The sequence below is a fragment of the Rickettsia senegalensis genome (genome assembly GCF_056135685.1).
In genome coordinates, this window is sequence record NZ_JBVYTQ010000001.1 from 1,153,429 (window position 1) to 1,268,771 (window position 115,343).

A 115,343-nucleotide genomic window follows, 5' to 3' on the forward strand; every position below is an offset into this window, starting at 1 on the left:
AGGTTTAAAGAGTTATATGAAACAGGAGGAGAAGAAGCATTATATGAGATTAGTCGGAAGAAGCCAATTATAGCGAATAGAGTTGATCCTGCCGTAGAGAGAGCAGTATTAGATATGGCAATAGAATACCCTGCTTATGGTCAGCTGCGAGTATCAAATGAGCTTAAAAAGACTGGTATTCTTGTATCACCTGGAGGAGTTAGATCTATTTGGCTACGTAATGATTTAAATAATATCAATAAAAGACTTAAAGCATTAGAAGCCAAAATGGCTCAGGATGGTATTGTTCTTACCGAAGCTCAGTTACAAGTATTAGAGAAACGGCGTAGCGAGAAAGAAGCTCATGGTGAGATTGATACACAGCATCCAGGTTATCTAGGATGCCAAGACACATATTATGTAGGTAATTTTAAAGGCATAGGCAAGGTATATTCTCAAGTGTTTATTGATAGTTACACTCGGGTTGCAGAGGCTAAACTATATACTGATAAAACAGCACTTACCGCTGCTGACATGCTTAATGATAGAGTGTTACCATGGTATGAGAGTCAGCAAATACCAGTACTTCGTATTTTAACTGATAGAGGTGGTGAGTATAAAGGTAATATAGAACATCATGCTTTTGAATTGTTCTTAAGCATTGAGGGTATTGAGCATACTACTACTAAAGCATATTCTCCTCAAACAAATGGTATGTGTGAACGTTTTAATAAAACTATGAAACAAGAATTCTTTGATACTGCTATGCGTAAAAAGATCTATACTGATCTTGATGATCTACAACTAGATCTTGATATTTGGCTAGAATATTATAATAATGAAAGACCGCATTCCGGTAAATATTGCTATGGAAAAACACCTATGCAGACTTTTATGGATAGTAAAAAGTTAGCTGTTGAAAAGAATAACGAAATCTTATATCTTGAATACTCATCTGACAGTCATAACTTATCAGACATTCAGATATAATTTTTATAATGTCTGTAAGATTAAATCTTGACTTCTACAGTTAATTTTCATTAACTTATATAGAGAAAGATTATGCCTAGACTTTTCCTATTTCTATTAATTGTTATAAATCTTATGTCCTGCTCATCTAACTATAATGCTGTCAAACCGTCCAAAATAGAATATTATGAGAATATTTCTTTAAATAAAAACTGCCCTATAAATAGTGAAATAGTTCTAGTAGGCGGTTGTTTTGATTTATTACATTACGGTCATATAGAATTTCTACGCAAAGCTAAAAAACAAGGTAAATACTTAATAGTCGCTTTAGAGCCTGACGAAACAATTATTAAATATAAAAAACGTCAACCTATACATAATCAATTACAACGAGCAAAAATTTTAAGTTCTTTCACGTTTGTTGATAAAGTATTTATATTACCTAAACTAAAAGATTTTAATGATTACGCCCGATTAGTACAAAATATTTGTCCTGCTGTAATCGCTGTAACAAAGCACGATCCTCAGTTAATAAATAAACAAATTCAAGCAAAATTAATAAATGCGAAAGTAATAGAAGTTGTTGACTTACTGCAACATCCTAATATAGGAACACTTTCTAGCTCAAATATTATTAAAAATATGTAGTTTTTACAAAAATTTATCGATTTTTACTTTAATAAAACTGTATATACATTTATATTATATATAGAAATAACTTTATATGTGCTATGAAAAATATTATTAGACATCTTTTTAAACCAGCTTATAAAGAGGAATTTAAAGGAGACACGGAAGCGCTTGCCACCGCAGCGTATATAAACATACGTGAGGATGCGAGTCTAGGCTCGACATCTAAATTACCTCTAGAAGCGAAGTTTGGGAAAATGTCTATTACTTTTATTAGTTTATTGATTTTTAGCAATATTTGCTTTGCCTCCGAGCCGTTACCTTGGCAGGTAACGTTCCAGCCGCCGGCAAGTCCGATTATGGAGGAATTACATCATTTTCATAATTTTCTGCTTTATATCTCAACAGCTATTGTTTTATTCGTTGCCGGATTACTTGGCTTTGTATGTATCAGATTTAATGCAAAAAATAATCCAGTACCGGCAAAATTTTCACATAATGTTTTAATAGAAATAATTTGGACTGTAATCCCTATTATAATTTTAGTTATTATTGCAGTGCCGTCTTTTAGAATAGTGCGTCATGTCGAAAAAATACCCGAAACGGATTTAACTATTAAAGTAGTAGGTTATCAATGGTATTGGCATTATATATATCCTGATCATGATAATTTAGAATTTGATAGCGTAATGATCTCTGATGAGAATTTAAAACCTGACCAAAAAAGATTATTAGACGTTGATAATCGAATTGTTATACCTGAAAATGCTACCGTAAGGTTTCTCATTACCGCAGGTGACGTAATACATAGTTTTGCCGTTCCGTCACTTGGGTTTAAAATAGATGCAGTGCCTGGAAGAATCAATGAAACATGGACAAGAGTTGCCAAGAAAGGTGTATATTACGGACAATGCTCGGAGCTTTGCGGCATCAATCACGGCTTCATGCCGATTGCTATAGAAGTAGTAAACAAAGAAGATTTTGATAACTGGATTGCAAGCAAGAACAAGACGGTCATGAATGGCGAGAATCCAAAATTAGCGGCTAACTAATTATTATTTAGAAATTTTACGGACATTTTTAGATATGACCAACCACAATAACCCTTATCCACATCTTTTTCCTAAACAAGCAAAAGAAACGATATTTTTAAAACATTTTATCCATGTAATAGTTGAGATTTAATCTTACATTTAGTAAAATTAAGATAATATTAAATGGAGGATTAGAGATGAATCTAAATCAAAAAATAATAAAGCCAAAAATAGGATTACTAGAATTAGCTAGGAGTCTTGGTAGTATATCGTCAGCATATAAAGCTATGGGTTACAGTAGAGACAGTTATTATAGGTTTAAAGAGTTATATGAAACAGGAGGAGAAGAAGCATTATATGAGATTAGTCGGAAGAAGCCAATTATAGCGAATAGAGTTGATCCTGCCGTAGAGAGAGCAGTATTAGATATGGCAATAGAATACCCCGCTTATGGTCAGCTGCGAGTATCAAATGAGCTTAAAAAGACTGGTATTCTTGTATCACCTGGAGGAGTTAGATCTATTTGGCTACGTAATGATTTAAATAATATCAATAAAAGACTTAAAGCATTAGAAGCCAAAATGGCTCAGGATGGTATTGTTCTTACCGAAGCTCAGTTACAAGTATTAGAGAAACGGCGTAGCGAGAAAGAAGCTCATGGTGAGATTGATACACAGCATCCAGGTTATCTAGGATGCCAAGACACATATTATGTAGGTAATTTTAAAGGCATAGGCAAGGTATATTCTCAAGTGTTTATTGATAGTTACACTCGGGTTGCAGAGGCTAAACTATATACTGATAAAACAGCACTTACCGCTGCTGACATGCTTAATGATAGAGTGTTACCATGGTATGAGAGTCAGCAAATACCAGTACTTCGTATTTTAACTGATAGAGGTGGTGAGTATAAAGGTAATATAGAACATCATGCTTTTGAATTGTTCTTAAGCATTGAGGGTATTGAGCATACTACTACTAAAGCATATTCTCCTCAAACAAATGGTATGTGTGAACGTTTTAATAAAACTATGAAACAAGAATTCTTTGATACTGCTATGCGTAAAAAGATCTATACTGATCTTGATGATCTACAACTAGATCTTGATATTTGGCTAGAATATTATAATAATGAAAGACCGCATTCCGGTAAATATTGCTATGGAAAAACACCTATGCAGACTTTTATGGATAGTAAAAAGTTAGCTGTTGAAAAGAATAACGAAATCTTATATCTTGAATACTCATCTGACAGTCATAACTTATCAGACATTCAGATATAATTTTTATAATGTCTGTAAGATTAAATCTTGACTTCTACATATTACAATGACGCTAATCATCCTGAGAAATTTGAATATGAAAATGTTAGAGGAGCTTATTTTGTTAAATTGATTATAGGGAAATTTTGTGCTATTGCTATGGGTACTAGTTTTATAACCGATGATATGAATCATCCTATGGGTGGATTTTCTACTTATTCTTTTTTTATTTTTGAAAATTGGAATAATTATACGCCTTCACCTGACAAAAGCAGAGACACAATTATAGGAAATGATGTATGGTTTGGTACAAACTCTACTATTTTGCCCGGAGTTAATGTAGGTGACGGAGCAATTATCGGTGCTTGCTCAGTAGTAGCTAAAGATGTACCGCCGTATAGTATTGTTGTCGGTAATCCTGCAAAGATAGTACGCTATAGATTTCCTGAGGAGATAATTGAGCAATTACTTGAAATTAAATGGAGGGACTGGGATTATGATAAAATCACTCGGGATATTCCGGCAATTGTTGGAGCAGATATCGAAAAATTAAAACAGGTTAGCTAAATGAATAATAGTAAACATTTATGACATTAAATCTACCAAAAGTTATTCCTGAGTTTTTACAAAAGCATTCTGATGAAAAATTTACATCTGACGAACTTGCAAAAGGAATTTTTAAAGATTATCCTAAACAATGCGAGGAAAAGCGACAAAGAAGTAAAGCAAAAAAAGTATTATTAACAGATGATAAGGCTTTGATTAAACAAATTGCAGCTGAGATTGCATCAATTAGACAAATCTTACAGAAGAAACACCCTCAAATCAAAACAATAGAGGGACGACCACGTAAATATTACTATACCGAAAAAACCGATATAGAAGAAATTGAGCAGATCGCAACATTTAATGCTTCCGGCTCTTCTCCCAAGTTAAAAGAAAAAGATTTATATAGTAAATTATCTGAATTTTTGCATTCGGAATTCAACATATATAATTATCGAATTAATGAAAAACGTTCAACCAATGGACGTGGACCCGACGGTAATAAATGGTTATATCCCGATATTGTTGGAGTAGAAGATTTAAGTGCCGATTGGAACGATGAAATCAAGGATTGTGTAAAAGAATATTTTGACAAAAAAACCAAGCTATCATCGTATGAAGTGAAAACGGTAATTAACCAAGCCAATGTTCGTCAAATGTTTTTTCAAACTGTTAGTAATTCTTCTTGGGCTAATTTAGGATATTTAGTTATCACGGAAATTCGTGGTGACAATACAAAAAAAGAATTAAATATATTATGTGACTTACATGGGGTTGGTGTTATTGAACTTAATATAGATAAACCTTTAGAAAGCTATATTAGAATTCCAGCAAAAGAACGACCGGAAGTAGATTGGAATACGGCAAACCGTTTAGCTAAAGAAAATAAGGATTTTTGTAATTATATTGAAAAGATACATCACTTTTATAAAACAAGTCATTCTAGGTACCTCAAACCTAATACACAATCAGAATAGCATTAGCTAGCAAAATTCAGGATAATTTATGACTCAGGCTATAACTACTAACAACATAAATCACGATGACCACTATACCACGCACGGCTGGAGGCGATGGCTTTTTTCTACCAATCATAAAGATATCGGCATTATGTATATCATATTTGCCGTTTTTGCCGGAATTGTCGGAGGGTCATTTTCTCTTCTCTTTAGGTTAGAGCTTGCAATGCCTGGCGGCACTTTCTTAAATCATGATTTCCAGCTATATAATGTGCTTATCACGGCACATGCGGTTATTATGGTATTCTTTATGATTATGCCGGCTTTGTTCGGTGGTTTTGGTAACTATTTCGTACCTCTGTTAATAGGGGCTCCCGATATGGCATTTCCACGCCTTAACAATATCAGTTTTTGGCTGTTAGTTCCTGCTTTTATCCTACTTATGGGCTCTGCTTTTGTTGACGGCGGTCCTGGAACGGGCTGGACGCTCTACCCTCCTTTAAGTAATTTGAGCGGTCACCCGGGAGCAGCCGTTGATATGGCTATTTTCAGCTTACATTTAACCGGTCTATCGTCAATCCTCGGATCAATTAACTTAATTGTTACTATCTTTAATATGAGAGCTCCGGGTATGGGGCTTTTCAAGATGCCATTATTTGTTTGGTCTATATTAGTAACTGCATTCCTTATAATCTTAGCCATGCCAGTACTTGGCGGAGCTATAACTATGCTACTTACCGACCGTAACTTTGGAACTAATTTCTTTAAACCGGACGGCGGCGGTGATCCTGTATTATTTCAGCATCTATTTTGGTTTTTCGGTCATCCTGAAGTATATATCGTAATACTTCCAGGCTTTGGTATAGTAAGTCAGGTTATCTCGACTTTTTCACGCAAACCTATATTCGGTTATCAAGGTATGGTCGGAGCTATGGTAATAATCGGATTCGTCGGGTTTATCGTATGGGCTCACCATATGTTTACTGTTGGTCTTTCTTATAATGCACTTATATATTTCACTGCCGGAACAATGATTATAGCAGTTCCGACGGGCATTAAAATATTTAGTTGGATAGCGACTATGTGGGGTGGCTCGATTACATTCCCGACTCCTATGCTATTTTCAATAGGGTTTATCATATTATTCACGATTGGCGGCGTAACCGGCATAATCCTATCAAATTCAGCACTTGATAGGGTACTGCATGATACATATTATGTTGTGGCACATTTCCATTATACGATGTCGCTCGGTGCTTTATTTACGGCATTTGCAGGATTTTATTACTGGCTCGGCAAAATATCCGGTAAACAATATCCGGAAATTTTAGGAAAAATCCATTTTTGGATTACATTTATAGGTGTTAATTTAACTTTCTTCCCACAGCACTTTTTAGGGCTTGCGGGTATGCCAAGAAGAATACCAGACTACCCTGAAGCTTTCGCAGGTTGGAATATGGTTTCATCGATAGGAGCAGGCGTCTCTATGTTTGCTGCTCTTTATTTTGTATTTATCGTTTTCTATACGCTAAAATACGGCAACAATTGCCCAAATAATCCTTGGGGTATTGGAGCTGATACGCTTGAGTGGACGCTTACCTCACCACCGCCATTCCATACTTTTGAAACACCACCACATATTGAGGGGTAATAGTGGCTTTGCTGTGCGGATGCCAAGTCGTCATTACGAGGGGTTGCGTTAGCAACGACGCGGCAATCTCATAAGATAATTTAAAAAACTCCTGAGATTACCACGCCAGCATGAATGCTGGCTCGCAATGACGGGACTTTTATAAACAATATAGCTGACAGAAAAATAATAAAACGATAACAAAATGAAAAAGAAACCGATAATAGGTGTTACACCTGATTTAGCTCAAAATTGTGAAAAATATACTTACGCTGCTTTTCCATGGTACGCCTTGCGAAGAAACTATACCGATGCTATTATTGCAGCCGGTGGTGTACCTCTATTATTACCTTATCAAACTGATACAATAAATCAGCTTATGGAACTTGTGGACGGTGTTGTAATTCCAGGCGGTGATGAGGACATACATCCTAAATTTTATGAGCCGGAATGCGCCGAAGATGTAGTAATTTCTAATGAAGAACGTGATAATTTTGAGATATTAGTTTTAAAGAAAGCATTAGAGAGAGAGATTCCGATTTTAGGAATATGCCGAGGTATGCAGCTATTAAACGTTATTTTTAAAGGTACGCTTATTAAACATATTCCTGATTATATTGAAACTGTCATTAATCATACACAACCTTCGCCTAAAAACATAGTTTCGCATGCAATTAATATAGAAGCAAATACTAAACTTGCTAAAATAGCTAATAATCAGCTACAAACTATGGTTAATTCGACTCATCACCAAGCTGCTAAACAACTTGGTAATGACCTTATCGTATCTGCAAAAGCAGAAGATGGTATAATTGAAGCCATTGAATCAACGAAACATAAATTTGTTATCGGCGTTCAATGGCATCCTGAATATCTTAACGATAATGGAGTAGATTTAGAATTATTTAAAGAACTCGTAAAAGTTAGTAAGTAAATATTAGTTTTCAACATAATTAGATGAACATATTACAAACGCTTTATTATATTCATATCCAAGCGGTCAAAAACATACGGAATTTTTAGAGCGTTCACATACGAAAGTAGAACCTCTACCATTGTCTCCCAGTTGATACTGACCATAAATTACAGGTCCACATTGTTCTTGCCAAGCAATTGAATATTTTACTCGATTATCTTGCACATCCCATTGTTGTAAACAGCCGCTAATAATACAATTCATTTCAGTCGCAAATAGTTTAACCAATTTTTGTATTATCAAATCTTCTTGTTGTTCTACTTGTATATTATCACAATAAGCTATATGTGTGTTTAAATTATTAGCATAAGCTCGTGATGTTATAGAGACTATAATAGTAAATAATATAATAAAAATTTTCATATGATACCTTATTTATAAAATTTAAATTAATATATTTTAAGATACTTAATAAGAAACTAATAAGCAAATATTATTTATTGTACTATATTATCGTTTTAAATAAGATTTGTTTCAGACCTTGGATCTGCTATATTATCGTAAAAAACATTATTTATGACTGCTGATTATTCTTTTTTGAAAAGTTTTGCTGAGTGTATCATTGATAAATTAGAGAAAGGTACAGAAGTTCACATAATATTGCCTAATAATTTCTCATGCCTAGAATTAAAGAAAATTTTAACCGATAAATATAAAATTAAATTACCTATAATTATTCCTTTTAATTCTCTTATTTCAAAAAAAACCGATTCGGATTATATATCTAAAATAGAAGAACTTTTTATTATATCAAAAATAATTACAGAATATAAAGACTTACAATTTAATAATAATGAATCATTAAAAGCTGCAGAAATTCTAAGAAAATTGTTTAATGATCTTATAATCAATAATATCGATATAAAATTAATTGAAGTCTATCACAATTCTAACTATTGGCAAAAGATTTATAAATTTCTAGAATATTGCTTTTTAAGATGGCAAGAAGAAATATCGCTTACTCAAAAACAAACCAAAGCAATCCATAAATTAAAGCTATTACAAGAAGAAATAATCAGAATAAAGAATAGGAATAAGCAGGTAATACTTGCCGGAATGTTCAAGCCTAATATTTTTTTTAAAAGATTTGAAGAAGAATTAAAGAATTGCATAATTCACTATAATCCAGCCTCCAAGCAGATTAGCGATGGTATATCTTATTATGAACCTAATGACATTTATGAAGAGGCGGTAGCAATAGCTTATATATGTAGCCGTAATAAAGATAAACGAATAGCAATCGTTACGGATAATGATAAGCTTAAAAGAGTATATTGTAATTTTTTAGACAGATACGAAGATCTACTAGGTAATGACTTAAGGCTTACTAATATAGGGGAATTACTAACTTCCATTATTAAAATATTATGTAATAATTTTGATTTAAAACTCCTATTTTTATTACTTAAAAATCCTTTAATTAACTGCTCTGCCGTACAAAAGTTAGAGATGATACTATCTAATAAAAACCGCTTTATATCCTCGCCTAAATATTTATTGCAATTACAATTTGATAACGAGGATACAAAAGAATATTGCCGTAACTTAATAGATATTTTATTTACCGATAACCCGCATAATATACTAGATATTCTGACCTTAACTAAAGAAATAGCTGAAAAACTTTTACCTACTATTTGGGAAAAAGAAGGAGCAGCAGAACTAGTTGAGTTTTTAACAAATTTAACTGCATATAGCAAATATATAAATTCAATGGATAAAAAAGATTTTCCTAAAATTTTTTCTTTTTTACTCTCTAATATCAAATATTATAATAATACTGACTCTGCTAGTATTATTATAGGACGACCTGAAGATTTAGCATTATGTACATTCGACTTAATTATATTACCGCATTTTAATGGTGAAAACTGGACACCTACCGCTAAATCTCACCCATGGCTTAGCAAGAAAGCCTTGCAGATACTAAATATAGATTATGAGGAAATCGCCTCTACTCTATATTCAGATTACTTCAATTTATTTCTACAAAATAAACAAGTAATTATACTAAACGCTAAAAAATATGATGGTAAGTTGTCAGTGCCGTGTAATTTATTTTTGAAATTACAGGATGTCATTCCTGTCGTCCCTTATGTCATTCCTGCGGAAGCAGGAATCCACCCAGACATGGATTCCCGCCGTTGCTGGAATGACATAAGGAAGGATGACATAGGGGACGAGTCTACAGCACATAGCCACTCTTTCCCATCCGTCTTATCAGTAACCGACATAGAAACATTAATAAGAAACCCATACGGGTTTTATGCTAAGAAAATCCTTGGACTACGTAAAAAAGATAATATATGGGAAGAGCCTAAAATATCGGATTTCGGTAATTTTATTCATAAAGTTTTAGAGGAGTATTCTAAAAATTACGACAAACAATTTATTAATTTAAACTTGCTTGATAAACAAAATTCTTTAATAAATATCGGCAATCATATTTTATATGGCACTATTTTACCAAACTACACAAAAAAAACTTGGCAAATAAAACTCACGGCTTTCAGCAAAGCTTTTATTTTATTTGATATAGAACGCCGAAAAAATTGCAAAGAAATCTATTTTGAGACTAAAGGGGAATTACGGCTAAATATTGCAGGTCAAGATATAAAAATAATCGGTATAGCTGACCGAATTGAAATAAGTAAATCAAACCATATAACTATACTAGATTATAAAACCGGTACTATTCCGACTAAGAAAGAAATAGAGCTTGGACTCTCTCCGCAACTTATTATCGAAAGTTTAATGTTGCTAGAAAACGGATTTAATATTAAAAATGAAAATACTATAGTCAATTCAGTTGGGCTTGGATACAAGGCACCGAGGGTAGAGCCTATAATAATAGGCGAGACGACGAGTAACATCGTCAGCAAGCCTAAATCAATTGACTATACCATTGCTTATGTGAAAATAACCAGTACCGAACCTTATATACAAACAACAGAAATAGCTTTAAGAATTGAAACTTTAAATAGATATAAAGCAGGACTCGTAAAATTACTTGAATATTACATTACAAATAAGTCTTTTGCTTATGATTTGAATTTATCAAAATATAATGATTATTTGCATTTGATTAGGCAGAGTTAATTATAACAGCCGTCATTGCGAGGAAATTGCATAGCAATTGACGAAGCAATCTCGTGGCCGAAGTCCTGAGATTGCCACGCTCCCTACGGTCGCTCGCAATGACGTAGTGGTAGTCAAGCCACGGGGATAACATAACATTTACAACCCCATCACTAACTTAAATCCTTTATTCTTCCCCATGATAATCTTGCTATCCGTATTATAAATAATCGGATCGTTAATTTTGGCATGACCGAATCTATTTGTTTTAAATACCGGGATATTTAAATTATCTGCAAAATTACGAAGCACCAACATTGTGGCGTCAAGATCTTTACCGAATGAACCAAATATTATAGCCTTAACATCCTTAAGTAGCCCTGCTTGCTTTAAGTGTATAAGCTCACGATCTAATCTAAAAGGAGCTACATTCACATCTTCTAAAAAAAGAATTTTGCCTTTAGTCTTTATTTGCCAATTCGTTCCTATACTAGTTTGCACCATAGTTAAGTTACCGCCTGTTAGTTTACCGTTAACAAGATCACTTGATTTTGCTATATCATTAAGCGGACTCAAATTATTTATAGTAACCTGCTTTACCTTACCTTTTAATATTTCAGCAAGCTTGGTAAAATTACTTTGATCTTTATCAGTTTTTAATAAGTCGGCTATATTACTGCCGTGAATAGTTTTCCATCCCCATTCTTGTGATAGAAAAAGATGTAAAACCGTTATATCGCTATATCCTATAAAGAATTTCTCTTTATTTGGTTTTGATAGCTTTAGTAAATCGGGAATTATTCTAGCAGAACCATAACCGCCTCGTAAACTCCATACTACATTATCAGACTCATCAAATAATATATCCCGCAGGCAATTAAATCTTACTTCATCGCTACTTGCAAGAAAGGGTAGCTTACCTTTAGCAAAACATTTAGAAGGAATTTTTAAATTTAATCCATTAATATTTTTTAAATCCGATAAAGTCTTATTATCAGCACCTGTTGCCGGAGCAACAACAGTAATAGGAATATTTTTTAGGTTAGTAGCAGCAGAAAAAGCTGATATTGAAAAGAATAATATTATTAGTAAAGATAAGTTTTTAAGAATCATGGAATTATATATTATGGTAAGCGTTGCCTGCATGAATCGGTTTCCGTCATTGCGAGGAAAAATTGAAAATTTTGTACGTCCGCAATCTCAGAATGTTTGACAAGATTGCCATGTCGGGACTATGTCCCTCCTCGCAAGGCGTTGTTGCGTGGAGATTAAAAAAAGTCAATATAGCGCTTAGAGTATAAAAATAATTAAATTTTATATAATTCTAAAAGCTATATTGAGCTTTCCCAAGGGCAATCATTTCATTTAATATATTTATCTTAGTAATTACTTCGTTTTTTCTTCCTTTCTCTGTTTTTTGTTGTAAGTTAAAGCCAAACGTTCGCTTCAACCTAAACATAAACGATTCAACCCTTGACCTTTGATGATGTAGAAGTCAAGATTTAATCTTACAGACATTATAAAAATTATATCTGAATGTCTGATAAGTTATGACTGTCAGATGAGTATTCAAGATATAAGATTTCGTTATTCTTTTCAACAGCTAACTTTTTACTATCCATAAAAGTCTGCATAGGTGTTTTTCCATAGCAATATTTACCGGAATGCGGTCTTTCATTATTATAATATTCTAGCCAAATATCAAGATCTAGTTGTAGATCATCAAGATCAGTATAGATCTTTTTACGCATAGCAGTATCAAAGAATTCTTGTTTCATAGTTTTATTAAAACGTTCACACATACCATTTGTTTGAGGAGAATATGCTTTAGTAGTAGTATGCTCAATACCCTCAATGCTTAAGAACAATTCAAAAGCATGATGTTCTATATTACCTTTATACTCACCACCTCTATCAGTTAAAATACGAAGTACTGGTATTTGCTGACTCTCATACCATGGTAACACTCTATCATTAAGCATGTCAGCAGCGGTAAGTGCTGTTTTATCAGTATATAGTTTAGCCTCTGCAACCCGAGTGTAACTATCAATAAACACTTGAGAATATACCTTGCCTATGCCTTTAAAATTACCTACATAATATGTGTCTTGGCATCCTAGATAACCTGGATGCTGTGTATCAATCTCACCATGAGCTTCTTTCTCGCTACGCCGTTTCTCTAATACTTGTAACTGAGCTTCGGTAAGAACAATACCATCCTGAGCCATTTTGGCTTCTAATGCTTTAAGTCTTTTATTGATATTATTTAAATCATTACGTAGCCAAATAGATCTAACTCCTCCAGGTGATACAAGAATACCAGTCTTTTTAAGCTCATTTGATACTCGCAGCTGACCATAAGCGGGGTATTCTATTGCCATATCTAATACTGCTCTCTCTACGGCAGGATCAACTCTATTCGCTATAATTGGCTTCTTCCGACTAATCTCATATAATGCTTCTTCTCCTCCTGTTTCATATAACTCTTTAAACCTATAATAACTGTCTCTACTGTAACCCATAGCTTTATATGCTGACGATATACTACCAAGACTCCTAGCTAATTCTAGTAATCCTATTTTTGGCTTTATTATTTTTTGATTTAGATTCATCTCTAATCCTCCATTTAATATTATCTTAATTTTACTAAATGTAAGATTAAATCTCAACTATTACATATCATAAGCTCCATCTGCTATAACGGTTTTAGCTTTGCCTGTTATCTCTTTGCTCATATCACCAACAACTTCACAGTCGTTTGTGTTACTATCCGTATAGGCTACAGATAGTACTTCCATACTATCTAAATCGACTGCTACATGTATCTTCTTCCACTGTTCTCTCTTACGATATAATCCATCCTTACCGTTATAATCCATCCTTACCGTATTTCCTTTGATGCCACCCACTGGTGCTATATACATTTACTCCGGTACTATCAAATACTATCTCTATCATACTTATATATTACTATATGTCAAAACAAAACACTAATGGAAAATTAACTTTTCACTATATCACAAGCATGTAAGTCGCGCTTAAAGTACAAGTTACTATTCTTATTTAAGATTACCCTATAAATCTGAACATTTTCAAGTACTCTTTGAACGTAATCTCTTGTTTCTCTAAATGGTATAAGTTCTATCCAGTCAATAACTTTTCTTGTATCTTTTATATCCCTTGGATCACCAAACCTATCTATCCATTTTACTACGTTATGACTTCCGGCATTATAAGAAGCAATAGATAGAATATAAGAACCTTTATGATCATCTAATAATTTTTTGAAATGATGCGAACCAAGTTTAATATTATATACTGGATTCCTAGTTAAATCTGCTACATTACATTTCATATTTATAGATTTTGCGGTATCACAAGCAGTACTCTTAATAAGCTGCATCAGCCCCATGGCATTTGCATAACTCACAGCCCTATGATCAAAGACCGACTCTTGTCTAATTATTCCATAAGTTAAATGAGGTGGGATAGGCAAACCTCCTAGATTATAAGGCGTTGGAAAAGCACAATCCGGAATAAAAGCGTTATTTTGGGCAGCAATTTTTGCCACCTCAACCATATGGTTAGTATTATTATTTGCTTTAATAATATTCGCAATTATTTGAATTTCTGCAGGATTTTTAGTGTTTTTAATCGCTGCTTTGGAATATATCATGGCTAAATTATTCTTATTATATTTAACCAGTAACCTTATTGCTTTAATAATCTCTTTATTTTCTATAGTTTTCCTTTCTTCAGAAGTTATTACGGGAATATGAGGTAAAACTAATTTTGTCCTATTTAATTCAATATTTGCTACCTGTCCGTAAAAGGTAAAAGAATATTTGACTGCCTGCTCGTAAAATTTTCTAGCCGTTTGCTTATCGCCTTTTGCTTCATAAGTACGACCGAGCCAATAAAATCCACGTGCCAAACTAATCGGGGTTTTAACAACTTTGATAAACTTATTAAAATGTAATAATGCTTGATCAGGCTTTTTTAAAAAGCTTAAAGCAAGCCAGCCCGCAAGCCACTCCTGCTCTCTTATAGTTTCAGGGCAGGTGGCAAAGGGTATCGTTGCCACTCTATAGCTATTAGCAAAATCCTTGTAATCGATGAATTCACGAGCATAATAGGATTGAATACGACACCATTTAGCAAAATGTTTACGGTTATTTTTAGCTTTCTTAAACAAAGTAATAACTTCCTTTGTTGGCTTTTGCATTTTTTTAGAATCTAAATAACGATATAACAAACCGGAACTATAGTATTTTTCAGGAATGCTTCTAAAAAGCTTTTCAGCATTTTGTGATTTATTAATAATTGCAATTTGTGCTTTGAAAGAATTACGATAGCCTTGATCAACATATTTTAAGGATTGCTCGGCAGACCTAATATCATTTTTCCATAAATGCTCTTCTATCCGCTCTAAATGATCATTCGCCGTTAAATATTTATGCCACTTATTGTAATATACATTTTCTTCTTCAGAAGTGAAATTGGCATATACCCAAGACTCTTTAATAATAGGTAGTAATATATTCTGATCTTTGATTAAACTACTTGCAGCTGCCGCATAAAATTTATAACCTTTGCCGGTAAGAGGAGAATGTTTACTAAACCAATCAAAAATTACTTTTTTATTTGTATTATTATTTAGATATTCTTCCGCTCTTTCTTCAAGCAGCTTATTTTGAGGCCAATTCGGGTTATTGCGTAAAAATCTTATTACATGTTCAAAACTATTATCTGAATATTTATTATCTAAATATTTCTGAGAAAGTACAATTTTTGTTAAGGCTTTATTATTTACTGCGCAGGCTAAATCTTCAGCCTGAGACCAGTTTTTTTGATCGATATAGGTAAAAACTTGCTTAACATTATCTACAGAATCAGAATTTACCGCATTTGTCATCCCGTGGCTTGACCACGGGATCCAGTTCAAGGCTAATAAAAATATAGAAGTTAATAATTTTATTGTGATTTTCATAAGTTGGTCATGCCTCCATATTGCAGTTATGCCTATTAAAAAGCTATACGTTCAATAAGAGTACCAATAACCTTATCATGAATATCCAATGACTTGGAAAAGCAGATTGTCTTACGTGCAAGCCTCTTGCATCTCGTTCTAAGGTTCAAGTTACTTCGTTCTATCCGTTGAGTGTATTTTTTACTGATAATATGCTTTTTAGGGTCTAATAACCTAGCATAACTCCCCCATCCATCTGTATAGTAAAAAGTCACCTTGAAATTCTCTAGTTTTTTCAGTAATGATTCTAATGTGCTATCACATCTTGTACCAAACGTATAAGCAACTACTTTTAACGAAATCTTATCCAAGGCATACCAAAGCCATCGTTGTCTGGATTTATTCTGTACATAAGACCATTGTTCATCTATCTCAGGAGCAATAATTACTTCTGTTGTACTGATAGAATGATTTATTGTTTTTTAATACTAGATTTTTTTAAAACACGGATAACTGTATTGATACCCACTTTTAATACTCTTACTGTATCTCTAACTCCAGAGCCGTTGATTGACATTTCTACTATTTGCTCCTTAACTCCAGGCTTAGATGCATTATTAATATACTCCAATTGAAAATATCGATTACACCGCTTGCATTGATATCTCTGTTGTTTTGAAATTGAATATCCTGACTTTATTACTTCTTCTGTGTTGTTACAATATCTACACTTAACATCTATTTTTGCCATAACTCCTTAACTATAATTCTCTCTTATTACTGTTTGAGGATTATAGACTATTTACTCTAAACTGCAATACGGAGGCACGACCCATAAGTTTTATGATTTGTTGCATGGATACTGGAGTCGTCATTGCGAGGAAAAAAATGAAAATTTTGACGAAGCAATCTCAAGAATTTTATATTACCTCATGAGATTGCCACGCTCCCTACGGTCGCTCGCAATGACGATTAGGGCAATACCCGCTCGCAATGACGTTTTTAGAACTCTTAAACACCTGTAGAACCAAAGCCACCGCTACCACGCATCGTTTCCGTAAGGCTACTACTTTTTTCCCATAATATACGTTCGTACTTTGCGATTATCATCTGAGCAATTCGCATCCCTTTTTCTATAACGAAATCTTCTTTACCGAGATTAATAAGAATCACCTTTATTTCACCTCGATAATCTGCATCAATAGTACCTGGTGAATTAGCAACCGTAATACCGTGTTTAACGGCAAGCCCCGAACGAGGTCGTATCTGGGCTTCAAAAGAGTCTGGCAGTGCTATAGCAATGCCGGTTGGAATTAGCTGTATTTCACCTGCTTTTATTGTTATAGGTTGTTCATTTGCGGCTATTAAATCCATCCCCGCACTATGCTCTGTAGCATATTCCGGCAAACTACCTGAAAAATTTTCTAATTTCTTAATTTTAACTTGCGTTATAGTCATACTACCTTATATCAAATTTATCGTTAACAATTTTATTTTCTACTACATCAATTAAAGAATTAGCAAGATTATCGGTTAATATCTTACTTCCCATGCCAAGTTTTTTTTTAAGCCAAGGCTGTTTAGCACACAGATATTGAAACTTAATATTATCGCCGAATTTTTCTTTCATTACGCTATACATATCACCTATGCCATCAATTAAACCGTAATCAAGAGCCGTTTGTCCTGCCCAAAATTCACCGTTAAATAAAATCTCGTCTTGCTGTGTTAACTTCCCTACTCTTCTTGTTTTTACATATTCTACAAAATGCTCGTAAACCTGCTTTTGCAAATCTTTGATAATTTTAAGATCCTCTTTATTAATAGGTTTAAAAGGATCTAAAATTGCTTTATTTTTTCCTTCCGTATAAACTCTACGCTCTATTCCAAGTTTATTAATCGCTTCATGGAATCCGAATCCGCTTGATACTACTCCTATACTACCTATAACCGAACTATAAGAAGCATATATCCAGTCACCGCTGCAAGCAAGCCAATATCCGCCTGAAGCTGCCATATCTTCAATAAAACTATAAATTTTTATTTTATTTTCTTTAGCAAGGTCACGAATACGTTTCGCAATAAGTTCAGATTGTACCGGAGAACCGCCAGGAGAATTAATAATTAAACATAATGCTTTTAATTTCTTTATTTTAAAAGCTTTTTCTATTAGTTCATTTAATGATTCTAAAGTAAGTCCCGATTGCATAGTACTTACTTTACCGATAACACCGCTAAGGCGTAAAACGGCAATCACTTCTTTAGAATCACCAAAAACCGAAGAAAATAACTGATCTAATTTACTTATCTGCCGTTTGGTTATTATCTGATCAAATTCTGCATTCGCCATAGTTGATTTATTTACTTCATTCATTGATTTTGCTCATTTTTAATTTAATATACTCGCTGAATTTAAAAAATTGGCTTCGTCGCTTTATCATTCCTCCGGTCCTCACGTATTAAGTATACGCAGCTCGCCTCGGCTTACAGCCTCCTTGCTCTTTTCCAAATTGAGCTTCGTCTATTTATTTGGAGTTACTATAGCATCTTTTTTTACAGGCGGCAAAGGCTTAGCCGGTTTATTCAGAGATTGCTCGTTATAACTATTTTTAGGTTCAGGATAATTTCCAGGAATGGCAGATAAAATAGTATCTCTAACTTTTTCGTCATACCAATTTGTATTGCCGACAAAGCTAGTTATTATTTTGCCGTTTGGGTCTATTAATATACTAGTCGGTAAGCTAACAACCCCTAAGGCTTTAAATAATTCATTTCTATAATCATGATAAATCGGCAAATATCTTATTTGATAGCTTTTAAAATATTCTTTAACAATTTTTATGTCTTGATAATCTTCTGAAATCGGAATTACTGAAAAAGGTAATTTCCTAAAATCTTTTTGCAACATATCAAGGTCAGGCATTTCTTTGACACAAGGAGCACTCCAAGTAGCCCAAAACACTAACAATATAGTCTTTCCTTCAAACTGATCAAGAGCATATTGATTTTTTTCTTCATCAAAAAAAATTATATTATCAGGAACGCTTGAGCCTCTTAAAAATTCTAATTTATCCTGATGCTTAGCATAAATTTTAGAAATAAAAATTATTGTAGATAATAAAAACACTATAATATATATAAGATATTTATTATAACTTCTTAAGGTCATATAATAATTTATAGTAATGAAAATATTTTATTTATTCGTATTAGCACTTACATTATGTAGTTGTGGTATAAAAAAACCTTTAGAAGCACCTGGAAAAGAGGCAAAACGTCATTGCGAGGAGTTGCGTTAGCAACGTCGCGGCAATCTCGTCAAGTATCCTGAGATTGCCACGCTCCCTACGGTCGCTCGCAATGACGTACTGCATCAATACCTCTTCAGTGTCGTACCTTGTAATACTAAATCAAAACAATAAGACGGTATATTTTCTTGCGGTTCGATTAATATCGGATTTACTTCACCGCACTCATTATCACACATATTTTTATCAGATAAGTCTAAGCGTGTTTCAAGAGTAGTAAGACTGGGATGCTCTATTCTTATGTTCGCACTTCTCAAATAACGAGAAGATTTATAAGGCAACATGCTAATAAAGTAATATTCTCCTTTATTATTAGTAGTAGCAATACCGGAACCGGTAAAGCTTGAATCGCTTTTACTTGTAAATCTTCTTTTATCCACTCTAGTTTTTAAAGGTTCATAAGGGTATTTACCTCCGCTTCCTACTTGCCATAAATAAACTTTAGCATCTGCAACCGGTACGCAATTTTGATCTAATATTTTTCCTTTAATTAATATCCTTTCACCGTAAAATTTTGATAATCTTCCTGTTTTACGTAATAAATTATTAGTAGTCTCAAAAACTTTCGGTTCATAATCATTAAATATATTTCTAGTAATTTTACAACGATTAAGCTTATTAGGGTAAGTTTTAGAAGCAGCAAATATGTTTAATGTCCATAAACATAAAAAACAAAATATAAATTTTTTCACTTTTCACCACTATATTTATAAAATTCTGCATTTAAACTTAAATCAATTATTGATATTAATCAAATTATTTTTATTCTCATTTGATTATTAAGTAATTGATTGTTATAGTAATACGTGAGCAAAGGCGAGTTCTGCAAAATTTGCTTGTATTGAGCTTTCTGAAATAGCTGTAGCGAATTTTTCAAATTAAACGAATATATATGCAAAAATTTTTATCTTTAATAATTGTAATCCTAATACTTTACAATATAGTAAAGTTCACAATATCTCCCGACAACAATAATCCTACAACTATAGAGCAAACGGCTTCAAATAATTCATCTACCGATGAAAACCAAACTAGTATAAATAATGAACCCCCTATTTCATTAAACGGTAATTTATTTGAACGTACGGTTTCAAAAATAGTAATAAATGCTCTTAAAACCGAAGAAGGGAAAGCATTTTTTGAAAATATTTTACAACCGTTAAATGGACCTATTAATCCTAATGATTACACTATTGAAGTACGTAAGGATTTAGTAAAAACACTGTTTAAAATTAATACGCTCGGTAGCGGTAATATCGGTCCCGCTTCTTGCGGACATGTAGTTACCGTATTTTATCAAATATCAGATATGAACAATACTTTAATATCTGAAGATACTAAAACTTTTACTTTAGGCTCTGCTCCTGTAATGCTTGGCTTAGATAATGTAATAATCGGTATGATGGTAGGAGAAGCACGAGAAGCTATTATTCCGGCAAAATATGCCGTTAATAATAGTAATAATATTATCTTCGATGATGCTTATAATTACAAAGTAAATGTAATTTTAAAATCCATATTACCGCAAAATTTTGTCAAAAATAATGCAGTAAAAATTTATGACGATGAGATAGCTTATCGTGTTCCTTTATTATGCGGTGAAAAAGTAAGCTTTAATGCTAAAATTACTCGTTTATCAAACGGTAAAATACTATATGATTCTAAAGCAAAAGGACAACAAATAGATATGAAAATCGGCGATATTACATATCCTTTAATTTTTTCTTACGCCTTACAAGGTAAAGTAACGGTTGGAACACGCAGTGTTATTGCCGAAAGCAAAACTTTTAAAGCCTTAGGTTCTAATATAAATAAAATTATTTCTCATGAATCATTACCGATAAATGAATATCTTTTACTTGAACTTAATGATTTTAAACAAAATTAAATAAATATGAAACAAACTAAAATATCGGATAATAAAAAACAAAAAAATTATATTTTATTATCTATCCTTGTCATAATGATAATAATTGTATATCTTATAGCATTAATAAAAATTGCAGGATAAATTTTGTAATTATTAAAAATTTAAAACTCAAATTAAATGAGTATATAAGAATCTTACTTTAAACTTTAATTAAGCTAGGAGTTTAGTATGGAAATTATTAAAAAAAACAAAAATATTATTATACTAGTAGGTTTGATATTTTTAGCAGTAATTATTTATATCTCTACAAATAAGAGTTCCGATAATAAAACAAATGATAATATATTAGAAGTAAAGATAACTATAAAAGATCATAAATTTGTTCCGAATATAGTTGAAGTACCGAAATCTACTAAGATAAGGTTAATTGTTCATAATGAAGATGATACAGTAGAGGAGTTTGAAAGTCATGATTTACATCGTGAAAAAATAGTGATGCCGAATGAGTCAATAAATATTATACTTGCACCGCTTAAACCCGGAAAATATGAATTTTTTGGGGATTTTCATCAAGATACGGCTCAGGGTATTATAATTGTTAATGATTAGATAAAAAATATGTTTAAAATTGCTTTAGTAGTGTTTCGTGAATGTTTAGAAATATCCTTATTACTTGGTGTAATACTCGCCGTAACAAAACAAATAGAAAAATCTCGTCTTTATATAATTGCCGGAGTGATGCTTGGAGTAGTATTTGCTTCAATTTTTGCATTTTTTACCCGTAAATTATCTTTATCTTTTGGCGGAATAGGCGACGAGCTATTCGATTCCGGCATTATGATACTAATAACAATTCTGATTAGCTGGACAATAATATGGATGCAAGGTTACGGTATAAAAGTAAAGCAACATATAAACGACTTATCAGTAAAAATTCATGAAGGCAACGCCAGTTATTTCATGTTGGTTTTTTTAGTTGCCACTACCATATTACGAGAAGGTGCAGAAATTATTATTTTAGTATATAGTATATCTTCAGTTGAAACAATATCAAGCAGTATTTACTTGCAAGGAGTGATAATAGGTGCTACAAGTGGCTTCTTACTTGGTTTAGTAATATATTTCGGTTTAATTAAGATTACTAATCAAAAATATATTTTTAAAATCTCTACTGTATTATTAATGTTAATAGCAGGCGGATTTGCAGCAAGTGCTGCAGGTATTTTAACCTCTTCCGGTCTAGTTATGTTTTTATCCGATCAACTTTGGGATAGTTCATGGTTAGTGGCAGATAGAAGTATGATAGGTAAAATCTTACATATTGTTACCGGTTATATTGCAAGACCTAACGGGCTACAAGTACTTGCCTATTTTACTACTATATTACTGATAAATATTTTCATACAAATAAAATTAAGATATTCCAAAAATAACTTAATATCAGTACAAAAAAAATGAATCAAATTAATTTTATCAAAGAGAATAATTAAATTAAATATGTTAAAACTTTTATCAGAAATTGGTCCGGTAATAGCATTTTTTGCAGGCTTTTTTTATGGAGGCGGTATACAAAACGCTACTCTTTATATGCTTATTACCTCTGTTATTTGTATTACCCTTTGTTATGTTATCGATAAGAAAGTATCCAAGCTTTCTATTATTTCTACGACTGTTTTATTAGTTTCGGGAAGCATTACTTTAATTAGCGGTGATTCAATGTATATAAAAATCAAACCTACTATATTATATGTTATTTTTGGAATAATATTTCTCATGAGCGGTATAAGAAAAAATCCTTTTATCAAATATGCTTTAGAGAGTATAGTACGCCTTAAAGAAGAAAGCTGGATAACTTTAAGCTATAGAACAGCGACTTTTTTCTTTTTTATGGCTGTAGTTAATGAAATAGTGTGGCGTAATTTCTCAGATGAAACATGGGTGAAATTTAAAGTATTCGGTGTAATACCTATTACTTTTATATTCATTTTACTGCAATTACCTCTTTTATTAAAGAATAAATTACCGGATAGCAAGATATAATACCTTGCTATTTTTACTCTATATCATTACCGCGTGGCATTATTGCGTAAACCTGCTTTTCGTCATTACGAGAAGAATTACGTAGTAATTCGACGAAGCAATCCAGTTAAAAATTCTGATTTACAGAATTTTTTTTATTATTTTTTCTGGATTGCCGCGTCGCTTCGCTCCTCGCACTGACGATTAGATATCCACGCGGGCAATGACGACTCGGTATGTACGCAACAAGGTCCGGTACTATAGGGAATGACATAAACAAACAGTTAATTCTTAAACAAATATAATCTTTTTAAAAATCGTAGGGTATTATTATTATGATGTTACGAGTTCTAATTTTTATAGCTCTTTCTTTTAGTCTATCTGCTTGTTTACCTGCTATTTTTACCGCAGCAACCACTACCGGTATTGTTGCTTCAAAAGATCAACCAATGTCTGAAACATTAAATGATTCAAGGATTTCTGCCGGTATTAAAGCTGACTTAGTAAAAAATAATTTTAGAGATTTAGGAGCTAAAATAAAGGTTGAAGTATCACAAGGAAGAGTATTATTAACAGGAAATATTCAAAAAGAATCTGATGTGTTAAAAGCCGTAGAAATTGCTTGGAATCAAAAAGGCGTAAAAGAAGTTATTAATGAGTTGAAAGTAAATAAAAATAGTAATCATTTTGACTTAGCCCAATATACTAAAGATAGTATGATAACCACGCAAATTAAAGCTAAAAACTTAGTCAAAAAAGACATTAAATTTGCTAATTATACTATTTTAACTATAGATAATATTGTTTATTTATTTGGAGTTGCAAGATCAGAAGAAGAGCTAGAAAAGCTTGCTTCTATTGCATCAAAAATAAAAGGTGTTGAAAAAGTTGTGTGTTACGCTAAAATAATGGATAATTTTAATAAGCATGATGATGATACGACACCATAAACTTATTGTATTAATTTTTTTATTGATTTTTTGTCTAAGTGGTTGCAATACCTCAAAAAGATTACCTTATTCTCATAAATATTCTTACAAAGAATTATCAAAAGATGATCCTCATAATCTAACTTATAAAGGACATTATAAAGTTGGAAAAAATTATAAAATAAAAGGAGAGACTTACAAACCTCACAGTCCTAAATCTTTTACCGAAACAGGTTATGCTTCATGGTACGGGGGACGTAAAGACGGTTTTCACGGTAAAAAAACAGCTAACGGTGATAGATTTAATAAAAATTTATTAACTGCCGCACATAAAACTCTTCCGCTTCCTTGCTTAGTTAAAGTTACCAACCAAGCCAATAATAAATCAGTAATTTTAATGGTTAATGATAGAGGCCCTTTTAAGAAAAATCGTATAATAGATGTTTCTCAAAAAGCAGCCGAAATTTTAGCATTTAAAAATCAAGGTATAACTAAAGTAAAAATAGAATATTTACCTAATGAAACTGAGAAATTTCTAAAAAATATTAATCTAAAAAAACCACAAAGTAAAACTTTAGCTAAAAACTCTAAAAAATCTTCATCTACTAAAGTTACAAAAAACACTAAATGTAGTGTTAATTGTCATATAAAACTTGTAAATCTAAAATATAAGCTGGCAGTGAATCCTTAAAATAACTCGTCATTACGAGCGACTGAAAGTGTTGTTGCATGGCTCTTATGTCATTCCCGCGAAAGCGGGAATCCAGAAAAAAAATTATAAATACAGCAAATTTTTGAAATTAAAAGCTCGATTTATCTTGCTTTATGATGGATCCCTGTTTTCGCAGGGATGACATCAAGCCGTTTTTTGAGCCATGCAACAATATACGGTAATCCTCCCATTTTTAATCGCAATAGAGAGTAGAGAGTTAAGTTGCGAGAGCTAATTTTTGTATTGGTGTTATACCGCCAATAGCCATATTAAGTCTTTCGTTATTATAAGACCAAAGCCATTGAGTTGCAAGATCCTGTGCTTCTTGTATATTAACAAATAAATACTGATTTAACCAATCATATCTTACAGTTCTATTATATCTTTCAATATATGCATTTTGCTGAGGCATGCCTGGCTGAATGAATAATAACTTGATATTCTTTTCTTTTGCCCACTTGCTCAATAATTTACTGATATATTCAGGTCCATTATCACAACGTATAGATTTTGGCTTACCTCGCCATTCTATAATTTGATCTAGTGACCTGATAACTCTTCCTGCTGACAATAAAAAATCAGTCTCAGTACCAAGGCTCTCTCTATTAAAGTCATCAATCACATTAAATAAACGATATTTCCTACCATTCTCTAAACTATCGTGCATAAAATCCATGGACCAGCAATCATTTATTGTTTTAGACACTATAAGCTTTTTAGGCTTTGCTCTAAGTAATCTCTTCTTAGGCTTTATTCTCATATTAAGGGCTAGCTCCTTATATATCCTGTATACACGTTTATGATTCCAACCAAAACCTTTGATATTACGTAAATATAAAAAGCAGAGGCCAAGGCCTCAGTTCTTTTGATCACCTACTAAACGCATTAGCTGGCCTGCTATAATATCATCCTCAGATGATAGCTTCCTTTTATATCTATAGCATGTTTCGCTGACACCAAAGATCTTGCATGCACTCCTTATAGAAATATCTTTTTCTCCAGATATTATTTTAGCCATCTCCCGCCTTTGAGATGGCTTCCTAACTTTTTTTCAAGTACTTCCTTTAATATATCAGCTCTTAGCCTTTCCTCAGCATACATCTTTTTAAGCCGTGCATTTTCCGATTCTAACTCCTTTAATTTAGTAATCATCGGTAAAGCCATACCACCATACTTTGATCTCCATTTATAAAATGGTCATGCCTCCATATTGCAGTTATGCCTATTAAAAAGCTATACGTTCAATAAGAGTACCAATAACCTTATCATGAATATCCAATGACTTGGAAAAGCAGATTGTCTTACGTGCAAGCCTCTTGCATCTCGTTCTAAGGTTCAAGTTACTTCGTTCTATCCGTTGAGTGTATTTTTTACTGATAATATGTAATAGTTGAGATTTAATCTTACATTTAGTAAAATTAAGATAATATTAAATGGAGGATTAGAGATGAATCTAAATCAAAAAATAATAAAGCCAAAAATAGGATTACTAGAATTAGCTAGGAGTCTTGGTAGTATATCGTCAGCATATAAAGCTATGGGTTACAGTAGAGACAGTTATTATAGGTTTAAAGAGTTATATGAAACAGGAGGAGAAGAAGCATTATATGAGATTAGTCGGAAGAAGCTAATTATAGCGAATAGAGTTGATCCTGCCGTAGAGAGAGCAGTATTAGATATGGCAATAGAATACCCCGCTTATGGTCAGCTGCGAGTATCAAATGAGCTTAAAAAGACTGGTATTCTTGTATCACCTGGAGGAGTTAGATCTATTTGGCTACGTAATGATTTAAATAATATCAATAAAAGACTTAAAGCATTAGAAGCCAAAATGGCTCAGGATGGTATTGTTCTTACCGAAGCTCAGTTACAAGTATTAGAGAAACGGCGTAGCGAGAAAGAAGCTCATGGTGAGATTGATACACAGCATCCAGGTTATCTAGGATGCCAAGACACATATTATGTAGGTAATTTTAAAGGCATAGGCAAGGTATATTCTCAAGTGTTTATTGATAGTTACACTCGGGTTGCAGAGGCTAAACTATATACTGATAAAACAGCACTTACCGCTGCTGACATGCTTAATGATAGAGTGTTACCATGGTATGAGAGTCAGCAAATACCAGTACTTCGTATTTTAACTGATAGAGGTGGTGAGTATAAAGGTAATATAGAACATCATGCTTTTGAATTGTTCTTAAGCATTGAGGGTATTGAGCATACTACTACTAAAGCATATTCTCCTCAAACAAATGGTATGTGTGAACGTTTTAATAAAACTATGAAACAAGAATTCTTTGATACTGCTATGCGTAAAAAGATCTATACTGATCTTGATGATCTACAACTAGATCTTGATATTTGGCTAGAATATTATAATAATGAAAGACCGCATTCCGGTAAATATTGCTATGGAAAAACACCTATGCAGACTTTTATGGATAGTAAAAAGTTAGCTGTTGAAAAGAATAACGAAATCTTATATCTTGAATACTCATCTGACAGTCATAACTTATCAGACATTCAGATATAATTTTTATAATGTCTGTAAGATTAAATCTTGACTTCTACATAGTAAAAAGTCACCTTGAAATTCTCTAGTTTTTTCAGTAATGATTCTAATGTGCTATCACATCTTGTACCAAACGTATAAGCAACTACTTTTAACGAAATCTTATCCAAAGCATACCAAAGCCATCGTTGTCTGGATTTATTCTGTACATAAGACCATTGTTCATCTATCTCAGGAGCAATAATTACTTCTGTTGTACTGATAGAATGATTTATTGTTTTTTAATACTAGATTTTTTTAAAACACGGATAACTGTATTGATACCCACTTTTAATACTCTTACTGTATCTCTAACTCCAGAGCCGTTGATTGACATTTCTACTATTTGCTCCTTAACTCCAGGCTTAGATGCATTATTAATATACTCCAATTGAAAATATCGATTACACCGCTTGCATTGATATCTCTGTTGTTTTGAAATTGAATATCCTGACTTTATTACTTCTTCTGTGTTGTTACAATATCTACACTTAACATCTATTTTTGCCATAACTCCTTAACTATAATTCTCTCTTATTACTGTTTGAGGATTATAGACTATTTACTCTAAACTGCAATACGGAGGCACGACCTTATTCTGTACATAAGACCATTGTTCATCTATCTCAGGAGCAATAATTACTTCTGTTGTACTGATAGAATGATTTATTGTTTTTTAATACTAGATTTTTTTAAAACACGGATAACTGTATTGATACCCACTTTGGTCGTGCCTCCGTATTGCAGTTTAGAGTAAATAGTCTATAATCCTCAAACAGTAATAAGAGAGAATTATAGTTAAGGAGTTATGGCAAAAATAGATGTTAAGTGTAGATATTGTAACAACACAGAAGAAGTAATAAAGTCAGGATATTCAATTTCAAAACAACAGAGATATCAATGCAAGCGGTGTAATCGATATTTTTAATTGGAGTATATTAATAATGCATCTAAGCCTGGAGTTAAGGAGCAAATAGTAGAAATGTCAATCAACGGCTCTGGAGTTAGAGATACAGTAAGAGTATTAAAAGTGGGTATCAATACAGTTATCCGTGTTTTAAAAAAATCTAGTATTAAAAAACAATAAATCATTCTATCAGTACAACAGAAGTAATTATTGCTCCTGAGATAGATGAACAATGGTCTTATGTACAGAATAAATCCAGACAACGATGGCTTTGGTATGCCTTGGATAAGATTTCGTTAAAAGTAGTTGCTTATACGTTTGGTACAAGATGTGATAGCACATTAGAATCATTACTGAAAAAACTAGAGAATTTCAAGGTGACTTTTTACTATACAGATGGATGGGGGAGTTATGCTAGGTTATTAGACCCTAAAAAGCATATTATCAGTAAAAAATACACTCAACGGATAGAACGAAGTAACTTGAACCTTAGAACGAGATGCAAGAGGCTTGCACGTAAGACAATCTGCTTTTCCAAGTCATTGGATATTCATGATAAGGTTATTGGTACTCTTATTGAACGTATAGCTTTTTAATAGGCATAACTGCAATATGGAGGCATGACCCTTTTTTTATATCTACGCAACAAGGTCTTGCGAGGAGCCATAGGCTGCGTGGCAATCTCATGAGATAATAACAAACTCCTGAGATTGCTTCGTCGAATTACTACGTAATTCTTCTCGCAATGACGAAAATATTAGTATTGCAATAATAGTTAACAAAAATTAAGAAATATAAACTATTTATTTTATAATTCAACCGTTCTCCCTTAACTCCTTATTATACAATCTATAATATTCATCCTTATTCTTAAGCAATTGAGTGTGAGTACCCTGCTCACAAATCTCACCATTTTTCATGACGATAGTGTTATCAAGGTCGGTAATACTGCTTAAACGATGTGTAATGATTAAAGTGGTTTTTCCTTGGCGTAATTTCTTTAAAGATTCTAGAATTTTCTGTTCGGAAGCTTGATCTAAGCTGCTTGTTGCTTCATCCCAAATTAAAATAGGCACATCTTTTAAGAAGGCTCTAGCAATAGATAAACGCTGACGCTGACCGCCTGAAAGAGTTGTCCCCTGCACTCCTATTTGTGTGTCGTAACCGTTCGGCAGATGTATAATAAACTCATGAGCATCTGCATATTTCGCTGCTTCAATTATTTCTTCTCTTGTAGCGTTTTCCTGACCGTATGCTATATTTTCGGCAACGCTTGTATCAAATAAATGAGTATCTTGAGTAACTAAGGAAATCTGACCTCTAAGCATCGTCAGCTTAATATCTTTAATATCATGATTATTAATTAAAATTCTTCCTTCATTTGGATCATAAAAACGCACTAATAAATTACTAAGGGACGTCTTACCGCTACCTGAACGCCCAACAAACGCAATCATTTTATGAGGCTCTAGCTTTAAATCTATGTATTTTATAGCTACTTTACTTTCAAAACTTAAAGATAGTTTTTCAAAAGTAATTTGTGGATTATATAAATCTACTTCTTTAGCATCTTCATGATCTTTAATAAGGGGTTCGGTATCCAAAATACTAAATACCCTCTTAGCTGCGGCTATTCCTTCCTGCAAATTAATATTTAACGATACCAAACTTTTAAACGGTCTATAAGCTGCAGCAAAAGCAGCTAAAAAAGCAAATAATGCACCGGGTGTTGTTTTACCCTCAAGAACTAGATTACCTCCGTACCAAACCATCCCTCCGACTGCAAGACCGCTTAAACCCTCCATAATCGGTGAAACCATCGCATCTAGCTTAGATGTTTTTTTGTAGAACTCTAAAATATTATTAATAATCAACGATGCTCTATTACTTTCTATTTTTTCGCCTACAAAAGATTTAATAATCTTAATTGACTGAAATGTTTCATCAAGCCTAGAAGTATAATGCCCAAACTCCTCTTGTGATTGTGAAAATATTTTTCTTATCTTTCTACCCATCCTTTGCACCGGATAAACAGCCAAAGGGAACACAAGAAAAACTATGCAAGATAATAGCGGTTCTAAATGAAACATAGTTATTATTAAACATACTACAGTTAGGAAATGTTTAGCACATCCGACAAGTAAATTAGAAACAGCCCCACGCATCAAAGAAATATCATTAGTAAAACGAGATATTAAACGTCCTGAAGATTGGTTTTGAATAAAAGAAATATCAGCAAGTAACAAATGCTCATACATTTTTATCTGCAAATCATTTAGTACCCTCTGCCCAACAAATTTTATTAGATAATTCTGATAATACTCTGAAATTCCTTTTATAAAAAAAGTTACAGTAAGCACTATAGGCATTATTATAAGCATTTTCTTATCATGCGTTAAAAAAATCTTATCAATAATAGGTCTAACCGCATGTACAATCACTGCCGTACAAAGCGCTGCAATAACCATGCAAAATATCGAAAAATATATTTTATATGCGTAAGGTTTCACATGATCTTTTATCAGTCTTTTTATAACATCTGCGGCTGTATAACTATCATTTAAATTATTATTACTCATGCTCGTTAAAAATATTAAATTGATGATGTGATTGATTAGGTATCGGCATTTTCAAATGCTCAAAAGCGGCAATCGTGATTACCCTACCTCTAGGAGTTCTTTGTAATAAACCTGTCTGTATTAGATAAGGCTCTATGGTTTCTTCAAGTGCGTCACGCTGTTCAGAAAGGGCTGCTGCAATCGTTTCAATTCCGACAGGACCACCGTTATAATGATCCGCTATGAATTTCAAATAACGATAATCATTACTATCAAGTCCTATGCGATCAACTTCCAAACGATTTAACCCAAAATCAGAGATTTCTTTATCTACTCTTGATTTACCGTCAACTGCTGCAAAATCTCTTATACGACGAAGCAATCTTAATGCAATTCTTGGCGTTCCTCTACTTCTTTTTGCTATCTCTTCCGAACCTGAATCGGTCAAATCAATATCAAATAATTTACTCGCTCTATTTAGAACTTTCTTCAATTCTTCAGTATTATAAAAATTAAGCCGCATAGGAATACCGAACCTATCACGCAAAGGATTACTAAGCAGCCCAAGGCGTGTAGTGGCCCCGATTAAGGTAAATTTCGGCAAGGTTATTTTCACTGACCTTGCGGCAGGTCCTTCACCGATAATTATATCAAGCTCAAAATCCTCCATAGCAGGATATAAAACCTCTTCAACAGAAGTATTTAGTCGGTGAATTTCATCAATAAATAATACGTCGTTTTTTTCAAGATTAGTTAGGATAGCAGCAAGGTCAGCTGCTTTAAGTATAGCAGGACCGGAGGTGGATTTGAAATTACCGCCGATTTCATTAGAGATAATCTTAGCAAGCGTAGTCTTACCAAGACCGGGCGGACCGTAAAATAAAGTATGGTCAAGATGCTCATTTCGAGATTTTGCAGCTTTAATAAATACAGAGAGATTTTCTTTAATCTGCTGTTGACCGACAAATTCTTGCAAATATGACGGTCTTATCGGCAATTCTTGATCATTTTCACTTTTTTCAGGCGATAATATATTAGTCATTTTATGTCATTCCTAGCTAAAAGCGGGAATCCATTAATTAAAAGATACATAAATATAATGATTAATAATAGCTAAAAAATAGTTTTATGCTATAAATTATTTTAAGATTCTATATCACTTGATTTATTTATTATATTAGATAAATCCCCAATACAAGATACGATGTAACTAGTTATATCAGTAGGCACAAATAAACCATCAGCATATACCTCTTTTGCGATTCCCACCATCTCAAAAAAATGCTCGTTAATATATTTATCTGCGTTTTCTAGAATAAAGTTTGCATCAGTTACTTTTAACTTTTCTAACTCTTCTATAACACTATCTTTATTTAACTTTTGATATAATTTTAAGTAACTATGAATTGTACCCTTATGCAAATCGTTAGGCGTTTCAGACCAATCTTTTAAAACTTGTGCTACTTCTTCTAAAATACTCTGATTTTTATCGGTTCTCTTCTTAATTTGACTTGTGCATGCTTTTTTTCTTCTTTCTCTTGCTGTGACATATCATTTGGACCTGTAAACAAGCAATTAAGAAGAGCTTTATTATTTTCTATAGAAGTTAATAATTTTGCTTTTGATTCATTACGTATTTCTCTACCTAAAAAAACTCAAGTTCATTAATTTTGCTATGTTTGATTGCTTCACAAAAAATATCTATATCGCTATTGTTTGGAGTAAGACCGGTCAAACCTAAAGCGTTTAGATTCATTTTTGGTATCGCTTTCAATAATGCTATTTTATTTTTTTCTGTTATACCGTTGTGTGATAGCAATGATGCTGAATTCCATACAGAACTTTCAATCTTTAGCGTTTTACAGTATCATCTCCTTTTAAAGTTTTTAGTAAATCTTCCAAATGATGGGGTAATATCTCATCGTTGATATTTAATGTAGCTGGGTCTTTTTCTAGTTCCGCAATTAACTTATTAGCACTTATACTTGCTAAAAATATTTTTAATTTTGACATAATTTTACCTATTAATTTTAATGATATTTTTTTTGAATATGTATTATATATCAAAATTAAATAAAAGTAAAGAGAATGTTAATAAATTAATATTTAATTTAGAGACCGGCATTTCGGTTTTTTAAGGCTGTTTTGATTAACTTATCAATAGAAATTTCGGGGTTTTGGATAATGATGCCTTGAACGGCATGTTGAGCTTCAAATCTAGAAAATCCTAGATTTACTAGAGCTTTTATTACTTCATTACATGCGACGGGCGTGATATTCTTAATATTCAAGCTATCTTTAATAATAGCTGAACCGCTGGATATTTTCACTACTTTACCTTTCAGCTCTAACACTATACGCTCGGCAAGCTTAGCCCCGACGCCGGATATTGCTTTAAATACATTTTTATCTTCATTATTTATAGCAATTTGAATATCTGAAGGTGTAAGGCTTGATAAGATAGATAAAGCCATTCTTGTACCTATACCGTTTACTGATTGTAACAAATTAAAAAAATTTTTCTCTTCTAGAGTCAGAAAACCGTAAAGATGAATATACTCCTCTCTAACATGGGTTTCGATAAATAGTTTATAAAACTCACCTTCAGCAAGTTTACCTAAAGTTTTACCTGAAGCATAAACAAGATACCCTACCCCATTTACGTCAATTATAATGTAATCATCGCCTTGGGAATCAATCTTACCGCTTAATTTACCGATCATATAATTTATTTCTTCTTTTTCTTACTTCTACTATATATTAAAATTAGTGCCGGTAAAGCGGTAATAATTGTTGCTAAAATGTAATGAATAACAAGCGGTCTATCCATCATATGACACTGCCCATCATTAGGAATAGTTTGAGCCAAAACCATATAAGCAACTATTATTGTTACTACTATATATAAAACGGTAAAAAATAAATATTTTATAAAATTTTTCATGTTAATCTCTTGTGAATCAACTGTGTCCATATCAACATTGTTGCATGGCTTGGAAAATGTGTTCGGTGTCATTCCAGCGTAGGCGGGAATCTAGGGTCAAGCGAGATAAATCGAGCTTTAAAAAAAGCTTTAAAGTACTGGATTCCCGCCGTTGCTAAGAATGACATTAATTGCCTTTATAATCAAGCTAACTACAACATTCGTACAGTAGAGAGTCAAGCCACGGGGTAACGATGAAAAAAACCGCAGTCTAACTTTTAAGAAATTTTTCTGATTCTTTTGTTGATAACCATTCCGGCTGTTTTGTAATATTTGTTGCTGCTTATAAGTCAATGAGCGGAGCGTATATTAAACGTTCAGCATCATTGAGCTTATAAAACGACATAACAAATTTTTAAAGTTCTATGTTAGTATACCTATAATAACTCTGATTCTTGTTGCCTTTACTCTCTAGTATCCCCTGCTCTAAACCGTATAACAAGTCTCTACTAGCCGTTGCCGTAGAATATTTTTATGTATATTAGTATAATCTTTTCTAGAAAACCATTTATCTATTAAATTAACCTTAGCAAATTCAATTCTATATAATGGAGTACTTGCCTCATATGTTATATTATTACTATATAATCTTAATGCTGCAACTATTTTATCAAGCATAAACTCGATAAATAACGTCATTCACCAAGCGTATCACACTTACTTAAAACACTATAATATTCACTTTGATTATTCCTTATCAAACTTTCAACGGAAATATATTCAAAAATTTCATTAGTTTGTATTAGTAATAATTGTTGCCATAATCTACCGATTCGCCTGTTACCATCAGAAAAAGGATGGATAAATTCAAACTCATAATGAAATATACAAGCCTTAATTATTCCGGAAATGTTCTTATCTTGTGTTATAAACTCAGATAAATCCTGCATTAATAAAGATGTGGGCTTGCCGGATGTGCAAAATGTATAATCTCTGTGCCTTTAAATATAGCGGCATTACCTTTACGCCACTCCTCATTATCTTCTACTAATCCTTGCATTAATATCTCATGTGCTTTTAGCAATGATTCAACTTTAAAAGGATTAAATATAGTCAGATCATTATATAATTTTATAGCATTTTTTACTTCTAAAATATCCTTTTCCGGTGCCAGTACCCTTTTTCCATCTATTAAATCTGTTATCTGTTTTATGCTTAAATTATTTCCTTCAATTGCTAAAGAAGAGTGGATAGTTTTAATTTGATTATTTTTGCGAAGTTTTATAGGCTGAGAATAAAGCTTGCTACCGGCTAAAACACCAAGCTCATAAGAAATATCTTGTAGTAATACCAAGATTGTATTAGTTATCTGAAAAGGCGGTCTGTTACTCATTATATGATAGTATCATATGATACTATCATTGTCTACGAAGAAAATTTTTTAATCATTCTAAGCTAAAGTACTATGAGCTGCTAATTTTGCTCACCCTGCAAAAATTAATAACATAGTTTAGAGGTTCGAATCCCATATGGCTAGCCACATAGGACATCTAGTCAAATATTAGGTGAGCAATCCTTATTTTAATCAACTATTCAGAGGTTCGACAAAATTTTACAATTTTAGAGATATTTTCAAAATTTTTTATAAAATACTATATTAGCCCTTGATTTATTAAAGATTTCTATCGCTTATGGTCCGCATTATGTACCATACTCATGCCATCGAGGACAACCTGAACATAACAATTATATGAATAAAACTTTGCTTTGTTTAGATAAATCATCTACCTCAATATCCTCAATCACTCCGGTTTTACGGTTTTTTAGTTCAACAATATCATCTGCTGCTTTTTTAGGACCGATTATAATTTGATAAGGTGAGCCGATAAGGTCATGCGTTGCGAATTTACTGCCTGGTCGTGCATCAGTATCGTCATATAGTACCTCGATGTTTTGAGCAGATAGCTCTTTATAAACTTTTGCCGCCAGCTCTACGCATTTACTATCATGAATATTTAAATTAATTAGAGAAGCTTTAAAAGGAGCAACGCTCAAAGGCCATATAATACCTTTCTCATCGCAATTTGCTTCTATAATAGCTGCCACTAACCTTGAAATACCTATGCCGTAAGAACTCATTTCTACAGGGGTTAATTTACCGTGTTCATCATTAATAAGAGCGTTCATATTAACAGAGTATTTTGAGCCGATATAAAAAATATGCCCGGCTTCTATTCCTTTACTGCTAGTTATTGCTTGTGAAGAGGAAGGCAATTTATTCAAATCATGCTTTTCTTCGGCTGCTGCGTACCAGCTTTTAATTTCCTCTACTTCCATATTAGGATTATCTTTTAAAGTCTTAAATCTTTTATCGTAATAAATAGTACTTTCACCGGTTTCGGCAATAATATGAAACTCATGGCTTAAATTGCCGCCAATCGGACCGTTATCGGCAATAACCGGGATAGCAAACACGCCTAAATCCCTGAAAGTATTGATATAAGCCTGATACATTTGGTTATAGGTCTTAACGGCATTTTCTTCGTTTATATCAAAAGAATAAGCATCTTTCATTAAAAACTCTCGTCCTCTCATAACACCAAAACGGGGTCTAATCTCATCACGAAATTTCCATTGGATGTGATAAAGATTTTTTGGCAAATCCTTATATGACTTAATATTATGACGGAAAATATCCGTAATCATATCTTCATTAGTCGGGCCAAATAGTAAAGTATTATCATGACGATCTTGAAATTTCAGCATTTCTTTACCGTAGTTATCAAAACGTCCCGATTCCATCCATAAATGTGCCGGCTGAATACAAGGCATTAGAACTTCCAAAGCTCCTGCTTTGTTCATATTCGAGCGTACTATATTCTCGATATTCTTAAGTACCTTTAAGCCAAGCGGAAGCCATGTATAAATACCTGTCGCTTGCTGCCTAATCATTCCACTTCTAAGCATTAATTTATGCGAAGTTACTTGAGCTTCACTTGGCTCTTCCTTTAAAACAGGTAAAAAATATTTTGATAATAACATAGAATTTTTTTAGTTTAGTGTATTTTCCGTTATTGCGAGAAGGCATTGCCTGCGTGGGCGCCTAATCGTCATTGCGAGGAAAGACTGTAAGTTTTGACGAAGCAATCTCATGCCAAAAACCTGAGATTGTCACGCTCCTTTCAGTCGCTCGCAATGACGATGAACATACACTTACCTTTTAGCGGTAAGATTCAAAAACTCATGGCGATATTTCTGCTGCTCGGCAAATATACCCGTATAATGCATAGTGTTCATAACGCTATTATCTTGCATCACCCCGCGCATCGACATACAACTATGTAAAGCAGAAATCTTAACGGCAACGCCAAGCGGTTTTAAATTCTCCTGTACGCTTTCTGCTATTTGTACCGTCATTTTTTCTTGAATTTGTAGCCTTCTAGCAAAAATATTTACTATTCGTGCTAGCTTACTTATACCGATAATACAATTATCGGGAATATAAGCTATATGTACCGTACCGTTAAAAGGTAACATATGATGTTCGCAAAAAGAGGTAAATTTTATGCCTTCCAACGAGATAAAGTCCTGAAAATTACAAGTATCGTAAAATTTAGTACTTAATATCTCAGCTATATCTTTTTCATAACCGGCAAATATCTCTTCATAGCTATTAATTACTCTCTCAGGAGTTTTAAGTAACCCTTCTCTATTTGGATCTTCACCGATAAATTTTAGTAACGTTCTTACCGCTTCTTTAGCTTCTTCTCTAGTTGGTTTACTCATGTTCTAGTTTTATACTTTTTAAAAACATTGTTTTACCACAAATATAAACAAACATCAAGCCGCCTACTATAGCAATGAGCCCTCCCCCGCCCATCATACCCATTAATAGCTTAGCTGACATTGGCATTACACTATTTGGATCTTTCCGCATAACACCGTAACCACCGGCGAATGCTAGCCCGAGTATGTGCAGAATCTGCCCGAATGTTAGGAGGTAGACGGCAAATGTCGTGCCGTAGCCCCTTATGTCATTCCCGCAGAGGCGGGAATCCATTTTTTCTAATATTTTTTTTTGGATTCCCGCTTCTGCGGGCATGACATAGCGGACAGAAATGACATTGATACCCAAATAACTATACCCCATACAAGCAATGCTAATCCCTACTATAGAGCCGTGATAATGTGCAGGGATTACTACATCTATACCGGTGATGTTCATGGCAATAAGCCCCCCAAGTAGGAATAAAGTAATAGAGCACAGGAGGGTGGTTTTAGTGATATCGTCATTGCGAGAAAATTGCATAGCAATTGACGAAGCAATCTCAGCAAACATCCTGAGATTGCCACGCTCCTTACAGTCGCTCGCAATGACGGTACAGTGACATACCCCCTCACCCCCCATACCGGCCAAACATAAAACAGGGGTAATACCTCCTAAATATTTCATATGGTTTGTATAAAACTCTTTAAAACTACCATCAATAATATCATAAGATATATGACCGCAAACTATAAGAACGCCAAAAATAAAATTCAAATAAAGTAAGAACAGATAAAATTTTTGGAATTTTAATTCTCTGCCTATTAGCTTCTGAAATAAGACAATCCAAATAAATATTAATATTTGAGTATATATAAATTGTAATAAATGACCTCCGCTCCAAAAAAGTAATTCATAATAAAATTCTATCTCGATTGGAATAATTTGAATGATATTTTGTAAGCCTTTATAAGACAATCCAAAACAAACAAAGCTTAAAATAAACATTATAATGGTCGATAATATTGTAAAATTAACTAGATTATTTAAGTTCGTCCAATCGAAGAAATATAAAATATTTATAGCGTATAACAGCAACGTAACGCCAAATAAGCTTAACCCCAAAATAAACACTATATTCTCAAGCATCGGTATATAATTATTCATCACCGGATTATGCCCCGCTATTGGAGAAATAGCGATTAGAAGAGTAGCTAGAAAAGCGAGTTTAGGGTAAAGACGAAACACGTCATTGCGAGCGAACGTAGAGAGCGTGGCAATCTCATGAAGCAGTGCAAAATTCTTGAGATTGCCGCGTCGAGACTTTGCCTCGCCTCGCAATGACGTTTCACACCCCCAAACACTAGCTGTAACGGACAATAACCAAATCAATACCGATAAATTAACATGAATAATTAAAGCAGATTTGAAAATATGTGGGTTTGGAAAAAAGCTCGATAATTGAGGAGTACGTAACACTACCAAAATAACCGAATATAAACCTGCAAACCCCAAAGATAAAATACCGAGTTTGAGCCATGAGAGAGTTAAGCGATTATTTTGTGAGTGATTGGTAGAATTCATAACTACAGGTAAATATTAAATATAATCTACAAATAGCTTACGGTATCTGAATAAGCAATATTTTTTATTTGATTTGGAAACTAACATAAGCTATTAATAAGTCAATCACGAGTTAATAGTTAGATATGACTAACCACCCCCGCATTGGAATCAGTATTTTAATCTTTAATAATAGAAATGAAATTTTATTAGGTAAACGTATTAGTTCCCATGGTGAGTCTAGTTATACTCCTGCCGGTGGACATTTAGAATTTAGAGAAACATTTGAAGAATGTGCTATTCGTGAAGTTTTAGAAGAAACAAATCTGATTATTGAAAACCCACGATTTATAGCTGTGACTAACGACGTCTTTGAAATAGAACAGAAACATTACGTCTCTATTTTCCTTAAAGCTCATTGTTTAAATGAGCATGAATTACAGAACCTTGAACCTCATAAAGTAGAAAACTGGCAGTGGTTTGCTCTTGATAATTTACCCCCTAACCTCTTCCTGCCTCTAAAAAGACTCATCGAGAAAAATGTTATATATACAAAGAAATTATTGATTAATCTAATATTTCTTATTCTACTTTAAATATGTAATATAGATTTTAGTGGATTGAATGGTGGGTTTGAGAAGACTTGAACTTCCGACCTCACGCTTATCAGGCGTGTGCTCTAACCAGCTGAGCTACAAACCCACAGTGTAGAAGTATGGTGAGCTCGCCGGGATTCGAACCCGGGACCCTTTGATTAAAAGTCAAATGCTCTACCGACTGAGCTACGAGCTCTGAAATATATTAAAACCTACGTCATTGCGAAGAAATTATGAAATAATTGACGAAGCAATCTCAGGAGCCCTACTTCCTAAGATTGCCACGCTCCTTGCAGTCGCTCGCAATGACAAAATATATTCAAAAATTATGTTTTACTTTATCGCCGAAAAAGGCTAATCTGTCAACAATTATTTTTTAATTTAATATATAGGAAGTTTATGCAGCATCAGGATGTGGCCATAATTATCCCCTCAAGGCTAAGTTCAACTAGGCTTAAACAAAAACCGCTGCAGCTTATCGGCTCTATAACTTTAATCGAGCGGGTATTCAAACAAGTAAATCATGCTAACCTTGAGCATACATATGTTGCGACCGACTCGGAAGAGATAGCAAATATTATTAAAAAAGTCGGAGGAAAAGTAATATTCACGGATAGTGCTATCCCAACCGGTACTGATCGTACTTATGAAGCTTTTAAATTAATTCCAAATAATCAAAACATTAATTACATAGTTAATGTACAGGGAGATATACCTTTCATTGAACCTAGCTCTATTTTGAAAATTATAGAATATTTAAAAAACAGCGAGTACGATATTGTTACACCGGTAGTAAAGGTAGATAGGGAATCAGTAGAAGCTAGTAGTAATGTTACCGTAGCGGTTGACTCGGCGGGGAAAGCATTGTATTTTTCGCGTAGTCTTATTCCAAACGGTGCAGAAGAATTTTTATATCATGTAGGCATGTATGGTTTTCGCAAAAACGCTTTAGAAAAATTTGTATCTCTTAAGCCAGCTTTTTTAGAAAAAACAGAACATTTAGAACAATTACGTGTTCTTGAAAACGGCATGACTATAGGTACATGTTTAGTTGAGAATGTTCCTATTTCCGTAGATACGGAAGAAGACTTAAAAAAAGCAGTAAAATTTTACGAAAATATTAGTAAACTAGGTTTATAATAAATAATGGTACGTTTCATTTTTGTTACCGGCGGCGTTGTTTCATCACTCGGTAAAGGTCTAGCGGCAGCATCTCTTGCTATGCTACTACAAGCAAAAGGATTTAAAGTCTGCGTACGAAAACTAGCCCCTTATCTTAACGTCAACCTTGGGACTATGAATCCTCACGAACATGGGGAAGTATATGTAACGGATGATGGAGCAGAAACGATCTAGATCTTGGACATTATGAATGTTTTACCGGAGTTTCCTCGTGCAAGTTTGACAGCATCACAACAGGAGCTATATACTCAAAATTACTTAAAGATGAGCGTTTAGGAAATTACACCGGCGTTACCGTTCAAATCATCCCGCATGTTACAAATATAATAAAAGATTTTATACTTTCAAACACCAAGGGCTTTGATTTTATTATTTGTGAAATAGGTGGTACAGTCGGTGATATTGAAGGTCTACCGTTTTTTGAAGCTATAAGACAAATCGGTAACAAATTAAAAAACGAAAATTGTTTATTTATTCATTTAACATTATTACCTTATGTTAAAACCGCCCGTGAATTAAAAACAAAACCTACCCAACACTCAGTTAAAGAATTACGCACTATAGGTATTACACCTAATATACTAGTATGTCGTGCAGAACGGAACATTTCAAAAAGCGAAATAGATAAAATAGCTTTATTTTGTAATATAGAATCTGAGTATGTTATTCCGGCAATAGATCAAAAAAATATATATTTAGTACCGATTGCGTATCATAATTCAGGTCTTGACAATAAAGTACTAAAATTTTTTAATATTAATGTCGTACCGTCCAAATTAGATAAATGGTATGATATAATTGGTAGGCTAAAAGATTCTAATTCAAAAGTAAGAATTGCTATAATAGCTAAATATCATAAATTAAAAGATGCTGATAAATCAGTAATCGAGGCACTTGATCATGCAGGTATTTATTACAAATACAAAATTGATTTAGTATGGATAAATGCTGAAAATCTAACTGAAGAGATTATTAATAAAAAATTATTAAATATAGATGGTATTTTAGTACCAGGTGGATTTGGAGAACGGGCAACTAAAGGAAAAATTATAGCAATAACATATGCCCGTACTAACAACATACCTTTTTTTGGAATATGTTTCGGTATGCAACTTGCAACGATCGAAATAGCTCAGAACTTAATCGGTATTAGAGATGCAGTAACGGCAGAATTTAAAGTAGACGGTACAAAAATTATTGAGAAAATAAATAAAAACTGTGAAGACTCAAAAATAACAATTGAAAATGTAAAAAAGACTATGAGGTTCGGCTCTTATCCTTGTAGTTTGGTTGCAAGTACCATTGCAGCTAGTGCTTATAAAAGCCTTGAAATAAATGAGAGACATCGTCATAGATATAAATTTAATAATGAATTTCAAAATATTTTTGAAAAAAAAACGGAGTAGTATTTAGCGGTTTTTCAAAGGATGAAGAGATTGTAGAAATAATTGAACTACCGGAACTTCGTTGGTTCGTAGGAGTACAGTTTCATCCGGAATTTAAATCTAAGCCTTTTGAAGCTCATCCGTTATTTATTCAGTTCATTAAAGCAGCGATTGAGTATACTCTGCGTAAATGAATAGTTGGTATACGAAGATCAACTTGGAAAGGAGTAAGGAGTTCACAAGACAAGGAGCGGCAGCAGCTACTTAATACGTGAGCATCACAGATCTTGTAGAACGACGTAGCCAATTTTTCAAGTTCATCGAGTATATAACAAATGTAATTAACAATAAAATATGAGACTATTTTAAAAAATCTTGACATAGTTTTTATTATAGTCTAGGTTGCATAAAAAATAATATAGCCGGACAGTTTTTGAAAAACGCTGGGGGTCATCCCTGCAAAAGTCTTGTTGCGTGGAACGGTTTTTCCGTCATTGCGAGCAGCCTTAGGCTGCGTGGCAATCTCATGAAATAATACTCCTGAGATTGCTTCGTCGATTACTACGTAATTCTTCTCGCAATGACAACTCTAGCATCCACTCCGGTACTAAAAAAATAAGCTCATAGTAAATCAATGGATGTCGTGGATTCTAACTTCGCAATTTGGAATAAAGCCAGAAACAGTAAATTTAGGCATATAGTATGGCCGATTAGATCGTATGAATTAACCAAATTCATCCCGATGGCTTTACTAATGTTTTTTATTCTACTTAATCAAAACTTAGTTCGTAGTATTAAAGATAGTTTTGTTGTTACCTTAATTAGCTCGGAAGTATTGAGTTTTATCAAACTTTGGGGCGAAATGCCTATGGGAATTTTATTCGTTATTCTTTATTCTAAACTCTGTAATATTATGACAACAGAGCAAGTTTTTAGGATAATTACCGGCACTTTTTTATTTTTCTTTGCAATTTTTGGTTTTATTTTATTTCCGTACAGAGAGTTTTTTCATCCCGATCCCGAATTGATTAAGCACTATATCACTGTTCTTCCTCACTTAAAATGGTTTTTAATAATTTGGGGACAGTGGAGTTTAGTATTATTTTATATTATGGGGGAATTATGGCCGGTTATAGTATTTACTCTTTTATATTGGCAGCTTGCAAATAAAATTACTAAAGTCGAAGAAGCACCGAGATTTTACTCATTTTTTACTTTATTTGGACAAACTAATTTACTCATCTCAGGAACCGTGATTATTTATTTTGCTAAGAGTGAGCATTTCTTATTACCTTTATTTTCTCATCTAAACGATACAAATGAAATCCTTTTAAAATCCTTTATTACGATTATTTTAATATCAGGATTAATTTGTCTAGCTCTTCATAAACTTATTGATAAATCAGTCGTAGAAGCAGACAAAAATATTAAATTTAAAAATCAAAGAACGGATATATTAAAATTAAGCTTAGTCGAAAGTGCAAAAGTAATATTAACTTCTAGATATCTCGGTTTTATTTGTCTTCTTGTAATGTCTTATTCTATGAGTATTAGCCTAATAGAAGGATTATGGATGTCAAAAGTAAAACAACTCTATCCTGCTACAAAGGATTTTATATCCTATCACGGTGAAGTGTTTTTTTGGACGGGAGTACTCACATTAGTTAGTGCGTTTTTAGGAAGTAGTTTAATTAGAATATGCGGCTGGTTTTGGGGGGCTATTATAACACCGATTATGATGTTTGGAGCAGGCGTTATGTTCTTTTCATTCACGGTTTTTGAAATGCACCTAGGAAATATTGTAAATACTCTAGGCTATAGTGCGCCGCTTGTCGTTATAGTTTTTATCGGCGGACTTTGGCATGTACTTTCCAAATCCGTAAAATATTCACTTTTTGATGCTACTAAAGAAATGGTATATATTCCGCTCGATAGTGAAATGAAGACTAAAGGTAAAGCTGCCGTTGATGTTATGGGCACTAAAATCGGTAAATCAATAGGCGCTATTATTCAATTCATATCCTTTAGTATTTTCCCGAACGCCGTACATAACGACATAGCCGGTTTATTGATGTTTAGCTTTGTAATCGTATGTCTATTATGGCTATACGGCGTAAAAGTTTTATCGGAACACTATAATAAGATGATAAAACGTTGACAATTTTGTGTATCATCCTGTAAGACATTGGTGTTGTTGCGTGGACCTGCTTTTCCGTCATTGCGAGAAGAGTTACGTAGTAATTCGACGAAGCAATCTCAGGAGTTTGTTATTATTTCATGAGATTGCCACGCATTCTACGAATGTTCGCAATGACGTGTGGTGGTATTCACGCGGGAATGACATAAAACAAGCCATACAACAAGATCGGTTTGACCACTAAATCGATCCACGTAATAGTTGCTCAAACTACTGTATTTTAAGCATCCTCTCCTATTAATCCTTGATCAAGTAAATCAAAAGCCTCATCCAAACACTTATATAATGCATTTTCTTGAGCTACTTCCGAATAATCTTCGATTAACCCTAAATTTTGACAAGTAGTAACAAGTTTAGCTTTTTAAACTATCACTCTCTTGATTTTCAATATAATCTAATATTATTTTTGAAATATCTTGGTTTGCTTCGTCATATTTATTTTTTAAGTTCTGCAATCTATCAATATATACTCTTAACGTTTCTACTTCTTGACTTTGATATATTAAGCCCTTTATTTTTTCAATTCGTTTTATTAACCGCTCTGCCTCTTCATGTGGTTCTTTACAATGTCTTACTAAGTTTGCTTTTGTAAAGTTAGTATTAGCATTATTATACATTAATAGTGAAGAATAATTTTGTTTTCTACTGAGTTACGACCACAGTAATATAATATTTCACCCCTCTGTTTATAGTCATTCACCGTAGCACCATATTCAAGTAACATTTTGGCTTTTTCAAAATTACCTGTAACTTCTAAAGCAGTATAACCATTCTCATCTTGTATATTAGGATCAATATTTTTTTGAAGTAACTCTTTAAGTTCTACTAGGTCAGTTACATGATGTAGGGTACCTTTGTTTTCTGGGCTATCTACCGTATCAAAGCTTACATCTTTACTATTAAGACTATTGTTAATACTAATGCGTAAATCATGAAACACATCTGGAACGGTTTTATATTCTTTTGCATTACTCCCCTTTCTTATACAAGATTTAAAAATATTGATTAACTTAGAAATTTTAGGCATATTTATCTTCTTTTTTTAGTTATTTTATTAAAATTCCATGTTTCATGGTATTTTCGATTCGGCATTATATTAATCTATTTTAATAAAATCAATGTGAATGGTTAATTTTTATGAATTAACCAATTAATAATATAATTTAAAAATTCTTTTTTCTTGAATCTATTTGTAATATAGTAATAGGCATATTTAATATTTGTAGAGGGAATAATGAAAAAAAATCCAAAAATCTCATTAATAGGTAGCGGTAACATAGGTGGTACGCTTGCTCACTTAATTAGCCTTAGAGAACTCGGTGATATCGTGTTATTTGACGTGACTGAAGGAATACCGCAAGGCAAGGCTCTTGATCTCATGCAAGCCGGTACAATAGTCGGTTCTGACATCAAAATAAAAGGTACAAACGACTATAAAGATATTGAAGGGTCTGATGCAATAATTATTACTGCCGGTTTACCAAGAAAACCAGGAATGAGTAGAGACGATTTAATTAGCGTTAATACCAAAATTATGAAAGACGTAGCACAAAATATAAAAAAATATGCTCCGAATGCTTTTGTAATAGTAATTACCAATCCGCTTGATGTTATGGTATATGTCATGCTTAAAGAAAGCGGACTACCTCATAATAAAGTAATAGGTATGGCAGGCGTACTTGACTCATCAAGATTTAATCTTTTTCTTGCCGAAGAGTTTAAAGTATCGGTGAGCAATGTTAATAGCACAGTTCTCGGCGGTCATGGTGATGCAATGGTACCTCTTGCAAGATATTCTACAATATCGGGCGTACCGATACCCGACCTAATAAAAATGGGCTTATCAAGTAATGAGAATATTGAAAAAATAATCGATCGCACTAGAAGCGGCGGCGGTGAGATTGTTGCATTACTTAAAACAGGTTCTGCTTATTATGCCCCTGCAGCCTCAGCAATAGAAATGCTTGAAGCATATTTAAAAGATAAACGTCAAATTCTAACTTGTGCCGCTTATCTACAAGGTGAATATGGGGTTAATGATTTATATGCCGGAGTACCTATTATTATAGGTAAAGAGGGCGTCATAAAAGTAGTAGAACTGCAGCTAACTAAAGAAGAAAAGGCATTATTCGACAAATCAGTTGAGAGAGTTAAAAAACTCATTGACACGATAAAATAAATGATAAAATTATATTATTGAAGCACAAATGTAACAAGATTTAAAATATTGAATTAATACTAATTATTAGTATTGTTAATTTAACATAAATGGTATTACATTTTGGTTTATTTTTATTAATAGAAGGAAATTATGAAACATAAGAATGAATTAGACCGGCTAATAAGCAATCTTTATTTAATAAAAAATACTAATTTAAATAATATTTTAGAAGCAGATAAACTAGCTATAACACGTACAACTAATTTTATAGAAGCTCTAATAAACAAAATAGACCCTAGAAAGCCTGGACCGTATGTTTCTCAGCAACAAGCTAACTTCAAAGTAGCAAACAAAGTGGTAACTGATAAAAATATACAAGGTGCTAGTAAAGAAATTTATTTAAAAAATCTACCTATTAGTATTGGTAAAGTTGAAGGCTTTAAGGAAGATGGAAAAGGTAGAAAAACCAAGGCTCAACTTGATGTCCTAATATCCCCTTCAGATTTTTCAGAATTATTAAGACTAAGTAATTCATTACCGATCACTAATGAGCAAGGATTAGAAATAAAGAGCAACATTAATCTATTGCAATTGATGGAAGAAGTTGTTCAGAAAGTAGGGAAAAGTAACTTAAATATACAGCAAGATAAAAAAATACTTACCTCACAAAAAAACGCACAAGCTATAACACACAGTCAACAAAAAGTAGAGCTTAGCCTTAAAGAAGAGATAATAAAGTTAAGGGAAACAGTTCAAGAAACAATCAAAAATCCAACTAATAATGAAGAATTTAATAAGACATCAAAAGAAATTTTAGATTTGATTAATAATATCAACTCTCATCAACCATCTAGATTACAGGCAGCTAGAAATAAAATCCTGAGTAGCGGAGGAAGCCCTAATGCTAAAAATACAAAAATAGAAAAATTTTTTCTTGAACAACATGAATGGGATAAATTTCAAGAATTAAGAGAAAGATTACAAAAAATAAAAGAACCTAGAGAAAAATTAGACGAAATGAAAAATTTTTATGATGTGATTAATTCATTAGATAAGAATATCCTTCTAAGAGCAATGCAAGGGAAACAAAAAGCTCAACAAGCTTCCAATCAAAAAGCACAAGAGATTATAAGAAGTAAATTTTTATACCTTGATAATGCCGGGGATTTTTCAGACGGTTTACAAAATTTATTTGAAGAATTAAAAAATAAAGAAGAGAGAGGGCAAAAAGAACTTATAGAAGCATCTAAAAATATACTCAGCAAAAGCATATCAGTAAATAAAAATTACTTCCGTAATACTAATAATTCAAGCGAATTAGATTTACAATATAAGATGTTATTAATAGATCATGCAGATAATATCTCGCAAAATATAAAGGAGGCTCTAGTCTTATATGCCGGAAGTAATAACAATAACCAGATTGATATATTATCTGAAGAATTAGCAAATAAATTTAAAAATATATCAAATTTAATAAGGCAAAATGAATCAGTACTACAGAAAGAAACAGGTAAATATTCTCCTTCTTTAGAAACTATACCTGAAGATTCTATACCTAAGTTATCACCGGCAATAGTACATTCCTCAACAGAACTTTTTGCAAAACTAGAAAACTTATTCAATGAACTAGAACAATACACTGATAAAATATTAATAGATGCCGGAAAATCTTATGTACAACAAGCAAATATTAAGCCTAAATCTAATAATGTTTCTAGATCTTCTTCTATTGATTCAGGAATCGGTTCGAGTCAAGAAGAATTATCTACCACATTTGGAAAAAGCAGCTCTACTAATTTAATTGAAACTCTTGATTTAGCACAAGCGAAAATTTTATCAAATTCAAATACAACAAAAGATAAGTTAACGGCAACAAAAGAACTACAAAAATCTATCCAACAAAAAGAAGTAAGCAATGAAAGACTTACTCAAGAAGAAATAGATAATATTTATAAAACACTAGGTATATTTGAAGAAATTCAGGAATATGAAAAGAGCGAAAATTCACGTGATCCTCGTTTGTTAAATAAAAACTACTATAAGCTAACTGATCCTCGTGAGGAGCGTAGAAGCGATAATATCGCTTTAGAGTGGGATGATACCGGAATGCTAACTACTGATACTGATTTAGAGTGGGATGACACCGGAATGCTACCTCCTTCCCAAAATAGTGCCATTTTAGATAAATTAAAAGAAGCAGTAGATGATTATATATCTGAGCTACAAAATGAAAAACTATTTATAGATACATCACCAAGACATGTTAATATCGACAATGTATTACCTAAAATACGCAATTTATTTAATGATGAATTAGCTAAAGATACATCTCCAATGCAGGAAGCAATACCGGCTCCTCCTGCTCTTTCCTGGAATACTCATCCTATATTCGGTGATACAATAAAGTTCTTAAAGAGATTTAAAGAAGAGATAGATAAATTTCCACAAGATTACACTAAAGCCTCTACCATACCTCTATATTTAAGTAATGTTAATAGAAATTTAGGAAGAAGTGAATTTTTAGCAAGTATGGTATCGACTTCTCAAAAAGATGAGAGAATTAATGATATATTAGATAAGCTCCAAAAAATTTCTACTAATTGTAGTAAGATAAGTAATAGTGATGATAAGTTTAATAACGAGATTAAAGAATCTTTTGTAGAAATTAATACTACATTAAAAAATATAATAGAATATAAAGGACCCGAAATAGAATATTTAAATTCCAATATAGAAAAAGTTCAAAAGAACTTATCTCGTTTAGAATCTTTTACTTATGAATTATCTAAAAATACATCTACGAAACATACTAAGCAATCAACCCAAGAACAACCTAAAATATCTACAGGAGCAGTTACCGGTATAAAAGATAGAATAGCAAAATTTGAAGCAGACACTGACAGCAAAATCAAAAAATACTGGACAGAAGAAAAGAAACAGACTGTAGAAAAACAACATGAAAATACTCAATCTGACTATATAACTCCTAAGAAAAATTTTGAGTTTGAAAATCGAGGTAAAGAAATTAAAGAGAATAGCACCAAAAATTTAATAAACAAATTTGAAAAAGGCTTTGATAGTAAAATAACAAGATACTGGACATCACCGGAGGCATGGGATAAATGGGAGGAAGAAAAACAGAAAGGTACAGGGAAAGAGAATGAACTAATAAGACCTCGTACAAAATTTTTAATAGAACATTCTAAGCATGCTCAATCTAAAGATAATGCACCTAAAAGGCAAACTAAGAGTTATATAGAAGCTAGTGAGGATACACATATAAAAGAAGGTAATACAAAAAGCTTAAAAGACAAATTTGAAAACTTAGCAAAAGAAGCGAAGCAAATTGGAACACAGGCACAGCAAAGCTCCAAATCTTCAAGTAGCCCTAGCAGCATAAAACCTACAGGTCGCAGTAAAGACGTCAGAGTTATCTAAGACAATTGATTGTAGAAGTCAAGATTTAATCTTACAGACATTATAAAAATTATATCTGAATGTCTGATAAGTTATGACTGTCAGATGAGTATTCAAGATATAAGATTTCGTTATTCTTTTCAACAGCTAACTTTTTACTATCCATAAAAGTCTGCATAGGTGTTTTTCCATAGCAATATTTACCGGAATGCGGTCTTTCATTATTATAATATTCTAGCCAAATATCAAGATCTAGTTGTAGATCATCAAGATCAGTATAGTATAATGGACTGAGAAATCAAGACAAAAAATAATCAAATTCGTTTCCTATTTTTATTATATTGTTAAGCAGCTAATTGATAATAATTTTGCGTATAATTCAGATAAACATCCATAGGTTTTTTGTAACCAATACCCGAATGAAATCTTTGATAATTATACTTATACAGATAATTATCAATACCTATCCTCAGTTCTTTAATATTTTTAAAATCATTAATAAATATACAGTTATATTTTATAGTCCTAAAAAATCTCTCTATTACGATATTATCAATACTTCGACCTTTTCCATTCATTGAGATTTGAATATTATTATCTTTTAGTATCTGTATATGGTCATGACTAGTATATTGACTACCCTGATCACTATTAAATATCTTTGGAGCATTATATTTATTAAGGGCATCCTTCAAGACATCAGTAACAAGAGTTGCATCCATAGAATTGGATAATTTATAACTTAATATAGCTTTGCTATGCCAGTCTATAATAGCCGCCATATACATAAAGCCATCATGAGTTCTAATGTAAGTAATGTCACCACTCCAAACCTCATTGACATTAGGTACATGTACTGTTTTTGTTGTTCTAGATTTAGTCCAATATTGATCAAGTAAATAACTGTATACTTTATGCTCATTATCCTTTACAGAAGTAGACTTTCTCTTATGAGGATAAATGGCTTCTATTCCCATCATCCTCATATATTTTAATACTCGATCTCTGCCAATTGAAAAACCATCCTCTAATAACTGATGATAAATATAACGATAACCAAATTCGGGATTATCTGTATATATTTCATCTATTCTATTTAAGATACTTAATTTATCTACACTAAGCGGTTTAACTTTATAATATGTTGTAGAGCGACTAATATCTAGCAACTCACATTGTCTTGTCTTTGGTAGTTGATCTAGCTTGGACTGGACAAGACTCTTTCTATTTGATAAGTCCAAGCTTTTTAGCTTTCCCACAGCCCAGTCCCTCTCCACCGTAGCTTTCCCAAGAGCTTTAGCTAGTTCATCATTTTGTTCTTTGAGATCACTAATTTGTTCTTGATATTCACTCAAAACTTTAGCTGGCTCAAAAGCTAGAGCTGCATTAGCAACAAACTGCTTTTTCCAATTCTGAATTGTCTTGGAGCTTATCTCATATTTTGATGCTAATTGACTTAAGGTAGCATCCTCTTTTATTAATTCTAATACTACCTTAGTCTTTTCTTCACTACTGAAAATCCTAACCTTATTTTTCTTCATCTTTCCTCCTAAGTTTTACCTATTTATTGTAACTTATTTCGGAAACTTGAGTACTATTTTTTCTGTCCAGTTTTCTCAGTCCATTATAACTCTTTAAACCTATAATAACTGTCTCTACTGTAACCCATAGCTTTATATGCTGACGATATACTACCAAGACTCCTAGCTAATTCTAGTAATCCTATTTTTGGCTTTATTATTTTTTGATTTAGATTCATCTCTAATCCTCCATTTAATATTATCTTAATTTTACTAAATGTAAGATTAAATCTCAACTATTACAGATATAGATCTATAATACCTTTTGTTCCATCATCAAAAACTAATTCTAAATGATAATCATCAATATAACTTACAGATATTACATGCAACATTTTTACTCCAATGGGGCTATAGAATTTAATGGTTCACCATTTTGCGTTTTATTCCAATTATCTATTAGTTCTTCTTTATGGATATTTAACCATTCTGTAACTAGGGCGTGTCATCAATTAAGTTGTTTGGCTGCAAATGCGGCTAATTGGCATCATTTTGTACTTGAATTCGTTAAATAGGACTCACTATTCGCCTCATTCAAATACAAAATGCTTCTCAATTATCCACATTTTCACTTCAAAAAATTAATTGATGGCACGCCCTAATTGCAAAGCTCTTTTAGGAAATTTACCTTCTAATATTTTACCGTTTAGTGAAATTATTACTTCATAATCACCATATCTAGCATGAAAATGAGGAGAGTTATGGTCTCTATAGTACATCATAATTCAAAAAAACGACTAATTACCGGCATAATAATTTTTTATTTATATTAATATTTCAAATTTTAATCCATTTTTTATATTATTTCAAGATCTCATAACCACAATAAAGTGTAATAGTTGAGATTTAATCTTACATTTAGTAAAATTAAGATAATATTAAATGGAGGATTAGAGATGAATCTAAATCAAAAAATAATAAAGCCAAAAATAGGATTACTAGAATTAGCTAGGAGTCTTGGTAGTATATCGTCAGCATATAAAGCTATGGGTTACAGTAGAGACAGTTATTATAGGTTTAAAGAGTTATATGAAACAGGAGGAGAAGAAGCATTATATGAGATTAGTCGGAAGAAGCCAATTATAGCGAATAGAGTTGATCCTGCCGTAGAGAGAGCAGTATTAGATATGGCAGTAGAATACCCCGCTTATGGTCAGCTGCGAGTATCAAATGAGCTTAAAAAGACTGGTATTCTTGTATCACCTGGAGGAGTTAGATCTATTTGGCTACGTAATGATTTAAATAATATCAATAAAAGACTTAAAGCATTAGAAGCCAAAATGGCTCAGGATGGTATTGTTCTTACCGAAGCTCAGTTACAAGTATTAGAGAAACGGCGTAGCGAGAAAGAAGCTCATGGTGAGATTGATACACAGCATCCAGGTTATCTAGGATGCCAAGACACATATTATGTAGGTAATTTTAAAGGCATAGGCAAGGTATATTCTCAAGTGTTTATTGATAGTTACACTCGGGTTGCAGAGGCTAAACTATATACTGATAAAACAGCACTTACCGCTGCTGACATGCTTAATGATAGAGTGTTACCATGGTATGAGAGTCAGCAAATACCAGTACTTCGTATTTTAACTGATAGAGGTGGTGAGTATAAAGGTAATATAGAACATCATGCTTTTGAATTGTTCTTAAGCATTGAGGGTATTGAGCATACTACTACTAAAGCATATTCTCCTCAAACAAATGGTATGTGTGAACGTTTTAATAAAACTATGAAACAAGAATTCTTTGATACTGCTATGCGTAAAAAGATCTATACTGATCTTGATGATCTACAACTAGATCTTGATATTTGGCTAGAATATTATAATAATGAAAGACCGCATTCCGGTAAATATTGCTATGGAAAAACACCTATGCAGACTTTTATGGATAGTAAAAAGTTAGCTGTTGAAAAGAATAACGAAATCTTATATCTTGAATACTCATCTGACAGTCATAACTTATCAGACATTCAGATATAATTTTTATAATGTCTGTAAGATTAAATCTTGACTTCTACACATATCTTACAGTTCTATTATATCTTTCAATATATGCATTTTGCTGAGGCATGCCTGGCTGAATGAATAATAACTTGATATTCTTTTCTTTTGCACACTTGCTCAATAATTTACTGATATATTCAGGTCCATTATCACAACGTATAGATTTTGGCTTACCTCGCCATTCTATAATTTGATCTAGTGACCTGATAACTCTTCCTGCTGACAATAAAAAATCAGTCTCAGTACCAAGGCTCTCTCTATTAAAGTCATCAATCACATTAAATAAACGATATTTCCTACCATTCTCTAAACTATCGTGCATAAAATCCATGGACCAGCAATCATTTATTGTTTTAGACACTATAAGCTTTTTAGGCTTTGCTCTAAGTAATCTCTTCTTAGGCTTTATTCTCATATTAAGGGCTAGCTCCTTATATATCCTGTATACACGTTTATGATTCCAACCAAAACCTTTGATATTACGTAAATATAAAAAGCAGAGGCCAAGGCCTCAGTTCTTTTGATCACCTACTAAACGCATTAGCTGGCCTGCTATAATATCATCCTCAGATGATAGCTTCCTTTTATATCTATAGCATGTTTCGCTGACACCAAAGATCTTGCATGCACTCCTTATAGAAATATCTTTTTCTCCAGATATTATTTTAGCCATCTCCCGCCTTTGAGATGGCTTCCTAACTTTTTTTCAAGTACTTCCTTTAATATATCAGCTCTTAGCCTTTCCTCAGCATACATCTTTTTAAGCCGTGCATTTTCCGATTCTAACTCCTTTAATTTAGTAATCATCGGTAAAGCCATACCACCATACTTTGATCTCCATTTATAAAATGTCGCTGATGGTATTTTGTGCTCTCTCAGTATAGACGCTACAGGCATCCCACCGCTCGCTTGCTTTAAGATAGACATGATTTGGCTATCACTGTGCTTTGATATTGACATTAACAACGCAAAAATAATATAAAGGGTAGTATCAAATTTAACACAAAATATAATATTGTAAGTAAAAAAATCTTATTAGTCGATGATGTCGTTACCATCGGTGTTACTATAAATGAATGTGCTAAAACTGTACGACAAGCGGGGGCAGAGTCGGTAAAGATCATGAGTATTGCGATGACATAGAACGCCATTGTGAGGAAATTACGTAGTAATTGACGAAGCAATCTCGTGCCAAAGTCCTGAGATTGCCACGTCGAGGCTTCGCCTCTCCTCGCAACGACGATTACAAAACCATCAAGAGTGAAGTAACTTATGCAAAATGAAATAAAAAAAGTTTGTGTTATCGGTTCGGGGGTGATGGGTTCAGGGATTGCAGCGTTAATTGCTAATTCCTCTCATAAAGTAGTGCTGCTTGATATTATCGCTAAAGATTCCGATGATCCAAATAAAATAGTAAAAAATGCCGTAGAGAATTTGTATAAACAAAAACCTCCACCTTTGTCTTTTCCGAATAAAGCAAATTTCATTACCATCGGCAATTTAGAACATGAGTTAGAATTAATTAGGGATTGTGATTTAGTAATTGAAGTTATTGTTGAGAAGCTAGAAATCAAACACCAATTATATAATAAAATTATTCCTTATCTTAAAGAAGCTGCAATTATTGCTTCTAATACCTCTACATTACCGCTTAAAAGGCTCAAAGAGAATTTACCGGATAATATCAAATCGAGATTCGTTATTACGCATTTCTTTAACCCGCCAAGATATATGGAGCTGCTTGAGTTAATTATAGACCCTATAGTAGAGCTGCAAGTAATAGAAAGAGTATCAGAATTCCTAACAAAAACGCTTGGTAAGACTATAGTAAAATGTAACGATACACCTGGCTTTATTGCTAATAGAGTAGGGTGTTTTTTACTTGAATTAGTAGCTCGCAAAGCGATAAGTCAAAAGCTTGATTTTGTAGCTTTAGATAAAATATTTACTACATGTTTAGGGCTACCGAGTACCGGAATTTTTGGTTTATATGATCTAATCGGGCATGACGTAATGAAGTTAATATCAAGCTCATTACTTGCCGCCCTTCCTGCAAATGATGCTTATCATAAAATATATGTAAATACTCCCGTTCTCGATAAGATGATAGAGAAGAAGTTAATTGGACGTAAAGGTTATGGGGGATTTTATCGCCTATCGGTATCAAACGGTAAAAAGATTAAAGAAGTTATCAATATAAACGATTTATCATATAGCCCTGTTCAAAAAGTAGATATTTCGTTTAATAGTCTTGATGAGTTACTAGCTAGCAATTCGGTTTACGGTAAATTTTTTACTGAAATTATCACGGAATTTTATGTTTATTTAGCAAGTTTAGTACCATCTGTAACCGATAATATCTATGATATCGATGCTGCTATGAAGCTTGGTTACAGCTGGAAATATGGTCCATTTGAATTATTGACCATAGCAGCTAAAGACGGCTGGAATTCGGTAATTAAAAATGCCGGTTTAAGGCATATCTTACTTCCGCAATATTTAGCCAATAAAGAATATCAAAAAATCGATAAACAAAAATTTAATTCTCACAAAGATATTTTACATGAAAGTCAGATAGTATTAGAAAACGATTCTGCAAAGCTAATAAATTATCGTGAGAATTTCATTTTTGTTATTACTACAAAAATGAATTGTTTAAACCATAATGTGTTTTATTTACTGCAAGAAGCAGCAAGTAAAGCTGAAAATGACAGCAAAAACCTTTATATTTATCCGCTAGGAAATAATTTTTCTGCCGGTGCGGATTTAAAGCTGCTTCTTTCCTATATTGAAGACGGTAATTTTCATGATTTAGAGAATTTATTAAAGCTGGGACAGCAAACTATGCTGCACTTAAAATATTCTAGGGCTCATATTGTTAGTTGTGCCAAAGGAGTAGCCCTTGGAGGCGGGTGCGAGCTGCTATTGCACTCAAGCTATATTGTAGCAAACCAGGAACTGAGCGTAGGACTTGTAGAACTTGGAGTTGGTTTAATACCGGGATGGGGCGGTGTTACTGAAATGTTTGTACGAAGCAAGGGAGATAAAACTAAATTAATCAGAAATATCAGAAATATTATAGAGCAGAATAAAACAAGTTCAGCCGATTACTTTAAATCAGATTATGATGTAGAGAATATGCACGTAAATATGAATAAGCATTATATTTTAGATGAAGCTTTAAAATTAAACCTATCTAAAAAGATAGTACCGATTCCGCATAAAATTACTTTGCCTAAAATAAATTTAGCAACAGAAATAGATACATTAAAATATAACGATCTACAAAATAAGGTAATTAGCAAATTCCAAAATATTATTGATAAGCATCCTGACACAAATGAAGAAGAGTTGCTTGGCTATGAGCGGGAAATATTTTTAGAACTTGTAAAAGACCCAAAAACTATAGAGAAACTGAAAGTGATTGTGAAGTGAAGGATTATTAAGATATTCTGAATTCTTTATTTGTAGAAGTCAAGATTTAATCTTACAGACATTATAAAAATTATATCTGAATGTCTGATAAGTTATGACTGTCAGATGAGTATTCAAGATATAAGATTTCGTTATTCTTTTCAACAGCTAACTTTTTACTATCCATAAAAGTCTGCATAGGTGTTTTTCCATAGCAATATTTACCGGAATGCGGTCTTTCATTATTATAATATTCTAGCCAAATATCAAGATCTAGTTGTAGATCATCAAGATCAGTATAGATCTTTTTACGCATAGCAGTATCAAAGAATTCTTGTTTCATAGTTTTATTAAAACGTTCACACATACCATTTGTTTGAGGAGAATATGCTTTAGTAGTAGTATGCTCAATACCCTCAATGCTTAAGAACAATTCAAAAGCATGATGTTCTATATTACCTTTATACTCACCACCTCTATCAGTTAAAATACGAAGTACTGGTATTTGCTGACTCTCATACCATGGTAACACTCTATCATTAAGCATGTCAGCAGCGGTAAGTGCTGTTTTATCAGTATATAGTTTAGCCTCTGCAACCCGAGTGTAACTATCAATAAACACTTGAGAATATACCTTGCCTATGCCTTTAAAATTACCTACATAATATGTGTCTTGGCATCCTAGATAACCTGGATGCTGTGTATCAATCTCACCATGAGCTTCTTTCTCGCTACGCCGTTTCTCTAATACTTGTAACTGAGCTTCGGTAAGAACAATACCATCCTGAGCCATTTTGGCTTCTAATGCTTTAAGTCTTTTATTGATATTATTTAAATCATTACGTAGCCAAATAGATCTAACTCCTCCAGGTGATACAAGAATACCAGTCTTTTTAAGCTCATTTGATACTCGCAGCTGACCATAAGCAGGGTATTCTATTGCCATATCTAATACTGCTCTCTCTACGGCAGGATCAACTCTATTCGCTATAATTGGCTTCTTCCGACTAATCTCATATAATGCTTCTTCTCCTCCTGTTTCATATAACTCTTTAAACCTATAATAACTGTCTCTACTGTAACCCATAGCTTTATATGCTGACGATATACTACCAAGACTCCTAGCTAATTCTAGTAATCCTATTTTTGGCTTTATTATTTTTTGATTTAGATTCATCTCTAATCCTCCATTTAATATTATCTTAATTTTACTAAATGTAAGATTAAATCTCAACTATTACACCGGTAAAGTTTTTATTTTATCAAGCACCTTATCGACAATGCCAGGGCTTGGGGGACCTTTTTCTTTAATTTTTGCACCTTGCTGAAGTTTATCAACCGGATCATAAGCTTTTGCTACTTTTTCTCCAACGTTAATTACTCCTTCTACTATATGAGTAGGATTGGTAATCACTTTACTGCTCTCCTTTACCACTTCGATTGCTACTCCACTTGCAGCGATTCCGGCACGAGCGACTCTAGCACCATAAAGTGCCGTATCCTCTTTCAGCGTTCTTTTTCTGCCGGCTTATTTTGCGATTGCCGTTCCTGTGGAAGCTCAGAAGCATTTGTTTGTGCCGCTTCTAAAGACTCTACTCTTTCAGGGGTATTTATTGAAGATTTAATCTTATTATCTTCTGCTGCATTTTTTATTCCTTCTTCAGGAGTATTAATAGATGAAGTGTTTAGCTTTTCTTTACTCATACATATCTCATAAAATTATGTTCTATGTTATTTCACATTCTATGTCATTCTCGCTCTTTTATGTCATTCCCGCGTAGGCATTGTTGCGTGGATACCTATGTCATTCCTGCGGAAGCAGGAATCCAGCATAAAGCGAGACACATCGAGCTTTTAAAAAGTTTTAAAGTAATGGATTCCTGCTTTCGCAGGAATGACATCGGAGCTAGCTAAGAATGATATATATACACACTCACCTCTTCCCCATCGCATAGCTAGTAATCAAGTTTTTAATAGGCTTAAAATTATTTATCGCCTTAAACCCTATTTGTCTTAAACATCTTAAATTTTTGGAATAATTTGAAAAAATATTATTTAACTCATCAGTCAGCTTATACATAATAAAATTATCCTCTTGCCTTAGCTTTTGATATTCTTGTAATGTACCATTATTACTAACGATCATACTCAAAGTTTCTATATCCTTTATACCCTGATTAAGCCCCTGCCCCGCTAGTGGATGTACTGTATGAGCAGTATCGGCAATAAGCACCATGTTATTATGAAAATATCTATTGGCTATACGAGCTTTTAACGGGAAGCTACTAATCTCACTATCAATAGTAATTTTACCTAAAGAATTACCGGCATTTCTTTGAGTTAAAAATCTTACTTCTTCTATAGGCAAATTAACAATTAAAGCAGCCTGATCAGAAGAAGTTGACCATATTACAGAAGAGCTGTATTGATCTTTTAAAGGCAATAAAGCAAAAGGACCAAGCGGCAGGAAGTGCTCCATAGCACAATTTTCATGCGGCTTTTCATGCTTAATATTAAATGTAAGAGCAGTCTGATAAGGTTTTTCAATTTCATTAGCAAAGTAATGAGGCCTCACTTTTGAATTTACTCCATCACATATAATTAATAAACTACACTTAAATTGTTTATCATCAAATTTTATGATCGAGTAGTCATTATGGCTTATAACCTCTTGATATTGATTATTATCAATTAATGTTATCAACGGATTATTAGTTATTTTTGACAATAGTATTTTTTTAAAATCACTATTCTTAGCCACATATCCAAGTACAGCGTCATCGTCATTTTGTAAGTCTAATATTTCTGAAGCCTTATTATCTACTACATATACATCTTGCATTTTTGCCACAAACTTCTCAAGCTCTTCCCATATATCAATAGAGGATAAGAAATTTTTAGAATGCGGCGTTAAGGCAGTTGTTCTTATGTCTTTAAAAAACTCCGGGCTTTTTACCGATTTACTCTCGAATATAATAGTTTTTATACCCTTTTGTGCAAAAGAAAGTGCAGTTAGCATACCGCTCAAGCCACATCCTAAAATGATAATATCAATCTGTTTTGTTTCTATTTGATTCATGTATAAAATGTTTTAAATAACCGTTTGTTGCTATAAAACTTAGAAGAAAATAAATAATTGCTATATCCAAATATGAACTATTGCCTGAGTATAAGCCTAAACAACAAATAAATAAACTTACAATAGTCGTAAAACTGTTTAGAATTAATAGATTTATAAAAATATCTGTTTTTTTGATAAATAGGTAGGTTATTAAGCAAATAAATAATGAAATAATAATTAAAAAGATGTTAAGCATAATTTTTAATCAGTTTAAAATCGTCATTGCGAGCGAACATTAGTTCGCGTGGCAATCTCAGGATTTTTGCCCGAGATTGCTTCGTCAAATTACTTATGTAATTTTTCTCGCAATGACAATTCGGTATTAACACACCCTCATTATATATAATCATTTATAACACTACAAACTGCAAATAAAATTAATTAAAATTCCTTAAATAATTTTAATATTATGTAATCTTAGCTAACTTTTACATTATAAATAGCTATTGTGACAAAAATGTTATAAAAAAATGTTGCTTTCTTTTACATTCAGCATTAACGTATATATTTAGGCTTTGATTAATATTTTTAAGGTAAATTGTAATGTCACAACTCGAAGTTTTAATAGTAGACGATGAAGAGAGTATACGAAATCTCATTGCTGCAAATTTGAAAGATGAAGGCTTTAATCCTAAGGTTGCCGCTAATAGTACGCAAGCTCTTAAAATACTTTCCGAAAAACCGGTCTCTGCAGTTATACTTGATATTTGGCTTCAAGGAAGTGAAATTGATGGGCTTGGGATTTTAGAGATAATTAAAAAACGCTATCCTTTAATGCCGGTAATAATTATTAGCGGTCACGGTACTATAGAAACAGCAGTAAATGCTATAAAAATGGGTGCTTACGATTATATAGAAAAACCTTTTAATAATGATAAATTAGTTATTTTACTTAAAAGAGCTTGCGAAGTAACAAAGTTAAAACGTGAAAATATAGATTTAAAATCAAAAGTTATAGATAAAACTGAATTAGTAGGTGGATGTTCGGTAACTTTAAAATATAAAATGGAAATAGAAAAGGCAGCTAGCTCTAGCAGTCGTATAATGATTCATGGTAAAGTCGGTAGCGGTAAAGAACTTGCAGCAAGGTTAATTCATAAACAATCTAAAAGGGTTAATAATCCGTTCATTATTTTCAGCCCTACCTGTATGACTACAGAAAAAATTAACCAAGAATTATTCGGCGAATCAGAAAAGCAGGAAAATCATACCAAACGCCCTACTATCTTAGAATTTGCCAATAACGGTACTTTATATATAGATGAGGTTAGTAATGTTCCTATTCCTATCCAAGTAAAATTATTAAAATTCCTTAAAGATCAAACTATTACAAAGCCTTGTGGAAAAAATATTAAAGTTGATATAAAAATTATCACCGGTACTTCTAAAAATATTCAAGATGAAGTTAATAACGGCAAATTCCTAGAAGATCTATATTACCGCCTTAATGTATCTTCTCTAAAAGTACCTTCATTATATGAGAGAAAAGAAGATATACCACTACTTGTTAAATATTTTGTTAAGCAGCTTTCAAAATTTTCAGGTTTAAAAGAACGTAACTTTGCTGATGAAACTATCGCTGCTCTTCAATCCTATGAATGGCCGGGTAATATTAGACAATTACGTAATGTAGTTGAATGGACTTTAATTATGAATCCGCTAACTACAGGTAATAATGAAATTATCAAACCTTATATGATACCTTCCGAAATATTAGCAAATAGTGCTAATCTCACAAAACTTGAAGATAGTTTTGATATGTTATCTATGCCGCTTAGAGAAGCCAGAGAAGTTTTCGAGCGTCAATATCTATCGGCACAAATGAGTCGTTTTAATAATAATATTTCAAAAACATCTTCATTTGTCGGTATGGAAAGATCGGCTTTGCATCGTAAATTAAAATTATTAAGCTTACATATACCTCCTACAAATAGAATAAATGAAGAAGAATATGAGGAAGCAAATGCTTAAAGTCATATCAATAATTACTATTTATTTGTTATTAAGCAGCTGCTCCGAATCTACTCGTGATGCGAATGGATTACTTACGGATAGCCAAAGCACGGTAATTCGGAATTATATAATATCGCAAAATTCTAAAAACCTTAAAGTGAACCTTAAAGAGAAGTTCGGTTCAAATTTAAAAGGAGTCAAATTAATAGGAGTAAAGCTAATAAATGAAGATTTATCAGGAATAGATTTAACTTCCTGCGAAATATTACGTGCTGATTTTGCAGGTAGTAATTTAGAAAAAGCTATACTTACAAATGCTATAATTCAAGAAAGTAATTTTGCAGATTCGGTAATAAAAAATATTTCTGGGTATAATTCTGACTTTCAAGGTTCAATTTTTAACAAAATAACATTACAAAATACAAATTTTGTTCAATCAAATTTTAGCGATACTGCTTTTAATAAAACTACTATAATAAATGTCAACTTTGAGAATTCTAAGTTTAGTCATGTATTATGGAGTGATAATACTATTGACGGTGTTAATTTTCAAAAAACTAACCTAAAGAATAATAGCTTTAAAAATACTAATATAACAAATTCAATATTTTACGGTACGGATTTAGAAAAAAGTGTAATAAATAACACCGATTTTACTAATAATTATTTTGAATCTAGCGACCTAAGTCAAACTAAATTAACAGCAGTAATAATTAAGGATTCTAACTTCACACAAAGTATTTTTAATGAAGTAAACTTTAATAACGTACAAAGTAATAACTCTTTCTTTTCATACGCTTCCTTTCAAGATTCAACATTACAGAATATTAGCCTTACTAAATGTGATTTACAAAATAGTACAATTAGTAGTTCAGTGTTAAATCATTTTAAAATCGATAATGCTATATTAAATAATATGAGTCTAAACGATAACAAATTTAATAATTTATCAATAAAAAATAGCAATGCTAATTTTGTAAGGATTAATAAAACTAAAGGCTCAAATATTACTTTAGATAATATAAGCTATACTAATAATATTTTTAGCAATAATGATTTTAAACAATTTATAGTGATTAATACTGACTTAAACAACAGTGAAATAATAAACTCAAATATAACTAACGGACAATTTAATAATGTAAATTTTTCTAAATCTTTAATACAAAACGTAAATTTTTCAGATGTTAAAATTACTTTAGGTAATTTAAACCAAGTGGCTCTAATAAATTCTAATCTAACAAATACTACGGTTATTAACTCCGTCCTTTCTAATTCACAAATAAATAATATTAACTACCTAGCATATTCCGGTTTTATTAATACTAATGTTTCTAATAATATTATTTTAAATAGCGATAATTCGAGCAAAATTCCACCAAATAATATAGTAATAAGTTCGGTAAAAGATTTGCAAAAAATAACTAACTTAACAAATATAAATTTAACAAATCTTGACTTAAGTAGTTTAGTATTTAATGGAGTAGATTTTTCAAATAGTATCTTTAAAAACGCTAATTTAACAAATACGGTAATAAAAAATTCTATTTTAAAAGAGGCTAATTTTTCTGCAGCAATACTTACTAAAACAGATTTTTCAAACTCAATATTAATAGATAGCATATTTAAATCAGCTAAAATTGATCAGGCTAATTTTAATAATTCCGACCTCACAAATACCGATTTTACCGAGGCGGTAATTAAAGATACTGCGTTTGATAAAGCTAAAACAGGCGAAATGAAGGGGGTGGAGTAGTTTTTGTTCATGTCATTCCTGCGTGGATAAAAAAACTTATTAGATGTCATTCCTGAGAAAGCAGGAATCCAGAAAAAAAGTATAAATACAGCAAATTTTTGAAATTAAATGTAGAAGTCAAGATTTAATCTTACAGACATTATAAAAATTATATCTGAATGTCTGATAAGTTATGACTGTCAGATGAGTATTCAAGATATAAGATTTCGTTATTCTTTTCAACAGCTAACTTTTTACTATCCATAAAAGTCTGCATAGGTGTTTTTCCATAGCAATATTTACCGGAATGCGGTCTTTCATTATTATAATATTCTAGCCAAATATCAAGATCTAGTTGTAGATCATCAAGATCAGTATAGATCTTTTTACGCATAGCAGTATCAAAGAATTCTTGTTTCATAGTTTTATTAAAACGTTCACACATACCATTTGTTTGAGGAGAATATGCTTTAGTAGTAGTATGCTCAATACCCTCAATGCTTAAGAACAATTCAAAAGCATGATGTTCTATATTACCTTTATACTCACCACCTCTATCAGTTAAAATACGAAGTACTGGTATTTGCTGACTCTCATACCATGGTAACACTCTATCATTAAGCATGTCAGCAGCGGTAAGTGCTGTTTTATCAGTATATAGTTTAGCCTCTGCAACCCGAGTGTAACTATCAATAAACACTTGAGAATATACCTTGCCTATGCCTTTAAAATTACCTACATAATATGTGTCTTGGCATCCTAGATAACCTGGATGCTGTGTATCAATCTCACCATGAGCTTCTTTCTCGCTACGCCGTTTCTCTAATACTTGTAACTGAGCTTCGGTAAGAACAATACCATCCTGAGCCATTTTGGCTTCTAATGCTTTAAGTCTTTTATTGATATTATTTAAATCATTACGTAGCCAAATAGATCTAACTCCTCCAGGTGATACAAGAATACCAGTCTTTTTAAGCTCATTTGATACTCGCAGCTGACCATAAGCGGGGTATTCTATTGCCATATCTAATACTGCTCTCTCTACGGCAGGATCAACTCTATTCGCTATAATTGGCTTCTTCCGACTAATCTCATATAATGCTTCTTCTCCTCCTGTTTCATATAACTCTTTAAACCTATAATAACTGTCTCTACTGTAACCCATAGCTTTATATGCTGACGATATACTACCAAGACTCCTAGCTAATTCTAGTAATCCTATTTTTGGCTTTATTATTTTTTGATTTAGATTCATCTCTAATCCTCCATTTAATATTATCTTAATTTTACTAAATGTAAGATTAAATCTCAACTATTACAAATTAAAAGCTCGATTTATCTCGCTTTATGCTGGATTCCCGCATCCGTGGGAATGACATAAATCGATCCACGCAACAAGACTGCTAAAAGCAGAAATGACATAGAAATTACCGTTGGTTTCCCTTGGAAGGCTTTCCTTTATTAACCTTAGGAGTATTGGAAGGTACCAATGGACTATTACCTCTTCTAGCAGGACTTTGCTTCTTCATTCTATTAATAATTCGTTGTTGTTTAAGATTATTTATTTTTTGTCTTCCGGCTATCCTTATAGATTTAGTAATTTTGGCAGTTTCTACAAATATTTCCTGAGGAGTTTGTATCTGATCAATTTGCTCATAATGTTTTTTAAGAAACTCTTCTTTTATTTTTGACTTTACTCCTTTCAAATCAATATATGTTTTATATAACTTCTTTAATTTTATTTTAGATTCTTTTATTTGTTGTTTGGAAGATTTTTGAGGATGTGATTTAATCGAATTAACAAGACTACTGCCTATTGCTTTTATAATATTAACTGCAGGCGAAGCTATTTTCTTTATTCCTTCATAAATTTTACCGAGTCCTCTAGCAATAACATCTAATATTTTAAGCTCATATTCTTTAGATATAGGAGGGGTATCCCTAATAATATCTCTAGCTTCAGTTAGATTGTTAGCTAAATTAAATAATGCTTTTTTCTCCTCTAAATCAGTAGATCGATTAGCATATGAACTAGCTATATCTGCCTGAGCATCTATAGTATCGGTAATTATTGATTTAGTATCATTAAAAGAAAGGTCTATATGTGTCTTTTTTTGCGTTATAGGACTATCTTCTCTTAATTTATCTAGCCTATCACGTATTTCTTGGTCTTTTTGAGCATTTAGAGCTTTACTTTTTTGTTCTAATTTAACCTCGGATTGTATCTTCTCAACTAGCTTATCTACCTCATCATCGGATTCATAACCAGAGTCATAACCGGATTTTTTTGTGGGGGTATAAGGTCTATCTTGGAGCTTTGCAAATCTTTCTTCTAATTCTTCAAGTGTTGGAGGAGTGCCCTTAAGTTTTGCTAGTCTTTCTTCTAATGCTTTTATTATTTGGTCGTCTTGCTTTTTCTTAGACATATATACCTCTGTAATAATTCTCAATTATTAATAACATAAATTACTAACTAAAATAAAGTATTTTTTGACACGAACTAAGGTATAATTGCATAAAACCAAGTTATGTAAGTAATATAAATATTAAGAATAATCGCCGGCAGTATTATTGTCTAGACTCATGCCTGCTATTTTAATGCTGCTATCTTCAAAATGTAGATATTGGGTGACCTCACTTATTATTCCTGCTTTAGCTATTGCTGCAAAAACAGTACCGGTAAGGTCTTTAACTGTACAAGCTATTTCAAAAAAATGATCTTTTATGTGATTATCTACTTTTACAAAATCATCAGAATTAAAATTCTTTCGCGCTAATAGTATTTCTAATACTTCCTGTTTATGTTTCGATAAACTGCTATATTCTCTAAGAGCGGCATATTCTGTATTCTCTATAGTACTCTCTTTGCTAAACTTCTTTTCAATAAATTTAGCAAGTTTATTTAAATGATATCTCGATACTCTAGCATCCCAAATTTCTTGAACTTCCGGAGTTGAAGCGTTATAAGCATTAATACAATCGTCACCTTGTAAATTCTCAAGTTCTTTTATAGACAACAGCAAATTTTTAATAGACCCTTTAGTAGGATGGTGTCGTATTAACGAATCATCACATAATATATCTATATTATCAGGTATTTGCACGCCAAACCTAACAAGCAACTTAGTCATTTCCAAGTGTTCAAATTCTACACCATTTTCATCTTTATAAATTACAAAAAGTTTTTTCACAGTAGAATAGCTTATATTATGCCTCAAATATTCAGCATTAATATTTGCACCTTTTTTTCAGTAAAAGCTTGGCAGCTTCAATATTATTACCTTCAAATGCCGAATGAAAAGCCGTATGAGTTCCTTCAGAAGCTTCTGTATTTACGGTAAAAATATTATTATCAAGTGAATAATTTATAATATTTAAAGAATCTTCTTCTGCAGCAATATTAAGTAAATTTGCTTTTTCGCCACCTTCGTCTATTATAAAATGTAAATCCCCTCCATTTTTAACAAATTCTTCTAATATAGGGACTAGATCATTTCTAGCAGCTAAACTTACTATTTCTTCTGCTGTACAATTTCCCCACGCTTCTTGAGCTGTTAATATTTCTTTTTCTGACCAACTATTTATTTTTTTACCTAATTCAAAAAATAGTGCTTTTAATTCTTCTGACATATTTTAACCTAATTTAATTTTAACCATGTTATATGGTAAATTATAGTAAAAAATAACTTGAATTTTTAATGAGTTATAAATACTTTTTTAAAAAGCTCTCAAGGTCATCCCAGCAAAAGCAGGGATTCAGTAATAAAAAGGTATAAATATATTGAATTTTCAATGTTAAAAGCTCAATTTATTTCGCTTTTTTCTGGATTCCCGCTTTCGCGGAAATGACATATCAAACAGCTTAGAATCTAGAAAAACATAACATTTTCAGAATATAACTTTATACATTCTTCTTTTTTAACCACTCCCTAACTTCATCAGTAGTGTAAGTTTTAAAATCAGGAGCATTAATTCTTTGTAAGGCAATTTTAGCGTCTTCCGAAACTTCTTGTATTTCCTTTAGATAATATTCAATTGCTTTACGTGCTATATACCCTTTTGACCTGTCTAAGCTTTTTGCAGAGCATGTTAAACTATCATTTAGTTCATCCGGAATAGTTAAGTTAGGTCTTGCCATCTTTTGACCTATATTTAAATTAATAACACACCATGACACATAATAACACGTTATGACACAAACTACAAACTGATATTTAATAAATTATAAATATATGAAGAGTTGGTATACGAAGCCAATTTTTTAAATTCAGCGAGTATACTTATCCATCACGTCAGACATGATTTTACGAGCTATTGGGGCGGCGGCTTTACTACCTCCTCCTCCATGGTCAACAAAAACAGTAACGGAATAACGAGGATCGTGATAAGGAGCAAATCCTAAGAATAAAGCATGATTACGCCTCTCCCAGGCAATAGAGTCACGGCTTAAATCGTCTTTAGCATTTAGTTTGCCTCGCACCTGCGAAGTACCTGTTTTACCGGCAAGTTGCCTATTTTCGCCTAGAATTCTATTATAATACGCCGTACCTCCCGCAACATTCACGGTATTATACAAGCTTTCTTGTATTATTTTGATATTTTCAGGCTTAATATTAACATTATAAAATTCCGGATCGTTTTTTAATATTCTAGGTGTATATAATTTACCGTTACTTGCAATAGCCGTAATAAATCTTGCAAGCTGCATCGGCGTTACTCCTAAAAATCCTTGCCCGATTGCTAAATTAAAACTATCCCCTATTGACCAAGGGAGCTTTAATTTTTTCTTTTTCCACTCTTTTGACGGTACAAACCCGCTACTTTCAGGAGCTAAATCAATACCGGTCTTTGAGCCGAGACCAAATTCTCTTGCAACTTCAAGAATTTTATCCGGACCTACTATTCTGGCTAACTCATACATATAAATATTGCAGGAATGCTTTAAAGCAGACATCATATCTACCGTCCCGTGTCCGCTATGATTCCAGCATCTAAAGCTATTAGTACCAAGAACAGAACTACCGTCACAAAAAACGGTTTTATTAGGATTAATACCTACTTCAAGAGCCGCAAGTACGGTCATTATTTTAAAAACCGAACCGGGAGGATAAGAATTTTGTATTACCTTATTAATTAAAGGTTTATAAGGATCACTCGTTAAACTCTGCCAATAATTTTCCGATAATTTACTGAAATTATTTGATTCAAAACCCGGTGTGGAAGCACAAATTAGTATGTTTCCGGTTCTAGTATCCATAACTATTGCCGAAGAACCTTTAGGATTTAAATATTGCTGGATATTTTGCTGAAGAGAAGCATCGATATTTAAATACATATCTTCACCCGATTTAGTGGGGGTTCCTGCTATTTCTCGTACCTGCTTACCATAAGCATTTACTTCAACTTTTTTATAACCGAATTCTCCTCGTAATTTATTATCGTAATATTTTTCGATACCGGATTTACCAATATTAAAATCGCTTAAGCTATGTATATTTAACTCTTTCTTCTCTTGTTCATTTATTTGACCTAGATAACCTATTAAGTGAGAAGTAACACTTGAAAAAGGATAAAACCTTAAATATCCTATATCGATAAATATTGAAGCCAGTTTATGCTTTTGTTCTTCAATCATTGATACTTGCTGCCAATCAAGCTGATCAGATATTATTAAAGGAGTGTGGCGACTAGATTTTTTAATTTTTTGCTTAATATAATTATATTTTTCCGGAGATAAATTTAAAATATTACTAATTATTTCTAATTCATCCCGATAATTATTATTAATGCTCCTATCTATTACTAGCTGATAACATGGTTTATTAGTAGCTAAAATATTGCCGTCTAAATCGTAAATTCTTCCTCTAGTCGGCGAAAGTACAACGAAATTAATACGATTCTTATCCGATAAAGTCTTATATTCTTCACTTTTAATAAGCTGTAAATAAAACATTCTTATTCCAAGCAGTGATAAAAATCCGAGTTTACCGAGTCCAATTATAAAGGCCCTTCGTGAAATTAACTCACCATGTAGTATTTTTTTATTTAACATACTTTTTAAAGTAATTCATAGGAGAGTCAATTATAAGACGAACTATATTATAAGAAAATATAGTTGTTAAAAATTGAAAGAAAATTATTAAATATCCGTCTACTTCTAGCTTCTTGATTGTTATTAGTAAATATTTAAAATTCAATATAAATAAGAAATAAACACAAAAAACAACAAAATTTATCAAATAGTTTTTAGCTATAAAAAATTTTGAAGAGAGTTTATATATTATATATGCCGACAAAAAAACTAACGAATTTGTACCGATGGGCATACCGCTTATTTGATCTATCAATAAACCGAGAAAAAATATTCCAAAAACATTTAAGGAATATAACGACATAAAGTAATAAATAAATATAATTTCTATCGCCGGGAAAATGCTACTTTGAATGCCTATTTTATAGCTCACTAACGGAAATAATATTATAAAAAAACATAGCAAAGCAAACAGCAATTTTAATATTATCCGTAAGCTATTTTTATATATGTCCTGTTTTATCTTTAACATGAATTATCTTATTTTCTGTCATTCCCGTGAAGCATTGTTGCATAGATCTGCTTTTCGTCACTGCGAGAAGAATTACGTAGTAATTCGACGAAGCAATCCAGTAAAAATGCTGATTTACAGAATTTTTTTAATCTTTTTCTGGATTGCCACGTCGCTTCGCTCCTCGCAATGACGACTGGGAGTCCACGCAAGCAAGCCTTTCTCGCAAGGCGTTGTTGCGTGGAGATTAAAAAAAGTCAATATAGCGCTTAGAGTATAAAAATAATTAAATTTTATATAATTCTAAAAGCTATATTGAGCTTTCCCAAGGGCAATCATTTCATTTAATATATTTATCTTAGTAATTACTTCGTTTTTTCTTCCTTTCTCTGTTTTTTGTTGTAAGTTAAAGCCAAACGTTCGCTTCAACCTAAACATAAACGATTCAACCCTTAACCTTTGATGATAGCCGCTATTAATTTTCCATGCTTTTAAACCTTCATCAAAATTTTTATATTCTCTAATTCCTTTTATTACTTTATCTCTGTAAGCTAAATGTTCTTTCTCTACCTTGCTTTTATTCTTTAATTCATCTTGTGACTTAGATGTTCGTGCTGGGGGCATTAAATCTTGTGCTCCCCAATCATATATTATCTTTCTAAACTCCTGCGTATCATAAGCTCCATCTGCTATAACGGTTTTAGCTTTGCCTGTTATCTCTTTGCTCATATCACCAACAACTTCACAGTCGTTTGTGTTACTATCCGTATAGGCTACAGATAGTACTTCCATACTATCTAAATCGACTGCTACATGTATCTTCTTCCACTGTTCTCTCTTACGATATAATCCATCCTTACCGTTATAATCCATCCTTACCGTATTTCCTTTGATGCCACCCACTGGTGCTATATACATTTACTCCGGTACTATCAAATACTATCTCTTTCCCTGAACCTTTCTCTTGTACTCCAATATTTTTTACTCGTAACTTTAGCTTACTAGCGATTCTTGATGCATGGGCATAATCCGGTATTCTTAAATCCTTACCCGCAAATATTTTGCTAAACATTCCTTCTGCAAATCCGCTTGTTGCTCGCCATGGCAATCTTAATAACAGCTTAATTGTTAGCAAATATTCATACATCTTGCTATTATATCTTCTCGCTCCTCCTTGCCTCTGTTCCCCTCCATAATATAACTCTTTTAAATATTCTTCACAAAATGTGAAAATTATTGTTCCTCTTTTCTTTAAACTTCTGTTATATTCTTTCCAGTTGCAAACTTTTTGTAGCTTTGACATACACACTTGTGGTTAAGTTTTTTGTCGATTTACTACTTTTCTTAGTTCGCAGCTACTTTTTTTATATCTACGCAACAAGGTCTTGCAGGAATGACGACTCAGTTATCCACTACAAAATATAAATTAATATTCTATTTTGTACAGTTTTAATAATTAGGGTTAGGTCTTTTATCATCGCCGCTAAGCTCTAATTCTCCTTGTTCATTGAAATTTAAGGAGAAAAACGGTTGTTTTGTTATAATATTATTTCTTAGTGCTAGGTGATCAAAAGACTTAAGACGTCTGATAGATCTAGTGCTATTAGGTTTATTTGTTTTTTTATTTTTTGACATAAAAACCTCCTTACTAAATGTCATTCCTGCGAAAGCAGGAATCCGGCGTAAAGCGAGATAACCTCAGCTTTTAATTTCAAAAATTTGCTTTATTTATACTTTTTCCCTATAGATTCCTACTTTCGCAGGAATGACATAAGTGAGCTATGCGGGTAACGCCAATTTTTGAAGTTCTATCTTATTATATCTCAACTCTCTTCCTCACTTTGTTCTATCGGCTCTAAACCATATAAAGATATCATACGCTCAAAAACTCTACCGGCAGTAGGGGCAGCCGTCCAGCTTGCCGTTGCAAAGCCAAAGCTTTCTTTAGTCGGTTTCGGCTCATCAAATCTAATAAAAATAACGTATTGCGGGTTAGATGCAGGTAGCACTCCTAAAAACGATGAAGCTCTACTATTTTTTAGATATTTCTTTTTCCCCCCTGCACCTGGAGAAAGCTTTTCTGCCGTACCGGTCTTACCGCCGATAAGATAGCCTTTAACCTCCGCTCTTTTACCGTTACCTTCTTTTACTACCGATCTAAATAATTTCTTCATTTGGGTAGAGGTATTTTCACTAAAAACTTTTGTACCTATTACTTTTTCATCCTTTCTTTTTAATAAAGTAAGATCATATAAAGTACCTCCGTTAACGACCGGTAACATTGCTCTAACAAAATGCAAAGGGCTAATCGAAATGCCGTAGCCGTACGACATAGTAACACTAGTTAACTCATTCCATCTTTTCTCGGAGGGAAATAACGGGGTACCTCGTTCAGGTAATTCTATTTGTAACTGATCTAATAGACCTAATTTCTTTAAGTATTTTTTAAAATTGCTTTTACCGATTTCAAGCATAATTTGACTTGTACCAATATTTGAAGAATATAGAAAAATCTCAGGTACACTATGCCACCCTTGCCTTGGTGTATAATCCTTAAGCTGGAATCCCCCTACTTTCATATAGCTTATATCATAAGCATCATTCATATTTATTGCACCGGTATCAAAACCGACTGCCATAGTTAATGCCTTAAATACCGAACCCATTTCATAAATGCCGAGACTTGCTATATTAAACAGCTCTTCCGGTTTGGCCAAACTCGGATGATGAGGATCGAAATCAGGCTTATTTACTAATGCTAAAATCTCACCATTATTTGGATCGGCAATAATGCCTACTGCTCCTATGGCCTTAAATTGCTTTAAAGTTTTATCAATCTCTTCACTTAAAATACTTTGTAATCTGATATCAATAGATAATTGAAGTGGCTCTTTCCGATTCTTTGATTCGTTTAATTCATAATCAGAATTAGTTAAATATTTATCGTAAGCGAGTTCTAAACCACTAAGCCCTGCCGAATCTCTACCTACATAACCGACAACATGCGACAATAAATTAGAAAAAGTATAAATTCGTTTCTGCTCGTCTTCAAATTCAAAACCAAGTAACCCTAGGCTAGTTATTTTTTCCTGCTGACTAGGTAATAAATCCCTTTTTACCCATATAAAGCTTTTATTTGACTTAAGTTCCGCAAGTAATTTGGCTTTATTAATATCAGGTAGAATTTCTGCTAATTTTTTTACGGAAGTTTCAGGATCGAGAACTATTTGTGGATTAGCGAATAATGACGCAGAAGGTAGGTTAACTGCTAATAAATTACCGTTTCGGTCAACTATTTCTTTTCTAAATTGATGATTTTTTTTAAAGGAATTAATATTTTTATCGTAAACATTCGTAGCAACGATTATCAATCTGTAAGATAAAGTGCAAAAAAGAAAAGAAAAGCCACAAATAACCATTAATAATCGGATTTTTGTATTTTTACTACAAACATTCCAAATGATCAAACTTTTAATTGCTGGTTTCCATTTTTCCAAAATTTGTTTCATATATTATTTATGGTGTTTTAAGTAGGTAGTAGCCTCGTCATTGCGAGGAGAAACTATAAGTTTTGACGAAGCAATCTCGTGTCAAAACCTGAGATTGCCACGCTCCTTTCAGTCGCTCGCAATGAGGTCTAAGGCTTAGTCCTACTCGAAACAGTTTGTATATACTTATTATTCGTAATTCTTTTGTAACGCCATTTACTACTCTTTGAAATACTAATATTATGATTAAATTTAATATTTTGATCGATATTTGGTCCTAACGGATCTTTTATCATTTGATAAGATTTAACTGTTTCTAATTTTAAATAAGCTGCCGCAAGTTTTTCTAATCTAGCCGGCAAAAGTAGATAAGCTTGCTCTGCTTTTAAAATATGAATATTATTATTCTCACTATTTATCTGTTTTACAACGCTACTTAATTGATAATCAAGAGTTGAGACTCGCTCTTTTATACTAAACAAACTACATATTGCTATAATTGTTATCAATAATATTAAATAGTGAAACTTTCTTATAGTCATAACTAAATTACTCTTGTATTTCCTATAATACTTAGACAATTTTTTAAAAGCATTCGATATCATTCCCGCATAGGCGTTACCTGCGTGGATTCCCGGTCCGTCATTGCGAGGAGCGAAGCGACGTGACAACCTCATGAAGTAATAACAAATTCCTGAGATTGCTTCGTCAATTACTTCGTAATTTCCTCGCAATGACGGAAAAATCGGTCCATGCCACAATAACATCGACTATAGTATCTTTTTTGCCGCTCGAAGTTTTGCCGACCTTGCTCTAATATTTAGCCCTACTTCCTTATCTGACGGTGCTAGAGCTTTATTAGTAATAATCTTAAGCCATTTATTTGGATCAATTACCATATCGTCTTTAGCATATTTCGACCTTGCTACCGGCTTTTCTGAATTTTCTTTAAAGAAATTCTTAACTATTCTATCTTCTAGAGAATGAAAAGAGACAATAACTAACCTACCGTTTTTGTTCAATATATCTTGCACATTCGCTAAAAATCTCTCAAGCTCGCCAAGCTCATTATTGATATAAATCCTAATAGCTTGAAAGGTTTTAGTAGCAGGATCGATTTTGCCTTTTCTAAATCCTATACTGCTCCTTACAATCTGAGCTAGTTTACTTGTGCTATCGATTCTCGCCGTTTTTCTATATTCCACAATTCTCTTAGCAATTCTTCGTGAAAAGCTCTCATCACCGTATTTATAAATTACATCGGCAAGCTCTTTTTCCTCTGCAATATTTACAAACTCCTCGGCACTAAGCCCCTGCCCGCTCATACGCATATCAAGTGGTCCATCATGTAAAAACGAAAATCCTCTATCTGCTATATCTAACTGCATTGATGAAACGCCTAAATCCAGCACTACCCCATCAATTTTTTTTTCCTTAAGCTTTGCAAAACTATCCGCAAAATTCGTTTCTATAAAATCAAATCTCTCACCGTAATTTTGCTTAATTTCTTCGGCTTTTTTAATCACATTTGGATCACGATCCAAAGCTGTGATATAACAGTCACAGCTTTCTAATATTGCTTTGCTATATCCTCCTGCTCCAAACGTACAATCTAGATAAGACTCACCGTCTTTTGGAGCTAAATTTGCTAGCATTTCATTTAGCATTACCGGTATATGTGGCTGCTGCATCAATTCGCATTCCTTAGAGTTAAACGCTTTTCATGAGCAATTTTTTGAGCGGAATTTAAATATTCTTTAAAATTCTGCGGCTGCCAAATTTCAAAAATCACTCCCTTACCTACAAAACATGCTTGCTCTTCTACCTCTGCATGCTGCATTAAAGATTGCGGCAATATAATTCTTCCCTCCCCATCAAACGGAAGCTGCACGGCTTCCCCGAATATCATAGTCTCAAAGGCATCACGCTCTTCGGAATATGGATCAAGACTCTCAATCATCTGTCTTAATTTCTCAATATGCGAAATACCGCACGCCTCTATACAATTATTCCTAATTGACGGATAAGCAATTACACCGTTAAATAATTCTTTCCCTAGTACCGCACGGTAATTCGCCGGCACTGACACCCTACTCTTTTTATCAACGCCATTTACATACTTAGATAAAAATACATTCATTGGTATAATTTGGGTTAATTTGGGTTTTTATGGTAATTTATAGGATATTATAGGAATATAACGTAGTCAAGCGTTTTTAACAGATAGGAGTTAAATTATTAATAATCGATGTCATTCTCAGCTAAAAGCAGGGATCCAAAAAAAAATTATAAATACAGCAAGTTTTTAAAATTAAAAGTGGCGGTTATCTCGCTTTATGAGGGACTCCTGCTTTTAGCTGAGAATGACATAAGGCAAGCTTCTCGAGCCATACACCAAAAGCAAAGGTCACTCGCAATGACGTAAAATCTTGACATATGCTTTAAATCAAACTAAACTAAGTTAGTTTAAACTGGTTAAAAATTTGAAGGCTTGAAATGCAAATAGTTAACATTCATAATGCAAAAACTCATTTATCCGAATTAATAAAATTAGCTGCAAACGGTAAAGAAGTCATTATATGCAAATCAGGCAAGCCTACTGTTAAGCTTGTGTAATATAATCCTAAGAAGCAAATGCGTAAACCTGGCTATTGGAAAGGTAAAGTTGTTATAAAAGAGGATTTTGATGATTTGCCTGATGATTTTATGGAGTTTTTTAAGTAATTGGCTCAGATGAAATATTTATTAGATACACATATTTCATTGCAGTGGTTAAATAATGATAGAACTCTGTCGCATAAAATATCAGAAATTATAGCTAATCCTGATAATATAATTTTCGTAAGCAGTGTAAACACATGGGAGATTACCATTAAAAAATCTTTAGGAAAGCTAGAAGCTCCAAATGACATAGAAAAAGCCATTGAAGCTAATGATTTTCAAAAATTACCGATTACAATAGAACATAGCACCTATATTGCAAATTTACCGTTATACCATAAAGACCCCTTTGATAGACTATTGATAGCACAAGCAATAGTAGAAGGGTTAACTCTACTAACTTGTGATACTCAAATTCCTAAATATTCAGTGCATATAATTTGTAATAGTTGAGATTTAATCTTACATTTAGTAAAATTAAGATAATATTAAATGGAGGATTAGAGATGAATCTAAATCAAAAAATAATAAAGCCAAAAATAGGATTACTAGAATTAGCTAGGAGTCTTGGTAGTATATCGTCAGCATGTAAAGCTATGGGTTACAGTAGAGACAGTTATTATAGGTTTAAAGAGTTATATGAAACAGGAGGAGAAGAAGCATTATATGAGATTAGTCGGAAGAAGCCAATTATAGCGAATAGAGTTGATCCTGCCGTAGAGAGAGCAGTATTAGATATGGCAATAGAATACCCCGCTTATGGTCAGCTGCGAGTATCAAATGAGCTTAAAAAGACTGGTATTCTTGTATCACCTGGAGGAGTTAGATCTATTTGGCTACGTAATGATTTAAATAATATCAATAAAAGACTTAAAGCATTAGAAGCCAAAATGGCTCAGGATGGTATTGTTCTTACCGAAGCTCAGTTACAAGTATTAGAGAAACGGCGTAGCGAGAAAGAAGCTCATGGTGAGATTGATACACAGCATCCAGGTTATCTAGGATGCCAAGACACATATTATGTAGGTAATTTTAAAGGCATAGGCAAGGTATATTCTCAAGTGTTTATTGATAGTTACACTCGGGTTGCAGAGGCTAAACTATATACTGATAAAACAGCACTTACCGCTGCTGACATGCTTAATGATAGAGTGTTACCATGGTATGAGAGTCAGCAAATACCAGTACTTCGTATTTTAACTGATAGAGGTGGTGAGTATAAAGGTAATATAGAACATCATGCTTTTGAATTGTTCTTAAGCATTGAGGGTATTGAGCATACTACTACTAAAGCATATTCTCCTCAAACAAATGGTATGTGTGAACGTTTTAATAAAACTATGAAACAAGAATTCTTTGATACTGCTATGCGTAAAAAGATCTATACTGATCTTGATGATCTACAACTAGATCTTGATATTTGGCTAGAATATTATAATAATGAAAGACCGCATTCCGGTAAATATTGCTATGGAAAAACACCTATGCAGACTTTTATGGATAGTAAAAAGTTAGCTGTTGAAAAGAATAACGAAATCTTATATCTTGAATACTCATCTGACAGTCATAACTTATCAGACATTCAGATATAATTTTTATAATGTCTGTAAGATTAAATCTTGACTTCTACATATAATTCAAGCTTGATATACAAAAAATTAATTTTTATTATGTTTTATTTGCAATAATTATTGATTAATGTTAATAATTATCTTACTTTTTATATAAATAAAAGTTAATTATGCCACAATTTAAAATAGGCTTTTTTAAAACACATAAAGATTGTAAAAATATAAAAACTACAACTCAATCAAACTCTAACTATCCACCAAAGAAAAAACTACTGAAACAAAAATTAAGCCTCAAGGTAAAATATATAAATATGATCTCAACCAAGATATTTGGACACCGGATACTGAACTTCTTGGAATAGATTATGATACATAATTATAGATCTAGTATTCTTAACCAGATATATATTATTGTGGACTAACACTAAATTTTGAATTTCAAAAATCTAATTTATGTTTAAAATACCTATAGATAATGTTATTGTATTCATATATCTAATATCTATTCTACTCATTGGTATATATTACCGAGCTAAACATAGTAGTTTTAAGAACTATGCAAATGTCGAAAGTAAAGCGAAAAATAGTAAACTGTTATTAATAGCTACAATATTTGCAAGCTCTGTCGGAGGTGCTACCACTTTCGGTATTATGGAAAAGGTTTTTTTAAGACATGGATATTATGCCTATGCTTTGATGCTTACAATACCTATAGATATATTAATTGCGATCTATATAGTGCCTTTAATTGCCAAACATTACGGAGCTGAAAGCATCGGCGATATCCTGAGTACATATTACGGTAACATCGGTCGTTTTACCGGCGGTGTTAGCTCAGTCATTGTTTCAGTAGGGTTTTTGGCTGCTCAAATAAGCGTAAGTGGCTATATTTTTCAATATATCTTAGAAATAAATTATGTAAATGGAGTAATTTTAAGTTATAGTATAGTACTTATATATACTACAATCGGCGGCTTACAATCTATTGTTTTTACTAATTTACTACAATTTTTGGCAATGATAATCGCTATACCGACCATAACTTTTATCAGTTTAAATAAAATCGGTTTTGTAGATTTTATTGATAACCTACCTACGGAAAATGTAAATTTTGATCAGAGCAACCTACTTTCTTATACGATTGCAGCAACTTTAAGCTTTAGCGTCATGAATCTATATCCTACATTTATTCAAAGAGCTTTAATTAATAACAATCCTACGCAAACAACTAAAGCAATATATGCAAAATCCGCTATATATTTTTTCTTCTTGATTTGCATTACTTTAAACGGTTTAATTGCTTATAAGCTTTATCCAAACCAACCGTCAAATTTAGTATTACCTTATTTAATCAACCAAATTATTCCGCCTTTAATTCAAGGGGTAGTAATGAGCGGACTCTTAGCTGCCGTTATGTCTACTGCCGATTCTGATTTAAACGTTACTTCTATAGCTCTCGTTAAGGACATAATTAACCCTATACTTAAAGTAAAAAATCAGCAAAAATTATTATTAATTGCTCGAATTATTAACATTATAATAGGAAGTTTTGCGATAATTGTAGCCTTAAAATTTAGTAACGTAATTGATTTAGTAGTGTTCTTTACCGGTTTCTGGGGACCAGTAATATTAGTACCGTTAATAACAACGCTTTTCGGTATCAGAACATCTAAAACCGTAATGGTCTTATCATCACTCGGCGGAGCAGCTACTTTTTTAACGTGGGAATATTATTCTTTATCGTTACAATATTTCAACCTTAGAGGGGTGTTTATAGGAACGATGATGAGTCTTATGATATTTATTTTTGGTCGAAACGTCATTGCGAGCAGCCATATGCCCGAACCGTCATTACGAGGAGCGAAGCGACGCGGCAATCTCAATCTCATGAAATAATACTCCTGAGATTGCTTCGTCGAATTACGTTGTAATTCTTCTCGCAAGGCGTTGTTGCGTGGAGATTAAAAAAAGTCAGTATAGCGCTTAGAGTATAAAAATAATTAAATTTTATATAATTCTAAAAGCTATATTGAGCTTTCCCAAGGGCAATCATTTCAGGTCGTGCCTCCGTATTGCAGTTTAGAGTAAATAGTCTATAATCCTCAAACAGTAATAAGAGAGAATTATAGTTAAGGAGTTATGGCAAAAATAGATGTTAAGTGTAGATATTGTAACAACACAGAAGAAGTAATAAAGTCAGGATATTCAATTTCAAAACAACAGAGATATCAATGCAAGCGGTGTAATCGATATTTTTAATTGGAGTATATTAATAATGCATCTAAGCCTGGAGTTAAGGAGCAAATAGTAGAAATGTCAATCAACGGCTCTGGAGTTAGAGATACAGTAAGAGTATTAAAAGTGGGTATCAATACAGTTATCCGTGTTTTAAAAAAATCTAGTATTAAAAAACAATAAATCATTCTATCAGTACAACAGAAGTAATTATTGCTCCTGAGATAGATGAACAATGGTCTTATGTACAGAATAAATCCATACAACGATGGCTTTGGTATGCCTTGGATAAGATTTCGTTAAAAGTAGTTGCTTATACGTTTGGTACAAGATGTGATAGCACATTAGAATCATTACTGAAAAAACTAGAGAATTTCAAGGTGACTTTTTACTATACAGATGGATGGGGGAGTTATGCTAGGTTATTAGACCCTAAAAAGCATATTATCAGTAAAAAATACACTCAACGGATAGAACGAAGTAACTTGAACCTTAGAACGAGATGCAAGAGGCTTGCACGTAAGACAATCTGCTTTTCCAAGTCATTGGATATTCATGATAAGGTTATTGGTACTCTTATTGAACGTATAGCTTTTTAATAGGCATAACTGCAATATGGAGGCATGACCCTAAATTTAATATATGTTTCTAATTATATTTAAAGTTAGGTCAATCTTTATGCTGCCAATTCCATATCATGAGCTATAAATATTTATTTTATAACTCATACTACCATATAATTATGAGTTATAAAATTAGTTTTTTCTATATGAAACTGATATTTAAAACAAATTATTGCTATTACGTACATAATGTGGTACACTTGATTATAAAACTTATTGTAGAGATAATATTGTGGCTATTTACACAAGCTCGCAAGCACGAGCTAAATTATTTACTCTTATTGATGAAACAAATAAAACTCATGAGCCTATTTATATAAAGGGAAAACGTAATAATGCGGTAATCATATCAGAACAAGATTACGAGGGATTACAAGAAACTTTATATTTGTACTCTAAACCAGGCTTAGTAAAAAGAATCATTGAAGCTAGTAAAGAACCGTTAGAAGAATGTATTAGCCATGAAGAAGCATGGAAATGATATATACTATACTGTACACAAAAAAAAGCAATTGAAGATATACAAAATTTAAAAGCAGCTAAATTAGCCGATAAAGCAGAAAATTTATGTAAATCCTTAACAATAAATTCAATGCCATTAAATAGTAAAAAACTTTATCGCGATTTAGTTGGTAAACGTTCTATAAGAATTAATTTACAACATAGACTGGTTTATGAAATATTAGAGGATAAAAAAATTATAAAAATACTTAGCATGTGGGGACATTATGAGTAATTATTCATAAGCTCTTATGCAACGTTCTAAAAATCATCTCGGCAAGTGACTTGTTAATACCGTTTACTTTAGTAAGCTCATCTATTGTTGCATCACATACTGCTTTATAAGAACCGAAATAGTACAGCAATGCTTTTTTACGAGTTTCACCTATACCATCTATATCATCAAGGCTTGATAATTTTATGGCACGCGATCTACCGAGTCTATGATTCTTTATGGCGAAATTATGCGCCTCATCCCGCAAGATTTGTAAATATTTCATAATCGGCAAATTTTTATCCAGAGTAAATACTTCTTTACCTGTCATATGGAACTGCTCAAGACCGGCATTTCTATCTACTCCTTTTGACATACAAACAAAAGGAATATTCATTTCAAATTTATCCATTACCTCTTTAACTACGCCTAAATGCCCCCTGCCGCCGTCTATAATCATCAAACTTGGCAATTTATGCGGTTCATTCTTAAGTCTAGTTAATCTTCGTGTTAAAACTTGCCTGAGCATTTCATAATCGTCACCTACAATGTCATACCCGTCATCTTTTATGTCATTCCTGCGAAAGCAGGAATCCATTAACCTTTCTGGATCCCCGCTTTCGCGGGGATGACATACGAGAGAGCGGGAATGACATAATAGAGCACTTGAATGATATATATTTAAATTAAAAACCCGGTATTCCTTTTTATCAAAACCGGCTTTACCGGCAACTACCATAACGCCGACTGCAAACTTACCTTGAATATGACTATTATCATAAATCTCAATTCTTTCAGGAATTTCAGAAAGACCAAATAGCTCTTTGATTTCAAGCATAATCTCTTGATTTTTTGCAAATTTCTTCAAATATTGCTCTAGAGAGAATAAAGCATTTATTGCGGCATTCTGAACTAGCTTGGCTTTACCGCCACTAATAGGTATTATAATATTGAGTTTAGTAATATTATTGATTTTTTTAATCGCCTCTATCACATTCTCTTTATCATTAATTTCATGATTAATTATAATTTCCGCAGGAACTTGTTGTTTTTGATAAAATTGTAATAAAAAATATTCTAATACTTCTTCTTTGGTACTATTTTCAGTAGAAGTAGGAAAATAAGGAATATTACCGCATGCTTGCCCTGCCCTATATAAAAACACTTCCACACAATAATGTCCGTTCTTTTCTACAATAGCGATTATATCTGCGTCTTTAACAATATCTGAAACACCTGCCTTAAGCTGCACATAACTAAGTGCCTTAATACGGTCTCTAATTTCTGCCGCCTCTTCAAAACGCATCTGACTACTTAGTTCTTCCATCTTTTTAGATAAGTTCTCTTGAAGTTCTTTAGTACGACCTCGTAAGAAATCTTTAACCTGAGATACTAAGCCCTTATAGTCCTCCTTATTTATTTTACCGACGCAAGGAGCATAACAACGTTTTATTTCATATTGCAGACAAGGACGAGTACGTGAATTAAAGTAATTATCCGCGCAGGAACGTAATTTAAAGATTTTTTGCAATTTCGTTAAAGTAGTATTAACTTTCGCACTCGAAGCAAAAGGACCGAAAAACTTCCCGTCACTTAGAGTTTTACCTCGATATTTTAGCAATTGCGGGAAATCATGATCTAAACGTAACTTGATGAAAGGAAAAGACTTATCATCCTTAAGAAGAATATTAAATTTCGGCTGAAATTTTTTGATTAGTTGGGCTTCTAAAAGGAGTGCCTCAACTTCGGAATTAGTGATGCTATACTCTAAAAAACAAGTATTTGCAATCATCCGAAGCGTCTTATTATCTAAATCGCTTTTAATGTAATTAGTAAGGCGTTTCTTTAAATTTTTAGCTTTACCGACATAAATCACCTGCTTGTTAACATCAAACATCCGATAAACCCCGCAGCGTTCGGGAGCATCTATAAGTTTAGATTTAATTAACTCACTTCCGGTAATTTCTAGGGTCATATTGTTTAGCCTATCGTCATTGCGAGGAAAATTACGAAGTAATTGGCGGAGCAATCTCAGGAGTAGGGGTTTGTTATTATTTCATGAGATTGCCACGCAGCTTATAGCTGCTCGCAATGACGTTTTTCTTAATTCCCTGTTTTATTATACGGATTATCATTTGCTACTTTAACATTAACCGTTTTTGTCGTGTTATCATCGAAGAAAAAGGTTATTTTAAACTCATCTCCTGCGTTTAAATCTACTTTCGGGTCATAAAGCATAACATGCATGCCACCGGGCTTAAAATCAACGTTAATATTACCGGCAATTGAAAATGGATAATCGACTTTTACCATTTTACTAACTCCTTGATCATTAATTGTTTGATGGATTTCTATTCCGCTTATCTTATCTGAAGATATATTCACTAAATTATAACTCTTACTTCTAGTATTTATTAATGTAAAATACATAGCAGAATTGCTAACTTTACCTTGCACATTTGTTGTAGGTCTTGCCCAAGGCTGGGCAAAGTTAACGGCTGCCTCTGCAGGTAATATATCATTGGGCTGATCAGAAGAAGAATTTGTAGAATTAGGATTTTGAGTTGTTTGGTCATCAGCATAGCTTACTGCACAAATTAAAGTTATAAAACCGACTAATAAAGTTTTTAACATAATAATACCTTTGCTAAATTAAAATTGAATATACATCTAATAAATGAAGAGTTGGTTAACGAAGTTTAATTTGGAAAAGAGCAAGGCATCTTGAAGCTGATAAACGCTGCGCACATACTAGTACGTGAGGATTATCAACAAAAGATAACGTAGCCAATTTTTCAAATTAAACGAGTATACTAGCATAAGTTATTTTTTTTGCAAAATATTCTTACGTACCTCTTCAGGAAATTTCTCTATTGCATAACGAACTGCGGTTCTTGGCATTTGTGATATATAACGATCCAAAAAAATCTATTAACTGTTTTTCATCTTTTTTTCTGCTTCACGTAGTATCCAACCTACTGCTTTATGCATTAAATCATGTTTATCGTTTAAGAGTAATTTTGCTATTTCAAAAGTTGTATCTAATTGATTATTTTTGATAAAATACCAAGTAGCGACCATAGCTATTCGTCTCTCCCAAAGAATTTCCGATTTTGTTAATGTAAAAAGATAGTCCTTTTCTTTATCCCATAAATAAGCTCCTACAGCGTGATGAGCTGATGCGTCCACTAAATTCCAATTATTTACGTATTTTATATTGTTTAAATAAAAATTATAAAAACTCTTTATCTTGTGCTTTCTGATATTGCATAATCAAAATAGCTAACGCTAAAAATCTTTCTTCATTAAATTCTGAAGTAATAAGTCTGCTTAAACCCCCCCATCTAAATTATAATAACTTTTAGCTATTTTACGTAAAGTCGGCACAGTAACACCAATAAATTTATCATGCTCGCCATACTCTCCTTCATTAGTTTTAAAGAACATCGTCCTACGTTCTAAAGGAATAGTAGAATTCTCAAGTAAAATATTTCTAATTTGTTGTAAATTTTCTTTCATGTTCAATAAGCCATTTTTACGATGTAATCCTCCGCCATATCCTCCAAGTTCGCCATTGCTATTAATAATACGATGGCAAAGAACAATTATTGCTAACTGATTCATGCCGTTAGCATTTGCAATAGCTCTATAAGAAGTAGGTTTGCCCAAAACTTAAGCCTGATTTAAATAACTTCGTGTTTTGCTGTAAGGTATATTAATTAACTCTTGCCAAACCATTTTTTGAAATGGGCTCCCTAAAAGATATATAGGTGTATTAAATTTTTGCAAAGTACCGTTAAAGTACAATTTAAGCTCCTCTTCAATCATTAAAATCGGTTTAGTACTTCCAGGAATAATAGCAGATTTCGTCTTAATTCTTAGCCTTTCAATTTCCAGCTCTAAACCTCTTCTATCAACAAATTCTAATAAGTAAAGTAGCTTTTCATCACTAATTGCAATCATAGCCCCAAGTGTGGTATCTAACCAAGCAGCTTTTAAAATATTTAAATGCTTATTAAGTTTTGTCGGCGGTCCGCCCATTATTTTAGAGAAAACATCTCGAAAACCGCTACTTGACTCATAACCCATATCAATTTGTGTATTAATTACTGATTCACCCATGCGAATTTGCTTCATCGCAATACCCATACGCCTTGCTCTTGCATATTCTACAAACGTCATACCAAAACGTTTTTTAAATTTGCGACGTGCTGTAGAAGCATCTACTGATAGCTCATCAAAATCACTATCTTTCCACCTCTTAGCAGGCTCAAGCTCAACAGCGTCAACAAGAGTGCGAACTAAATCTGAAGCTTCGTAAGGATGAGAAAGAGGCTTGCAACGCTGACAAGGTCTATATGAAGCATGCAAAGTTTCCTTAGCAGTTTTATAAAATTCACAATTTTCAAATTTAGGCTTTCGTGCAGAGCAAGTCGGTCTACAAAATACTCCTGTGGTTTTAACCGCTACAAAAAAAGATATTTTCATATCTATCATCTTTATTAATTAATGCCTGATAATATTCTTGCCTTTGAATCTCATTAATTTGAAGCTCATTAAACATATTAATTTATCCTATAATATAAATTTATAATTATATTATACGAACTTCTTAAAACCACTGTAACCGAAATTCAGGCATTGATTTTTTATTTAATAATTCTGTCTCTCATGTTCAATAAGCCATTTTTTACGATCTAGCCCTGAGCCGTAGCCCCCAAGCTCGCCGTTATTATTGATGATGCGGTGGCAGGGAATAATTATAGCGAATTTATTTGCTCCGTTAGCATTTGCAACGGCTCTATAAGATCTTTCTCTACCTATTAATTTAGCTTGAGTAAAGTAACTTCTTGTTTCACCGTAAGGTACATTCATTAGCTCTTGCCATACTAATTTTTGAAATTCGCTTCCTAAAAGATATATAGAAGTATTAAATTTTTGCAAAGTACCGTTAAAGTACAATTTTAACTCCTCTTCAATTGATAGAATAGGTTTAGTGCGATCTTCCGTAATAGCTGATTTTGTTTTAGCTTTAAGTCTTTTAATTTTATGCTCTAACCCTTTACTTTCAGCAAAATCGAGTAAATAAAGCCTCTCTTCATCACTAATTACCAGCATTGAACCAAGAGGCGTATCAAGCCAAGCGGATTTTAAACTCATTTGTTAACCTAAATATAATTTCTTAGTATTATAATATTGATTTTTTATTTACAATTTTAATATTTTAATACAACAATTTATAGGTAATTATTATGAAAAAAGCTCATGTTTTTAAATATTCTCAGGTAATTAAAACGGATAGAATAGCAACTATAACTCAATTTAGCCAACACTCTTCTATAGAACCCAAAAATGTTGGAACTATAGCTATAAATATAATGGACTGAGAAATCAAGACAAAAAATAATCAAATTCGTTTCCTATTTTTATTATATTGTTAAGCAGCTAATTGATAATAATTTTGCGTATAATTCAGATAAACATCCATAGGTTTTTTGTAACCAATACCCGAATGAAATCTTTGATAATTATACTTATACAGATAATTATCAATACCTATCCTCAGTTCTTTAATATTTTTAAAATCATTAATAAATATACAGTTATATTTTATAGTCCTAAAAAATCTCTCTATTACGATATTATCAATACTTCGACCTTTTCCATTCATTGAGATTTGAATATTATTATCTTTTAGTATCTGTATATGGTCATGACTAGTATATTGACTACCCTGATCACTATTAAATATCTTTGGAGCATTATATTTATTAAGGGCATCCTTCAAGACATCAGTAACAAGAGTTGCATCCATAGAATTGGATAATTTATAACTTAATATAGCTTTGCTATGCCAGTCTATAATAGCCGCCATATACATAAAGCCATCATGAGTTCTAATGTAAGTAATGTCACCACTCCAAACCTCATTGACATTAGGTACATGTACTGTTTTTGTTGTTCTAGATTTAGTCCAATATTGATCAAGTAAATTGCGCTCCACCTTCCTCATGTAAAAACATATTCATCTGTGCTAATGCCCATGTTGCATTATTCATTTCTTGACCATAAAGTGCATAATTATGTTTATTTAGCTGTTTATTCTTTTTTGCTTCCTCCATTACCTCTTTAGCTGCTCGAATTAAAAGCGAATCTGAACCGCAAGCCGGATCACAAATTATGTTGCCGGGCTTTGGAGCAGTAGGCTTTGCAAGTAAAGTTGATACGGCAGTAGGAGTATAAAATTCACCGGCTTTTTTGCCTGCATCTGAAGCAAAGCGTGATATTAGATAAATATAACATTCGCCTATAATATCTTCACTGGCTCTGTCAGGACTTAAATCTAATTCCGGCCTATTAAAATCTTCTAATAGCAATTTTAAACGACGAATTCGTTCTTTGGTCTTACCTAAATTAGACTCCGAGTTAAAATCGATATTACGGAATGCTCCTTCTAATTTAGTAAAATTCTTCTCTTCTATTTGATCTCAAGCTTTATTTATAAGTTCACCGATATTATTTTCATTTCGTTTTATAAATATATCATAAAAATTTGCATTTTCCGGTATTACAAATTGTTCTCGTTCTAATTGCTGTTCAATTCTTGAAGGCTCGTTTTTATATTTTTCTTTATATTTTTTTGAACGTACTAGCCAAACATCTGAAATATATTTAAAGAATAGCATTACTAATATGTAATCTTTATAATTTGCTGCATCTTATCACGCCTCGAAAAGTATCACAAGCAACCCAAGCAGCACTATTTATTTGATTTTGTTTTACTTGATCAGTCATATCTTTGATTTGATTTATTTTATCTAGTGATAGATTATGTAGGTTAAAAACTGAAAAGCAAACAATCTAGTTTTCATAAAATAGATGGCAGCAATTACTTTTTCAACTATTATATTTGTTTATAGTTTAAAATTAATGATAAAATATTTATTTATGAATAAAAAACTAGTTTATTTGTAGCATATGAATTTTTAAAGAAATTTAAGGAAGGTTAGAAAATCTGAAGATATTTGGTGGAGGCAAGTAAACGATTTGCCAGTGTAGAAGTCAAGATTTAATCTTACAGACATTATAAAAATTATATCTGAATGTCTGATAAGTTATGACTGTCAGATGAGTATTCAAGATATAAGATTTCGTTATTCTTTTCAACAGCTAACTTTTTACTATCCATAAAAGTCTGCATAGGTGTTTTTCCATAGCAATATTTACCGGAATGCGGTCTTTCATTATTATAATATTCTAGCCAAATATCAAGATCTAGTTGTAGATCATCAAGATCAGTATAGATCTTTTTACGCATAGCAGTATCAAAGAATTCTTGTTTCATAGTTTTATTAAAACGTTCACACATACCATTTGTTTGAGGAGAATATGCTTTAGTAGTAGTATGCTCAATACCCTCAATGCTTAAGAACAATTCAAAAGCATGATGTTCTATATTACCTTTATACTCACCACCTCTATCAGTTAAAATACGAAGTACTGGTATTTGCTGACTCTCATACCATGGTAACACTCTATCATTAAGCATGTCAGCAGCGGTAAGTGCTGTTTTATCAGTATATAGTTTAGCCTCTGCAACCCGAGTGTAACTATCAATAAACACTTGAGAATATACCTTGCCTATGCCTTTAAAATTACCTACATAATATGTGTCTTGGCATCCTAGATAACCTGGATGCTGTGTATCAATCTCACCATGAGCTTCTTTCTCGCTACGCCGTTTCTCTAATACTTGTAACTGAGCTTCGGTAAGAACAATACCATCCTGAGCCATTTTGGCTTCTAATGCTTTAAGTCTTTTATTGATATTATTTAAATCATTACGTAGCCAAATAGATCTAACTCCTCCAGGTGATACAAGAATACCAGTCTTTTTAAGCTCATTTGATACTCGCAGCTGACCATAAGCGGGGTATTCTATTGCCATATCTAATACTGCTCTCTCTACGGCAGGATCAACTCTATTCGCTATAATTGGCTTCTTCCGACTAATCTCATATAATGCTTCTTCTCCTCCTGTTTCATATAACTCTTTAAACCTATAATAACTGTCTCTACTGTAACCCATAGCTTTATATGCTGACGATATACTACCAAGACTCCTAGCTAATTCTAGTAATCCTATTTTTGGCTTTATTATTTTTTGATTTAGATTCATCTCTAATCCTCCATTTAATATTATCTTAATTTTACTAAATGTAAGATTAAATCTCAACTATTACACCTAAACGACGATAGTTTTTTATGCAACAAAATTTACAAGCAGCATAAGAATTTATTCTACTAAAAACTGTTAGTTATCACCACCTAACAAGCTAATACTATCATTTATATTTGCACTTACTTTCAAGCTACTTGCTTGCATCCGAATCTAAAACTCTGTTATCGCCTTGAAAGTCAACTAATTTAGATTAGCCTTGATTCAATCTAGGCTTAAGCCTATTTACCTAATTAATTCCATAGTTGCTTATTAAAAATTTTTATGCTTATTTTATGCTTAATTGTAATTAAATAATTTTTTAATCTACGATAAAGTGCAATAATCATTACCTGTAGTCTTAACTTCTTCTATTTTATTTATTTCCTCTGAATTTTCATCAGGTAAGCACAATATAGTTGTTTCATTAATTGAATTAATATTTTTATATATATAAGAAAGAGTAAAAGGGTAAGCTTTTGTAAAGTCACATACTTTTTTTAACTTGGTTTCAATATCACTAACCTGTTGCTCCCTTAAATACTCTTTTAATAATTGTTTATCAGCTATGCGATAAAAGTTTAAAGCCATAAAATTTTTAAGGTTAAAAGTTATATTTTCATTATCAATAGAAAAAAGATTATTTATAAATAATGATAATTTCCTTACATATTCTTTATTACGATCAATTAGTGGTTTAATTTTCTTTGTTTCTTCGTATAAAATTTCTTCGTAGCAGTATTCAGTTCCCACTATTTCTACATACTTATCTGCTAAAAAAATTGTACAATTAGTGATAGTATAATTCGTTTGTATAGCTTGGGTAATTGCTTCTATCCCGGTATGTTCTATTAAACTCTCTTCAAGTTCAAAATGTGTTAAGGTAGTATCTGTCCTAAGAAACTTAGCAATTTCTATTGCATCTTCATCCCATAAATATTCAAGTTTAAGTTTAGTAGCACCATTCGTTAAACTTGTCGCTTCCTTGGTAAATCCTTTTTGCTTTAAAAATTCTATTAATTCTTTCATATTTCTATTATTATTAAATTCTGTAAATTTTAATATTTTGTTAAAAATAAGCTTATAGACAGATAATAAGGGGTTTTAAGAATGCAATAGAAATTTAATTAAAGGTGTAAATAAATAAATTGAGGTTGATTTAAGAAATATACAAAGTTAGTTTTTTTTGATAATATTTAAAATTCGGAATTTAAAAGAGATTTAATACAAAAATTAGACATTTTGGAACATAAAAGGAACATTCAAAGTTTTTGCTAAATTTCAAAAAGCTCTGAAACCCTTGTAGGAACTGGTGGAGACAAAGGGAATCGAACCCTTGACCCTCTGCGTGCAAAGCAGATGCTCTACCCCTGAGCTATGCCCCCGATTGTGGAGAAGGTATATTGTTTGTAAGTAATTAAGATAAGCTTTTAACTAATCCCCAAGGCAATGGCTGACCGTTACTTCCTACGACTAAATCCCCGGAAGATTCATATTCAGCAGCTAGAAAGGAATTTTGAGCAGCAATAAGCTTTACCGGTTTGATTTTCTGACCGTTATGAAAATATTCTTTAGCTTGTTCCCTAGAAGTCGGGTTATTTTTGGAAGCTGTTTTTGCTTTAGCTTTAGACATACACTATTAACTTTTTTTTAAACTTGTGAAGAATATAAAACTTTTTCCTAAACTTGTCAATAACTACCGTCTAGTATCTGCAGAAAATTGTTATTCTTCCGCTATTATTCACTTTCACCGACTAATGCTACTTTAAATTATGCTATTTCTGATACCGTTTTTCCGTCATATATACTAAACCCTACTCCTCTAAATTCTACTTTTGCGTTGGTATCAGCACCATATGATACTAACAGTTTATATATTTCATCATCCTTAATATCTTTAGAAGCATATCTAACGTTTTTAGCAACCGTATGTAACGGTGTTTCTCCGGATTTTCGGTCATGCCTCCATATTGCAGTTACGCCTATTAAAAAGCTATACGTTCAATAAGAGTACCAATAACCTTATCATGAATATCCAATGACTTGGAAAAGCAGATTGTCTTACGTGCAAGCCTCTTGCATCTCGTTCTAAGGTTCAAGTTACTTCGTTCTATCCGTTGAGTGTATTTTTTACTGATAATATGCTTTTTAGGGTCTAATAACCTAGCATAACTCCCCCATCCATCTGTATAGTAAAAAGTCACCTTGAAATTCTCTAGTTTTTCAGTAATGATTCTAATGTGCTATCACATCTTGTACCAAACGTATAAGCAACTACTTTTAACGAAATCTTATCCAAGGCATACCAAAGCCATCGTTGTCTGGATTTATTCTGTACATAAGACCATTGTTCATCTATCTCAGGAGCAATAATTACTTCTGTTGTACTGATAGAATGATTTATTGTTTTTTAATACTAGATTTTTTTAAAACACGGATAACTGTATTGATACCCACTTTTAATACTCTTACTGTATCTCTAACTCCAGAGCCGTTGATTGACATTTCTACTATTTGCTCCTTAACTCCAGGCTTAGATGCATTATTAATATACTCCAATTGAAAATATCGATTACACCGCTTGCATTGATATCTCTGTTGTTTTGAAATTGAATATCCTGACTTTATTACTTCTTCTGTGTTGTTACAATATCTACACTTAACATCTATTTTTGCCATAACTCCTTAACTATAATTCTCTCTTATTACTGTTTGAGGATTATAGACTATTTACTCTAAACTGCAATACGGAGGCACGACCGATTTTTACAATCTAAAAAACTTTTACCTTTATCAAACCATTCTTCATAATAATCTTTAGCGATTTCTTTCATCTCGCTCCAAGGTAAATCTTTAGCTTCACTAAGCGTAAATTCCCCGCTATCATATAAAAGAATACCTTCTTTTCTTAATATCCGTGTAAAAATAACGCCCTATCTCCAACTGCTTATTTACCTCGTTTATTGACTCTAGAATTATAGATATCTCTGAATCATACGGGATAATCTGAGGTTTTATTACTCCTGTTTTTTCTAATCTTTTATATATATTATCTTCTAACCTTAAAGCAGTATGCCCTTTATATTTACCTTTTTTAAAATTATCAAGATATCAGTATTGCTATGGTAACCGTTAGGTAAATCACGTACCCAGTCGCCTCTAGCAAAAGAGCCATACAAAATAATCATAGTAATTTTATCCTGTGCAATATCTAAAATCTGCTGCATTATAAAATTAAGCCTAGCTTGGATCTTAAGAGAACGTTCAGGTAAGGTGGTTTTCATCTACTCATTTGCACCATGACAATATTTATATTTCTTGCCTGAACCGCACGGGCATAGCTCATTACGAGATACCCTCCCCCAGCTAGTAGGATCATCAGGGTTTCTATCTTTTGGGTCAATACGTGATACGACTGGTTTAAGGTCAGTCTCAAGGCTACTTCCTGCATTGTATTTACTAAATGCCGGATCCTCCCGACTTTCTCGCATATTTTTCTGAAGTTTTTTATGCTCAAGCGAAACATCTTCTTTTTGAATATGTTTTAAGTCGATATGGAAGTGATATACTGTTTGAATAAATAATTCTTTTAAATTATTGAGCATCTGCTCGAATAAATTAAATGCCTCTCTTTTATACTCGCTAAGAGGGTCTTTTTGAGCATAAGCTCTAAGCGATATGCCTTGTCTTAAATGATCTAAGCTATATAAATGGTCTTTCCAAACTTGATCGAGAATAGTTAGTAAAATATACTTCACGGCATTATGCATTAACTCACTACTATAAGCTTCTTCTTTTGACTTGTATATATCATGAGCCGTTTGTATAACGATTTTCGTGATTTCTTCTTCCGTTACGTCATTTTTACTGACTAAATTATGATCAAATTTCATAGAAAAGACACGATGTAATTCTACGCTTAAATTTTCTATATCCCAATCTTCTCTATAAGAGCCTACCGGCATAAAAGTTAATACTATCTTTTTAGCGAGTTCCTCAGTAGTACTATTTAAGAAACCGTGACTATCTTTAGATTTAATAATTTCAGTACGTTGCTCGTATATTATCTTACGTTGGTCATTCATTACATCATCAAAACGTAATAAATTTTTACGCATCTCGTAGTTATGGCCTTCAACTTTTTGCTGAGCTTTCTCAAGTGAACGACTAATCATCGGATGGTGGATCGCCTCTCCATCTTTCAATCCAAGTGTTCTAAGAACTCCTGATATACGATCTGATGCAAAAATACGCATCAAATCATCATCAAGAGATAGGAAAAACTTAGTCTTACCGGGATCGCCTTGTCTACCCGATCTTCCTCTTAGCTGATTATCTATCCTACGACTTTCATGCCTTTCCGTACCTATCACAAATAAACCGCCTGCTTCAATAACTTGCTTCTTTTCTTCAGCAATTTGAGTTTTTATTTCAGCTGTTTTAGCTTCGTAATTATGATCATTATCCAGCTGCTCTATTAGCATTTCAGGATTACCGCCAAGCATAATATCAGTACCTCGCCCTGCCATATTGGTTGCAATCGTTACTGCCTTAAACCTACCTGCTTGAGCAATAATAAAAGCTTCCTGCTCATGGAACTTAGCATTTAAAACTTTATGAGGAATTTTTTCTTTATTTAAAACGCTTGAAAGCTCTTCTGACTTTTCTATGCTTATCGTACCGACAAGTACAGGCTGACCACGATCGTAACAATCCTTAATTAGCTTTAAGATAGCATCATATTTTTCTTTTTTACTACCGTAAATCTCATCATCAAGGTCAAGCCTTGTAACTTTATTATGGGTTGGAACTGCAACCACATCGAGATTATATATGTCTTTTAGTTCCGGTGCTTCGGTCATAGCCGTACCGGTCATACCCGATAATTTAGGATAATTACGGAAATAATTTTGGAAAGTAATAGATGCAAGAGTTTGGTTTTCATTTTGAATTTTTACATTTTCTTTTGCTTCTAATGCTTGATGTAACCCTTCCGAATATCTCCGCCCCTCCATTACACGGCCGGTAAATTCATCGATAATCATTACCTTACCTTCACGCACTAAATAATCTACATCAATAGTAAACATATTATGAGCTCTTAAGGCTTGATTAACATAATGTACTAAAGTTAGATTCTCAAAATCATATAAACCGGAATCAGGCTTTATAAGATGTTCTTTACTTAAAAGTGATTCTATATGTGTAATACCGGTTTCCGTTAAATTGATAGTTTTTAATTTTTCATCTTTTTCAAAATCACTTATATTAAGCAGGCGTACAATTTTATCAATTTTACCGTATAATTCCGAATTATCATTCACCGGACCCGATATAATGAGCGGAGTTCTTGCTTCATCTATCAAAATCGAATCAACCTCATCGATGATAGCAAAATTAAAAGGACGAAGTACTCGCTCCTGCAAGTTATACTTCATATTATCTCTTAAATAATCGAAACCGAGTTCATTATTTGTGGCATGAGTAATATCGGCATTATAGGCGACTCGTTTTGCTTCATCAGGCATGCCGACAACAATACATCCAACCGATAAACCTAAAAAATTGTAAATTTTACCCATGGAAGTAGAATCGCGGCTTGCCAAATAATCATTGACGGTTACAACATGTACACCTTTTCCGGTTAAAGCATTTAAATAAGCAGGAAGTGTTGCAACTAAGGTCTTACCCTCACCGGTACGCATTTCGGTAATCATGCCTCTATGTAATATAAGACCGCCTATAAGCTGAACGTCAAAATGACGCATACCGCAAACTCTTCTAGCCGCTTCCCTAACTACCGCAAACGCCTCATATACTATATCGTCTAAAGTAGCTCCGTTTTTAAGCTTTTCTTTAAACTCTACAGTTTTATTCTTTAACTCCTCATCTGATAATTTTTGTATAGCAGGCTCAAGTGAGTTAATTTTTGTAATTTCAGAAAATAGTTTTTTTACAGTACGATCATTTGCAGTACCGAAAAGTTTTTTTAAAATAGAAAGCATTAAAGTCCTTATGATATTTTTAGTATTTTAGTACTTAAATATAGGTATATTTTATAAAATTATCAAATGTTATAATTTTATTTAAATGAATAATTTATTTATTGAAAGGCATTTTTTACTACAAATATTTGTAAATTATTATTAATAAATAAAATATTCTCAAATAGCTGTTGACGGTTATATATTATTTTTATAAAATTTAAGCTTATGTTTAACACAATTATGAGTCATAAATGAAAAAATTATCTGTTATATTTTTATCAGTTAGCATGCTTTCCGGTATTACTTTTGCCGATCAAGACAAAGTAGTTGCTACCTATAAAGGCGGTGAAGTAAAAGAATCGCAAATTATGAAAGAATTTAAGCCTCAGCTTAATCTTCAATCAGGTGAAACAATCAAAAATTTTAATGATTTTCCACCGCAAGATCAGGAAAAATTAATAAAAATTTATGTTAATAATCTGTTGTTAAAAGAAGAAGTTGCTAAGTCAAATATTACTTCTTCTAAAGAATTCCAAGAAAAACTTGAAAATGCAAAAAATCAATTAGCTCAACAAGAATTATTGGCAAATTATATAAAATCTAATATTACAGATAAGATGTTTGATAACGAATATAATAAATATGTCGGTAATCTTAAAGGTAAAGAGCAAATAAAAGTTGCTCATATTTTAGTTAAATCCCAAAAAGAAGCTAACGATATAAAGACCAAATTAAGCAAAGGTGGAAATTTCACTAAGCTTGCAGAAGAATCATCTCTTGATAAAGCTTCAGCTTCAAACGGCGGAGTTATAGGTTACATTCTATTAAATCAACCTGGACAGTTAGTACCGGAATTTGAGAAGAAAGCTTTTGCTTTAAAAGTAAATGAAGTTTCAACTCCTGTAAAAACCGATTTCGGTTGGCATATTATCAAAGTGCTTGAAAAAAAACCTGCGCCTATTCCAACAAAGGAAGAAGCAAAAGTAACTATTGATAATATATTAGCTGCAGAAGTACTAAAGAAATATATTTCTGATTTAGAAGCTAAAGCCGATTTAAAAATTATGTTACCCAAAGCAGACAACAAAGCCGGAGCGTGATTTATATTTCGCTAGAGCGGACATTCCCCGCATACCAAGTCGTCATTGCGAGGAAAAACTGTAAGTTTTGACGAAGCAATCTCAGGAGTTTGTGTTATTACTTCATGAGATTGCCACATCGCTTCGCTCCTCGCAATGACGGTTTGGGTATCCACGCAACAATACCGCAGAAATGACACTATAACTTCCCCTCGACTACAGCAAATGCTACACATATAGGGTAATCATCAGAAAGAGACAGGTGAATATTAAAAGGTGGGAGTTTTTTTGTATAGTTTGAACTCACTTCTACTATAGGCTTGCCCAAATTATCATTTAGTATAGTAATATCTTTTAAATTTATACCTTGACCTATACCGATTCCAAAGGCTTTACTTACAGCTTCTTTAGCAGCAAAACGCTTTGCTAAAAATACAGCATGACTTGTTTTGTCCAATAAACTAAACTGCGCTAACTCCTTCGAAGTTAGAATTTTTTGAGCAAAAAGTTCTGGATATAAATGTAATATTTTTTCGATTCTAGGAATTTGTACTATATCAGTACCGACACCGATAAACATTTACTTATCTTCAAAATCATCACCGGTCTCATCAATAAAAATTTGATCATCTAAATCAGAGTAATCTTCCGTTATACAAACCTCAGGTAAATACTCAAATTTTTCTTCTATATCTTCTGATTCATCCTGATTAACAATTGGCTCTATCATAGTTTTTGTACGCAGACTATTTATTAGGTCTTGTTCTAACTGTTCTACCGATACTTTTCCGGCAGCAATTCTACGTAATGAGATAACAGGAGGTTTATCACGCTTTTCTTTTTTGATTTGATTAGTTTCTACTTTATAATTTAATAATTTAGCATATCTTGTTGCTAGTACAACAAGCCGAAACCTATCCGGTATAATTTTATTACAATCTTCTGCTGTAATTCTTGCCATAATTTTCTCCGTTAAAAATAGTACACTACAAATAAATAAGAACTGAGTATACGAAGATCAACTTCAAAAAGAGCAAGGAGCTCACGAGACGAGGAACGGCAGCAGTTACTTAATACGTGAGTACCGAAGCTCTTGTAGAACGACGTAGCCAATTTTTGAAGTTCATCGAGTATATTATACTCTTTTTATATCCGCACCGCAATTACTTAATTTTTTTTCTAAATCTTGAAAGCCACGATCCAAGTGATATATTCGATGTAATACGGTTTTGCTATTAGTACTGAGCCCTGCGAGTATTAGCGATACCGAAGCTCTAAGGTCGCTTGCCATAACTTCTGCTCCTTTTAACATTTCTACACCTCGAACGACCGCTTTATTACCTCGTACTACTATATCTGCTCCCATTCTACATAATTCAGGAACATGCATGAAGCGATTTTCAAAAATATTCTCGGTGACCATTGAAACACCGTTACTAAGCGTCATAAGGCTCATAAATTGTGCTTGTAAATCAGTAGCAAAGCCGGGATAGGGATTAGTTTCTAAATCAACTGAATTTAACTTCCCTTCATAAGTTACTTGGACTCCGTTATTGATCGGCACAACTTTTATACCCGTTTCAATAAGTTTTAAAGCTATATTTTCTATAATATGGTAATCAATCCCACAAATTTTTATATCACCTTTAGTAATAGCTGCCGCAAACATATAAGTACCGGCTTCAATACGATCAGAAAGTACTTTATAGCTCGCTTTATTTAAAGAATCCTTACCTTTAATTGTTATTTCACTAGTGCCGACACCTGCAATATCGGCTCCCATTTTGATAAGGCAATTACATAAATCAACTATCTCCGGTTCTCGACCACAATTAAAAAGTACAGTTTCCCCCTCTGCTAAAACAGCTGCAAGTATTGCATTAATTGTAGCACCTACAGAAACTTTATCAAAAGCAAAATGAGTACCTTTTAAACGTCCTTTACTTGAGGTGTTAATATAACCGTCTTCTATTTCAATCGCAGCTCCCATAGCTTTTAATACGGCAATATGCAAATCTACTTGCCTTGCTCCAATAGCACAACCACCCGGAAGCGATACTTTTGCTTTACCGTATTTGGTAAGCAAAGGACCAAGCACCCAAATCGATGCTCTCATTTTACGGACTATTTCATAATCTGCAGTAAAGTTATTTATATTTCCGGTATTAATTATAAGTCCAAATTCATCTTGATGTTCTAATATTTCAATATCTGCTCCGTGACTTCTTAGCAAATCTTTCATAGTACTAACATCCGTTAACTTTGGAACATTAGTAATATGCAGTTTATCGGCAAGAATAGATGCCGCCATAATAGGTAGCACGGCATTTTTAGCACCACTAATATTAATACTACCTTTAAGAGGTTTACCGCCGTGAATAATTAATTTTTGCATAAGTTATTTTGATAAAATTGCAACGTCATTGCGAGAAGAATTACGTAGTAATTCGACGAAGCAATCTCAGGAGTATTATTTCATGAGATTGCCGCGTCGCTTCGCTCCTCGCAATGACGGTTCGGGCTATGGCTGCACGCAATGACGAATAATGACACTGTACTACACATCCAAATTCACAACATTTAACGCATTAGCTTGGATAAATAATCTGCGAGGTTCGACAACGTCACCCATTAGTGTTGAGAAAACGCCCTCTGCTTCATCAACTTCCGCAACCCTTACCTGAAGCAACGTTCTTTTGGTAGGGTCAAGAGTAGTTTCCCAAAGTTGGTCGGAATTCATCTCCCCAAGACCTTTAAAACGCTGAATATTTATACCTCTTTTTCCGCATTCTATAATAGCGTTTAGCAACTGACTCGGTGTTAAAATATTGAATTCCTGATTTTTTACTATAAGCTTTAATTGCTTACTCAATATATCAAAAATTGCTAAAGCAAGCTTTGATATTTGTATAAACTCAAATGATTCCAACTGCTCTTTCAACAATATTTTACTTTCTTTTAAGCCCCTACTAAAACGGAAAAATTCTATTTTATTTTCATGTTTTAAAACTTCCCAATTAGTTTTATCAGGCGACTCTTCTAAGCTATTTAAAACATCTAAAGCTTTTTGAAGCCTTGAATCACTCTCTAGCTCAAATATTTTGTTATTAAGTAAGTCATTAATCGTAAGAATTTCGGTAATTGAACGATTAAATTTTTTGCTAGCATGATCAAGCAAACCGTTAAACTTAACTACTTTATTAATTAGCTCTTCTAAATCACCGCCTACTAACTGCTCTTTACCGTCTAGAGTTAGAGTTGCATCATTGATAGTTGATTTTATCAAATAATCTTGTAAAGCTTGCTCATTCTTTAAGTAAAGCTCAGCTGCTCCTTTCTTTACCTTATAAAGTGGTGGCTGGGCTATATATAGATAACCTTTATTTATTAGCTCAGGCATATGACGATAGAAAAACGTGAGCAATAAAGTTCTAATATGCGAGCCGTCAACATCAGCATCAGTCATAATAATAACTTTATGGTATCTGAGCTTTTCTAAGGAAAATTCTCGTTCAACACTAATCCCAAGAGCTGTAATTAACGTACCGATTTGATCTGAACCGAGCATTTTGTCAAATCTTGCACGTTCAACGTTCAAAATTTTACCACGCAGAGGCAATATAGCCTGAATTTTACTATCCCTACCTTGCTTTGCAGTACCGCCCGCAGAGTCTCCCTCAACAATAAACAATTCTGAAATTGCCGGATCTTTTGCATGGCAATCAGCAAGCTTACCGGGTAAGTTCGAGACTTCTAAGGCTGATTTTCTTCGAGTTAGCTCCCTCGCTTTCCTAGCAGCTTCACGAGCATTAGCTGCTTCCATAATCTTAGCTATAATTGCCTTTGATTCCGCCGGATGCTCTTCAAACCACTCAAGAACTTTTGTATAAACGGCATTTTCAACAACCGGCCGTACTTCGGAGCTTACTAATTTATCTTTTGTTTGAGAGGAAAATTTAGGATCAGGAACTTTAACGGAAAGTACGCAACATAAGCCTTCTCTAGTATCCTCACCGCTAAAATCATTTTTAGATTTTTTATTAAGACCCGTAGCATCAAGGTAAGAGGTAATAACACGTGTTATTGCCGACTTAAAAGCACTAAGGTGAGTTCCGCCGTCACGCTGCCTAATATTATTAGTAAAGCATAAGATATTTTCGTGATAAGAATCGTTCCAGTGCATCGCAAGCTCAAGACTTATACCGGATTCAGCATTCTCCGTATTAACTACTATACATGGATGGATAGCATGCTTTGCTCTGTCTATATATTTTACATAAGCTTCTATACCGCCAGTATAATAAAACTCTACTTCTTTAACTTCTTCAAAGCGGTTATCGACGAGTAAAATCTTTACACCTGAATTTAAAAAAGCAAGCTCTCGAAGACGATACTCTATAGTGCCGGAATCAAATTCTATATTAGTAAATGTTTCTACAGACGGAAAAAAAGTAACTTCCGTACCTTTTTTATCAATATTTTCTTTGACAACCGCAAGCGGAGCTTCTGTTATACCATTATTAAATCTAATCAAATATTCCTTGTTATTACGCCAAATACGTAATTCAAGCCACTCTGAAAGAGCATTTACCACCGATACGCCTACACCGTGCAGACCGCCTGAAACCTTGTAAGAGTTCTGATCAAACTTACCGCCGGCGTGAAGTTGCGTCATAATAACTTCAGCTGCTGATATCCCTTCCTCTTCATGAATTTCGACAGGTATACCTCGCCCGTTATCGGACACGGTTACCGAACCGTTTTTATTTAACGTTACTCGGACTAAATCACAATAACCGGCGAGCGATTCATCGATAGCATTGTCGACTACCTCATAAATCATATGATGTAGACCCGATCCGTCTCCAACATCCCCGATATACATTCCTGGTCTTTTTCTTACGGCTTCGAGACCTTTTAAAACCTTTATAGAATCAGCACCATATGATGATTCATTAAATTTTTCTTCAATTTCCGACATAATCCGACACAATATTTATTTGTTGCTAGAAACAATAAAAATAACTATAACGTAACTTATTAGAATAGTAAAGTTTCTTGATTTAAAATTAGCGAGATAGCAAAATAACAGTTTGATATCGTCATTGCGAGGAAAAATTGAAAATTTTGACGAAGCAATCTCAGGATATTCGACGAGATTGCCGCACTCCCTATGGTCGCTCGCAATGACGATATGACAATACCGAAATAATGAGATAATAAATGGGTCGTGCCTCCGTATTGCAGTTTAGAGTAAATAGTCTATAATCCTCAAACAGTAATAAGAGAGAATTATAGTTAAGGAGTTATGGCAAAAATAGATGTTAAGTGTAGATATTGTAACAACACAGAAGAAGTAATAAAGTCAGGATATTCAATTTCAAAACAACAGAGATATCAATGCAAGCGGTGTAATCGATATTTTTAATTGGAGTATATTAATAATGCATCTAAGCCTGGAGTTAAGGAGCAAATAGTAGAAATGTCAATCAACGGCTCTGGAGTTAGAGATACAGTAAGAGTATTAAAAGTGGGTATCAATACAGTTATCCGTGTTTTAAAAAAATCTAGTATTAAAAAACAATAAATCATTCTATCAGTACAACAGAAGTAATTATTGCTCCTGAGATAGATGAACAATGGTCTTATGTACAGAATAAATCCAGACAACGATGGCTTTGGTATGCCTTGGATAAGATTTCGTTAAAAGTAGTTGCTTATACGTTTGGTACAAGATGTGATAGCACATTAGAATCATTACTGAAAAAACTAGAGAATTTCAAGGTGACTTTTTACTATACAGATGGATGGGGGAGTTATGCTAGGTTATTAGACCCTAAAAAGTATATTATCAGTAAAAAATACACTCAACGGATAGAACGAAGTAACTTGAACCTTAGAACGAGATGCAAGAGGCTTGCACGTAAGACAATCTGCTTTTCCAAGTCATTGGATATTCATGATAAGGTTATTGGTACTCTTATTGAACGTATAGCTTTTTAATAGGTGTAACTGCAATATGGAGGCATGACCAATAAATGAATACATTAAAGTTAAAAAATATTTTCGACGTAATCGATGATTATGACGTGTTTTTATTTGATCTTTGGGGTGTAATAATCGAAGGAGGACATACTTATCCGGGCGCCGTAGAAAATATTAATGAAATTATTAAACGGAAAAAAGTATATTTTGTTACTAATGCTCCACGAAATATTTTTTCGCTGCACCAAACAATTAAATCTTGGGGAGTAAACGTGCTACCTAAAATGATTATTAGCTCAGGTGAAATAGCTGCGCAAATGATCCTAGAAAGCAAAGAACGATTCGGTATTGAAAAACCGTTAATATATCACCTAGGACATTTAGAAAATGATATAATAAACGGAATTCAATGTCCTATCACTGATGATATTAACAAAGCTAATATTTTCCTAATGACTATTTACAGAGACGAGAACGAAAATTTAGATTTAAACGAATTCGATGAGTTATTTAAAATTGTTGTACAACGTAAAATGGTTAATATTTGTGCCAATCCTGACCTTGGAATAAATCAACACGGTATTTATAGATATTGTAGCGGTTATTATGCCGAAAAAATAGAGCAGTTTGGCGGAAAAGTAATTTATAGCGGTAAGCCATATGAAGATATATATAGCAAGATTTTAAAAGAATGTCATAATACCCCTAAAGAACGTATGTTAATGATAGGCGATACTTTCTATACCGATATACTTGCAGCAAATCGCCTTGGTATAGATTCTGGCCTAGTGTTAACCGGAAATTCTAGAGAATATCATAGTAATTTTGATAATAGTGATGAAAAACTGGATAATTTAACAAAAGCTGCTATTAAACAATCGATTATACCTAGTTTTGTAGTGAGTTTGTCTTAAATAGCTTTATCGTCATTGCGAGGGTAAACTGTAAGTTTTGTACGTACGCAATCTCGTGCTAAAGTCCTGAGATTGCCACGCTCCTTTTAGTCGCTCGCAATGACGGATAAACAACAACTCTATTGATATTTTACTCATAATCTGCTATAGAGTAAAACTTAAGCGGTCGTGGCGAAATTGGTAGACGCGCAGCATTGAGGGTGCTGTTCTGTAAAAAGATTGGAAGTTCAAGTCTTCTCGACCGCACCACTCACCGGTTTTTTACAAAGTCAAATTAACGACCTCTTGCTGTAGGTTTCTCTTCTCTTTGTTCTGAGATCATGGCTCTAAAGCTTTTTTGTTTTGACACTTCTACTCCTAGCTTTTTCTTATTAGCAAATGTTTGGGCCGATTGTACAAATGATGCGAAGATTTTTTTATCACGTATCATTTCTTCAACTGAATATGTAAGCTTTCGTTTAGACACTTCAGGATGAAATTGAAAAGCACGAATTGGAGCTCCGAACTGTGATTCCGTTGCCTCTATTTCGCCATGTTTGGTGGTAGCTGATACTTTTAGTAACTCTTTTTTGTCTATTAATCGATCTTTTCCACCTACTTCTGTTACTACATTATTATGACTACCCCAAAAGCTTTGATTCGGTATTTCTTTTACAGTAGACTTCTTTCTTATTATTGATGCTAATTCTGAAGTAGGTTCAATAATTATAGAATCATGTTTATGATCAGGCATATCAACTATTTTCCCTCTAAGATAGGTATTAATAATTTATGCCCTCCGCAAATTCCCATTATCGGTATCCCTTTTCTATAGCAACTTCCGCCATAACCATTTCAGCAAGAGAACGTGCAAAATCAAATTTACCATCATTTAAGGTTACTTCTCCTCCAAATTGCTTAGCTACTTCCGGATCAACTGAGGCATTATTACCCAGAATTACTAGAGCATCTTTATCAGTTAAAAGTTCTTTTGCTTTTTGCTTTGCTTCATTTATTACCTCTTTATTAATCTTCTTCTCTTTGTTAGCTGATTCAGGTACTATTTTTCTATAATCAATATATTCTAGAACTCCCCCTTGATAAATAAGCATATCTTTTGCTTCATTTGCAACTTCCCCTCCAACTTGGGAATTATAGCTTAATACAATTTTAGGTCTTGGTGGCAAATCTTCAAAACGCTCTGTTCTAGTAAGTTTTGTATATGTCGTTTCATTTTGTTCTTCTGCACACTTAGTTAATATATCAGAGATTTCGGTATGTCCAAATAATTTGCTCCAATATAGCGGGGTATTTCCGGTTTTATCAGTAATATTGACTGTGTGATTAAATTTTAAATAATAATCTAGGCATTTCTCAAATATTTCTCTATTTCTTTGTTGGGCGGCTAAATGCAAAAGAGTTTCTCCGTTATTGTTCCTTAAATTAAGAATTTTTTCTACGGTCTGTTCTTTAGCATTTTCTACAAATAGTAAAGCTATATCTACATTTCCTTTACGCTCTAATAGAATATCTAGAGCAGTATTACCGTTTTTATCCGTAAGCTTAATATCGGCATTTTTATTTATTAAAGATCTAACTATGTCTAAGTTTTTAGTATTTATAGCTGAAAATAAAATTGGAGTGCCGTCTTTATCCAATTGATTAACGTCGACCCCTTGATCTAATAAAGCATTAACCATCTTCACTTTTTCTGACTTTATAACTCTTAAAATAATAGGATTTCCCTCTAAGTCCAATGCATTTGGACTCACTCCTTTATTTATTAGAGCATTAAAGATATCTAAGTTATTGCTATTTATAGCTTTTAGAAGAATAGGATTTTTGCCGGAAGGCTGAAAGTTAGGGTCGGCTCCTTTATCTAAAAAAGCATTAAGGATACTTAAATTTTTTGTTTCTATAACCCTTACAATTGTAGGGTTTCCATCATAGTCAATTGCATTCGGATTAGCCCTTTATCTAATAAAGTAGTAACTATATCTAAATTTTTATTTGTTATAGCAGAATAAATGCAAGGATTATCATATTCATCTAATATGTTAGGGTTAACCTCTGCTTGTAATAACTTTTGAACCTTTTCTAGATCATCATCCAGAATTGCACCAATCAATAATTCTTCCTGATTATTCATAAACCCCCTTCTAATATCTTAATAAAAATATACTAATTTAAGGATATAATTAACATATTAAGCTTGTCAACATTATCCACTGTGGATCTTCTGATAAATAAAAAACTATTGCTTATTTGTACTCTGTGATTTATATTGATTATCAAATTGTATACAATTCTGTGCCAAGCCTAGCTAACCAGCTTTAACTAATTATAATAAGTCTATAATAAACTATTAGGTAAATAGGTCATGCCTAATTTCAACATATTTAAAAGCATCTTACCGGATCATCATGATCAATTTGTCGAGATTTTTGATCAAATTAATGATCTGATAGAAGATCATAATTATGATGCTGCTGCAAGCAGGCTGGCCACGCTTCATTATGCCGATTTAGCTGATTTCTTAGATAATCTTAACAATAAAACATATAAAATAATTATTCCTTTATTACAGGATGTAATTAAGCCTGAAACGTTAGTATCGTTAAATGCTTATAGTAAGCCTTTAATAATAGAAACTTTAGGCATAAAAAAATCTGCGGAATTAATCAATAAGCTAGTTATAGAAGATGCTATTGAAGTAGTAATCGATCTAGACGATGATATAAAAGATCTTATTCTAGGTAATCTTACTAAAGAAAAAAAACACCAAATTACCGTAGGTTGTACATATCCCGAAAATACGGTAGGCAGAGTAATTGAGCGAGATTTTATTAATCTTCAAGAAGGATGGACGGTCGAAGAATCATTAAATTTTATCAAAAACGTAAAGAATGACTTTTATGCGGCAATCGTTACAGATAATAAATTACGCCCTATCGGTATTATTTCTCTTAGCACGCTAATTAAACACAAAAAAAATGAATTAATAAAAGATTTGATGAGCAAAGATTTTAAGCTCGCAGATGCTTTTACCGACTTAAATGAACTAAGCTTTATTTTTAGACAATACGCCTTAACTATCGTACCGGTAGTAAATAAAAGCGGTAAGTTAGTAGGTAGCGTATCAATCGATAATATAATTTATATTATCGAAGAACGAGCAGGAAAAGATATATTATCATTAAGCGGGGTACATACTCAAGATACTTTCTTCAATGTATTTTATACCGTTAAACATCGTTTTCCTTGGCTCTTTGTTAATCTAATCACTGCCTGCATGACCTCACTTATCATTAACCATTTTAACGACACTATTGCAAAACTTGTAACGCTTGCAGCCACTATGCATATTGTAGCTTCAATGGGCGGAAATGCCGGAACACAAGCTATGACCGTTACGGTTAGAGCTCTTGCTAATAAAGATATTCATTATAATAATGTCAATAAAGTTATATTAAAAGAAATAGCCGTATCGGCTTTTAACGGTTTTGTACTTGCAATTATCGGAGCAGGACTTAGCTTTGTGATGTTGCTTGACTTAAATCTTAGCGTTATTTTTGCTATTGCAGTTATTTTAAATTTTTTAGTAGCCGGATTATTCGGTTCTGCTATTCCTATAATACTGCATTATTTTGATATAGACCCCGCTGCAGGCTCTGGCGTATTTCTAACAACCATAACCGATGCTCTAGGTTTCCTAACTTTCTTAAGCCTTGCTCATATTTTTTTAGTGTGATATCTATTCAGATAAAAATACATACACATTACAGCAAACAGTAGCTATAGCTCCAAGACATTTACATATACCGCAACTTATATCCTGATTTTCAGACTCGGTAATATTATTAATATTATTCTCATAAGATATATTATTATCTCTTGGTATATTCTGATTATTATTATTGATATTCGAGTCTTTGAACAATAAATTTGCAACAGTTAGTATTAACTCACCTTGTGATGCAGTTAGATTAGTATTATTCAAGGAGCTAGATTGCGCATACTCTTGTACTTCTAGACTATTACGGTTTGACATAGTTACATTTTGACTTTAGGATTAATATTTAAAATTATATAACAATAATTTTTAATCTGCAGCTATTTATTATTAAAATTTTTTAATTAATAGCTCATAAATTATAATGAAATAAGAAATAACTTTTATGGAAGATCTAAGCTCTTGGAAAGAAAAGTTTAAAATTTGTGTTTATAGTAAAAAACTACTTGATAAACTCGAATATTTAAATACTAAAGTAGAAAATCCTATAGATATCCTTGAAATCAAAAAAGGTATCTACTATGCACGTAAATATCACGGTTCTCAAATGCGTCAATCAGGCGATCCTTATTATTCGCACCCAATTGAGGTAGCAATTATGCTTGCTGAATTTGTAGCTGAAGAAGCACCTAAGCTTTATAACGTTATTATGCTGCAAGCTGCTTTACTTCATGATACTATTGAAGACACCGAATTAACTGAAGAAGCAATTACCGAAATTTTTGGATCGGAAGTAGCAAAACACGTAGAAGGTCTAACTAGAATTAAATCTTACGGGAAGATAAGTAGCGGAGAAAGCCTAAACTTACTAATTAAAGAGAAAAGATACAATACGGCATTAATAAAATTATTTGATCGAATTCATAATGTGCAAACTTTGGGAGTTAAATCATCTGAGAAAGCGAGAAAAATTATTGAAGAGACTTTAATAAATTTTCTTTTGGTCGCTGCTAATATAAATTATAAACTAGAGCAAGAGTTTGCTGAGTTATGCCTAAAAGTTTTTAATAGTGAGCTTGAAAGACAAAAAACTTTTTCTAATAATAACTTTCTGCTTCCTTCTCTAACTTTATAAAATGATTTACTCCAAATGTATAACCGATTAGAATTGGAATAATAAAGAATAACAATCCCCAGTGATTAAAATAATCTATCAAGTAAACTGTTCCAAAAGAAGAAACTGCAAACATTAAAGCTCTTGATAAAGCAAATATAAAACTACCACATGTAAAACGTTTTAATACCGGAAATCTTGCATAAAACACTGCCCCTGCCGGAAAAGTAGTAGGTGCAAATAATGCAATAAATAATTGGAATAAAAATAATTCAGTAGCAACTGAGATATTATTTAGTAAGATAGGAGACATAATAGCTACAATAGAAAATATTATTAATCTTACTTTAAGGATTTTTAGAGGATGTATTTTACAAACTAAATAAGTAAGAATTATTGTATTCATTAATTCTACAATGGAAACAATAAAATTTTGATGAATTACTTGAGCAGCACTGTAATTAAATGAATTTTTTAGTATATTACCGCAATAAATATACAAAATATAAAACCATAATGGTGCTCCACAATGTATAAAAAAGAAAGCTATTGCTGTTGTTTTATTAATTTTTTCACTCCAAATAGGACTTGATTTTAGCCTATTACTATCTATCCCCGCTTGTGCTACAGTTTTCTTTATTCGTCTTTTTGCATCAATGAAATCCGGAGTCTCTCTAAGATTTGTCCTTGCAACAGCACCAACTATAGCAATAACTGCTCCAAACCAAAATGCCATACGCCAATCAGACCCAAAAGAAGTAACAAGCGTTCCTACTGCCAATGCCATGGTTATACCTAAATCTACAGAAATAACAAGCGAAGCCACCACCCAATAACGTTGAGGAATTTTGGTCATTTCGGTTAGATAAAGCTCAGCACCTACTACCTCCCCCATAGAAGACATCCCCTGAACAATCCGACATGCAGTTACTACAAAAGTTGCCGTAATACCAATTTCGGCATAAGTTTTTAAATTAGCCATTATAAGACAACAAAGCGACATTAAAAAAGTTGTAATAACAACAGTTGATTTACGACCTATAGTATCTCCTATCCAACCGAATATTAAAGCTCCGATAGGTCTAAACACATAAGTTGAACAAAATGCGATGGCGGAATATAGAGAAGCAGCTCGTGCATCAGCTTCAGGAAAAAATAGCTCGTTAAGTAGTGCCGCCATGTGTACATAAAGCATGAGATCAAAATATTCAAGAAACGTACCTATCGATAGTAGCCCTATTGCTTCTTTTTGATTACGAGCTAAACTCTTTTGCTCTTTTAGGTAACTTAACATGCTTTTTACAGATTAGTTAAAATTAATAAAGCACTATCTTGTTTTATATAAAAATAAAAGTCAATTTAAAAAAATTAGATTTTATAGCATTACTAACTAAAGATAAATGTCGTAATGAGCTGAGCGACTGAAAGGAGCGTATCAATTTAAGAAAATAATAAAAAAATACTAGTTTACAGAGTTTTTAACTAGATTACTTAGTCAATTACTTTGTAATTTCCTTGCAATGGTATTGATTTATTAAATAATCTATCTTTATTTAGCAATGCCAATAAATTTCTAATTTAATACTTGCAATTTATCTTATAATTACTTATATTCAGATTCGCTTAGATTAAAAAGCACTAAGGTGTTTTATATGTAATTAATTTTGATCCCCTTAAACTTTTTACATTAAAACGCCGTTGTTAGAGGATATCGGTAAATAAATTTTAATTAGTAATTAAAGAGCTTTTTTAGTGAAAATTCATAAGATGTTTGAAGGAATATTATCAATATTTCAAAAAAATCTTATAATTTGCAGCAAAAAAGAATTAAATTATCGGTTAAAATTTATTTTCTGATATCCTCATATTTAAGCGGGTGTAGCTCAGGGGTAGAGCGCTACCTTGCCAAGGTCGAAGTCGAGGGTTCGAATCCCTTCACCCGCTCCAGTGATTTTTCAATATTATTCGTTTTTGTCATTGCGAGAAGACGTCATAGGCGTCGATGAAGAAATCTCAGGCAAAATTCCTGAGATTGCCACGTTCACTAACGTTCGCTCGCAATGACGGAAAATCAGTCCAGGACACAACTCCCTTTCACACATGACATCAGTAAGTTTATCATAAATTCAATCTTCCAAATCATATTTTTTCTTAATATCTTCTAATGAAATTACTTCTTCCCCTTTTTCTATACGAGACAGAGCAATTAACAAATCTGCTTTTGCTTCTATATAACTTTCTATAGCTTTACGTATAATATATCCTTTTGGTCTATCGATTTCCTTAGCAACATTAGAAAGTATAATATCTAGTTCATTAGAAATTCTAGTAGTTATAACTGTCATAAAAATATCCATTTATCGGTTTTGTGATGACTTATAATAATATAAAATACATTTAAATATAATGCATTACCTTTGATTAACTTTATATTTTTATTTTACCCTTGCATAAAAGCGTTTAGCTAGCTATTTTTATTTTATTAGACTTCTTGCATAATGTAGCTAATAAGGATAAATTTGTAGGAAACACGGCACGCAGCACCACAACGTACAAAAAAGTACGTGAGGATACGAGTACCGGATTGACGTATACCTTTAGAAAGAGGTTATATAGAAAGACTATTGCAACAATTAGGAAATTACATATGTCAGCAAATACGCAAGATAATCAGGCAAATAATAACGACACTATAGAGATACAGGAAACTGAGGTAGTGCCAGTAGAAACAAATTCTTTACAATCAGGGTTAACAAGCTTAATACCGATGGTTTTAATTTTTGCCGTATTTTACTTCTTATTATTACGTCCGCAAGAAAAACGACGCAAAGAAAGAGAGAAATTAGTAAGTGAAGTTAAAAAAGGTGAAGAAGTTCTAACAAATAGCGGCATTTACGGTATTGTGACTAAAGTAAGTGAAAATGACAATAATATTGAAATCGAAATAGCTAAAGATGTACGTATTAAAGCTTTAAAAAGTGCTATTGTTGATATAACAAGTCGTACAAAAGAAGTAGCAGTAAAAAAAAGAAAATAACAAAAAAAGATAAGAAGGTAAGCGGTGCAAGATCTTCCTAAATGGAAAATTTTTCTTTCAATTATATGTACGGTTTTTGCGGTTATTTGTGCCTTACCTAATTTTATGCAGGTAAATTCTAAGTTTCTGCCTCATGATTCAGTAAATCTAGGGCTTGACCTTAGAGGAGGAGCTCATTTATTACTTGATGTTGATTTTGACACCTACTTAAATGATTCAATGGAAAACCTTGCCGACACTTTACGCAAAAATTTTCGTGAGGATAAAATCGGCTATAAAAATCTGTTAGTTAAACAAAATAGCATTCGATTAGAAATAAGGTCGCCTGAGGAATTAAAGCCGTTAAAGAAAATAATTAATAAAATCGATCCGGAAATTATCGCTGAAGTAAATGAAAATAAAATAAAGCTTAGCTACAGCGAATCTAGATTAAATAACTTACTTAATAAGGTAGTAGACCAATCTATTGAAATCGTTCGCATGAGAGTTGATAGTACCGGCACTAAAGAGCCAACACTACAGAAGCAAGGCGATAAGCATATATTACTGCAAGTTCCAGGCGAAGAAAATCCCTCTTACCTGAAGAATATATTAGGAAAAACTGCAAAGCTAACTTTTCATTTAGTTGATGAAAATGCCAATATCGAAGAAGCGGTAAAAGGACATGTTCCGGTAGGTTCAATGCTTGTTAAAGGTGATAACGAAAATCACGGTGAGTATTATGTAGTTATAAAGAAAAAAGTCGTTTTAGGTGGCGATCAGCTTACAACCGCTTCAGCTTCTTTTGATCAAAATTCGCAGGCGGTAGTTGCTTTTTCTTTCAATAATTTAGGTAGTAAAATATTCGGTGAAATAACCAAAAATAATACTGGTAAACGCCTTGCTATAGTTTTAGATAATAAATTACTAAGTGCTCCAACGATAAACGGAGCAATTATGGGCGGAAGCGGTATAATAACAGGAAATTTTACCGTTGAGTCGGCAAATGAGCTTGCGCTATTATTGCGAGCCGGTTCGCTCCCTGCCCCACTTAAAATTATTGAAGAGAGAAGTATAGGTCCAAATTTAGGTGCTGATTCTATAGAGTCGGGCAAAAAAGCAGGACTTATAGGGTTTATAGCAGTTTGTATATTTATGGTTTGGTCTTACGGTGTACTTGGTTTATTTGCCAATATAGTTCTAAGCCTTGCATTGTTATATATTCTAGCTTTACTTTCACTTTTCCAGGCTACTTTAACTCTGCCGGGAATTGCAGGAATAATACTGACTATGGGTATGGCTGTTGATGCTAATGTATTGATTTATGAAAGAATTAAAGAGGAGCTGCATAAAGGAGTTTCTAATCTTTATGCTATTAGAACCGGTTTTGAATCTGCGTTTGCTACTATCCTTGATTCTAACCTAACTACTTTAATCGTTGCTTTTTTACTTTATATATTCGGAGTCGGGGCAATAAAAGGTTTTGCCGTTGCATTAACAATCGGGATTATATCTTCAATGTTTTCGGCGATTATCATTACTAAATTGTTAATAGATATTTGGGTGAAATATTTTAAACCTAAAAAACTAGGGCTTGTGTAAAAACAACCAAAATGTCGTAATTTTAAACTTCTTGAAAAAAAGAATTATACTCCTGCGAAATAAAGAGTTGATATACGAAGTTCAACTTGAAAAAGAGCAAGGAGTCTGTAAGCCGAGGAGCGGAGCGTATATTTAATACGTGAGCATCCAAGGACTCACAAAGACGATGTAGCCAATTTTTCAAGTTCAACGAGTATATATTATGAAAATGCAATCAAATGTTATAAAAATAATTATCGTAATTAGCTTATTAATAGGAGTAGGAGCATTATATTTGTTATTATCTTTAAGAACGCCTAAAAAACCGCTTGCTGGTCAAGTTAATATCTATGAAGATAACGTAAAAATCGGCAGTGATTTTGAACTAATAGACCAAAATGGAGAGATATTTAATAGTGATGAGTTGAAAGGCAATTTAAGCCTAATTTATTTTGGATTTACTAGTTGTCCTGATATATGCCCAACCTCTCTAAATAAAATGACGGAAATTGTAGAAATTTTAAATAAACATAAAATAGATATTCTACCTGTTTTTATCACTATTGACCCAAAACGTGATACTCCTATAGTACTTAAAGAATATCTCAAACATTTTCATCCGAAATTTATAGGTCTTACCGGTAACGAGCAGCAAATAAAAGATGTAACCGATAAATTTAAAGTTTTCTATGCTCGTGTAAATGGTGATGATGACGACCCGAACTATATGCTCGATCATTCATCTTTTACTTATTTAATCGATGCAAACGGAAAATATCTGAAACATTTCTATTTAGATTCTTCACCTAAGGAAATTATGGAGTTTTTGAAAGGCAATTAATGAGTAACTATATATTAACTACATATTTATTTACTTTTTTAGTTTTAGCAATATTACTAGGTTTAAGCTTCTTAAATTACAAATTATTGAAAAATGCAAAAGAGAGCAAGAAATAGATTAATAACAATAATTATTTGTTTCTGCTCTGCAGCTCTTGGAATTAGTATAATACTTTACAATTTAGAGAAAAATATAGTTTTTTTTTGCCACCGTCAAAAATTAATGAAATAGAACAAGGTAAAGAGTTAAGAGTAGGCGGTCTTGTTAAAATAGACTCAATAAATAAAATTGCTGCTGATAAGATAAGTTTTGTTATTACCGATAATATTAAGGATTTAGAAATATTATATCAAGGTGTACTCCCTGCTCTATTTCGTGAAGGACAAGGAATTATTGCCATAGGGCAATTATCGGACGGAAAATTTATAGCAAGACAATTACTTGCAAAGCATGATGAGAATTATAGACCTCCGAAGTAACAACGTCATTCCCGCAAGACCTTGTTGCGTAGATATAAAAAAAGTAGCTGCGAACTAAGAAAAGTAGTAAATCGACAAAAAACTTAACCACAAGTGTGTATGTCAAAGCTACAAAAAGTTTGCAACTGGAAAGAATATAACAGAAGTTTAAAGAAAAGAGGAACAATAATTTTCACATTTTGTGAAGAATATTTAAAAGAGTTATATTATGGAGGGGAACAGAGGCAAGGAGGAGCGAGAAGATATAATAGCAAGATGTATGAATATTTGCTAACAATTAAGCTGTTATTAAGATTGCCATGGCGAGCAACAAGCGGATTTGCAGAAGGAATGTTTAGCAAAATATTTGCGGGTAAGGATTTAAGAATACCGGATTATGCCCATGCATCAAGAATCGCTAGTAAGCTAAAGTTACGAGTAAAAAATATTGGAGTACAAGAGAAAGGTTCAGGGAAAGAGATAGTATTTGATAGTACCGGAGTAAATGTATATAGCACCAGTGGGTGGCATCAAAGGAAATACGGTAAGGATGGATTATAACGGTAAGGATGGATTATATCGTAAGAGAGAACAGTGGAAGAAGATACATGTAGCAGTCGATTTAGATAGTATGGAAGTACTATCTGTAGCCTATACGGATAGTAACACAAACGACTGTGAAGTTGTTGGTGATATGAGCAAAGAGATAACAGGC

The 115,343-nt window shown here is 32.6% G+C and carries 104 protein-coding genes, 5 tRNA genes and 23 pseudogenes (2 of these 132 only partly in view); 52 read left to right on the forward strand and 80 right to left on the reverse strand.

The window, feature by feature from the left end; translation table 11 throughout:
• From AC0ODJ_RS06325 to AC0ODJ_RS06370, 10 genes and pseudogenes are all read left to right on the forward strand, one after another.
• Positions 1–969 carry the 3' portion of an IS481 family transposase gene (locus AC0ODJ_RS06325; RefSeq protein ID WP_127896995.1) on the forward strand. Its footprint begins 117 nt before the window's first position, so only the last 969 of its 1,086 coding nucleotides appear in the window; the start codon falls outside the window, past its left edge; its stop codon occupies positions 967–969.
• 114 nt (positions 970–1,083) lie between these two features.
• Positions 1,084–1,596, forward strand: coding sequence for an FAD synthase family protein (locus tag AC0ODJ_RS06330; RefSeq protein WP_474465411.1), 513 nt, complete (start codon positions 1,084–1,086; stop codon positions 1,594–1,596).
• An 83-nt stretch (positions 1,597–1,679) separates the two neighbouring features.
• Positions 1,680–2,630: a cytochrome c oxidase subunit II gene (gene coxB / locus AC0ODJ_RS06335; RefSeq protein WP_218459795.1), complete on the forward strand. Its 951-nt coding sequence runs from the start codon at positions 1,680–1,682 to the stop codon at positions 2,628–2,630.
• A gap of 34 nt (positions 2,631–2,664) precedes the next feature.
• A pseudogene (locus AC0ODJ_RS06340) lies at positions 2,665–2,745 on the forward strand (acetyltransferase); the annotation flags it as partial.
• Between the two features lie 64 nt (positions 2,746–2,809).
• A complete protein-coding gene (locus AC0ODJ_RS06345; RefSeq protein ID WP_121834048.1) occupies positions 2,810–3,895 on the forward strand; it encodes an IS481 family transposase in 1,086 nt (361 codons plus the stop codon).
• A gap of 36 nt (positions 3,896–3,931) precedes the next feature.
• A pseudogene (locus AC0ODJ_RS06350) lies at positions 3,932–4,051 on the forward strand (acetyltransferase); the annotation flags it as partial.
• Between the two features lie 21 nt (positions 4,052–4,072).
• Positions 4,073–4,441 carry a CatB-related O-acetyltransferase gene (locus tag AC0ODJ_RS06355; RefSeq protein WP_371920400.1) on the forward strand — a complete coding sequence of 123 codons (369 nt, stop codon included), beginning with the start codon at positions 4,073–4,075 and terminating at the stop codon, positions 4,439–4,441.
• A gap of 20 nt (positions 4,442–4,461) precedes the next feature.
• The gene (locus tag AC0ODJ_RS06360; RefSeq protein ID WP_218460403.1) at positions 4,462–5,397 is read left to right on the forward strand and encodes a hypothetical protein; all 936 of its coding nucleotides are present in this window, start codon (positions 4,462–4,464) and stop codon (positions 5,395–5,397) included.
• A gap of 28 nt (positions 5,398–5,425) precedes the next feature.
• Positions 5,426–7,030 (forward strand): cytochrome c oxidase subunit I, encoded by a 1,605-nt coding sequence (gene ctaD, locus AC0ODJ_RS06365; protein ID WP_218460404.1) that lies wholly within the window; start codon positions 5,426–5,428, stop codon positions 7,028–7,030.
• 184 nt (positions 7,031–7,214) lie between these two features.
• Positions 7,215–7,943, forward strand: a complete 729-nt coding sequence (locus AC0ODJ_RS06370) for a gamma-glutamyl-gamma-aminobutyrate hydrolase family protein (RefSeq protein ID WP_218460405.1) — start codon at positions 7,215–7,217, stop codon at positions 7,941–7,943.
• 66 nt (positions 7,944–8,009) lie between these two features.
• Here the strand turns inward: AC0ODJ_RS06370 and AC0ODJ_RS06375 are convergent, their stop codons facing one another.
• Complete coding sequence (locus AC0ODJ_RS06375) at positions 8,010–8,348, reverse strand: hypothetical protein (RefSeq protein WP_256621228.1); 339 nt, start codon at positions 8,346–8,348, stop codon at positions 8,010–8,012.
• Positions 8,349–8,501: 153 nt separating this feature from the next.
• On the opposite strand from AC0ODJ_RS06375, the gene AC0ODJ_RS06380 reads away from it, so the two are divergent.
• Entirely contained in the window at positions 8,502–11,084 is a 2,583-nt protein-coding gene (locus AC0ODJ_RS06380) for a PD-(D/E)XK nuclease family protein (protein ID WP_474465417.1), read from the forward strand.
• A gap of 138 nt (positions 11,085–11,222) precedes the next feature.
• Here AC0ODJ_RS06380 and AC0ODJ_RS06385 read toward each other — a convergent pair whose 3' ends face one another.
• The 10 genes from AC0ODJ_RS06385 to AC0ODJ_RS06430 form a co-directional block, all read right to left on the reverse strand.
• Positions 11,223–12,176 (reverse strand): LD-carboxypeptidase, encoded by a 954-nt coding sequence (locus AC0ODJ_RS06385; RefSeq protein ID WP_218460407.1) that lies wholly within the window; start codon positions 12,174–12,176, stop codon positions 11,223–11,225.
• Positions 12,177–12,387: 211 nt separating this feature from the next.
• The gene (locus AC0ODJ_RS06390; RefSeq protein ID WP_474465039.1) at positions 12,388–12,522 is read right to left on the reverse strand and encodes a hypothetical protein; all 135 of its coding nucleotides are present in this window, start codon (positions 12,520–12,522) and stop codon (positions 12,388–12,390) included.
• A gap of 67 nt (positions 12,523–12,589) precedes the next feature.
• Positions 12,590–13,675 carry an IS481 family transposase gene (locus tag AC0ODJ_RS06395; protein ID WP_121834048.1) on the reverse strand — a complete coding sequence of 362 codons (1,086 nt, stop codon included), beginning with the start codon at positions 13,673–13,675 and terminating at the stop codon, positions 12,590–12,592.
• Between the two features lie 60 nt (positions 13,676–13,735).
• Positions 13,736–13,942, reverse strand: a complete 207-nt coding sequence (locus tag AC0ODJ_RS06400; protein ID WP_474465421.1) for a transposase — start codon at positions 13,940–13,942, stop codon at positions 13,736–13,738.
• Between the two features lie 122 nt (positions 13,943–14,064).
• Complete coding sequence (locus AC0ODJ_RS06405) at positions 14,065–16,053, reverse strand: lytic transglycosylase domain-containing protein (RefSeq protein ID WP_474465424.1); 1,989 nt, start codon at positions 16,051–16,053, stop codon at positions 14,065–14,067.
• A 35-nt stretch (positions 16,054–16,088) separates the two neighbouring features.
• Positions 16,089–16,783, reverse strand: a protein-coding gene (locus tag AC0ODJ_RS06410; RefSeq protein ID WP_240466735.1) for an IS1 family transposase whose coding sequence is annotated in 2 segments (ribosomal slippage) — positions 16,089–16,510 and positions 16,510–16,783 — 696 coding nt in all. Because the reading frame shifts where the segments join, the coding sequence is not laid out codon by codon here.
• Positions 16,784–17,043: 260 nt separating this feature from the next.
• Complete coding sequence (gene dut / locus AC0ODJ_RS06415) at positions 17,044–17,490, reverse strand: dUTP diphosphatase (RefSeq protein ID WP_218460170.1); 447 nt, start codon at positions 17,488–17,490, stop codon at positions 17,044–17,046.
• 1 nt (position 17,491) lies between these two features.
• Positions 17,492–18,406, reverse strand: coding sequence for a S49 family peptidase (locus AC0ODJ_RS06420; protein ID WP_218460171.1), 915 nt, complete (start codon positions 18,404–18,406; stop codon positions 17,492–17,494).
• Positions 18,407–18,553: 147 nt separating this feature from the next.
• Positions 18,554–19,201, reverse strand: coding sequence for a TlpA disulfide reductase family protein (locus AC0ODJ_RS06425; protein ID WP_218460172.1), 648 nt, complete (start codon positions 19,199–19,201; stop codon positions 18,554–18,556).
• Positions 19,202–19,405: 204 nt separating this feature from the next.
• Positions 19,406–20,032 carry a dioxygenase family protein gene (locus tag AC0ODJ_RS06430; RefSeq protein WP_218460173.1) on the reverse strand — a complete coding sequence of 209 codons (627 nt, stop codon included), beginning with the start codon at positions 20,030–20,032 and terminating at the stop codon, positions 19,406–19,408.
• Positions 20,033–20,232: 200 nt separating this feature from the next.
• Between AC0ODJ_RS06430 and AC0ODJ_RS06435 the strand changes: the two genes are divergently transcribed.
• The 6 genes from AC0ODJ_RS06435 to AC0ODJ_RS06460 all read left to right on the forward strand — a co-directional run bounded on the left by AC0ODJ_RS06435 (position 20,233) and on the right by AC0ODJ_RS06460 (position 24,849).
• Positions 20,233–21,228, forward strand: a complete 996-nt coding sequence (locus tag AC0ODJ_RS06435) for an FKBP-type peptidyl-prolyl cis-trans isomerase (protein WP_218460174.1) — start codon at positions 20,233–20,235, stop codon at positions 21,226–21,228.
• A gap of 210 nt (positions 21,229–21,438) precedes the next feature.
• Entirely contained in the window at positions 21,439–21,819 is a 381-nt protein-coding gene (locus tag AC0ODJ_RS06440) for a cupredoxin domain-containing protein (RefSeq protein ID WP_218460175.1), read from the forward strand.
• A 9-nt stretch (positions 21,820–21,828) separates the two neighbouring features.
• Positions 21,829–22,668, forward strand: coding sequence for an FTR1 family protein (locus tag AC0ODJ_RS06445; RefSeq protein WP_218460176.1), 840 nt, complete (start codon positions 21,829–21,831; stop codon positions 22,666–22,668).
• 39 nt (positions 22,669–22,707) lie between these two features.
• The gene (locus AC0ODJ_RS06450; RefSeq protein WP_218460177.1) at positions 22,708–23,250 is read left to right on the forward strand and encodes a septation protein A; all 543 of its coding nucleotides are present in this window, start codon (positions 22,708–22,710) and stop codon (positions 23,248–23,250) included.
• Positions 23,251–23,564: 314 nt separating this feature from the next.
• A complete protein-coding gene (locus AC0ODJ_RS06455) occupies positions 23,565–24,179 on the forward strand; it encodes a BON domain-containing protein (protein WP_218460178.1) in 615 nt (204 codons plus the stop codon).
• Between the two features lie 22 nt (positions 24,180–24,201).
• The gene (locus AC0ODJ_RS06460; RefSeq protein WP_256621191.1) at positions 24,202–24,849 is read left to right on the forward strand and encodes a septal ring lytic transglycosylase RlpA family protein; all 648 of its coding nucleotides are present in this window, start codon (positions 24,202–24,204) and stop codon (positions 24,847–24,849) included.
• A 238-nt stretch (positions 24,850–25,087) separates the two neighbouring features.
• On the opposite strand, the pseudogene AC0ODJ_RS06465 reads toward AC0ODJ_RS06460, so the two are convergent.
• Both AC0ODJ_RS06465 and AC0ODJ_RS06470 read right to left on the reverse strand, forming a co-directional pair.
• Positions 25,088–26,064: pseudogene (locus AC0ODJ_RS06465) on the reverse strand (IS3 family transposase); the annotation flags it as partial.
• A 31-nt stretch (positions 26,065–26,095) separates the two neighbouring features.
• Positions 26,096–26,254 (reverse strand): annotated as a pseudogene (locus AC0ODJ_RS06470) (IS1 family transposase); the annotation flags it as partial.
• 63 nt (positions 26,255–26,317) lie between these two features.
• Between AC0ODJ_RS06470 and AC0ODJ_RS06475 the strand changes: the two are divergent.
• Complete coding sequence (locus AC0ODJ_RS06475; RefSeq protein WP_474465637.1) at positions 26,318–27,403, forward strand: IS481 family transposase; 1,086 nt, start codon at positions 26,318–26,320, stop codon at positions 27,401–27,403.
• A gap of 20 nt (positions 27,404–27,423) precedes the next feature.
• Here AC0ODJ_RS06475 and AC0ODJ_RS06480 read toward each other — a convergent pair whose 3' ends face one another.
• Positions 27,424–27,657, reverse strand: coding sequence for an IS1 family transposase (locus AC0ODJ_RS06480; RefSeq protein WP_474465809.1), 234 nt, complete (start codon positions 27,655–27,657; stop codon positions 27,424–27,426).
• On the reverse strand, positions 27,654–27,932 hold the full coding sequence (locus tag AC0ODJ_RS06485; protein WP_474464641.1) for an IS1-like element transposase: 279 nt from the start codon (positions 27,930–27,932) through the stop codon (positions 27,654–27,656). Before AC0ODJ_RS06485 ends, AC0ODJ_RS06480 begins: the two co-directional genes overlap by 4 nt.
• A 297-nt stretch (positions 27,933–28,229) precedes the next feature.
• Between AC0ODJ_RS06485 and AC0ODJ_RS06490 the strand changes: the two are divergent.
• Positions 28,230–28,924: pseudogene (locus AC0ODJ_RS06490) on the forward strand (IS1 family transposase).
• Positions 28,925–29,143: 219 nt separating this feature from the next.
• Here the strand turns inward: AC0ODJ_RS06490 and AC0ODJ_RS06495 are convergent.
• From AC0ODJ_RS06495 to AC0ODJ_RS06540, 10 genes and pseudogenes are all read right to left on the reverse strand, one after another.
• The gene (locus tag AC0ODJ_RS06495) at positions 29,144–30,907 is read right to left on the reverse strand and encodes an ABC transporter ATP-binding protein (RefSeq protein WP_474465435.1); all 1,764 of its coding nucleotides are present in this window, start codon (positions 30,905–30,907) and stop codon (positions 29,144–29,146) included.
• The gene (ruvB, locus tag AC0ODJ_RS06500; RefSeq protein WP_218460649.1) at positions 30,900–31,928 is read right to left on the reverse strand and encodes a Holliday junction branch migration DNA helicase RuvB; all 1,029 of its coding nucleotides are present in this window, start codon (positions 31,926–31,928) and stop codon (positions 30,900–30,902) included. Before ruvB ends, AC0ODJ_RS06495 begins: the two co-directional genes overlap by 8 nt.
• 101 nt (positions 31,929–32,029) lie before the next feature.
• A complete protein-coding gene (locus AC0ODJ_RS06505; RefSeq protein ID WP_474465439.1) occupies positions 32,030–32,308 on the reverse strand; it encodes a hypothetical protein in 279 nt (92 codons plus the stop codon).
• Positions 32,309–32,737: 429 nt separating this feature from the next.
• The gene (locus AC0ODJ_RS06510; RefSeq protein ID WP_256621375.1) at positions 32,738–32,899 is read right to left on the reverse strand and encodes a hypothetical protein; all 162 of its coding nucleotides are present in this window, start codon (positions 32,897–32,899) and stop codon (positions 32,738–32,740) included.
• A 98-nt stretch (positions 32,900–32,997) separates the two neighbouring features.
• On the reverse strand, positions 32,998–33,609 hold the full coding sequence (ruvA, locus tag AC0ODJ_RS06515) for a Holliday junction branch migration protein RuvA (RefSeq protein ID WP_218460651.1): 612 nt from the start codon (positions 33,607–33,609) through the stop codon (positions 32,998–33,000).
• Positions 33,610–33,614: 5 nt separating this feature from the next.
• Positions 33,615–33,830, reverse strand: coding sequence for a Holliday junction ATP-dependent DNA helicase RuvA (locus AC0ODJ_RS06520; RefSeq protein ID WP_218460660.1), 216 nt, complete (start codon positions 33,828–33,830; stop codon positions 33,615–33,617).
• Positions 33,831–34,224: 394 nt separating this feature from the next.
• Positions 34,225–35,202 (reverse strand): annotated as a pseudogene (locus tag AC0ODJ_RS06525) (Fic family protein).
• Positions 35,203–35,555: 353 nt separating this feature from the next.
• A complete protein-coding gene (gene proS / locus AC0ODJ_RS06530) occupies positions 35,556–36,851 on the reverse strand; it encodes a proline--tRNA ligase (RefSeq protein WP_218460652.1) in 1,296 nt (431 codons plus the stop codon).
• A 171-nt stretch (positions 36,852–37,022) separates the two neighbouring features.
• On the reverse strand, positions 37,023–37,595 hold the full coding sequence (gene folE / locus AC0ODJ_RS06535; protein ID WP_218460653.1) for a GTP cyclohydrolase I FolE: 573 nt from the start codon (positions 37,593–37,595) through the stop codon (positions 37,023–37,025).
• Positions 37,588–39,159 carry a cbb3-type cytochrome c oxidase subunit I gene (locus tag AC0ODJ_RS06540; protein ID WP_218460654.1) on the reverse strand — a complete coding sequence of 524 codons (1,572 nt, stop codon included), beginning with the start codon at positions 39,157–39,159 and terminating at the stop codon, positions 37,588–37,590. The genes folE and AC0ODJ_RS06540 overlap by 8 nt, the downstream gene beginning before the upstream one ends.
• A gap of 125 nt (positions 39,160–39,284) precedes the next feature.
• Here AC0ODJ_RS06540 and AC0ODJ_RS06545 point away from each other — a divergent pair.
• A pseudogene (locus AC0ODJ_RS06545) lies at positions 39,285–39,611 on the forward strand (nucleotide triphosphate diphosphatase NUDT15); the annotation flags it as partial.
• A gap of 152 nt (positions 39,612–39,763) precedes the next feature.
• On the opposite strand, the gene AC0ODJ_RS06550 reads toward AC0ODJ_RS06545, so the two are convergent.
• Together AC0ODJ_RS06550 and AC0ODJ_RS06555 are read right to left on the reverse strand one after the other, a co-directional pair.
• Positions 39,764–39,840: transfer RNA gene (locus tag AC0ODJ_RS06550), tRNA-Ile, on the reverse strand.
• A gap of 14 nt (positions 39,841–39,854) precedes the next feature.
• Positions 39,855–39,930: transfer RNA gene (locus AC0ODJ_RS06555), tRNA-Lys, on the reverse strand.
• A 203-nt stretch (positions 39,931–40,133) separates the two neighbouring features.
• On the opposite strand from AC0ODJ_RS06555, the gene AC0ODJ_RS06560 reads away from it, so the two are divergent.
• From AC0ODJ_RS06560 to tlc2, 3 genes and pseudogenes are all read left to right on the forward strand, one after another.
• A complete protein-coding gene (locus AC0ODJ_RS06560) occupies positions 40,134–40,874 on the forward strand; it encodes a 3-deoxy-manno-octulosonate cytidylyltransferase (protein ID WP_218460656.1) in 741 nt (246 codons plus the stop codon).
• Positions 40,875–40,880: 6 nt separating this feature from the next.
• Positions 40,881–42,495, forward strand: a pseudogene (locus AC0ODJ_RS06565) (CTP synthase).
• A gap of 440 nt (positions 42,496–42,935) precedes the next feature.
• Entirely contained in the window at positions 42,936–44,459 is a 1,524-nt protein-coding gene (gene tlc2, locus AC0ODJ_RS06570; protein ID WP_218460657.1) for a nucleotide exchange transporter Tlc2, read from the forward strand.
• A gap of 392 nt (positions 44,460–44,851) precedes the next feature.
• Here the strand turns inward: tlc2 and AC0ODJ_RS06575 are convergent, their stop codons facing one another.
• Both AC0ODJ_RS06575 and AC0ODJ_RS06580 read right to left on the reverse strand, forming a co-directional pair.
• Positions 44,852–45,115: an ankyrin gene (locus tag AC0ODJ_RS06575; RefSeq protein ID WP_218460658.1), complete on the reverse strand. Its 264-nt coding sequence runs from the start codon at positions 45,113–45,115 to the stop codon at positions 44,852–44,854.
• Positions 45,115–45,525: an ankyrin repeat domain-containing protein gene (locus AC0ODJ_RS06580; RefSeq protein ID WP_256621380.1), complete on the reverse strand. Its 411-nt coding sequence runs from the start codon at positions 45,523–45,525 to the stop codon at positions 45,115–45,117. Before AC0ODJ_RS06580 ends, AC0ODJ_RS06575 begins: the two co-directional genes overlap by 1 nt.
• Before the next feature lie 207 nt (positions 45,526–45,732).
• Between AC0ODJ_RS06580 and mdh the strand changes: the two genes are divergently transcribed.
• From mdh to AC0ODJ_RS06600, 4 genes and pseudogenes are all read left to right on the forward strand, one after another.
• Entirely contained in the window at positions 45,733–46,677 is a 945-nt protein-coding gene (gene mdh / locus AC0ODJ_RS06585; protein ID WP_218460659.1) for a malate dehydrogenase, read from the forward strand.
• Between the two features lie 2,514 nt (positions 46,678–49,191).
• Positions 49,192–49,404, forward strand: a pseudogene (locus AC0ODJ_RS06590) (hypothetical protein); the annotation flags it as partial.
• A pseudogene (locus AC0ODJ_RS06595) lies at positions 49,393–49,770 on the forward strand (hypothetical protein); the annotation flags it as partial. The pseudogenes AC0ODJ_RS06590 and AC0ODJ_RS06595, both read left to right, overlap by 12 nt.
• A gap of 147 nt (positions 49,771–49,917) precedes the next feature.
• Positions 49,918–50,100 carry a hypothetical protein gene (locus tag AC0ODJ_RS06600; RefSeq protein WP_218460661.1) on the forward strand — a complete coding sequence of 61 codons (183 nt, stop codon included), beginning with the start codon at positions 49,918–49,920 and terminating at the stop codon, positions 50,098–50,100.
• A gap of 49 nt (positions 50,101–50,149) precedes the next feature.
• On the opposite strand, the pseudogene AC0ODJ_RS06605 reads toward AC0ODJ_RS06600, so the two are convergent.
• From AC0ODJ_RS06605 to AC0ODJ_RS06625, 5 genes and pseudogenes are all read right to left on the reverse strand, one after another.
• Positions 50,150–50,359: pseudogene (locus AC0ODJ_RS06605) on the reverse strand (IS481 family transposase); the annotation flags it as partial.
• Positions 50,360–50,423: 64 nt separating this feature from the next.
• A complete protein-coding gene (locus tag AC0ODJ_RS06610) occupies positions 50,424–51,620 on the reverse strand; it encodes an IS3 family transposase (protein ID WP_474464651.1) in 1,197 nt (398 codons plus the stop codon).
• An 86-nt stretch (positions 51,621–51,706) separates the two neighbouring features.
• Positions 51,707–51,838 (reverse strand): annotated as a pseudogene (locus tag AC0ODJ_RS06615) (IS481 family transposase); the annotation flags it as partial.
• Between the two features lie 60 nt (positions 51,839–51,898).
• Complete coding sequence (locus tag AC0ODJ_RS06620) at positions 51,899–51,994, reverse strand: DUF2442 domain-containing protein (RefSeq protein WP_218459899.1); 96 nt, start codon at positions 51,992–51,994, stop codon at positions 51,899–51,901.
• 246 nt (positions 51,995–52,240) lie between these two features.
• Positions 52,241–52,381, reverse strand: coding sequence for a DUF4160 domain-containing protein (locus tag AC0ODJ_RS06625; protein WP_474465451.1), 141 nt, complete (start codon positions 52,379–52,381; stop codon positions 52,241–52,243).
• 174 nt (positions 52,382–52,555) lie between these two features.
• Between AC0ODJ_RS06625 and AC0ODJ_RS06630 the strand changes: the two genes are divergently transcribed.
• Positions 52,556–53,641, forward strand: coding sequence for an IS481 family transposase (locus AC0ODJ_RS06630; RefSeq protein ID WP_474465674.1), 1,086 nt, complete (start codon positions 52,556–52,558; stop codon positions 53,639–53,641).
• Between the two features lie 40 nt (positions 53,642–53,681).
• On the opposite strand, the pseudogene AC0ODJ_RS06635 reads toward AC0ODJ_RS06630, so the two are convergent.
• A pseudogene (locus AC0ODJ_RS06635) lies at positions 53,682–54,625 on the reverse strand (IS3 family transposase); the annotation flags it as partial.
• A gap of 108 nt (positions 54,626–54,733) precedes the next feature.
• On the opposite strand from AC0ODJ_RS06635, the gene AC0ODJ_RS06640 reads away from it, so the two are divergent.
• Complete coding sequence (locus AC0ODJ_RS06640) at positions 54,734–54,808, forward strand: ComF family protein (protein ID WP_474465815.1); 75 nt, start codon at positions 54,734–54,736, stop codon at positions 54,806–54,808.
• A gap of 129 nt (positions 54,809–54,937) precedes the next feature.
• Positions 54,938–57,100: a 3-hydroxyacyl-CoA dehydrogenase/enoyl-CoA hydratase family protein gene (locus AC0ODJ_RS06645; RefSeq protein WP_218460457.1), complete on the forward strand. Its 2,163-nt coding sequence runs from the start codon at positions 54,938–54,940 to the stop codon at positions 57,098–57,100.
• Positions 57,101–57,170: 70 nt separating this feature from the next.
• Here the strand turns inward: AC0ODJ_RS06645 and AC0ODJ_RS06650 are convergent, their stop codons facing one another.
• The 5 genes from AC0ODJ_RS06650 to AC0ODJ_RS06670 form a co-directional block, all read right to left on the reverse strand.
• Positions 57,171–58,256 (reverse strand): IS481 family transposase, encoded by a 1,086-nt coding sequence (locus AC0ODJ_RS06650; protein WP_121834048.1) that lies wholly within the window; start codon positions 58,254–58,256, stop codon positions 57,171–57,173.
• A gap of 60 nt (positions 58,257–58,316) precedes the next feature.
• On the reverse strand, positions 58,317–58,493 hold the full coding sequence (locus AC0ODJ_RS06655) for a hypothetical protein (protein ID WP_218460431.1): 177 nt from the start codon (positions 58,491–58,493) through the stop codon (positions 58,317–58,319).
• A gap of 92 nt (positions 58,494–58,585) precedes the next feature.
• A complete protein-coding gene (locus AC0ODJ_RS06660) occupies positions 58,586–58,783 on the reverse strand; it encodes a 2-octaprenyl-6-methoxyphenyl hydroxylase (protein ID WP_218460429.1) in 198 nt (65 codons plus the stop codon).
• A gap of 229 nt (positions 58,784–59,012) precedes the next feature.
• Positions 59,013–60,158, reverse strand: coding sequence for a 2-octaprenyl-6-methoxyphenyl hydroxylase (gene ubiH, locus AC0ODJ_RS06665; protein WP_218460428.1), 1,146 nt, complete (start codon positions 60,156–60,158; stop codon positions 59,013–59,015).
• Positions 60,130–60,396: a monovalent cation/H+ antiporter complex subunit F gene (locus AC0ODJ_RS06670; protein WP_474465459.1), complete on the reverse strand. Its 267-nt coding sequence runs from the start codon at positions 60,394–60,396 to the stop codon at positions 60,130–60,132. Before AC0ODJ_RS06670 ends, ubiH begins: the two co-directional genes overlap by 29 nt.
• Positions 60,397–60,743: 347 nt before the next feature.
• On the opposite strand from AC0ODJ_RS06670, the gene AC0ODJ_RS06675 reads away from it, so the two are divergent.
• On the forward strand, positions 60,744–62,171 hold the full coding sequence (locus tag AC0ODJ_RS06675) for a sigma-54-dependent transcriptional regulator (protein WP_218460426.1): 1,428 nt from the start codon (positions 60,744–60,746) through the stop codon (positions 62,169–62,171).
• Entirely contained in the window at positions 62,164–63,909 is a 1,746-nt protein-coding gene (locus tag AC0ODJ_RS06680) for a pentapeptide repeat-containing protein (protein WP_474465820.1), read from the forward strand. Before AC0ODJ_RS06675 ends, AC0ODJ_RS06680 begins: the two co-directional genes overlap by 8 nt.
• A 148-nt stretch (positions 63,910–64,057) precedes the next feature.
• Here the strand turns inward: AC0ODJ_RS06680 and AC0ODJ_RS06685 are convergent, their stop codons facing one another.
• The 14 genes from AC0ODJ_RS06685 to mraZ all read right to left on the reverse strand — a co-directional run bounded on the left by AC0ODJ_RS06685 (position 64,058) and on the right by mraZ (position 76,058).
• The gene (locus AC0ODJ_RS06685; RefSeq protein WP_121834048.1) at positions 64,058–65,143 is read right to left on the reverse strand and encodes an IS481 family transposase; all 1,086 of its coding nucleotides are present in this window, start codon (positions 65,141–65,143) and stop codon (positions 64,058–64,060) included.
• Between the two features lie 172 nt (positions 65,144–65,315).
• Positions 65,316–66,314, reverse strand: coding sequence for a hypothetical protein (locus AC0ODJ_RS06690; protein ID WP_474465823.1), 999 nt, complete (start codon positions 66,312–66,314; stop codon positions 65,316–65,318).
• Positions 66,315–66,434: 120 nt separating this feature from the next.
• A complete protein-coding gene (locus tag AC0ODJ_RS06695; protein WP_474465464.1) occupies positions 66,435–67,079 on the reverse strand; it encodes a hypothetical protein in 645 nt (214 codons plus the stop codon).
• Positions 67,080–67,116: 37 nt separating this feature from the next.
• Positions 67,117–67,518, reverse strand: coding sequence for an ankyrin repeat domain-containing protein (locus AC0ODJ_RS06700; protein WP_218460323.1), 402 nt, complete (start codon positions 67,516–67,518; stop codon positions 67,117–67,119).
• Positions 67,519–67,789: 271 nt separating this feature from the next.
• Positions 67,790–68,026, reverse strand: a complete 237-nt coding sequence (locus AC0ODJ_RS06705) for a hypothetical protein (RefSeq protein WP_474465467.1) — start codon at positions 68,024–68,026, stop codon at positions 67,790–67,792.
• Positions 68,027–68,155: 129 nt separating this feature from the next.
• Positions 68,156–69,940, reverse strand: coding sequence for a penicillin-binding protein 2 (mrdA, locus tag AC0ODJ_RS06710; protein WP_474465469.1), 1,785 nt, complete (start codon positions 69,938–69,940; stop codon positions 68,156–68,158).
• Positions 69,930–70,451: a hypothetical protein gene (locus AC0ODJ_RS06715; protein ID WP_218460326.1), complete on the reverse strand. Its 522-nt coding sequence runs from the start codon at positions 70,449–70,451 to the stop codon at positions 69,930–69,932. The genes mrdA and AC0ODJ_RS06715 overlap by 11 nt, the downstream gene beginning before the upstream one ends.
• 282 nt (positions 70,452–70,733) lie before the next feature.
• The gene (locus AC0ODJ_RS06720; RefSeq protein ID WP_474465473.1) at positions 70,734–71,303 is read right to left on the reverse strand and encodes a transposase; all 570 of its coding nucleotides are present in this window, start codon (positions 71,301–71,303) and stop codon (positions 70,734–70,736) included.
• The gene (locus AC0ODJ_RS06725) at positions 71,293–71,733 is read right to left on the reverse strand and encodes a transposase (RefSeq protein WP_121843865.1); all 441 of its coding nucleotides are present in this window, start codon (positions 71,731–71,733) and stop codon (positions 71,293–71,295) included. Before AC0ODJ_RS06725 ends, AC0ODJ_RS06720 begins: the two co-directional genes overlap by 11 nt.
• A 146-nt stretch (positions 71,734–71,879) precedes the next feature.
• A complete protein-coding gene (locus AC0ODJ_RS06730) occupies positions 71,880–72,065 on the reverse strand; it encodes a hypothetical protein (RefSeq protein ID WP_218460753.1) in 186 nt (61 codons plus the stop codon).
• Between the two features lie 188 nt (positions 72,066–72,253).
• Positions 72,254–73,939 carry a peptidoglycan D,D-transpeptidase FtsI family protein gene (locus tag AC0ODJ_RS06735; RefSeq protein ID WP_218460752.1) on the reverse strand — a complete coding sequence of 562 codons (1,686 nt, stop codon included), beginning with the start codon at positions 73,937–73,939 and terminating at the stop codon, positions 72,254–72,256.
• Positions 73,940–74,067: 128 nt separating this feature from the next.
• A complete protein-coding gene (gene ftsL, locus AC0ODJ_RS06740; RefSeq protein WP_218460751.1) occupies positions 74,068–74,460 on the reverse strand; it encodes a cell division protein FtsL in 393 nt (130 codons plus the stop codon).
• A 228-nt stretch (positions 74,461–74,688) separates the two neighbouring features.
• Positions 74,689–75,609: a 16S rRNA (cytosine(1402)-N(4))-methyltransferase RsmH gene (rsmH, locus tag AC0ODJ_RS06745; protein ID WP_218460754.1), complete on the reverse strand. Its 921-nt coding sequence runs from the start codon at positions 75,607–75,609 to the stop codon at positions 74,689–74,691.
• The gene (gene mraZ / locus AC0ODJ_RS06750; RefSeq protein WP_218460750.1) at positions 75,609–76,058 is read right to left on the reverse strand and encodes a division/cell wall cluster transcriptional repressor MraZ; all 450 of its coding nucleotides are present in this window, start codon (positions 76,056–76,058) and stop codon (positions 75,609–75,611) included. Before mraZ ends, rsmH begins: the two co-directional genes overlap by 1 nt.
• 356 nt (positions 76,059–76,414) lie before the next feature.
• Between mraZ and AC0ODJ_RS06755 the strand changes: the two genes are divergently transcribed.
• The 7 genes and pseudogenes from AC0ODJ_RS06755 (at position 76,415) to AC0ODJ_RS06785 (ending at position 81,744) form a co-directional block, all read left to right on the forward strand.
• On the forward strand, positions 76,415–76,534 hold the full coding sequence (locus AC0ODJ_RS06755) for a type II toxin-antitoxin system Phd/YefM family antitoxin (protein ID WP_218460749.1): 120 nt from the start codon (positions 76,415–76,417) through the stop codon (positions 76,532–76,534).
• A 117-nt stretch (positions 76,535–76,651) separates the two neighbouring features.
• Entirely contained in the window at positions 76,652–77,032 is a 381-nt protein-coding gene (locus AC0ODJ_RS06760; protein WP_218460748.1) for a type II toxin-antitoxin system VapC family toxin, read from the forward strand.
• A 53-nt stretch (positions 77,033–77,085) separates the two neighbouring features.
• Positions 77,086–78,171, forward strand: a complete 1,086-nt coding sequence (locus AC0ODJ_RS06765; protein ID WP_127896995.1) for an IS481 family transposase — start codon at positions 77,086–77,088, stop codon at positions 78,169–78,171.
• A 432-nt stretch (positions 78,172–78,603) separates the two neighbouring features.
• Positions 78,604–80,046, forward strand: a complete 1,443-nt coding sequence (locus AC0ODJ_RS06770; RefSeq protein ID WP_474465479.1) for a sodium:solute symporter family protein — start codon at positions 78,604–78,606, stop codon at positions 80,044–80,046.
• 243 nt (positions 80,047–80,289) lie between these two features.
• Positions 80,290–80,984, forward strand: a pseudogene (locus AC0ODJ_RS06775) (IS1 family transposase).
• A 256-nt stretch (positions 80,985–81,240) separates the two neighbouring features.
• Positions 81,241–81,489, forward strand: coding sequence for a type II toxin-antitoxin system Phd/YefM family antitoxin (locus AC0ODJ_RS06780; protein WP_218460074.1), 249 nt, complete (start codon positions 81,241–81,243; stop codon positions 81,487–81,489).
• Positions 81,490–81,528: 39 nt separating this feature from the next.
• Positions 81,529–81,744, forward strand: a complete 216-nt coding sequence (locus AC0ODJ_RS06785) for a type II toxin-antitoxin system RelE/ParE family toxin (RefSeq protein WP_236682677.1) — start codon at positions 81,529–81,531, stop codon at positions 81,742–81,744.
• Between the two features lie 4 nt (positions 81,745–81,748).
• Here AC0ODJ_RS06785 and uvrC read toward each other — a convergent pair whose 3' ends face one another.
• The 18 genes and pseudogenes from uvrC to secA all read right to left on the reverse strand — a co-directional run bounded on the left by uvrC (position 81,749) and on the right by secA (position 95,946).
• On the reverse strand, positions 81,749–83,698 hold the full coding sequence (gene uvrC, locus AC0ODJ_RS06790) for an excinuclease ABC subunit UvrC (RefSeq protein WP_218460072.1): 1,950 nt from the start codon (positions 83,696–83,698) through the stop codon (positions 81,749–81,751).
• A gap of 128 nt (positions 83,699–83,826) precedes the next feature.
• Positions 83,827–84,357 (reverse strand): copper chaperone PCu(A)C, encoded by a 531-nt coding sequence (locus tag AC0ODJ_RS06795; protein WP_218460071.1) that lies wholly within the window; start codon positions 84,355–84,357, stop codon positions 83,827–83,829.
• 297 nt (positions 84,358–84,654) lie between these two features.
• Complete coding sequence (locus AC0ODJ_RS06800) at positions 84,655–84,987, reverse strand: DNA alkylation repair protein (RefSeq protein ID WP_474465830.1); 333 nt, start codon at positions 84,985–84,987, stop codon at positions 84,655–84,657.
• Positions 84,988–85,053: 66 nt separating this feature from the next.
• Positions 85,054–85,242, reverse strand: a complete 189-nt coding sequence (locus AC0ODJ_RS06805; RefSeq protein WP_218460070.1) for a DNA alkylation repair protein — start codon at positions 85,240–85,242, stop codon at positions 85,054–85,056.
• Positions 85,217–85,764 (reverse strand): annotated as a pseudogene (locus tag AC0ODJ_RS06810) (methylated-DNA--[protein]-cysteine S-methyltransferase). Before AC0ODJ_RS06810 ends, AC0ODJ_RS06805 begins: the two are co-directional and overlap by 26 nt.
• A 30-nt stretch (positions 85,765–85,794) precedes the next feature.
• A pseudogene (locus AC0ODJ_RS06815) lies at positions 85,795–86,220 on the reverse strand (Ada metal-binding domain-containing protein); the annotation flags it as partial.
• A 156-nt stretch (positions 86,221–86,376) separates the two neighbouring features.
• On the reverse strand, positions 86,377–86,883 hold the full coding sequence (locus tag AC0ODJ_RS06820) for a methylated-DNA--[protein]-cysteine S-methyltransferase (protein WP_474465487.1): 507 nt from the start codon (positions 86,881–86,883) through the stop codon (positions 86,377–86,379).
• A gap of 277 nt (positions 86,884–87,160) precedes the next feature.
• Positions 87,161–87,679: pseudogene (locus AC0ODJ_RS06825) on the reverse strand (IS3 family transposase); the annotation flags it as partial.
• A 28-nt stretch (positions 87,680–87,707) separates the two neighbouring features.
• Complete coding sequence (locus AC0ODJ_RS06830) at positions 87,708–88,100, reverse strand: HsdM family class I SAM-dependent methyltransferase (protein WP_218460631.1); 393 nt, start codon at positions 88,098–88,100, stop codon at positions 87,708–87,710.
• A 111-nt stretch (positions 88,101–88,211) separates the two neighbouring features.
• Complete coding sequence (locus AC0ODJ_RS06835) at positions 88,212–88,409, reverse strand: type I restriction-modification system subunit M N-terminal domain-containing protein (protein WP_256621356.1); 198 nt, start codon at positions 88,407–88,409, stop codon at positions 88,212–88,214.
• 407 nt (positions 88,410–88,816) lie between these two features.
• Positions 88,817–89,902: an IS481 family transposase gene (locus tag AC0ODJ_RS06840; RefSeq protein ID WP_121834048.1), complete on the reverse strand. Its 1,086-nt coding sequence runs from the start codon at positions 89,900–89,902 to the stop codon at positions 88,817–88,819.
• 366 nt (positions 89,903–90,268) lie between these two features.
• Positions 90,269–90,970, reverse strand: a complete 702-nt coding sequence (locus tag AC0ODJ_RS06845; protein ID WP_218459765.1) for a hypothetical protein — start codon at positions 90,968–90,970, stop codon at positions 90,269–90,271.
• 281 nt (positions 90,971–91,251) lie between these two features.
• Positions 91,252–91,326 (reverse strand) — tRNA-Ala (locus tag AC0ODJ_RS06850).
• Between the two features lie 32 nt (positions 91,327–91,358).
• Positions 91,359–91,574, reverse strand: a complete 216-nt coding sequence (locus tag AC0ODJ_RS06855) for a hypothetical protein (protein WP_014412567.1) — start codon at positions 91,572–91,574, stop codon at positions 91,359–91,361.
• 137 nt (positions 91,575–91,711) lie between these two features.
• Positions 91,712–91,912, reverse strand: a complete 201-nt coding sequence (locus tag AC0ODJ_RS06860) for an ankyrin repeat domain-containing protein (RefSeq protein ID WP_474465832.1) — start codon at positions 91,910–91,912, stop codon at positions 91,712–91,714.
• A gap of 14 nt (positions 91,913–91,926) precedes the next feature.
• Positions 91,927–92,620: pseudogene (locus AC0ODJ_RS06865) on the reverse strand (IS1 family transposase).
• A gap of 86 nt (positions 92,621–92,706) precedes the next feature.
• A pseudogene (locus AC0ODJ_RS06870) lies at positions 92,707–93,225 on the reverse strand (nucleotidyltransferase); the annotation flags it as partial.
• A complete protein-coding gene (gene secA / locus AC0ODJ_RS06875; protein ID WP_474465495.1) occupies positions 93,226–95,946 on the reverse strand; it encodes a preprotein translocase subunit SecA in 2,721 nt (906 codons plus the stop codon).
• A gap of 233 nt (positions 95,947–96,179) precedes the next feature.
• Between secA and AC0ODJ_RS06880 the strand changes: the two genes are divergently transcribed.
• On the forward strand, positions 96,180–97,028 hold the full coding sequence (locus AC0ODJ_RS06880; RefSeq protein WP_218460636.1) for a foldase protein PrsA: 849 nt from the start codon (positions 96,180–96,182) through the stop codon (positions 97,026–97,028).
• Positions 97,029–97,206: 178 nt separating this feature from the next.
• On the opposite strand, the gene acpS is transcribed toward AC0ODJ_RS06880, so the two are convergent.
• The 4 genes from acpS to gyrB all read right to left on the reverse strand — a co-directional run bounded on the left by acpS (position 97,207) and on the right by gyrB (position 101,988).
• A complete protein-coding gene (acpS, locus tag AC0ODJ_RS06885) occupies positions 97,207–97,587 on the reverse strand; it encodes a holo-ACP synthase (RefSeq protein ID WP_218460634.1) in 381 nt (126 codons plus the stop codon).
• Complete coding sequence (gene rpoZ, locus AC0ODJ_RS06890; protein WP_011271267.1) at positions 97,588–97,968, reverse strand: DNA-directed RNA polymerase subunit omega; 381 nt, start codon at positions 97,966–97,968, stop codon at positions 97,588–97,590.
• Positions 97,969–98,142: 174 nt separating this feature from the next.
• Positions 98,143–99,402 (reverse strand): UDP-N-acetylglucosamine 1-carboxyvinyltransferase, encoded by a 1,260-nt coding sequence (murA, locus tag AC0ODJ_RS06895; RefSeq protein WP_474465502.1) that lies wholly within the window; start codon positions 99,400–99,402, stop codon positions 98,143–98,145.
• Positions 99,403–99,564: 162 nt separating this feature from the next.
• On the reverse strand, positions 99,565–101,988 hold the full coding sequence (gene gyrB / locus AC0ODJ_RS06900; RefSeq protein ID WP_218460632.1) for a DNA topoisomerase (ATP-hydrolyzing) subunit B: 2,424 nt from the start codon (positions 101,986–101,988) through the stop codon (positions 99,565–99,567).
• Positions 101,989–102,315: 327 nt separating this feature from the next.
• Between gyrB and AC0ODJ_RS06905 the strand changes: the two are divergent.
• The 3 genes and pseudogenes from AC0ODJ_RS06905 to AC0ODJ_RS06915 all read left to right on the forward strand — a co-directional run bounded on the left by AC0ODJ_RS06905 (position 102,316) and on the right by AC0ODJ_RS06915 (position 104,155).
• Positions 102,316–103,010 (forward strand): annotated as a pseudogene (locus AC0ODJ_RS06905) (IS1 family transposase).
• A gap of 35 nt (positions 103,011–103,045) precedes the next feature.
• Positions 103,046–103,906, forward strand: a complete 861-nt coding sequence (locus AC0ODJ_RS06910; RefSeq protein ID WP_474465506.1) for a TIGR01459 family HAD-type hydrolase — start codon at positions 103,046–103,048, stop codon at positions 103,904–103,906.
• A 162-nt stretch (positions 103,907–104,068) separates the two neighbouring features.
• Positions 104,069–104,155: transfer RNA gene (locus AC0ODJ_RS06915), tRNA-Leu, on the forward strand.
• Positions 104,156–104,180: 25 nt separating this feature from the next.
• Here the strand turns inward: AC0ODJ_RS06915 and AC0ODJ_RS06920 are convergent.
• A pseudogene (locus tag AC0ODJ_RS06920) lies at positions 104,181–106,034 on the reverse strand (ankyrin repeat domain-containing protein).
• A gap of 231 nt (positions 106,035–106,265) precedes the next feature.
• Between AC0ODJ_RS06920 and mgtE the strand changes: the two are divergent.
• On the forward strand, positions 106,266–107,636 hold the full coding sequence (gene mgtE, locus AC0ODJ_RS06925; RefSeq protein WP_218460700.1) for a magnesium transporter: 1,371 nt from the start codon (positions 106,266–106,268) through the stop codon (positions 107,634–107,636).
• Between the two features lie 3 nt (positions 107,637–107,639).
• Here the strand turns inward: mgtE and AC0ODJ_RS06930 are convergent, their stop codons facing one another.
• Complete coding sequence (locus tag AC0ODJ_RS06930) at positions 107,640–107,936, reverse strand: hypothetical protein (RefSeq protein ID WP_218460699.1); 297 nt, start codon at positions 107,934–107,936, stop codon at positions 107,640–107,642.
• A gap of 127 nt (positions 107,937–108,063) precedes the next feature.
• Between AC0ODJ_RS06930 and AC0ODJ_RS06935 the strand changes: the two genes are divergently transcribed.
• Positions 108,064–108,753, forward strand: a complete 690-nt coding sequence (locus AC0ODJ_RS06935; protein ID WP_218460698.1) for an HD domain-containing protein — start codon at positions 108,064–108,066, stop codon at positions 108,751–108,753.
• Here AC0ODJ_RS06935 and AC0ODJ_RS06940 read toward each other — a convergent pair.
• A complete protein-coding gene (locus tag AC0ODJ_RS06940) occupies positions 108,716–110,026 on the reverse strand; it encodes an MFS transporter (RefSeq protein ID WP_218460697.1) in 1,311 nt (436 codons plus the stop codon). The genes AC0ODJ_RS06935 and AC0ODJ_RS06940 overlap by 38 nt on opposite strands.
• A gap of 578 nt (positions 110,027–110,604) precedes the next feature.
• Here AC0ODJ_RS06940 and AC0ODJ_RS06945 point away from each other — a divergent pair.
• A tRNA-Gly gene (locus AC0ODJ_RS06945) sits at positions 110,605–110,679 on the forward strand.
• A gap of 179 nt (positions 110,680–110,858) precedes the next feature.
• On the opposite strand, the gene AC0ODJ_RS06950 is transcribed toward AC0ODJ_RS06945, so the two are convergent.
• The gene (locus AC0ODJ_RS06950) at positions 110,859–111,089 is read right to left on the reverse strand and encodes an antitoxin of toxin-antitoxin stability system (RefSeq protein ID WP_218460696.1); all 231 of its coding nucleotides are present in this window, start codon (positions 111,087–111,089) and stop codon (positions 110,859–110,861) included.
• A 290-nt stretch (positions 111,090–111,379) separates the two neighbouring features.
• Between AC0ODJ_RS06950 and yajC the strand changes: the two are divergent.
• From yajC to AC0ODJ_RS06980, 6 genes and pseudogenes are all read left to right on the forward strand, one after another.
• Positions 111,380–111,810, forward strand: a pseudogene (yajC, locus tag AC0ODJ_RS06955) (preprotein translocase subunit YajC).
• Entirely contained in the window at positions 111,794–113,350 is a 1,557-nt protein-coding gene (secD, locus tag AC0ODJ_RS06960; RefSeq protein ID WP_218460694.1) for a protein translocase subunit SecD, read from the forward strand. Before yajC ends, secD begins: the two are co-directional and overlap by 17 nt.
• 202 nt (positions 113,351–113,552) lie before the next feature.
• Positions 113,553–114,170: an SCO family protein gene (locus tag AC0ODJ_RS06965; protein WP_218460693.1), complete on the forward strand. Its 618-nt coding sequence runs from the start codon at positions 113,553–113,555 to the stop codon at positions 114,168–114,170.
• A 93-nt stretch (positions 114,171–114,263) separates the two neighbouring features.
• Positions 114,264–114,649: pseudogene (gene ccmE / locus AC0ODJ_RS06970) on the forward strand (cytochrome c maturation protein CcmE).
• Between the two features lie 99 nt (positions 114,650–114,748).
• Positions 114,749–115,189, forward strand: a complete 441-nt coding sequence (locus AC0ODJ_RS06975; RefSeq protein WP_121843865.1) for a transposase — start codon at positions 114,749–114,751, stop codon at positions 115,187–115,189.
• On the forward strand, positions 115,179–115,343 hold the beginning of the coding sequence (locus AC0ODJ_RS06980) for a transposase (RefSeq protein ID WP_474465473.1). Its footprint extends 405 nt past the window's final position; only the first 165 of its 570 coding nucleotides appear in the window; it begins with the start codon at positions 115,179–115,181; its stop codon lies beyond the right edge, outside the window. The genes AC0ODJ_RS06975 and AC0ODJ_RS06980 overlap by 11 nt, the downstream gene beginning before the upstream one ends.

Bases quoted from the DNA above. Each gene is read 5' to 3' on its own strand.
- AC0ODJ_RS06330 (WP_474465411.1), top strand. From the start codon at position 1,084: ATGTCCTGCTCATCTAACTATAATGCTGTCAAACCGTCCAAAATAGAA.
- coxB (WP_218459795.1), top strand. From the start codon at position 1,680: ATGAAAAATATTATTAGACATCTTTTTAAACCAGCTTATAAAGAGGAA.
- AC0ODJ_RS06345 (WP_121834048.1), top strand. From the start codon at position 2,810: ATGAATCTAAATCAAAAAATAATAAAGCCAAAAATAGGATTACTAGAA.
- AC0ODJ_RS06355 (WP_371920400.1), top strand. From the start codon at position 4,073: ATGGGTGGATTTTCTACTTATTCTTTTTTTATTTTTGAAAATTGGAAT.
- AC0ODJ_RS06360 (WP_218460403.1), top strand. From the start codon at position 4,462: ATGACATTAAATCTACCAAAAGTTATTCCTGAGTTTTTACAAAAGCAT.
- ctaD (WP_218460404.1), top strand. From the start codon at position 5,426: ATGACTCAGGCTATAACTACTAACAACATAAATCACGATGACCACTAT.
- AC0ODJ_RS06370 (WP_218460405.1), top strand. From the start codon at position 7,215: ATGAAAAAGAAACCGATAATAGGTGTTACACCTGATTTAGCTCAAAAT.
- AC0ODJ_RS06375 (WP_256621228.1), bottom strand. From the start codon at position 8,348: ATGAAAATTTTTATTATATTATTTACTATTATAGTCTCTATAACATCA.
- AC0ODJ_RS06380 (WP_474465417.1), top strand. From the start codon at position 8,502: ATGACTGCTGATTATTCTTTTTTGAAAAGTTTTGCTGAGTGTATCATT.
- AC0ODJ_RS06385 (WP_218460407.1), bottom strand. From the start codon at position 12,176: ATGATTCTTAAAAACTTATCTTTACTAATAATATTATTCTTTTCAATA.
- AC0ODJ_RS06390 (WP_474465039.1), bottom strand. From the start codon at position 12,522: ATGTTTAGGTTGAAGCGAACGTTTGGCTTTAACTTACAACAAAAAACA.
- AC0ODJ_RS06395 (WP_121834048.1), bottom strand. From the start codon at position 13,675: ATGAATCTAAATCAAAAAATAATAAAGCCAAAAATAGGATTACTAGAA.
- AC0ODJ_RS06400 (WP_474465421.1), bottom strand. From the start codon at position 13,942: ATGGATTATAACGGTAAGGATGGATTATATCGTAAGAGAGAACAGTGG.
- AC0ODJ_RS06405 (WP_474465424.1), bottom strand. From the start codon at position 16,053: ATGAAAATCACAATAAAATTATTAACTTCTATATTTTTATTAGCCTTG.
- dut (WP_218460170.1), bottom strand. From the start codon at position 17,490: ATGACTATAACGCAAGTTAAAATTAAGAAATTAGAAAATTTTTCAGGT.
- AC0ODJ_RS06420 (WP_218460171.1), bottom strand. From the start codon at position 18,406: ATGAATGAAGTAAATAAATCAACTATGGCGAATGCAGAATTTGATCAG.
- AC0ODJ_RS06425 (WP_218460172.1), bottom strand. From the start codon at position 19,201: ATGACCTTAAGAAGTTATAATAAATATCTTATATATATTATAGTGTTT.
- AC0ODJ_RS06435 (WP_218460174.1), top strand. From the start codon at position 20,233: ATGCAAAAATTTTTATCTTTAATAATTGTAATCCTAATACTTTACAAT.
- AC0ODJ_RS06440 (WP_218460175.1), top strand. From the start codon at position 21,439: ATGGAAATTATTAAAAAAAACAAAAATATTATTATACTAGTAGGTTTG.
- AC0ODJ_RS06445 (WP_218460176.1), top strand. From the start codon at position 21,829: ATGTTTAAAATTGCTTTAGTAGTGTTTCGTGAATGTTTAGAAATATCC.
- AC0ODJ_RS06450 (WP_218460177.1), top strand. From the start codon at position 22,708: ATGTTAAAACTTTTATCAGAAATTGGTCCGGTAATAGCATTTTTTGCA.
- AC0ODJ_RS06455 (WP_218460178.1), top strand. From the start codon at position 23,565: ATGATGTTACGAGTTCTAATTTTTATAGCTCTTTCTTTTAGTCTATCT.
- AC0ODJ_RS06475 (WP_474465637.1), top strand. From the start codon at position 26,318: ATGAATCTAAATCAAAAAATAATAAAGCCAAAAATAGGATTACTAGAA.
- AC0ODJ_RS06485 (WP_474464641.1), bottom strand. From the start codon at position 27,932: ATGGCAAAAATAGATGTTAAGTGTAGATATTGTAACAACACAGAAGAA.
- AC0ODJ_RS06495 (WP_474465435.1), bottom strand. From the start codon at position 30,907: ATGAGTAATAATAATTTAAATGATAGTTATACAGCCGCAGATGTTATA.
- ruvB (WP_218460649.1), bottom strand. From the start codon at position 31,928: ATGACTAATATATTATCGCCTGAAAAAAGTGAAAATGATCAAGAATTG.
- AC0ODJ_RS06510 (WP_256621375.1), bottom strand. From the start codon at position 32,899: ATGTCAAAATTAAAAATATTTTTAGCAAGTATAAGTGCTAATAAGTTA.
- ruvA (WP_218460651.1), bottom strand. From the start codon at position 33,609: ATGATCGGTAAATTAAGCGGTAAGATTGATTCCCAAGGCGATGATTAC.
- AC0ODJ_RS06520 (WP_218460660.1), bottom strand. From the start codon at position 33,830: ATGAAAAATTTTATAAAATATTTATTTTTTACCGTTTTATATATAGTA.
- proS (WP_218460652.1), bottom strand. From the start codon at position 36,851: ATGTTATTATCAAAATATTTTTTACCTGTTTTAAAGGAAGAGCCAAGT.
- folE (WP_218460653.1), bottom strand. From the start codon at position 37,595: ATGAGTAAACCAACTAGAGAAGAAGCTAAAGAAGCGGTAAGAACGTTA.
- AC0ODJ_RS06540 (WP_218460654.1), bottom strand. From the start codon at position 39,159: ATGAATTCTACCAATCACTCACAAAATAATCGCTTAACTCTCTCATGG.
- AC0ODJ_RS06560 (WP_218460656.1), top strand. From the start codon at position 40,134: ATGCAGCATCAGGATGTGGCCATAATTATCCCCTCAAGGCTAAGTTCA.
- tlc2 (WP_218460657.1), top strand. From the start codon at position 42,936: ATGGATGTCGTGGATTCTAACTTCGCAATTTGGAATAAAGCCAGAAAC.
- AC0ODJ_RS06575 (WP_218460658.1), bottom strand. From the start codon at position 45,115: ATGTATAATAATGCTAATACTAACTTTACAAAAGCAAACTTAGTAAGA.
- AC0ODJ_RS06580 (WP_256621380.1), bottom strand. From the start codon at position 45,525: ATGCCTAAAATTTCTAAGTTAATCAATATTTTTAAATCTTGTATAAGA.
- mdh (WP_218460659.1), top strand. From the start codon at position 45,733: ATGAAAAAAAATCCAAAAATCTCATTAATAGGTAGCGGTAACATAGGT.
- AC0ODJ_RS06610 (WP_474464651.1), bottom strand. From the start codon at position 51,620: ATGAAGAAAAATAAGGTTAGGATTTTCAGTAGTGAAGAAAAGACTAAG.
- AC0ODJ_RS06620 (WP_218459899.1), bottom strand. From the start codon at position 51,994: ATGTTGCATGTAATATCTGTAAGTTATATTGATGATTATCATTTAGAA.
- AC0ODJ_RS06625 (WP_474465451.1), bottom strand. From the start codon at position 52,381: ATGATGTACTATAGAGACCATAACTCTCCTCATTTTCATGCTAGATAT.
- AC0ODJ_RS06630 (WP_474465674.1), top strand. From the start codon at position 52,556: ATGAATCTAAATCAAAAAATAATAAAGCCAAAAATAGGATTACTAGAA.
- AC0ODJ_RS06645 (WP_218460457.1), top strand. From the start codon at position 54,938: ATGCAAAATGAAATAAAAAAAGTTTGTGTTATCGGTTCGGGGGTGATG.
- AC0ODJ_RS06650 (WP_121834048.1), bottom strand. From the start codon at position 58,256: ATGAATCTAAATCAAAAAATAATAAAGCCAAAAATAGGATTACTAGAA.
- AC0ODJ_RS06660 (WP_218460429.1), bottom strand. From the start codon at position 58,783: ATGAGTAAAGAAAAGCTAAACACTTCATCTATTAATACTCCTGAAGAA.
- ubiH (WP_218460428.1), bottom strand. From the start codon at position 60,158: ATGAATCAAATAGAAACAAAACAGATTGATATTATCATTTTAGGATGT.
- AC0ODJ_RS06670 (WP_474465459.1), bottom strand. From the start codon at position 60,396: ATGCTTAACATCTTTTTAATTATTATTTCATTATTTATTTGCTTAATA.
- AC0ODJ_RS06675 (WP_218460426.1), top strand. From the start codon at position 60,744: ATGTCACAACTCGAAGTTTTAATAGTAGACGATGAAGAGAGTATACGA.
- AC0ODJ_RS06680 (WP_474465820.1), top strand. From the start codon at position 62,164: ATGCTTAAAGTCATATCAATAATTACTATTTATTTGTTATTAAGCAGC.
- AC0ODJ_RS06685 (WP_121834048.1), bottom strand. From the start codon at position 65,143: ATGAATCTAAATCAAAAAATAATAAAGCCAAAAATAGGATTACTAGAA.
- AC0ODJ_RS06690 (WP_474465823.1), bottom strand. From the start codon at position 66,314: ATGTCTAAGAAAAAGCAAGACGACCAAATAATAAAAGCATTAGAAGAA.
- AC0ODJ_RS06700 (WP_218460323.1), bottom strand. From the start codon at position 67,518: ATGTCAGAAGAATTAAAAGCACTATTTTTTGAATTAGGTAAAAAAATA.
- AC0ODJ_RS06705 (WP_474465467.1), bottom strand. From the start codon at position 68,026: ATGGCAAGACCTAACTTAACTATTCCGGATGAACTAAATGATAGTTTA.
- mrdA (WP_474465469.1), bottom strand. From the start codon at position 69,940: ATGTTAAATAAAAAAATACTACATGGTGAGTTAATTTCACGAAGGGCC.
- AC0ODJ_RS06715 (WP_218460326.1), bottom strand. From the start codon at position 70,451: ATGTTAAAGATAAAACAGGACATATATAAAAATAGCTTACGGATAATA.
- AC0ODJ_RS06720 (WP_474465473.1), bottom strand. From the start codon at position 71,303: ATGGATTATAACGGTAAGGATGGATTATATCGTAAGAGAGAACAGTGG.
- AC0ODJ_RS06725 (WP_121843865.1), bottom strand. From the start codon at position 71,733: ATGTCAAAGCTACAAAAAGTTTGCAACTGGAAAGAATATAACAGAAGT.
- AC0ODJ_RS06730 (WP_218460753.1), bottom strand. From the start codon at position 72,065: ATGTCAAAAAATAAAAAAACAAATAAACCTAATAGCACTAGATCTATC.
- AC0ODJ_RS06735 (WP_218460752.1), bottom strand. From the start codon at position 73,939: ATGAAACAAATTTTGGAAAAATGGAAACCAGCAATTAAAAGTTTGATC.
- ftsL (WP_218460751.1), bottom strand. From the start codon at position 74,460: ATGACTATAAGAAAGTTTCACTATTTAATATTATTGATAACAATTATA.
- rsmH (WP_218460754.1), bottom strand. From the start codon at position 75,609: ATGCAGCAGCCACATATACCGGTAATGCTAAATGAAATGCTAGCAAAT.
- mraZ (WP_218460750.1), bottom strand. From the start codon at position 76,058: ATGAATGTATTTTTATCTAAGTATGTAAATGGCGTTGATAAAAAGAGT.
- AC0ODJ_RS06755 (WP_218460749.1), top strand. From the start codon at position 76,415: ATGCAAATAGTTAACATTCATAATGCAAAAACTCATTTATCCGAATTA.
- AC0ODJ_RS06760 (WP_218460748.1), top strand. From the start codon at position 76,652: ATGAAATATTTATTAGATACACATATTTCATTGCAGTGGTTAAATAAT.
- AC0ODJ_RS06765 (WP_127896995.1), top strand. From the start codon at position 77,086: ATGAATCTAAATCAAAAAATAATAAAGCCAAAAATAGGATTACTAGAA.
- AC0ODJ_RS06770 (WP_474465479.1), top strand. From the start codon at position 78,604: ATGTTTAAAATACCTATAGATAATGTTATTGTATTCATATATCTAATA.
- uvrC (WP_218460072.1), bottom strand. From the start codon at position 83,698: ATGACCCTAGAAATTACCGGAAGTGAGTTAATTAAATCTAAACTTATA.
- AC0ODJ_RS06795 (WP_218460071.1), bottom strand. From the start codon at position 84,357: ATGTTAAAAACTTTATTAGTCGGTTTTATAACTTTAATTTGTGCAGTA.
- AC0ODJ_RS06805 (WP_218460070.1), bottom strand. From the start codon at position 85,242: ATGAAAGAAAATTTACAACAAATTAGAAATATTTTACTTGAGAATTCT.
- AC0ODJ_RS06820 (WP_474465487.1), bottom strand. From the start codon at position 86,883: ATGAGTTTAAAATCCGCTTGGCTTGATACGCCTCTTGGTTCAATGCTG.
- AC0ODJ_RS06835 (WP_256621356.1), bottom strand. From the start codon at position 88,409: ATGCTATTCTTTAAATATATTTCAGATGTTTGGCTAGTACGTTCAAAA.
- AC0ODJ_RS06840 (WP_121834048.1), bottom strand. From the start codon at position 89,902: ATGAATCTAAATCAAAAAATAATAAAGCCAAAAATAGGATTACTAGAA.
- AC0ODJ_RS06845 (WP_218459765.1), bottom strand. From the start codon at position 90,970: ATGAAAGAATTAATAGAATTTTTAAAGCAAAAAGGATTTACCAAGGAA.
- AC0ODJ_RS06855 (WP_014412567.1), bottom strand. From the start codon at position 91,574: ATGTCTAAAGCTAAAGCAAAAACAGCTTCCAAAAATAACCCGACTTCT.
- secA (WP_474465495.1), bottom strand. From the start codon at position 95,946: ATGCTTTCTATTTTAAAAAAACTTTTCGGTACTGCAAATGATCGTACT.
- AC0ODJ_RS06880 (WP_218460636.1), top strand. From the start codon at position 96,180: ATGAAAAAATTATCTGTTATATTTTTATCAGTTAGCATGCTTTCCGGT.
- acpS (WP_218460634.1), bottom strand. From the start codon at position 97,587: ATGTTTATCGGTGTCGGTACTGATATAGTACAAATTCCTAGAATCGAA.
- rpoZ (WP_011271267.1), bottom strand. From the start codon at position 97,968: ATGGCAAGAATTACAGCAGAAGATTGTAATAAAATTATACCGGATAGG.
- murA (WP_474465502.1), bottom strand. From the start codon at position 99,402: ATGCAAAAATTAATTATTCACGGCGGTAAACCTCTTAAAGGTAGTATT.
- gyrB (WP_218460632.1), bottom strand. From the start codon at position 101,988: ATGTCGGAAATTGAAGAAAAATTTAATGAATCATCATATGGTGCTGAT.
- AC0ODJ_RS06910 (WP_474465506.1), top strand. From the start codon at position 103,046: ATGAATACATTAAAGTTAAAAAATATTTTCGACGTAATCGATGATTAT.
- mgtE (WP_218460700.1), top strand. From the start codon at position 106,266: ATGCCTAATTTCAACATATTTAAAAGCATCTTACCGGATCATCATGAT.
- AC0ODJ_RS06930 (WP_218460699.1), bottom strand. From the start codon at position 107,936: ATGTCAAACCGTAATAGTCTAGAAGTACAAGAGTATGCGCAATCTAGC.
- AC0ODJ_RS06935 (WP_218460698.1), top strand. From the start codon at position 108,064: ATGGAAGATCTAAGCTCTTGGAAAGAAAAGTTTAAAATTTGTGTTTAT.
- AC0ODJ_RS06940 (WP_218460697.1), bottom strand. From the start codon at position 110,026: ATGTTAAGTTACCTAAAAGAGCAAAAGAGTTTAGCTCGTAATCAAAAA.
- AC0ODJ_RS06950 (WP_218460696.1), bottom strand. From the start codon at position 111,089: ATGGATATTTTTATGACAGTTATAACTACTAGAATTTCTAATGAACTA.
- AC0ODJ_RS06965 (WP_218460693.1), top strand. From the start codon at position 113,553: ATGAAAATGCAATCAAATGTTATAAAAATAATTATCGTAATTAGCTTA.
- AC0ODJ_RS06975 (WP_121843865.1), top strand. From the start codon at position 114,749: ATGTCAAAGCTACAAAAAGTTTGCAACTGGAAAGAATATAACAGAAGT.